Source organism: Anaerolinea thermophila (genome assembly GCF_020723905.1).
Lineage (GTDB): Bacteria > Chloroflexota > Anaerolineae > Anaerolineales > Anaerolineaceae > Anaerolinea > Anaerolinea thermophila_A.
The window spans coordinates 57,672-173,014 of the sequence record NZ_DYHZ01000004.1; the positions used below are offsets into that span (position 1 = coordinate 57,672).

Annotated in this window: 99 protein-coding genes (2 of these 99 cut by a window edge); 40 read left to right on the plus strand and 59 right to left on the minus strand. The window is 60.4% G+C overall.

Annotation, left to right across the window (positions count from 1 at the left end):
* The 9 genes from rplT to LHF31_RS07075 all read right to left on the minus strand — a co-directional run.
* Positions 1-213: the 5' portion of a 50S ribosomal protein L20 gene (gene rplT, locus LHF31_RS07035; RefSeq protein ID WP_298007963.1), read on the minus strand. The gene continues 138 nt to the left of window position 1, outside the view; only the first 213 of its 351 coding nucleotides appear in the window; it begins with the start codon at positions 211-213; its stop codon lies beyond the left edge, outside the window.
* Positions 214-319: 106 nt separating this feature from the next.
* Positions 320-556: a 50S ribosomal protein L35 gene (locus LHF31_RS07040; RefSeq protein WP_298007961.1), complete on the minus strand. Its 237-nt coding sequence runs from the start codon at positions 554-556 to the stop codon at positions 320-322.
* A gap of 151 nt (positions 557-707) precedes the next feature.
* Positions 708-2,234 carry a hypothetical protein gene (locus LHF31_RS07045; RefSeq protein ID WP_298007959.1) on the minus strand — a complete coding sequence of 509 codons (1,527 nt, stop codon included), beginning with the start codon at positions 2,232-2,234 and terminating at the stop codon, positions 708-710.
* Positions 2,228-3,355, minus strand: a complete 1,128-nt coding sequence (locus LHF31_RS07050) for a glycosyltransferase (RefSeq protein WP_298007957.1) — start codon at positions 3,353-3,355, stop codon at positions 2,228-2,230. Before LHF31_RS07050 ends, LHF31_RS07045 begins: the two co-directional genes overlap by 7 nt.
* Positions 3,352-4,146, minus strand: a complete 795-nt coding sequence (locus LHF31_RS07055; RefSeq protein ID WP_303773960.1) for an endonuclease/exonuclease/phosphatase family protein — start codon at positions 4,144-4,146, stop codon at positions 3,352-3,354. Before LHF31_RS07055 ends, LHF31_RS07050 begins: the two co-directional genes overlap by 4 nt.
* Positions 4,147-4,170: 24 nt before the next feature.
* Entirely contained in the window at positions 4,171-4,722 is a 552-nt protein-coding gene (locus tag LHF31_RS07060; protein WP_298007954.1) for a phosphoribosyltransferase family protein, read from the minus strand.
* Between the two features lie 6 nt (positions 4,723-4,728).
* Complete coding sequence (locus LHF31_RS07065; protein WP_298007952.1) at positions 4,729-4,986, minus strand: GIY-YIG nuclease family protein; 258 nt, start codon at positions 4,984-4,986, stop codon at positions 4,729-4,731.
* Positions 4,987-5,017: 31 nt separating this feature from the next.
* Entirely contained in the window at positions 5,018-6,004 is a 987-nt protein-coding gene (locus LHF31_RS07070) for a prephenate dehydrogenase/arogenate dehydrogenase family protein (protein WP_298007949.1), read from the minus strand.
* A gap of 85 nt (positions 6,005-6,089) precedes the next feature.
* Entirely contained in the window at positions 6,090-6,728 is a 639-nt protein-coding gene (locus LHF31_RS07075) for a site-2 protease family protein (protein ID WP_298007947.1), read from the minus strand.
* Positions 6,729-6,769: 41 nt separating this feature from the next.
* On the opposite strand from LHF31_RS07075, the gene LHF31_RS07080 reads away from it, so the two are divergent.
* The 7 genes from LHF31_RS07080 (at position 6,770) to LHF31_RS07110 (ending at position 14,745) form a co-directional block, all read left to right on the plus strand.
* The gene (locus LHF31_RS07080; RefSeq protein WP_298007945.1) at positions 6,770-6,991 is read left to right on the plus strand and encodes a DUF951 domain-containing protein; all 222 of its coding nucleotides are present in this window, start codon (positions 6,770-6,772) and stop codon (positions 6,989-6,991) included.
* The gene (locus LHF31_RS07085; RefSeq protein ID WP_298007943.1) at positions 6,969-8,114 is read left to right on the plus strand and encodes a glycosyltransferase; all 1,146 of its coding nucleotides are present in this window, start codon (positions 6,969-6,971) and stop codon (positions 8,112-8,114) included. Before LHF31_RS07080 ends, LHF31_RS07085 begins: the two co-directional genes overlap by 23 nt.
* 411 nt (positions 8,115-8,525) lie before the next feature.
* Positions 8,526-9,908 carry a sodium-dependent transporter gene (locus tag LHF31_RS07090; protein ID WP_298007941.1) on the plus strand — a complete coding sequence of 461 codons (1,383 nt, stop codon included), beginning with the start codon at positions 8,526-8,528 and terminating at the stop codon, positions 9,906-9,908.
* A 474-nt stretch (positions 9,909-10,382) separates the two neighbouring features.
* Positions 10,383-11,684, plus strand: a complete 1,302-nt coding sequence (locus tag LHF31_RS07095; RefSeq protein WP_298007939.1) for a coproporphyrinogen III oxidase family protein — start codon at positions 10,383-10,385, stop codon at positions 11,682-11,684.
* Between the two features lie 114 nt (positions 11,685-11,798).
* Positions 11,799-13,025 (plus strand): 30S ribosomal protein S1, encoded by a 1,227-nt coding sequence (locus tag LHF31_RS07100; protein ID WP_298007937.1) that lies wholly within the window; start codon positions 11,799-11,801, stop codon positions 13,023-13,025.
* 62 nt (positions 13,026-13,087) lie between these two features.
* Entirely contained in the window at positions 13,088-14,227 is a 1,140-nt protein-coding gene (locus tag LHF31_RS07105; RefSeq protein WP_303773966.1) for a dipeptidase, read from the plus strand.
* Positions 14,227-14,745 carry a hypothetical protein gene (locus tag LHF31_RS07110; RefSeq protein ID WP_298007932.1) on the plus strand — a complete coding sequence of 173 codons (519 nt, stop codon included), beginning with the start codon at positions 14,227-14,229 and terminating at the stop codon, positions 14,743-14,745. The genes LHF31_RS07105 and LHF31_RS07110 overlap by 1 nt, the downstream gene beginning before the upstream one ends.
* Before the next feature lie 122 nt (positions 14,746-14,867).
* On the opposite strand, the gene LHF31_RS07115 is transcribed toward LHF31_RS07110, so the two are convergent.
* The 10 genes from LHF31_RS07115 to LHF31_RS07160 form a co-directional block, all read right to left on the minus strand.
* Positions 14,868-16,892 (minus strand): hypothetical protein, encoded by a 2,025-nt coding sequence (locus LHF31_RS07115; protein WP_298007930.1) that lies wholly within the window; start codon positions 16,890-16,892, stop codon positions 14,868-14,870.
* Positions 16,893-17,078: 186 nt separating this feature from the next.
* Complete coding sequence (locus LHF31_RS07120; RefSeq protein WP_298007928.1) at positions 17,079-18,578, minus strand: choice-of-anchor R domain-containing protein; 1,500 nt, start codon at positions 18,576-18,578, stop codon at positions 17,079-17,081.
* Positions 18,575-19,855, minus strand: a complete 1,281-nt coding sequence (locus LHF31_RS07125) for a hypothetical protein (protein ID WP_298007926.1) — start codon at positions 19,853-19,855, stop codon at positions 18,575-18,577. The genes LHF31_RS07120 and LHF31_RS07125 overlap by 4 nt, the downstream gene beginning before the upstream one ends.
* 15 nt (positions 19,856-19,870) lie before the next feature.
* Complete coding sequence (locus LHF31_RS07130) at positions 19,871-20,320, minus strand: hypothetical protein (protein ID WP_298007925.1); 450 nt, start codon at positions 20,318-20,320, stop codon at positions 19,871-19,873.
* Between the two features lie 65 nt (positions 20,321-20,385).
* Positions 20,386-20,568: a hypothetical protein gene (locus LHF31_RS07135; protein WP_298007923.1), complete on the minus strand. Its 183-nt coding sequence runs from the start codon at positions 20,566-20,568 to the stop codon at positions 20,386-20,388.
* Between the two features lie 16 nt (positions 20,569-20,584).
* Complete coding sequence (locus LHF31_RS07140) at positions 20,585-21,091, minus strand: hypothetical protein (protein ID WP_298007921.1); 507 nt, start codon at positions 21,089-21,091, stop codon at positions 20,585-20,587.
* 19 nt (positions 21,092-21,110) lie between these two features.
* Positions 21,111-23,021 carry a hypothetical protein gene (locus tag LHF31_RS07145; protein ID WP_303773970.1) on the minus strand — a complete coding sequence of 637 codons (1,911 nt, stop codon included), beginning with the start codon at positions 23,019-23,021 and terminating at the stop codon, positions 21,111-21,113.
* Positions 23,022-24,314, minus strand: coding sequence for a hypothetical protein (locus LHF31_RS07150; RefSeq protein WP_298003689.1), 1,293 nt, complete (start codon positions 24,312-24,314; stop codon positions 23,022-23,024).
* 39 nt (positions 24,315-24,353) lie between these two features.
* Positions 24,354-25,874 (minus strand): hypothetical protein, encoded by a 1,521-nt coding sequence (locus LHF31_RS07155; protein WP_298003686.1) that lies wholly within the window; start codon positions 25,872-25,874, stop codon positions 24,354-24,356.
* 178 nt (positions 25,875-26,052) lie between these two features.
* Positions 26,053-26,349, minus strand: coding sequence for a hypothetical protein (locus LHF31_RS07160; RefSeq protein WP_298003684.1), 297 nt, complete (start codon positions 26,347-26,349; stop codon positions 26,053-26,055).
* Between the two features lie 198 nt (positions 26,350-26,547).
* Between LHF31_RS07160 and LHF31_RS07165 the strand changes: the two genes are divergently transcribed.
* The 4 genes from LHF31_RS07165 (at position 26,548) to LHF31_RS07180 (ending at position 29,599) form a co-directional block, all read left to right on the plus strand.
* Entirely contained in the window at positions 26,548-27,123 is a 576-nt protein-coding gene (locus tag LHF31_RS07165; protein ID WP_298003681.1) for a hypothetical protein, read from the plus strand.
* 55 nt (positions 27,124-27,178) lie between these two features.
* Positions 27,179-28,372, plus strand: a complete 1,194-nt coding sequence (locus LHF31_RS07170; protein WP_298003678.1) for a serine hydrolase — start codon at positions 27,179-27,181, stop codon at positions 28,370-28,372.
* Positions 28,373-28,379: 7 nt separating this feature from the next.
* Positions 28,380-29,294, plus strand: a complete 915-nt coding sequence (locus LHF31_RS07175; RefSeq protein ID WP_298003676.1) for a nucleoside hydrolase — start codon at positions 28,380-28,382, stop codon at positions 29,292-29,294.
* A gap of 131 nt (positions 29,295-29,425) precedes the next feature.
* The gene (locus tag LHF31_RS07180) at positions 29,426-29,599 is read left to right on the plus strand and encodes a DUF362 domain-containing protein (RefSeq protein ID WP_298003673.1); all 174 of its coding nucleotides are present in this window, start codon (positions 29,426-29,428) and stop codon (positions 29,597-29,599) included.
* A gap of 51 nt (positions 29,600-29,650) precedes the next feature.
* On the opposite strand, the gene LHF31_RS07185 is transcribed toward LHF31_RS07180, so the two are convergent.
* Positions 29,651-30,415: an SDR family NAD(P)-dependent oxidoreductase gene (locus LHF31_RS07185; protein WP_298003670.1), complete on the minus strand. Its 765-nt coding sequence runs from the start codon at positions 30,413-30,415 to the stop codon at positions 29,651-29,653.
* An 81-nt stretch (positions 30,416-30,496) separates the two neighbouring features.
* On the opposite strand from LHF31_RS07185, the gene LHF31_RS07190 reads away from it, so the two are divergent.
* On the plus strand, positions 30,497-31,732 hold the full coding sequence (locus tag LHF31_RS07190; protein ID WP_303773973.1) for a PLP-dependent aspartate aminotransferase family protein: 1,236 nt from the start codon (positions 30,497-30,499) through the stop codon (positions 31,730-31,732).
* 96 nt (positions 31,733-31,828) lie between these two features.
* Here the strand turns inward: LHF31_RS07190 and dnaK are convergent, their stop codons facing one another.
* The gene (gene dnaK / locus LHF31_RS07195; RefSeq protein WP_303773975.1) at positions 31,829-33,688 is read right to left on the minus strand and encodes a molecular chaperone DnaK; all 1,860 of its coding nucleotides are present in this window, start codon (positions 33,686-33,688) and stop codon (positions 31,829-31,831) included.
* Positions 33,689-33,873: 185 nt separating this feature from the next.
* On the opposite strand from dnaK, the gene LHF31_RS07200 reads away from it, so the two are divergent.
* The 3 genes from LHF31_RS07200 to serC all read left to right on the plus strand — a co-directional run bounded on the left by LHF31_RS07200 (position 33,874) and on the right by serC (position 36,690).
* Positions 33,874-34,455, plus strand: a complete 582-nt coding sequence (locus tag LHF31_RS07200) for an HD domain-containing protein (protein WP_298002534.1) — start codon at positions 33,874-33,876, stop codon at positions 34,453-34,455.
* Positions 34,456-34,556: 101 nt separating this feature from the next.
* Complete coding sequence (gene larE, locus LHF31_RS07205; RefSeq protein WP_298002531.1) at positions 34,557-35,381, plus strand: ATP-dependent sacrificial sulfur transferase LarE; 825 nt, start codon at positions 34,557-34,559, stop codon at positions 35,379-35,381.
* A 211-nt stretch (positions 35,382-35,592) separates the two neighbouring features.
* A complete protein-coding gene (gene serC / locus LHF31_RS07210; RefSeq protein WP_298002528.1) occupies positions 35,593-36,690 on the plus strand; it encodes a phosphoserine transaminase in 1,098 nt (365 codons plus the stop codon).
* 154 nt (positions 36,691-36,844) lie between these two features.
* On the opposite strand, the gene LHF31_RS07215 is transcribed toward serC, so the two are convergent.
* Positions 36,845-38,755 (minus strand): hypothetical protein, encoded by a 1,911-nt coding sequence (locus tag LHF31_RS07215; protein WP_303773978.1) that lies wholly within the window; start codon positions 38,753-38,755, stop codon positions 36,845-36,847.
* Between the two features lie 815 nt (positions 38,756-39,570).
* On the opposite strand from LHF31_RS07215, the gene LHF31_RS07220 reads away from it, so the two are divergent.
* Both LHF31_RS07220 and LHF31_RS07225 read left to right on the plus strand, forming a co-directional pair.
* Complete coding sequence (locus tag LHF31_RS07220) at positions 39,571-39,975, plus strand: hypothetical protein (protein WP_298008136.1); 405 nt, start codon at positions 39,571-39,573, stop codon at positions 39,973-39,975.
* A 145-nt stretch (positions 39,976-40,120) separates the two neighbouring features.
* Positions 40,121-40,948: a type II CAAX endopeptidase family protein gene (locus LHF31_RS07225; protein ID WP_298008134.1), complete on the plus strand. Its 828-nt coding sequence runs from the start codon at positions 40,121-40,123 to the stop codon at positions 40,946-40,948.
* A gap of 760 nt (positions 40,949-41,708) precedes the next feature.
* Here the strand turns inward: LHF31_RS07225 and LHF31_RS07230 are convergent.
* Positions 41,709-42,458, minus strand: a complete 750-nt coding sequence (locus LHF31_RS07230; protein ID WP_298008132.1) for a redoxin domain-containing protein — start codon at positions 42,456-42,458, stop codon at positions 41,709-41,711.
* Positions 42,459-42,581: 123 nt separating this feature from the next.
* Here LHF31_RS07230 and LHF31_RS07235 point away from each other — a divergent pair, with 123 nt between their 5' ends.
* From LHF31_RS07235 to LHF31_RS07255, 5 genes are all read left to right on the plus strand, one after another.
* Positions 42,582-43,550 carry a glycosyltransferase family 2 protein gene (locus LHF31_RS07235; RefSeq protein ID WP_298008130.1) on the plus strand — a complete coding sequence of 323 codons (969 nt, stop codon included), beginning with the start codon at positions 42,582-42,584 and terminating at the stop codon, positions 43,548-43,550.
* Positions 43,547-45,601 carry a lipopolysaccharide assembly protein LapB gene (locus LHF31_RS07240; protein WP_303773981.1) on the plus strand — a complete coding sequence of 685 codons (2,055 nt, stop codon included), beginning with the start codon at positions 43,547-43,549 and terminating at the stop codon, positions 45,599-45,601. The genes LHF31_RS07235 and LHF31_RS07240 overlap by 4 nt, the downstream gene beginning before the upstream one ends.
* Before the next feature lie 31 nt (positions 45,602-45,632).
* On the plus strand, positions 45,633-46,643 hold the full coding sequence (galE, locus tag LHF31_RS07245; RefSeq protein ID WP_298009381.1) for a UDP-glucose 4-epimerase GalE: 1,011 nt from the start codon (positions 45,633-45,635) through the stop codon (positions 46,641-46,643).
* A 97-nt stretch (positions 46,644-46,740) separates the two neighbouring features.
* Positions 46,741-48,648 (plus strand): FHA domain-containing protein, encoded by a 1,908-nt coding sequence (locus LHF31_RS07250; RefSeq protein WP_298009383.1) that lies wholly within the window; start codon positions 46,741-46,743, stop codon positions 48,646-48,648.
* A 3-nt stretch (positions 48,649-48,651) separates the two neighbouring features.
* Entirely contained in the window at positions 48,652-49,806 is a 1,155-nt protein-coding gene (locus LHF31_RS07255; protein ID WP_298009386.1) for a protein phosphatase 2C domain-containing protein, read from the plus strand.
* On the opposite strand, the gene LHF31_RS07260 is transcribed toward LHF31_RS07255, so the two are convergent.
* Positions 49,803-50,468 carry a lytic transglycosylase domain-containing protein gene (locus LHF31_RS07260; protein WP_298009389.1) on the minus strand — a complete coding sequence of 222 codons (666 nt, stop codon included), beginning with the start codon at positions 50,466-50,468 and terminating at the stop codon, positions 49,803-49,805. The genes LHF31_RS07255 and LHF31_RS07260 overlap by 4 nt on opposite strands.
* 123 nt (positions 50,469-50,591) lie before the next feature.
* Here LHF31_RS07260 and LHF31_RS07265 point away from each other — a divergent pair, with 123 nt between their 5' ends.
* The 4 genes from LHF31_RS07265 to LHF31_RS07280 are packed head-to-tail and all read left to right on the plus strand — an operon-like array spanning position 50,592 to position 53,101.
* On the plus strand, positions 50,592-50,972 hold the full coding sequence (locus LHF31_RS07265; RefSeq protein WP_298009391.1) for a DUF3054 domain-containing protein: 381 nt from the start codon (positions 50,592-50,594) through the stop codon (positions 50,970-50,972).
* Position 50,973: 1 nt separating this feature from the next.
* Positions 50,974-51,582, plus strand: coding sequence for an RNA polymerase sigma factor (locus LHF31_RS07270; protein WP_298009395.1), 609 nt, complete (start codon positions 50,974-50,976; stop codon positions 51,580-51,582).
* 2 nt (positions 51,583-51,584) lie between these two features.
* Positions 51,585-52,583 (plus strand): anti-sigma factor, encoded by a 999-nt coding sequence (locus LHF31_RS07275; RefSeq protein ID WP_298009398.1) that lies wholly within the window; start codon positions 51,585-51,587, stop codon positions 52,581-52,583.
* Positions 52,562-53,101 carry an NUDIX hydrolase gene (locus LHF31_RS07280; RefSeq protein ID WP_303773984.1) on the plus strand — a complete coding sequence of 180 codons (540 nt, stop codon included), beginning with the start codon at positions 52,562-52,564 and terminating at the stop codon, positions 53,099-53,101. The genes LHF31_RS07275 and LHF31_RS07280 overlap by 22 nt, the downstream gene beginning before the upstream one ends.
* A 6-nt stretch (positions 53,102-53,107) precedes the next feature.
* Here the strand turns inward: LHF31_RS07280 and LHF31_RS07285 are convergent, their stop codons facing one another.
* The 3 genes from LHF31_RS07285 to LHF31_RS07295 are packed head-to-tail and all read right to left on the minus strand — an operon-like array spanning position 53,108 to position 56,638.
* The gene (locus LHF31_RS07285) at positions 53,108-55,201 is read right to left on the minus strand and encodes a hypothetical protein (RefSeq protein ID WP_298009404.1); all 2,094 of its coding nucleotides are present in this window, start codon (positions 55,199-55,201) and stop codon (positions 53,108-53,110) included.
* Between the two features lie 39 nt (positions 55,202-55,240).
* Complete coding sequence (aroQ, locus tag LHF31_RS07290; RefSeq protein ID WP_298009407.1) at positions 55,241-55,690, minus strand: type II 3-dehydroquinate dehydratase; 450 nt, start codon at positions 55,688-55,690, stop codon at positions 55,241-55,243.
* A 9-nt stretch (positions 55,691-55,699) separates the two neighbouring features.
* On the minus strand, positions 55,700-56,638 hold the full coding sequence (locus LHF31_RS07295; protein ID WP_298009409.1) for a LysR family transcriptional regulator: 939 nt from the start codon (positions 56,636-56,638) through the stop codon (positions 55,700-55,702).
* A gap of 147 nt (positions 56,639-56,785) precedes the next feature.
* Here LHF31_RS07295 and LHF31_RS07300 point away from each other — a divergent pair, with 147 nt between their 5' ends.
* The 4 genes from LHF31_RS07300 to LHF31_RS07315 all read left to right on the plus strand — a co-directional run bounded on the left by LHF31_RS07300 (position 56,786) and on the right by LHF31_RS07315 (position 61,136).
* Positions 56,786-57,031: a hypothetical protein gene (locus LHF31_RS07300; RefSeq protein ID WP_298009412.1), complete on the plus strand. Its 246-nt coding sequence runs from the start codon at positions 56,786-56,788 to the stop codon at positions 57,029-57,031.
* Positions 57,032-57,049: 18 nt separating this feature from the next.
* On the plus strand, positions 57,050-58,144 hold the full coding sequence (locus LHF31_RS07305; protein ID WP_298009415.1) for a multiheme c-type cytochrome: 1,095 nt from the start codon (positions 57,050-57,052) through the stop codon (positions 58,142-58,144).
* 27 nt (positions 58,145-58,171) lie between these two features.
* Positions 58,172-59,896 (plus strand): rhodanese-like domain-containing protein, encoded by a 1,725-nt coding sequence (locus LHF31_RS07310; RefSeq protein WP_303773987.1) that lies wholly within the window; start codon positions 58,172-58,174, stop codon positions 59,894-59,896.
* 127 nt (positions 59,897-60,023) lie between these two features.
* Positions 60,024-61,136 carry an aminopeptidase gene (locus LHF31_RS07315; RefSeq protein WP_298004473.1) on the plus strand — a complete coding sequence of 371 codons (1,113 nt, stop codon included), beginning with the start codon at positions 60,024-60,026 and terminating at the stop codon, positions 61,134-61,136.
* Between the two features lie 88 nt (positions 61,137-61,224).
* On the opposite strand, the gene LHF31_RS07320 is transcribed toward LHF31_RS07315, so the two are convergent.
* From LHF31_RS07320 to LHF31_RS07330, 3 genes are all read right to left on the minus strand, one after another.
* The gene (locus LHF31_RS07320) at positions 61,225-61,953 is read right to left on the minus strand and encodes a DUF6062 family protein (RefSeq protein WP_298004478.1); all 729 of its coding nucleotides are present in this window, start codon (positions 61,951-61,953) and stop codon (positions 61,225-61,227) included.
* Positions 61,954-62,021: 68 nt separating this feature from the next.
* Positions 62,022-63,581, minus strand: a complete 1,560-nt coding sequence (locus tag LHF31_RS07325; RefSeq protein ID WP_303773989.1) for a glycosyltransferase family 39 protein — start codon at positions 63,579-63,581, stop codon at positions 62,022-62,024.
* A gap of 3 nt (positions 63,582-63,584) precedes the next feature.
* Positions 63,585-65,078 carry a hypothetical protein gene (locus LHF31_RS07330; RefSeq protein WP_298004484.1) on the minus strand — a complete coding sequence of 498 codons (1,494 nt, stop codon included), beginning with the start codon at positions 65,076-65,078 and terminating at the stop codon, positions 63,585-63,587.
* A gap of 145 nt (positions 65,079-65,223) precedes the next feature.
* Between LHF31_RS07330 and rfbC the strand changes: the two genes are divergently transcribed.
* From rfbC to rfbD, 4 genes are read left to right on the plus strand one after another with little or no spacing between them, the layout of a single operon-like run.
* Positions 65,224-65,772 (plus strand): dTDP-4-dehydrorhamnose 3,5-epimerase, encoded by a 549-nt coding sequence (gene rfbC / locus LHF31_RS07335; protein ID WP_303773991.1) that lies wholly within the window; start codon positions 65,224-65,226, stop codon positions 65,770-65,772.
* 45 nt (positions 65,773-65,817) lie between these two features.
* Positions 65,818-66,906 (plus strand): dTDP-glucose 4,6-dehydratase, encoded by a 1,089-nt coding sequence (gene rfbB / locus LHF31_RS07340; RefSeq protein ID WP_303773992.1) that lies wholly within the window; start codon positions 65,818-65,820, stop codon positions 66,904-66,906.
* Positions 66,903-67,775: a glucose-1-phosphate thymidylyltransferase RfbA gene (rfbA, locus tag LHF31_RS07345; protein ID WP_298003336.1), complete on the plus strand. Its 873-nt coding sequence runs from the start codon at positions 66,903-66,905 to the stop codon at positions 67,773-67,775. Before rfbB ends, rfbA begins: the two co-directional genes overlap by 4 nt.
* Positions 67,775-68,668, plus strand: coding sequence for a dTDP-4-dehydrorhamnose reductase (rfbD, locus tag LHF31_RS07350; protein ID WP_298003358.1), 894 nt, complete (start codon positions 67,775-67,777; stop codon positions 68,666-68,668). Before rfbA ends, rfbD begins: the two co-directional genes overlap by 1 nt.
* Here rfbD and LHF31_RS07355 read toward each other — a convergent pair.
* The 8 genes from LHF31_RS07355 to LHF31_RS07390 form a co-directional block, all read right to left on the minus strand.
* Positions 68,610-69,617: a hypothetical protein gene (locus LHF31_RS07355; RefSeq protein WP_298003338.1), complete on the minus strand. Its 1,008-nt coding sequence runs from the start codon at positions 69,615-69,617 to the stop codon at positions 68,610-68,612. The genes rfbD and LHF31_RS07355 overlap by 59 nt on opposite strands.
* A gap of 1 nt (position 69,618) precedes the next feature.
* Positions 69,619-71,244, minus strand: coding sequence for a hypothetical protein (locus tag LHF31_RS07360; protein ID WP_303773995.1), 1,626 nt, complete (start codon positions 71,242-71,244; stop codon positions 69,619-69,621).
* A 79-nt stretch (positions 71,245-71,323) separates the two neighbouring features.
* Positions 71,324-74,302, minus strand: a complete 2,979-nt coding sequence (locus LHF31_RS07365; protein ID WP_298003343.1) for a methyltransferase domain-containing protein — start codon at positions 74,300-74,302, stop codon at positions 71,324-71,326.
* 78 nt (positions 74,303-74,380) lie between these two features.
* Complete coding sequence (locus LHF31_RS07370) at positions 74,381-75,667, minus strand: ABC transporter ATP-binding protein (RefSeq protein ID WP_298003346.1); 1,287 nt, start codon at positions 75,665-75,667, stop codon at positions 74,381-74,383.
* Complete coding sequence (locus tag LHF31_RS07375; protein WP_298003348.1) at positions 75,664-76,497, minus strand: ABC transporter permease; 834 nt, start codon at positions 76,495-76,497, stop codon at positions 75,664-75,666. Before LHF31_RS07375 ends, LHF31_RS07370 begins: the two co-directional genes overlap by 4 nt.
* 43 nt (positions 76,498-76,540) lie before the next feature.
* Positions 76,541-77,740 carry a glycosyltransferase gene (locus tag LHF31_RS07380; protein ID WP_298003350.1) on the minus strand — a complete coding sequence of 400 codons (1,200 nt, stop codon included), beginning with the start codon at positions 77,738-77,740 and terminating at the stop codon, positions 76,541-76,543.
* Positions 77,737-78,858 (minus strand): glycosyltransferase family 4 protein, encoded by a 1,122-nt coding sequence (locus LHF31_RS07385; RefSeq protein WP_298003352.1) that lies wholly within the window; start codon positions 78,856-78,858, stop codon positions 77,737-77,739. Before LHF31_RS07385 ends, LHF31_RS07380 begins: the two co-directional genes overlap by 4 nt.
* Positions 78,855-79,988, minus strand: coding sequence for a glycosyltransferase family 4 protein (locus LHF31_RS07390; RefSeq protein WP_298003355.1), 1,134 nt, complete (start codon positions 79,986-79,988; stop codon positions 78,855-78,857). The genes LHF31_RS07385 and LHF31_RS07390 overlap by 4 nt, the downstream gene beginning before the upstream one ends.
* Positions 79,989-80,078: 90 nt before the next feature.
* Between LHF31_RS07390 and LHF31_RS07395 the strand changes: the two genes are divergently transcribed.
* The 4 genes from LHF31_RS07395 to LHF31_RS07410 are packed head-to-tail and all read left to right on the plus strand — an operon-like array spanning position 80,079 to position 85,051.
* Positions 80,079-80,738 carry a hypothetical protein gene (locus LHF31_RS07395; RefSeq protein WP_303773999.1) on the plus strand — a complete coding sequence of 220 codons (660 nt, stop codon included), beginning with the start codon at positions 80,079-80,081 and terminating at the stop codon, positions 80,736-80,738.
* 22 nt (positions 80,739-80,760) lie between these two features.
* A complete protein-coding gene (locus LHF31_RS07400) occupies positions 80,761-81,546 on the plus strand; it encodes a hypothetical protein (RefSeq protein WP_298006365.1) in 786 nt (261 codons plus the stop codon).
* Positions 81,543-83,015 (plus strand): O-antigen ligase, encoded by a 1,473-nt coding sequence (locus tag LHF31_RS07405; protein ID WP_298006362.1) that lies wholly within the window; start codon positions 81,543-81,545, stop codon positions 83,013-83,015. The genes LHF31_RS07400 and LHF31_RS07405 overlap by 4 nt, the downstream gene beginning before the upstream one ends.
* On the plus strand, positions 83,012-85,051 hold the full coding sequence (locus LHF31_RS07410; protein WP_298006357.1) for a choice-of-anchor J domain-containing protein: 2,040 nt from the start codon (positions 83,012-83,014) through the stop codon (positions 85,049-85,051). Before LHF31_RS07405 ends, LHF31_RS07410 begins: the two co-directional genes overlap by 4 nt.
* A 49-nt stretch (positions 85,052-85,100) precedes the next feature.
* On the opposite strand, the gene LHF31_RS07415 is transcribed toward LHF31_RS07410, so the two are convergent.
* Together LHF31_RS07415 and LHF31_RS07420 are read right to left on the minus strand one after the other, a co-directional pair.
* Positions 85,101-85,661 carry a GNAT family N-acetyltransferase gene (locus LHF31_RS07415; RefSeq protein WP_298006354.1) on the minus strand — a complete coding sequence of 187 codons (561 nt, stop codon included), beginning with the start codon at positions 85,659-85,661 and terminating at the stop codon, positions 85,101-85,103.
* A gap of 157 nt (positions 85,662-85,818) precedes the next feature.
* Positions 85,819-86,583: a sulfite exporter TauE/SafE family protein gene (locus LHF31_RS07420; protein ID WP_369685047.1), complete on the minus strand. Its 765-nt coding sequence runs from the start codon at positions 86,581-86,583 to the stop codon at positions 85,819-85,821.
* A gap of 229 nt (positions 86,584-86,812) precedes the next feature.
* Here LHF31_RS07420 and LHF31_RS07425 point away from each other — a divergent pair, with 229 nt between their 5' ends.
* Together LHF31_RS07425 and LHF31_RS07430 are read left to right on the plus strand one after the other, a co-directional pair.
* Positions 86,813-88,711: a hypothetical protein gene (locus tag LHF31_RS07425; RefSeq protein ID WP_303774004.1), complete on the plus strand. Its 1,899-nt coding sequence runs from the start codon at positions 86,813-86,815 to the stop codon at positions 88,709-88,711.
* 173 nt (positions 88,712-88,884) lie between these two features.
* Entirely contained in the window at positions 88,885-89,886 is a 1,002-nt protein-coding gene (locus LHF31_RS07430; RefSeq protein ID WP_333657301.1) for an aldo/keto reductase, read from the plus strand.
* Between the two features lie 136 nt (positions 89,887-90,022).
* On the opposite strand, the gene LHF31_RS07435 is transcribed toward LHF31_RS07430, so the two are convergent.
* The 19 genes from LHF31_RS07435 to LHF31_RS07525 form a co-directional block, all read right to left on the minus strand.
* Positions 90,023-92,848, minus strand: a complete 2,826-nt coding sequence (locus LHF31_RS07435; RefSeq protein WP_303774005.1) for a cation-translocating P-type ATPase — start codon at positions 92,846-92,848, stop codon at positions 90,023-90,025.
* A 91-nt stretch (positions 92,849-92,939) separates the two neighbouring features.
* Positions 92,940-93,587, minus strand: coding sequence for a chemotaxis protein CheC (locus LHF31_RS07440; RefSeq protein ID WP_298005589.1), 648 nt, complete (start codon positions 93,585-93,587; stop codon positions 92,940-92,942).
* Positions 93,584-93,946 carry a response regulator transcription factor gene (locus tag LHF31_RS07445; RefSeq protein WP_298005591.1) on the minus strand — a complete coding sequence of 121 codons (363 nt, stop codon included), beginning with the start codon at positions 93,944-93,946 and terminating at the stop codon, positions 93,584-93,586. The genes LHF31_RS07440 and LHF31_RS07445 overlap by 4 nt, the downstream gene beginning before the upstream one ends.
* Positions 93,947-93,957: 11 nt before the next feature.
* Positions 93,958-94,791 carry an HD-GYP domain-containing protein gene (locus LHF31_RS07450; protein WP_369685048.1) on the minus strand — a complete coding sequence of 278 codons (834 nt, stop codon included), beginning with the start codon at positions 94,789-94,791 and terminating at the stop codon, positions 93,958-93,960.
* Between the two features lie 9 nt (positions 94,792-94,800).
* Positions 94,801-94,941, minus strand: a complete 141-nt coding sequence (locus LHF31_RS07455) for a hypothetical protein (protein ID WP_303774007.1) — start codon at positions 94,939-94,941, stop codon at positions 94,801-94,803.
* On the minus strand, positions 94,895-97,276 hold the full coding sequence (locus LHF31_RS07460; RefSeq protein WP_303774009.1) for a diguanylate cyclase: 2,382 nt from the start codon (positions 97,274-97,276) through the stop codon (positions 94,895-94,897). The genes LHF31_RS07455 and LHF31_RS07460 overlap by 47 nt, the downstream gene beginning before the upstream one ends.
* A 6-nt stretch (positions 97,277-97,282) precedes the next feature.
* Complete coding sequence (locus tag LHF31_RS07465; RefSeq protein WP_303774010.1) at positions 97,283-101,236, minus strand: GAF domain-containing protein; 3,954 nt, start codon at positions 101,234-101,236, stop codon at positions 97,283-97,285.
* Between the two features lie 6 nt (positions 101,237-101,242).
* Complete coding sequence (locus LHF31_RS07470) at positions 101,243-101,854, minus strand: hypothetical protein (protein WP_298005605.1); 612 nt, start codon at positions 101,852-101,854, stop codon at positions 101,243-101,245.
* Positions 101,855-101,937: 83 nt separating this feature from the next.
* Positions 101,938-102,216, minus strand: a complete 279-nt coding sequence (locus LHF31_RS07475; protein ID WP_298005608.1) for a response regulator transcription factor — start codon at positions 102,214-102,216, stop codon at positions 101,938-101,940.
* Positions 102,217-102,237: 21 nt separating this feature from the next.
* Entirely contained in the window at positions 102,238-103,281 is a 1,044-nt protein-coding gene (locus LHF31_RS07480) for a chemotaxis response regulator protein-glutamate methylesterase (RefSeq protein ID WP_303774012.1), read from the minus strand.
* A 4-nt stretch (positions 103,282-103,285) separates the two neighbouring features.
* Entirely contained in the window at positions 103,286-104,146 is an 861-nt protein-coding gene (locus LHF31_RS07485) for a protein-glutamate O-methyltransferase CheR (protein ID WP_303774014.1), read from the minus strand.
* Between the two features lie 11 nt (positions 104,147-104,157).
* A complete protein-coding gene (locus LHF31_RS07490; RefSeq protein ID WP_298006942.1) occupies positions 104,158-106,485 on the minus strand; it encodes a HEAT repeat domain-containing protein in 2,328 nt (775 codons plus the stop codon).
* Between the two features lie 24 nt (positions 106,486-106,509).
* Positions 106,510-108,393 carry a methyl-accepting chemotaxis protein gene (locus LHF31_RS07495; RefSeq protein ID WP_298006939.1) on the minus strand — a complete coding sequence of 628 codons (1,884 nt, stop codon included), beginning with the start codon at positions 108,391-108,393 and terminating at the stop codon, positions 106,510-106,512.
* 21 nt (positions 108,394-108,414) lie between these two features.
* Entirely contained in the window at positions 108,415-108,879 is a 465-nt protein-coding gene (locus LHF31_RS07500) for a chemotaxis protein CheW (RefSeq protein WP_298006936.1), read from the minus strand.
* A gap of 4 nt (positions 108,880-108,883) precedes the next feature.
* Complete coding sequence (locus LHF31_RS07505; RefSeq protein WP_303774016.1) at positions 108,884-110,953, minus strand: chemotaxis protein CheA; 2,070 nt, start codon at positions 110,951-110,953, stop codon at positions 108,884-108,886.
* On the minus strand, positions 110,950-111,690 hold the full coding sequence (locus LHF31_RS07510; protein WP_303774018.1) for a response regulator: 741 nt from the start codon (positions 111,688-111,690) through the stop codon (positions 110,950-110,952). The genes LHF31_RS07505 and LHF31_RS07510 overlap by 4 nt, the downstream gene beginning before the upstream one ends.
* Before the next feature lie 279 nt (positions 111,691-111,969).
* The gene (locus tag LHF31_RS07515; protein WP_303774020.1) at positions 111,970-112,557 is read right to left on the minus strand and encodes a hypothetical protein; all 588 of its coding nucleotides are present in this window, start codon (positions 112,555-112,557) and stop codon (positions 111,970-111,972) included.
* Positions 112,558-112,581: 24 nt separating this feature from the next.
* A complete protein-coding gene (locus LHF31_RS07520; RefSeq protein WP_298006924.1) occupies positions 112,582-113,637 on the minus strand; it encodes a hypothetical protein in 1,056 nt (351 codons plus the stop codon).
* A gap of 32 nt (positions 113,638-113,669) precedes the next feature.
* Positions 113,670-115,343, minus strand: the 3' portion of a protein-coding gene (locus LHF31_RS07525; protein WP_303774022.1) for a glutamate mutase L. It continues 63 nt past the right edge of the window; 1,674 of the gene's 1,737 nt are visible here — the last part of the coding sequence; its start codon lies off the right edge, out of view; it ends in the stop codon at positions 113,670-113,672.

Sequence of the window (115,343 nt, forward strand, 5' to 3'; positions counted from 1 at the left end):
CAGGCGCGCCGCGGCGTTGATACGGGCAATCCACAGTTTGCGCATATCGCGCTTGCGCACACGGCGATCGCGCGTGGCATACCACAGGCTCTTCAGCATTGCCTCATTGGCGCGGCGGAACAGGCGATGCCGCGTGCCAAAGTAGCCTTCCGTCATCTTCAAAATCTTCTTGTGTCGCAGATGTCCTTTCGGACCACCTTTTACACGTGCCATGTTTTACTCCTTTGCGAACCCCCGGGCGCCGGTCTGATGACCTGTTGCGAACACCCGACAGCCGCTCCCAAAAAAAACCGAAAACGACGAACTGCCCTGCAGGCGATTAATCCTGCTTCTTCAGATAGGGAGCCAGGCGCTCAATACGCTTGATAATGCCCTCTCCCTGAACGGGAAGCATTTCCGTGAACAGGGCTTTGGTGCGCTTGGAGGTGCGGCGGCGCAGGTGGCTCTTGCCGCCCTTGGTGCGCACCAGCACACCCGACCCGGTCAGGCGAAAGCGTTTGCTGGTCGCCTTGTGGGTCTTCAACTTAAATTTTCCGGGTTTAACTTTGCGTGGCACAGCGAAACTCCTTCTTTTCTAAAAAACTTGCTTAAATAAAAAGTCACACGTTTGCTCGCGCGAGGGCGGATTATACTACGGAATCGCTCCCATGGGGAGAGATTCCGCCCCGATTCACCGGGATTTCACCACCAGAGGGAGATGCCCGCCCTCACCCGCCGGATGGACGCGGCGGGCGCACCCGATCGTACACCCAGCCGCCCACCAGCACCAGCGCGCTCAAGCCTGCAATCAACGCGCCCATTGCCGGCAGAGAAAGCCGCCCGCCCAGATGCAGATAACGGCTGAGGTACCACTGCAGGAACACCGCCAGGAAGATGCCTTCAACCGCCAGAATGCGCCACAGCCAGCGGTCTGCGGTACGACGGGCAAAATCCAGCGCCCAGCCCACCGCCAGCCCCGCCAGCGGCAGGAGCAGCAACCGGTAGCGCGGATTGTCGGTCATATCGCCGCCGCCGCGCAGGGCAGAGATGAGCGCCCACGCCCAGAACGCCCCCGCCGCCCACAAAATCAGCCGCCGGTCTTCCTCTTTCGAAGTTCTCCACCCCGCCAGAAGACTGTACACCAGCAAAGGCGCCAGCGCATACCATCCCGCCGAGCGCAGGAGAATGACGATCTTTGCCAGCGGAATGGCAGGCTCCACCAGCGCGGCAGGGAAAACCGGCTGTGCCAGCCCGTAGCCCACAATGGTCGGCACAATGTAGCGTTCGCCCACATCGGCGATAAACGCCGCCAGGCGCCCCGAGGCTCTCAGAGTCAGCACGCGGTCGTACACCGCCGCCTCGCGGAACCAGCCCCATGTCAGCACAAACGCCACCCCGCCCGCCAGCAGAATGCCGATCCAGCCCAGCGCCTTCCAGCCCCTGCCCGGGTGCCGCGCGGTGAACTCCAGCCACGCCAGCAGAATCAGAATGCCAGCGGCGAATACCGCCGAGCGGGTGGAGATGAACAGCATCCCCGCAAGGGCGAGCAAGCCCGCCGTCACCGCCGCGCGCGGACGCTCCCGCCAGCGGAGGACCAACCACAGCCCCACACACAGCAAGCCCAGCATAAAAGGTTCGCGCATCTGCGAGGCGGTAAAGAACAAACCGTCGGGATAAAGCAGGTAAATCCATACCGCAACCTGCGCCGCCCCTTCCGAAAGCCTTGCCTGTGCGGCGCGGTAGAGAAACGGCACGCCCAGGGCAAAGAACAGCGCGCCCAGAATCAGCACCAGCGCCGGACGGTGAGCATCGGCGCTCAGGGTGCGGTACACCAGCGCACTGATCATCCCCAGTCCGCCGTACTGATCCGAACCCAGTTTCAGACTGGGATTGAAGAGCAGGCGCTCGCCCGAGAGGGCAACCTCGTAGGCTTCGCGGTCGCGGTGATAGGCATCGCGGAAGACGTACCCCGCGTTGTACTCAGGTTCATCGTAACCCCACAGTGGATAGGCAATGCTGAAGAACAGTCCCAGTCCCAGGCGCAGGACGAACGCCAGCGTCATCCACACCGCCAGCATCCTGCCGCCGCCCATCCCGCGCCAGAGCCAGAACAGCGCCAGCGCGCTCCCGCCGATGAGCAGGAAGGAAGCCCCGAAGCCGCGCCAGAACGCCCCCGGGCTGAGCCACGCCGTCAGCACAGAAAGCGCCGCCACCCCGAAAATCAGCCCCGGGATTTTCAGCCCTGTTTTCACCATGTCTCGCCTCCCAGAATGCGCGCCTGACGCGCCTGCCAGTCGTATTGTTCTGCCAGCGCATGCGCCCGCTCCGCCAGCCTGCGGCGCAAACCGGCATCCGCCAGCAGAGGGCGGAGCGCCTCAATCCAGCCCGCCGCATCTTCGGGCGGCGCGAACACAGCCGTGTCCTCATCCAGCACCTCGCGGATGACCGGCAAATCGCTGGAAAGGATGGCGCGCCCCACCGCCAGATAATCGAACAGTTTCATAGGACTGCAAATCTCCGCCGAATTGCCCCCGCTGGAACCGGCAATGCTCTTCCCGTAGGGCATGAGCAAAATATCCGCCGCCGCCTGAACCAGCGGCAAACGCGCCTGCGGGATGAAGCCGGTAAAGGTCACGTTGGCAAGGGCTCGTTCCTGCGCCAGACGGCGGTAGGACTGCACATCCTCTTCCCGTCCGCCCGCCCAGAGGAACTGCGCCTGCGGAAACGCCTGCGCCAGCGCCAGGAACAACTCGCCGCCCCGCCCGGCGTAGAGATGCCCGCTGCACCCCACGGTGACGCCCTCTGCCAGTCCCAGTTGCGCCCGCGCCGAGGGCGGGTCGGGCAGGTCGCGGTAGCGGTCAAGGTCCACCCCGTTGGGCGCAATCACCACCTGATGCTCCGGCAGGCGCACGGCAAAGCGCGCCTCCAGCGCCCGGCGCAGGGCACGGGTGATGCACACCAGACGCCTGCGCCCCGGCAGACGCAGGAAAACGCGCATCCACAGCGGACCCAGTCTGCCGGTGGGCAGATCATGGGCTTCAAACACCGCAGGCATGCCCGACACCAGCGCCATCACTGCCGACTGGATCGCCCAGGTGTAGACCATCTCCGCGCGCTCACGGCGGGCAAGGCGCACCGCCCGCAGGGCAAAATCGTTGCGCTTTGCCAGCGGCAGGGCAGAAAGCCAGCGCACCGGAAAGGGTTGACTCAACCCGTACAGGTCGGCAAGCGTCTCCCAGTCTGTTGCCGGTTTGCCCGGCACGTACAGGGTGACCTCGTGTCCGTTGCGCGCCAGGGCATGGCAAACTTTCATCACCTGAATGCTGTTGGCAGTGATGGACGGCACCTGCGCGGTGGCAATACAGGCAATCTTCACAGGCGCACCTTTGCCCAGACGGGATAATGATCGGAAGGGTACACCCCCTCCCGGTTGCAGCAGGCAACCCCGGCATCCTCCACGGGCATCTCGCGCGAGACCAGCACCCAGTCAATGGCTTGCAGGCGCGGGAGCGTGCCAAAAGCGTGGAAAGTGCCTTCGTTCCTGCCATCGGTGTGGATGGCGCGGTAAGCATCCTGCAGGCGGTGCACCGATGCCCCTTCTCCCAGCAGGGTGCGGTACACGCAGGAACGCTTTCCAGCGTTGAAATCGCCGGTGACCAGCACCCTGAGCGCGGGCGGCAGGGCGTCAATGCGCCGCCGCACCAGTTTTGCCCCTTCCAGGCGCGCCTGCGGCAGGTAATCCAGATGAGTGTTGAACCAGGCAACCTCCGCGCCGCTCAAACAACTGCGCAGGTGCAGGAAAATCGCCGTGCGCACGTAGGCACTCCCCCACGAGCGGCTTCCCGGTATCTCCGGCGTACGGCTGAGCCAGAAAAACTGCCGATCCAGCACCTCAAAAGCGCCGCGGCGCACCAGCGCCACGTTCATCTCCAGCGGTGCGGCGCCGTTTCCACCGCGGCGCACCCCAATCCACTCATAGTCGGGAAACGCCTCGCGTACATCCCGCGCCTGCACATCGTCGTGCACTTCCTGCAAGCCGATCAAATCCGCATCCAGCGCGCGCAGGCAGTCCACCACCACATTGCGGCGGCGGCACCAGGAATATTCGCCGTCCTGCGCTTCGGCTGTGCGCAGGTTAAAAGTCATCAGCGTGAAGGGATGCTCCATCGTTGTTCAGCGCGGCGGGCAGATTCAGTCGGTGAAGACGGGCAAATGTCCCAGCGCAATGATCTGTGCCCACTTGGCGCGTTCGCCCTCGGTGAGAATGGCGGCTTCTGCCACCACTTCGGCGCCGGCTTTCTGCAGGAGCATGCGCATGCCCTGCAGGGTCGAGCCGGTGCTGATCACATCGTCCACGATGATGACCTTCTTGCCCTTCATCATCTCGCGGTCTTTTTCATCGAGATACAGGGTTTGCGGCTGACCGGTGGTGATGGAAAGCGTCTCGGCGCGCAGGGCATCGCCCATGTAGGGCTTGTAGGACTTGCGCAGAATCACGTAAGGCTTGCCGGTTTCCACCGAAAGGGCATGCGCCAGCGGGATGCTCTTGGCTTCGGCGGTGACCAGCACGTCGTAGTCCACTGCCTTCAGTTTTTCCGCCAGGGCGCGGGCGCAAGCCGTCACCAGTTCGGTATCGCCCAGAATGTTGAGGATGGCGATGCGCAAACCGGGCTTGATTTCAAACAAAGGCAGTTCACGATGCACACCGGCAATGTCAATCGGATAGGTTTCGCGTTCGGTCATGGAATTTCACTCCTCCAGATTCAAAGGTAAGGCGCACAGCGCCTGTTTTTGAGCATGGGAAAGGCGTTTAAGTTGACGTTCGCGGCGCATGGCGGCGGCGCGGTCGGGCTGAGGTTCGACATACGCCAGGCGCACCGGCAGGCGGGTGCGCGTGTAACGCGCCCCGCGTCCGGCATTGTGCTGACGGGCGCGCCGATCCGGGTCGGTCGTCCAGCCGGTGTAGTAGGTGCCGTCGGCGCACTCCAGCAGATAGCAGTAACACATGCCCACGCCAGTGCACTCCCCGGTGATGGGTTTAATCGCGTTTGGGACGGATGCCCAGCAGGCGCCCAATGGATTCGCCAAAGCGCGGCATACCGGGCGATTTTTCCTCGCTGGCTTCGGGATACTGATTCTTCAAACGCTGGCTCCACCACGACTGGCGCGCCTGACGCGCCTGCTCAAAGCGGGCGTGCAGGGCTTCGCCATCCTCGCGGGCAATCGCATCGCGAATATCCACCAGCTCGCGGATAAAGTGATCCAGCACCGCCACCAGGGTGGTATGGCTGAAGATTTCGTTTTGTCCCAGTTTGCCCTTCTCGGCAAAGAAGAAAGCGGGTTCGGTCATGCGGGCGTACATCTGCCCGGCAATCTTGCGGATATCCGACCAGCCGGGCTGTCCGGCGGTGGCGTTGACCAGCGCCGCCGAAAGCACCTCCGGTAGCAGGTGACTGGACGCCAGCAACCCGCTCACCTCCACCGCATCGGAGAAGATGGGCTTGGCGCCGAGCATCTCGGCAAGGCTTTCCGCCAGCGTCAGCGCCGAGGAATCGGTTCCGGCGGGCGCGGTGATCATCATGATGGTATCTTTGAACAGGTCTGCCTGAGCCGATGCCGTGCCGCGGTCGCTTTCCAGCAGGTACTTTGCCGCCACCGTCGGCGTAAGAGTGACGAAGTAGCGGTCCTCGCGGGGGAGCGCCTTCTGCGCCCATTCCGTCGAGGCGGCAGGAATGGGAGAGGTATCCACCACGGTACAGCCGGGCTTGAGGTGCGGGGCAATGGCTTCCAGCGTAAAGCGCAGTTCATCGGCGGGCAGGGAGAGGATGACCACATCGGCGTTCTCTACCGCCGCCGGAAGGGTGAAGACCACCTTATCCACCGCGCCCATCTTCTGCGCCATGCGTGCCATGTCGGGGTCTTTATCGTGTCCCACCCGGTAAATTTGCTCCGCGGCGTTTGCCAGACCCAGCCCGAAAGATGCACCGGTTTGATCCAGACCAATCAGGGTAATCTGCACACTCATGGGTTATGCACCTCCATTTCCACAAACTTGCCAGACAGACAGAATGGGACTGCTTTATTCAAGGGAACATCCTCAATTCGGAGAATCAGTACACCAGAGCCCGCAACAAATTGCCAATGGGCGGGTAAAGCAGAGCGCCAAAGACATCAATGCCCACCCACGGCAGGACGAACAGCACCACCATGAGGATGGCAGGTCCCATCGGGCGAATGCGTTCCAGCACCTGCGCCCACGCGGGGGGCAGGAAGAACTCGATGATTTTGTCGCCATCCAGCGGCGCCAGCGGGATGAGGTTGAAGAGCATCAACAGCAGGTTGATGACAATGAAATTCAGCAGGAACTGCGGCAGAAACCCAAAACCACCCAAAGCCTCGCCCACCGAAAACAAACCCACACGGAACGGGATTGCCGCCACCAGCGCCAGCAAAAAGTTGGAAAACGGACCCGCCAGCGAAACGAGCATGTACGCCGCCGGAGAACGCCGGTTGAGGATGTAAGGGTTGACCGGCACCGGCTTCGCCCAGCCAAAACCGACAAAAATCATCATCAGCGAGCCCAGAGGGTCGAGATGTGAAAGCGGGTTAAGCGTTACCCGCCCGTACATGCCGGGAGTAGGATCGCCAAAGGCTTGCGCCGTGCGCGCATGAGCGTACTCATGCAGGGTCAATGCCACCACCAGGGTAATAACACGAGAAATCAGGGAAATAGGGTCTAAATCAAACATGAACACACCGCCTGTATGGAGCGATTATAACATGGGGTATAATGAAGCGCATGCTTCCGGACATTCAATTGAACGATATCGTCACCCTGCGCAAACCGCATCCCTGCGGGGGGTACGAGTGGAAGGTGATTCGCCTCGGCGCCGATATCGGGCTGGAATGTCTGACCTGTGGGCGGGTCGTCCTGCTCTCGCGCCGCGAACTTTCCCGCCGGATGAAGAAAATCCGCTCTGGAGAATCGCATGATCCCACCCCTCCCCGCTGAACCCCGCCGGATTGTATTCCTGTTCTCCGATACCGGCGGCGGACACCGCAGCGCCGCCGAAGCCATCATCGAAGCCCTCGACGCGCTGTATGAAGGACGTATTTCCTGCGAGATGGTGGACTTTTTCAAGGAATACGCTCCCCCGCCGATGAATCTGGCGCCCGAAATTTACCCACCGCTTTCGCGCATGCCTGCCCTGTGGGGCATGGGCTACCGCATCTCCGATGGACCGCGCCGCACGCGGGTGTTCTACTCCGCCATCTGGCCCTACGTGCGCCGCCACATCCAGAAATTGATGGCAGAACACCCTGCCCACCTGTACGTTTCGGTGCATCAGTTGATCAACACCCCCATGGCGCGGGCGCTGGCAGGCACGGGGATTCCGCTGGTGACAGTAGTGACCGACATGGTCACCACGCATGCGGCATGGTACGCGCGCGGCGCCTCGCAGGTCATCGTGCCCACCGAAGAAGCCTTCCGCCGCGGCTTGAACGCCGGCCTGGAACCCCACCAGATGACCGTAGTGGGGATGCCGGTAGCGCTGCGCTTTCAGCGCCTGAGCGAAGCCCGCGAGGACATCCGCCGGCGTCTGGGCTGGGATGAGCGCCTGCCGGTGGCACTGATGGTGGGCGGCGGCGAGGGGATGGGTCCCCTGGAAGACATGGCGCACGCCATTGACGAAGCCCGCCTGCCGGTGGCGTTAGCCATCGTCACCGGTCGCAACCACGCCCTGCGCATGCGGCTGGAACGCCATCCATGGCACATTCCGGCGCATGTGTACGGGTTCGTCACCGAAATGCCCGCCTTCATGCGCGCCGCCGACATCCTCATCAGCAAAGCCGGACCCGGGACAATCAGCGAAGCCTTCATCTCCGGCTTACCCATCCTGCTGTACAGCAAAATGCCGGGGCAGGAAGACGGCAACGTGACCTATGTGGTCGAGACTGGCGCCGGTCTGTGGACGCCCACCCCCGAAGAACTGGTCTCTGCCCTGCGCCGCTGGCTGGAGCGCCCCGAAGAACGCCAGCACGCCGCACAGGTTTCACGTCAACTTGCCCGCCCCGATGCCGCCAGCGAGATTGCCCGCATCCTTGGGCGCTACGCAGGCATTCTCCAGACATAAATTGCCCCGCACGAAGCGGGGCAACGGACTGCGCACCGGGGAATCCTGTTGATTTAGAAGACCATATCGGGTTTCCAGACCTTCCAGACCTTGCCCGCCAGTTCCCGACATTGTCCCTCCTTTCCCCCGGTGCCAGTCCCAGCGGGAACGATTCCCTTTTTCATTGTAGCACATGGACGAAAAAATCCTCAAAACCGTTGACGATTTCCCCGCAGGCTGGTATAACCGTGCCCGTGCAACTGACCCATCTGCCTCACAGTCCTTTCTGGATGATTAAGATGATTTCCCCCTGCCACTCATCCCACAGGGGAGATTGAGGCTGTTTACCGATCGTGAATGTCCAGACTCCCCGGAACATGCCGGGGAGTTTTTTTACGGGCACAATCTTTTTGATTTGGAGGTCTGTTCATCATGGCAAAAGAAACCGTTGGCACCGAAGCCCCAGCCGGACGCAGTGGTTTTGCCACCGCACTGGGCGCACTCATCGCCACCCTTGGCTCTGCTATCGGGCTGGGGAACATCTGGAAGTTCCCCTACCTGACCGGCGAGAACGGCGGGGCGGCATTCCTTCTTCTGTATTTACTGGCTACCTTTCTGGTAGGTTTACCGGTGATGATCAGCGAAATTCTGCTCGGGCGGGCAGGACGCGCCAACGTCATCACCACCATGCGCAAACTGTCCCCCTCTCCGCGCCAGCCCTGGTGGTTGATCGGCGCGGCGGGCGCGCTTTCGGCATTCCTCATCATGGCGTTTTACACCGAGGTGGCAGGCTGGGTGTTCGCCTACGTGGCACGCTCGCTCACCAGCAACATTCTCTCCACCGACCCGCAGGTGACCATGCAAACCTTCAATGCGCTGGTCACCGACCCGGTGCAGTCTCTGCTGTGGCAGTGGGTGGTGCTGATTCTGGTGGGTGTCATCATCACCTTTGGGGTTGCCAGGGGCATTGAAGCCACCACCAAACGTCTGGTTCCCCTGCTCTTCCTCCTCCTGCTCATCGTGGACGTGCGCGCCCTCACCCTGTCCGGCGCCGGACAGGGACTGGCGTTCCTCTTCCAGCCCGATTTCAGCAAAATCTCCGCCACAACCGCGCTGGTAGCCCTGGGACTGGCGTTCTTCAAACTGTCCATCGGCATGGGCGCCATGATTACCTACGGCAGTTACTGGAAGGATGATCAGGACATCCCCTCAACCACCCTGCGCGTGGCGCTGTCCGATCTGGCTGTCTCTCTGCTGGCGGGCATTGCCATCTTCCCGGTGGTCTTCACCTACGGCTTTGAACCCGCCGCCGGACCCAAACTGCTCTTCATCACCCTGCCCGCCGTCTTCGCGCAGATGCCGCTGGGCAACGTCTTCATCTTCCTTTTCTTCCTGCTGACCAGTTTTGCCGCCACCGGCGCAATGGTCTCGCTGGTAGAGGTGCTGGTGGCTTATGCCAACGAGCAGTTCCGCCTTTCGCGCAGGTCTGCCACCTGGATCACCGTGGGATTGCTGGCGCTGGTCGGCTCAACCGCCGCGCTTTCCAACAGCACCCTGGCAGGCTTCACGCTTTTCGGAAAAACCCTCTTTGACCTGTACGACTTCGTCACCTCGAACGTGCTCCTGCCGGTGGGCGGGCTGTTCATCGCCATCTTCGTCGGCTGGGTGCTCAAACCGGAACTGGTCATCGCCCAGTTGACCAACAACGGAACGCTCTCCAACCACCGGGTGGTGCGCTCTTTCCTGTTTGTGGTGCGCTACATTTCCCCCCTCCTGGTGCTGGTGGTCCTGCTGAACAGTCTGGGAGTGTTCTGACAGAAGGCGTCCGGTGAGCCTGTCAGGCGGGCATACCCCGTAGGGAGACCGCCGCATCTGTATGAAGGATGCGAACCCCTCGCGTTCCCTCATCCGGTAAGGGGGCTGGCTTCCTTCGGCAGGCTCAACCAGCGCACGGTGCCCTTCTTCTGAAAATCGTAGGGAAATCGTAGGGGAATCGTAAGTTTTTCGTCAAGATTTTCTTACCCGGTTTGCCTATAATAGCAGTCAAGGGCGACTTCTCTTCTTCTCCTCCTTTAAAGATTGCCGGGGTCGGCGTCCCCGGCAATCGCGATTTAACCCACAGTCTTGCGGAAACGGTTCTGCGAGACTGTGTTTTTATTCTTGACAAACAATCTTTTTTGTAACATTTCTTTTGACATGTCTAACCTGTGGCTTTTGTCCATTGTATTTTAAGAGCGGTTTGGGGCTATAATAGCATTCAGTTTTTCCTATCCTTTTCAAGGCGCATCCATGATCATCGATACCCTCTTTTCCGAAACCTTTCGACTCGCTTCAGGCGTTCTGCTCAACCTGAAATCTGAACATCTCCCCCAGTTGCCCGCTCCACAGGCAGGGAAAGCCTACATGCTCTACGCGCATGTACCTTTCTGCGAGAGTCTGTGCCCGTACTGTTCCTTTAATCGTTTCCTGTTCGACGAGCGCAAAGCCCGCCTGTATTTCAGTTCCCTGCGCGAAGAGATGCGCATGGTGGCAAAACAGGGCTATACCTTCGACACCCTCTACATTGGCGGGGGCACGCCTACCATTCTTATGGACGAACTGGTGGGAATCATGGATCTGGCGCGCGATCTGTTCGGGGTGCGCGAAATTTCCTGCGAGACCAACCCCAACCACCTTGACGACCGTCTGGTGGACCTGCTGGCGCCGCGCGTTCAACGTCTTTCGGTGGGGGTGCAGTCCTTCGATGACGACCTGCTCAAACGCATCAACCGCTACGAACGCTTCGGCTCTGGCAGGGAGATTCTGGAACGCATTCAGCGCACCGCTCCGGCGTTCAACGCCTTCAACGTGGACCTCATCTTCAACTTTCCCGGACAGGACGAAGCCAGCATTGACCGCGACCTGCGCCTGGTAATGGAATCGGGTGCCACACAGATCACCTGCTACCCGTTGATGACCTCGCCCTCGGTGCGACGCTCTCTGGAAAAGACGGTGGGAAACGTGGAGTTTTCCCGCGAGGCGGCACTGTACGAACGCATCGTCGAGACCCTTTCCAGCGTTTTTGAACTCTCCACCGCCTGGACCTTCTCGCGCAAGGGCAAAAGCCTGATTGATGAGTACATCGTCAAAAGCGAGGAATATGTGGGGGTGGGGTCGGGGTCGTTCAGTTACCTGAACGGCACCCTGCTGGTCAACACCTTCTCCCTGCAATCGTACCAGCGCTGGATTGGCGAACGACACGCTCCCATTGCGGGGAAACGTCGCTTCAGCCGCGTGGATCAAATGCGCTACCGCTTCATGATGGACCTGTTCGGTCTGCGCCTGGACAAACGCCAGTGGCAGCGCGATTTTGGCAAGCCCATTGAACAGTGCCTGCCGTTGGAACTGCTGGCTTTTGAGAAAGCCGGAGCGTTTGCCGAAAACTCCTCCGAAGCCATCACCCTGACGCCGCGCGGGCGCTACCTGCTGGTGGTGCTGATGCGCGAGTTCTTCTCCAGCATTAACCGCGTGCGCGATCAGGCGCGGCGCGCAGTCCAGGCCAGTGAATCTCTCTATAAACCGGATACCCGCCTCTCCAATGCCAAAATTTAGTCCTTATCGGCATCCGCCAACCCTTTTTCATCAAATCTTTTCAGGGTTGCAAAAAGGGTGATTCACCTTTATAATCAGTCTGAAATTCTAACAACCTCCGGAGAAACTAGTCGTATGGACGAGAAAGACACCCAACTCGAGCAGGGAATGCCCCAGCAAACGCAAGACAACGCCGAGAACCATGAAAACATGGCTTCCTTGCTGGAGAAGGAAGGCCTGGGGCTGGATTTGCCCAAAGTGGGCGAAATCCGCACTGGCGTTATTGCAAGCATTACCCCTCAACAAATTTTAGTCAGCGTTGGAACCAAATCGGAAGGCGTCATCAGCGGGCGTGAACTGGAAGCCATTCCTCCTGAAGAACGCGAAAAACTGCAGGTCAACCAGGAAATCCCGGTGTATGTGGTTCACCCCGAAGACTCCAATGGCAACATTGTCCTCTCTTATGTAAAAGCCCGCGAAGAAACCGACTGGAAAAAAGTCGAAGAAATGCGGGACAGCAAAGAGGTTTACCACTCCAAAATTATCGGTTACAACAAGGGCGGTCTGATTGTGCCTGTCTTTGGCTTGCGCGGCTTCATTCCTGCCTCTCAAATCAGCCTCTCGCGGCGTGCGGCAATGGGAAGCGGCGAAAGCCCTGAACAGCGCTGGAGCAAGATGGTGGGCGAAGCGATTGACGTCATCGTCATCGAAGTGGACCGCGAACGCCGCCGCCTGATCCTCTCCGAGCGCGCCGCCACCCCCGAAACCCGCGAAACCCTCAAAGAGCGCGTCATTGAAACCCTGACCGAAGGCGAAATCCGCACCGGGCGCGTTACCAGCCTGGCAGATTTTGGCGCCTTCGTCAACATCAGCGGCGCCGATGGGCTGGTGCACCTCTCCGAAATTTCCTGGGATCGCATCAAGCACCCCAGTGAAGTCCTTGAGGTTGGGCAGGAAGTCAAGGTCAAGGTCATCAGCGTGGATCGCGAAAAGCGCCGCATCGGTCTGTCCATCCGACAGACCCAGAACGACCCCTGGCTGGAGCGCGCCGCCAAGTATCAGGTAGGCATGCTGGTGGAAGGCGTGATCACCCGCCTGACCAAGTTCGGCGCCTTTGCCAGACTGGAAGAGGACATCGAAGGGTTGATTCACATCTCCGAAATCAGCGAGAAGCGCATTGAACACCCCAAAGAGGTGCTCAAAGAGGGCGAAAAGGTCACCCTGCGCATCGTCAAAATTGACCCCGAAAATCACCGCATCGGCTTAAGCCTGCGCCGCGTGGACTCTCAGGCGTTCACCGACCTGGACTGGCAGGCGCTGGAAGAAGCCCTCAAAGACCTGGACGCTTCCGAAGAAGCCTGATCCTTAACGGAATCGACAAGAGCGCATCGTCGCCGGTGCGCTCTTTTTTTCCCTCAAACCCTATGAAACCCCACTGGATGATTGACGGTCACCTGGATCTGGCATACAACGTCCTCACCTTCGGACGCGATCTTTTCCGCTCCGTACAGGACATCCGCCAATCCGAGCGCGGCACGCTGACCCCCCGGCGCAACAACGGCGAATGCACCGTCGCCGTGCCGGACATGCAACAGGCTCGCACCGCGCTGGTGATTGCCAGTCTGTTCGTCGTGCGCGCCGGGGTACTGGAAGACTGGGAAACGCAGGTGTACCGCACCCCGCAGGAAGCCCGTCAACGCTGGATGGAACAACTGGACGTGTACCGCCGCTGGTGCGAGGATCATCCCGAAACCTTCCGGCGCGTGGAAACCCGCCGCGACCTGCAAACGGTGCTTCAGGCGTGGCAAGACTTTCCCCTCCCTGAACCGCTCCCTCCCGAAGCCGAACCCGACGAGCGCCCTGCACCTGCCTGCCCACCCATCGGGCTGGTGGTGATGATGGAAGGCGCCGAAGGTCTGCGCGAACCCCGCGAAATCGAAGACTACGCCGCTCAGGGCGTGCGTCTGGTGGCGCCGGTGTGGGCGGGTGGACGCTTCTGCGGCTCCAACCGCGACGAGGGCGCCTTTACCCGCGAGGGCTGGGAACTGCTGGACATCCTCGCCGACCTGGGCATGGGACTGGACCTGGCGCACATGAACGAACGCTCGTCTCTGCAGGCGCTGGACCGCTTTGAAGGCTGGCTGTGCGCCTCGCACAGCGCCTGCCGCGCGCTTGCCCGCCAGCCCGATAACCAGCGTCTGCTCAGCGATACCCAGATTCGCCGCATCGTCGAGCGCGACGGCGTCATCGGCATTGCCCTGAACGCCCGCTGGCTGAGACCGGGCTGGTCTGCCGGCGATCCGCGCGAGAGCACCACGCTGAAACACGTAGCCGCTCATGTGGATCACATCTGCCAGATTGCCGGAGACGCCCGCCATGTGGCACTGGGCTCCGACCTGGACGGCGGCTTTGGGCTGGAGCGCATCCCCGCCGGGGTGGATACCATTGCCGACCTGCCCCGACTGGCTGACGTGCTGGCAGAAGCCGGGTATAATGAAATGGATCTTGCCGCAATCTTCGGGGGAAACTGGCAAACTTTTCTGGAAAGGATTTTGCCTCTGTGATGACTGCCCAGATTTCCCCAACTTCTCCCCCGCCCGTCGCCGCGACCAATTCGGTCACGCGCCCGTACCGCTACTGGCACCGCCGCGCCCGCACCGGTCTGATCCTCACCCTGTTTGGCTTTCTGGTCTTCCTGATGGGCGCGCGCCCCGGGTTGTTCGGGCTGGATCGCAGTCCGGTAATCGGGTTTGTGCAGATTGCCGTGTTCCTCATCGGGCTGGCAATCATCTGCATCGGCGGGTATATCAGCCTGCTGGCGCTGTGGAAGGGCGAGCCCCTCAGCATCGCCGCCGATATCGGTCAGCGCCTGGTGGCAACCGGCTACGTCATCGCCGTCTTTGCCGGCATGGCAGATGTCTTTGGGATGGGCAGTCACTCCCTGCCAGCCATCCCTTACTTCGGGCAGTGGCAGGCACGCGGGGTCGAAGTGGGGCAGTTACTGATTGCCATTGGCTTTATCTTGATGTTACCTTTCACCCTTCACCGGCACTCCCCGCCTTCTGAACCGCCCCAGACATGAACCCCCTCGCCCGAGAAACTGCCGCCCGCTCCCCGCAAAGTGCAGGGTCTGGAAGGCTCACAGCAACAACACACAAAAACCGGCGGGTATTGCCCGCCGGTTTTCATGCGTCAGGTACAGTCTTATGGTTTGAGCACCGCCGGTAAATACACATTTCGCGGACCCGCCCACAGCGCCACCGTTGCCTCGGGCATGCGGGGATCGTCGCTGGGAATGATCACCTGCGCGGTAAACTCCCCCACCTCCTCGCCATCCAGAATGAACGCCTTCACCGCAAGCGTACAGCGCCCTGATGAGCGCGGCACACCGTTAATGGCGGCATCCAGCGTCCTGTTGGAACATCCATCCGCGGTGATCTGGAAATAAGCGTCATCCCTCCCGCCAATGGAAATCTTACCAATGGTTACGGGCATATCGCCAAAGTTGGTCAGGATGATGTTCTTGCCTGCCGTTTCCTGACCGGGCAGGGCGTAGAAAGACAGCCTCGAGGGCGCATACGTCAGTTGAGGGGCAGGCGGGGGGACATCAAAGACTCGCGCCCACACGTCAAAACGTTCATCAAGATTGAACGCCTCTCCATCCGGCAGGTCGCGGTCCTGACTGGAGAAGGTCACCAGCGAGCGGTTCCCGGCAATCACCGGGAAGGCGGAGGTGTTGCACACCTGCAGAGGATTGGGACAGTTTGTCGGGTCAGGGGGGGTATCCAGCAGAACCGGCATCCCTTGGCCTGTACCTTCCGGCGGCGGGGACGGCGGGTTATTGCGCACGTTGAGCAGGAACAGTAGGTCGGCGTCACTGCCTGCCAGACGGTCATAGATGAACAAATCGCGGTGTGAGCACACCCACTTTGCCTGTTGCTCATCGTAGGCGCAGTACACATTCACATCTTCCGGCACCACATTGCCCGCCTCAGAGGTGAAGGCAATCCAGCGCCCGTCGGCGGAGATGGTCGGGCTGAAACTGGGTTCTTCCAGCGCCTGGTCGGGGTCGGTATGGTAGCGCGCGGAGATCAGACGGGTGCGCCCGCTCAGACGATCCCACAGGTACACATCGCGCTTGCCGTTGGTGTCTGCTGGAATGGCGGAGTTCTGCGTCTCCAGGTTGGAAGCATCCGAAGCAAAGGCAATGTACACCCCATCGGCGGAGATGGCGGGGTAGAAGGACAGCGCATTGCCGGGCTTGCCGTCTGCGGCACGCGAGACCAGCGTGTACGCCGGAAGAGTGTTATCCAGCGTACCGTCGTTATCCGGGTCGCGATCCATCAGATAGACCTGAATGCCGCTCACCCCCGGCACCAGATTGGTGGCATCGGAGGTAAACGCCACCCAGCGCCCATCGTACGACACCACCGGATGCCAGGCATCGCCGTTGATATTGCCGCCGGAAGCGGTGCGGGTGAGCAGTTTATTGGTGACATTGCCGGTTGTGGCATCCACAAGGCTCACGTACAGGTCACGCCGGTTATTGCCGTCGGTCACGCTCAGGTCGAGGTTGCTGGCATCGCTTTGAAAGATCACCCGCGGGTTACCACTCTCGGTGTACAGCGCCAGCGAGGGCTGAAGCACCAGGTACTTGGGGTCACACGTCTGTCCCGGCGGGAGCGGCACCGGACAGGTGTAGCCCGAATCGTCGTTGGCGGGCGTACCCGCACTGCGCCGCGAGGCTTGAATGGACTGGCTGACCGTGCCGTCAGGCTCCACCTTCACCACGTAGATATCCAGCCGCGAGTCGGTATCGGTGGATTTCAACTGCGCCGAGGTCTGGAACGCCACCCACTGCCCGTCGGGGGAGATGACCGGGAACATCGAGTTGCCCTGCCCTAACTGGTTCTGGTAGGTTGCTGAGAGCGCAATGGTCTCATTCCGGGTACGGTCACGCAGGAAGACGTCCCAGGTGTTGAGGGTATCGGGAAGGCTGGAGAGGTTGGTGGTCACCTCAATGTACTTGCAGTAAAACACCACCCGCGAACCGTCATAGGACGCCGAGGCATGGTAACAGTCCTCGTTGGCAGTTTGCCCCGATGTTGACGGGACGGACACCAGCAGGGTGGTAGCGGGCGGCGCATCGGCACGCACCAGCACCGCGCCAAATGCCAGCGCAAGGGCAGTAATTAACAGGCGGTTGAACAGTTGAAAAGCGCTTTTCATGCGGATTCTCCTGTGCGTGGAGTTTAACAGATCCATGACGTATCCAGTGCCCGCATCTTCGACAGGCACGGTGAACCTGTACATCCCTCAATACCCTCGAAAGACTCAGGCACAGCCCGGCGTACGGCAAGACGCCTTCACTTTGCATTGTAGCAGAGAAAATCCACAGAAAAGTTTACATTTTGCTTAACTTTTCCCCGTCCACACCGAAAAACCCTCCACCCGCAGGTTTCCATCCCGCCACTTCACCCGTTCCAGACGCACCGGCACACTCAACCCCGCGCTCAATTGCAGGCATGCCCAGCGCCCCACCGGCGGCATGGACAGCCCCCAGGGACTGCCGTCCGGCAGGCGCAGACCGCCATTTGCGTCCAGCCTCAGGGTCAGCACAGACGGCGGAGCCGTGCGGCGCTCCACCACCAGATGCCGCTCCGCGGTGACAAACGCATCCAGATCGTCCAGAGCAAGCAAATCTCTGCACACGTCCAGCGCGATGTGCCTGCCGTCCCGGTACAGGCGCACCCGCTTCGTGGAAGGCTGGCGCACAAACACCCCCCGCAGGCACTGACCGGCGCCATCCTGCCCCGCCAGGCGCGCCAGATGATTGGTGAGAACTTCTTCGCCGAACAGGTTTGCCAGCAGACTGCCCGAACCCAGGCTTTGCCAGGCACTGCCGTTAAACGCCATCAGCCCGGGCGGCGTTCCAAACGCACCGTCGGCATCCACCCGGGTAAGGTAGGCGTTCTGGGCGTCCAGCGCGCCGGTGCGCCGCAAAACCAGCCAGTAGCGGCTGGTGCTGTTCAGGCGCAGTGCCGAAGACGGGCGCAGACGCACCCACCCCAGCGCCGGATCGCGGCTGAGGGAACTCCCCGACAGGGTAAAGGTCATCAGCGCGGCGCCGGGTTGTGCGCCAGCATCGGCGCACAGGGAAATCTGCACATCATCCACGGGATTGCCCGTGCGAATCAGCCAGACCCACACCTCGCCGCAGTCCCAGCCATCCCCGTCGGGGGTAAAGGCTTGCGCCACCCGCTGAACCGCGCTGGAATGCCCCCAGGTCAGAGACGCCCCCTCCCGGTGTGCGCTCCCCAGCCACCCCTGCGGATGACTGGCATAGCGCCAGCCGAGGGTGTGCCACCAGCCGCGCCCTTCCAGAAGCACCAGCCCATCGGCGCCGGAGAGGGGCGGTAGAATTTGCAGGTGCGGGAACGCCCGCTCTGCCAGCAGGGCATCGCGGCGGGCAAAGGCTTCGGCTTCGCTGGCTTCTCCCACAGAGAAGATGCGCTCGCGCACCCCAAACCGCCGCTGACTGCGCCCATCCTCCGCCCAGGGTGTCTGGAACGGACCGGCGCCGCCCTCCCCACCCCACGGCGTGGGCGCGCGGTAGCGCACCGCACAGCGATTGACCACCTGCGCCAGATCCCACCGCCAGCGCACTCTGCCGCGCTGAACCTCTACCCCGTGCAGGTAGCCCCACCAGCAGGGCGCGCCGCCCGCCGGAGCCAGACTCATCTCCGCCCCCAGCCAGCGGCGCAGGTCGTCCTGATCCGCCAGCGCACCGTCCAGGCGCACCTGCGCCGTATCTGCCCCGCCCGGCATCTGCCAGGTCAGTTCCTCCACCTGCGGATGGAACGCCTCCAGCGCCAGATGAGAGCAGGCATCCACCCGTACCGTCCACGCGCTCACAGCCACCTCCGCCGGAAGAACGGGCGCGCCTGCAGAGTCAGGGCATCGCCCACATTTATCGCCCCGTTGCGCTCCACCAGCGTATACAGCCGGTGCGTCTGCGCGGGCTGCAGGAACACCCCGCTGCCCTCAACGGCATGGGTGAGCAGCGGCGCCCCCGAGAACTTCACCCCGCGGGTACGCGAGTCACAGGTCAGCGCCAGCGTTGAAAGGCTCAACAGCGGGCACAGGCGCACCTGCGCCTCCACCGGAAACAGAAAGAGGCAGTCCAGATCGAGGACGTGCGTACCGGCGCTCTCCGCCTGCCCTTTCAGCGCCAGCGTCACGCCCGCGCTGATGCCATGCACATCCCACGGCGGCAGGCGGATGGGCGCAAGCCGCAGGGTCTGCGCCCCGATAGAAAGCACCACCGGTTCGCTGGCGTAAAGCGCCTCAAACCCGGCAGTGCCCTCAAACCCCGCCTCCCCCCAGAACAGCACCGGCTCGCTCAGAGGCGCATGCAGGCGCGCCATCAGGGTGTAGAACCTGCCCTGCGCGGATGCGGTCTGCGCGGCGGTAAGGGAATAGCGTTTGAGGGTCACTTCGTCTGTCCCGCTCCACGTCAAACGGCGGTATGCCCCCGCGCTGGCGGCGCTGGCGGTGAGGGTCGTCCCGCTCACCCCGCTGCCCTCCACACCCTGCTCGCCCTCCAGCACATGCGGAAAAGGCGCCTCCGGGTCGTGCATACCCGCCGCCAGCAAAATGTCTGCCTTTCCTGAGAGCGCCCCGCTCAGGGTGATCTCCAGCGGCGCGGGCAGACTGCCCTGAATCTGACTGGCAGGGATGTCCACAAAGTTGTCATGGTCGCCATCGCTGTGATTGTAGAGGGTGGCGTTCGTTCCTGCGCCGTGGCGGTTGATGAGCGTCAGCGGCGCGCCAGATTGCTCCCAGTAAGGCTCGCGCTCCACCTCCAGCAGAATCATCTGGCGGTGCATGTGCCGCGCCGCCGGATGAGGTACGCTTTCCAGCGTTCCACCCCGCAGTGGCGAGCGCCACTCCTGCCCATCTGGCAGGGTGACGCCCAGCCAGCAGATGGGATGCGCCGGCAGGTGCGCCGTGGCGCGGGCAGTGTGCAGGTACGTCTCCAGCGTCTGCAGTGCGGCGGCAATGGCATCGGCACTGCCTTCCAGCGCCACCTCCAGACGGGTCAGGTGGCTGTTGGTGAAGCGCGCCGCGCGCAGGGCGCCGTTCTCCTGCAGGGAAATGCCCATCTCTCCGGTGAGCAGTTGCAGGTTCATGGCGTACCTCTCCCATCAGGCAAAATCATGCGGATGACTTTCCCCCAGATCCCCATCCCAGCGCACAAACGGCGTTGCGGCGCGCTGTTCGTGCAGGCGCGCCGTCTCCGGCGGGTACAGGGTGCACAGGATGCGGCGGAAGTCTTCCATCACATTGCGGCTCCACAGCGTCAGCGATAGTTCTTTCTGCGGAGAGAGTTCCCACTCTGCCTGTGCCGCCGCCCGCGCGGTAGCGGCATAGCCCGCCGCCCCCATTCCCAGCAGATGATGCAGGCGCTCCGGCAGGGTGGTTTCGATCACCCCGTCCAGCCCTGCCAGCGTGAACGCCTGCGCCGAAACCAGATTGATCTCCATCAGCGCCATGCGTACCGCCGCGGTCAGATCATCCTGGCTGTAGCGGGCACCCTCGCTATCGTGCAGAAACAGACGCACCCGATTCAGCAAATCGCTCAGTGTGAGGGTCATGTGCCTCCTTTGGGCGCGCCGCCCTCCGGAACACACTCCAGAAGGCGGCGCAGTCCCGATGAACCTTACAGGCGCGCCCCTTCAATCGCCACGCCCAGAATGTACGCCACCAGCAGGGCAACCATGCCGCTCAACTGCTCCTCATCCAGCGGAAAATCCGGTCGGTAGGCTTTCACCACCATCAGAATCAAGCCGATGAGCATTGCCCAGAACTTGCGCGAACGCAACAGGTCTTTCCACTTTTCCATGGCGGGTCTCCTTTCGTTACAGGCGCAGGTCAAAGTACACCACCGCGCCGTACAGAGTGAACTGGGTGGAAGCCGAGGCATCCACGTTGACATACAGGTAGTACGCCTCATCGTCATCCAGCCATGCCGGACTGTTCAGGGTTACCATCATGCGGTGATCGCCCAGCGCTTTCCGTTTGGCGTCGGTATCGTGCCCGCTGTCCAGCGTTACCGACACGGCCGCGCCGCCTGCCGTGCCGCCCGCCGAGAAGGTCATCTTTTCCACCTCCACGGTGGGAATCGAATCGCAGACACCCCCTGCCACTTTGTACAGCAAATCCACCCGCTTGATGCGCGCCCCCTTGAAAGCGGCGGCGTTGCCGTTCACCCCCAGCGGTACGATGAGGTTGAAGACCCCATCGGCGGGTGTGCGGTCTTCCCTGACCACGTTCGCCGAGAGGCTGGTTGTCCACGTCCCGGCGGTTTTGACGATATCCGCCGGAGGGATGAACACGCTCATTTGCGTATCGCACACGTACCCCATGATCTCTCTCCTCCTTTACCTAGCCCGCCACGTTGTTCTTGTGGAGCGGGCGGAAATCATTCACCCACACCGCCAGATAATGGCGCACCTTCAGACGATGCTCATCATTGGTGAAAACCGCCGGGCTGAGTTCATCGCCGGCAATATAGACTTCCGGCAGGATGCCAAAGCGCTCGCCGATGAAAATGGCAGGCGCAATGCGCGGGTCGGCAACCGCTGCCCAGTCGGTCGGATCGGTCCACTCCGGCACGGTGATGACGTCGCCCGGTTCCCCGCGCTGAAGGTTCTCGCTGAAGATGTTGGCGGCGCGCTCCATGCCCGGGTAGAGAATCTGCATGGCGGTCAACTGCAGTTCGCGCGGCACCAGCAGGTATCTGGGACTGATCGCCATGCGCGGACCCACGCCGTAAAAGCCAGAAGCGTTCTTCACCAGCATGGGCTGGCGGTACATGGCTTGCCCCACCGCCTCCCACTCCGCCGCCGAAAGCGCCCCCGTGCGCAGGTTGGCATGCCCGCCCGCGGCGGTCACCGGATTGGCGTTGAACAGCGCCCCGCCGTCCGCCATCGTCGGTCCCACCCCACCGTTCTGGGTGAACACCTCTGCCACCAGACGGCTGATTTTGCGCAGACCCGCGGCGGCAAGTTCGCGGGCATAGGCTTTGAGTTTGCGGGTGTCATCGCGGTCAATCAATTCCAGGGTGAGCGGCACGTACCCGCCGTACTTCTTGAAGGTGGCAATCTCGGCGCTGTCGCCCACCGCCAGTTCGGTGTACTCGGCACCCTCCGCCACTTCGGGCAGGTCGCCCACCGTGCCCACCAGAATACCGGTGATCTGATTCAGCGTGGTGAAGTGCTCCTGCACGGTCACCTTGCGCCACCAGTCATAGCCCGCGCGCCCCAGTTCCTCCCACGTATTGACTACAATCTTGTTAAGCGCGTTCTTGACCAGCCCGGTGAAGTCGGCGGTGGTGGCAAACTGCGCGCGGGAGCGGTCCCAGCCGCCGTGAAAGTCATAATCGCCGGTGAGCATGAGGTACAGTTCACGGATGCCCTGCAGGCGGTGCACCTTGAGCGTTTCCATGCCCTTCTCGCGCGGCACGCCGAACAGATCATCCACCGCCGCCTGCAGTTGATCGCGGGTGTCCGCCATCTCCAGCCGCCCGGGACCCAGCGCCGTCTGCGCGCCGGTACAGTCCGAAACCCAGCGGCGGGCTTCTTCGATGCGCTGATGCAGTTCCTGCGGTTCAAAAGCCCGCCCCTGAAACTGCGCCCGCACCGCCTGTTCCACGGGAGCAGGCAGATGCGCCCCCTGAAGTGCCAGTTCCAGAAACGCCCCGCACCAGCGGGTTTGCTCCTCCTGCGCCCGGGCTTCCCCCTGCGCCGAAGTCTGCAGGACCGGCACTGCCGGTTCAACCGAGTGAGAATCCATAGCCATCCCTCCTGAAAAGTTAAGCGCCCGCACGAAAGCCCCGCCCCGTGCGGGTTGAATCACCAGATCGAGCGAATTGATGCGCACGATGCGCTCCACCTGTTTCCCGCTGGCAGTGAAGACCACATCGGCACTGAAACCGATTTGCGGCGTCACCTCGCCGCGCGCCAGCATTTGCCGCCCCAGATCGCTCAACAGATGCCCCGAGGGTCCCATGGCGCGCAGATGCACGCGCACCCCCTTTGCCTGCTCATCCCAGACTGGCTGTGTACACACCCCCGCCAGATCGCGCACACTGCGTGCCCCCCAGGCATGGTCAATGAAGCATGCCACACCCTCCCACAGCGGGAGCGAACGGCGCAGCACCGCCTCATCGAATCGCCAGCCGTTGCCCTCCCCGGCGGTGATCGCCAGCACCTCGAACTCCCCGGCGGAAGTTACCCCACCCAGCGCGGTGAACCACTCCCGCCGCGGCAGATGGACAACCTGCCCAAAGGTCATTTAGCCTCCTTTCGTATCAGATGAATGGGTGATCAGCGCGGGCGCGGTCTCTCCGGCAAAGCGGTACACCAGCCGGAGCAGTTCGCTTTCCCCGATCAGCCCGCGTTCGTACAGAGGAATCAACGCGCCGCTTACCTGCGCCATTGCCGCCGCCAGCGAAGCGTTATCCCGCGCGGAGAGGTCTGCCCCCCGGACAGACACGCCAAACTCCTGCGGCTGTCCCCTCATCCACGCCCAGCGGCGCAGACAGGCGCGGGCAACGTCCTCCACCAGCCAGCAGAAGAACTTCTGGCGCTGTTCCAGGCGGCGGTACGCCGGTCCGCCGGCGGCTTCTGCAGTGGTGCGGGTGGCGCTCTCCGGTTCTGCCAGAAAATGCAGCGGGATGCCCGCCCCGGCGGCAATCATCTTCTTCAATGCCAGCCCGTCCTCGCCCGCTTCGTGGCTCTCCAGATGCGGCTGGATGACGCTCCACTCCTCGCCCTCATCGGTCACCAGAATACTGCCCGGCACGGGCGGGTTTGCCGCCAGCGCCTGCTGGCGCGCCAGGCGTTCCGCCTCGCTGGCGTAGCGGGAGCGCACGGTGAACAGAAAGGTGTTGCGGTAGCGGTTAAGGCGGGCGCGGTCTTCCAGCCATCCGGCATAGCGGTTGAGCCAGCGCAGGAGCGGCGCCAGATCGCTCTCCCCGCGCACTGCCCCCACCGGACGGTTAACGGCGTAGTGCAGCATGGCGGGCGCAAAGCGCCCCTGTTCATCCGGGCGATCGTCCAGCGGGTTATACGCCTGCCACCAGCGCTCCTCGCCCGCGCCGTCCACCTGAAGATAGGCAAGTTCCTGCTGAAGGTCGTTTTCGGCGGTGCGGATGGCGCGAATCTGCATCGCCGGAATGGCGCGCACGTAGGTCATCCCGCCCGCATCGGTACTGAGCAGCAGAAACAGTTCTCCCGCCCGGCTCAGTTCGTCGCACCATTCGGGCGTACGCATGGGCAGGCGGTTGAGCGGATGCTCCCACCAGCGCTGTAAAAACGCCTGCGCCTCCGCCTGCGGACTGACCACCGCCAGCCCGCCGCCAATGACGTACTGGGTGGTCAACTCGACAATGCGCCGCGCCAGCGGATGAACGCGCCAGGCTTGCAGAGCCTGTTCCAGCACCTGCTCGCGGTCAGGCGCAAAGCGTTCCGTCTCGCCCCACACCTGCGCGCGCACCAGCAGGGTGTTGTCCGTCTCCGCCAGCGCCATCTGCACCCGGCGGCGCACCTCCGGCTCAATCCAGCGTTGAAAGATGGTTTTCCACATGCCTCTGGGTCATCTCCCTCCTTACTACAGTTTTTTTTGCTACCCCCCGCCGTCCAGTTCCCTCAATGGGTCGCGGGCAGGGATAACCCCCGCATACGCAGGAGGCGTCCCTCCCCAGCCCCACGCCATGCGATCCAGCAGAGCGCACAGCGCCCCCGCCATCAGCAGGTCGTCGTGCAGATAGCCCCCCTCGACGGGATGGCGCGCCCCTTCGGGTACCCCCCATCGCAAACGCTGATGCGGTGAGGCGTCCATCTCGTAGGTACAGCCGCGGCACTGCGCCAGAAACCGCTCCACCAGCGCCCGGGCACGTCCATCCGGCGCCTGCGGCAGGTGAAACCGCCCGCTCTCCACCACCTCCAGAAAGCGGTAGCCCAGATCGCTCTTGCTGGCAGGGCTGAAGAGAAAGCGCACCATCCGCCCCGGCAGGGCGCGGTCGAGGAAATCTGCCAGCCCCGCACCCACGCCGGTAGCATCCACCACCATGCGCCGTGGATTCCACTGCCGCGCCAGCGCCAGAATCTGCTCGAACAGGCGCGTCTGACTGACCCCCGTCCACTGGCAGAGATGCACCACCCGATAGCGCGGTGCCGGGCGGTCGCCCTGCGGCGGCTCCACCTCGACAATGACCAGCGCACTGGAATCGCGGCGGTTGCCTGCCCATTCCTCCATCAGCGGCAGTTGCACAGGCGCAGTCCCGCCCACATCCAGCAGAAAAGCATAGGTCTTGCCCGGCAGAGGCGCATCCTGCCAGGCGTGAGCCCCCTGCATCAGCGCCAGGCGCTCCTCCGGGAAGAGCGTACCCGCCGCATCCACTTCCTCGGAGAAGTACTGCGTGCGCACCGCCGGGTGATTGCGCCCCAGTTGCTGAATGGCGCGCTCCACCGTGCGGGCATAGCGGGGATGATCGGCAATGACCTCGGCGGCGGTCAGGCGGAAGACCCGCCGGATGCCGTCGCGGGCTTCCTCCGCCTGCGCCAGGCGCAACTCCCGCCCCAGCAGGGTAGACGCCGTCCACGCCGTCCCCCAGAAAACGCGCACCGCACCGGTTGACGCCGTCATCGGCGCAATTTCCGTGTCGAACTTCTCCACGCTCACCGACTGGGCTTCGTCCACCTCCAGCAGCAGCGAGGCAGTGGCGCCGACAATGTTCGAGCCGGGCGCGGCAGAGAGAAAGTGGATGCGCGCCCGCCCCAGCCGGAAGGTGTTGCCGCTCTCCCGCCGCCAGCGTCCGCGGGTCAGCGGATTGGCGTTGAGCACACGCTCCAGGCGGCGCATGGCGGTCAGGCTTTGCGGGCGCAGGGTGGGCGAGGCTTTGACCATCTCGGCGGTGGTACCGCTGAAGAGGGTGAGCAGGTAGGCTTCCAGATGAGCCTGCACCTCGTTCTTCCCGCTCTGACGGGGGAACATCACCACAAAGGACAACCCGCGGTCGTGCAGCACCGCCTCCACCACGGCGCGCGCCACCTGCGCCTGATACGGGCGCAGGCGCACCCCGCTCAGGCGGGCAAATGCCGCCACATCGCTCAAGGTCTGGCGTAAAAGGCGCACTTCGTCCATGTCCTGTCCCCCTGAAGGTGGAAACGGCGGCGGCACAGCCTTCACGGCGATCGGATCGAACCGGGGGAAGCCGCTCAGTATCTCCCCGCCTGAGGCGGTCTGCTGGCTGGCTGAAAGCGAATCGTCTCATCCGCCGGAACACCCGCACTGGCGCAACCGCACCGCCGTGGAACCGGGCTTAACCGCCGCCGGTTTTCCCGCTCATCTCGCGGAAAATCTCATCCGCCATGTGGAAAATTTCATCCAGCGCGCCGCGATCCTCGCTCAACTCGCTCTGCACCTTGAGCATCTGCGCCAGCCGCGCGCACGCCTGACTGAAGGCTTCCAGCAAACGCACCTGATGGGGCAGAGGGTTCTCCTCTCCGGCGCGCTCTGCCGTCTTGCGGATGAGGGATCTCAACATTTCAATTTCCTCCTGCAGGGTCTGATCCTGCGGAGGGCAGGTCTCGCGCCGGGTTTTGCGTCTGCCTGCCATGTCCCTCCCTTTTTATTAGAAAATTTGTTCTATTTTCAAACACAGCATACCATACCCCCCTGCAGGCGGCAACCTGTCAAAATGTGCAAACCCACACTGCACCCCGTCTCCTCTTCCCCACCGGGTTGCTCTGCTCCCGAAGGCAGGGTGAGACGCCCGGTTCGGGCATATAATGGAAATACAGAAAGGCAGGCGCATATGACGCCCCGAAAACTCCCCCTCTGGCAAATCGTGAGCCTGTGGACGGCGGCAAACGCCCTCGGCATTGCCGCCTCCATGCCGCTCTCTCTCCTCGCCTCCCTGCTGAGTCCCCTCCCCGGCATGGTGGGCGGCGCCCTGCTCATCGGGCTTCCCATTGGACTGGCGCAGTGGCTGGCGCTCCGCCGTATTTCCCCCGTCTCCCCGCTGTGGGCGCTCACCGTTTTTGCCGGCATGCTGGCAGGCGTGTGGCTGGCGCCTTTCCTCGTCCCGGGCGATGACGAGTCCATTCTGGGTCTGTCTGTCGCCTATGCCCTTGCCGGCTTGCTGATCGGTCTGGCGCAGTGGCTTTTCCTGTTCAAACGCTTCCGCCGTTCCTTCTGGTACCCGTTGAGCAGCGCCCTCGGGCTGGGACTGGCACTGTGGATGGTGCTGGTTACCGGTCTGGTCAACTGGAACGGCTCGTTTGCCCTCGCCCTGGCAATTTTGATTTACTCGGTTGCCACCGGCGGAACGCTTGCCTGGATGCCCGAAATTCCCCCTGCCTCTCCTCCTCAACCGGAATCGCCTGCCTGAGTACGTGGATTGCGCTATAATCGTTCCATCCCTCTGACAGGAATGGAGTACAGACATGGAACGCATTTTACCGGAGCAAGTCGGGTTTTCTTCCGCTCGTCTGGAGCGCATTACGTCTTTCTTTCAATCACTGGTCGAACGCCGGGTCATTGCCGGCGTAGATGCGCTGGTGGCGCGCCACGGCAGAGTGGCATACCGTCAATGTGTGGGGTTTGCTGACCTTGAAAGCGCCAGACCCCTCGCCGAAGATGCCCTCTACCGCATTTACTCGATGACCAAACCCATCACCAGCGTGGCAGTGATGATGCTCTTCGAAGAAGGCGCGTTTTTCCTGCATGACCCGGTTGCCCGCTACATCCCCGCTTTCAGCGAGGTGAAGGTGTATCAACCGCGCAACGGCGGAGCATGTTACGACCTCGTTCCGCCCCATCGCCCCATCACCATCCACGATTTACTCACCCACACCGCCGGGCTTTCCTACGGCTTCGATGAACATTCCTTCATCGACGACCTTTACCGCAAACAGGTCTGGCACCGGCTGGAAACAGACCCCGACGTGACCCTGGGAACGCTTGTCGAAGAGATTGCGAAAATCCCGCTGGCGTTCCACCCGGGCACGTCCTACCGCTACAGTACCGCCATTGACGTGCTGGGGTATCTGGTCGAGGTGGTTTCGGGCAAGCCCTTTGATGTCTTCCTGCGCGAGCGCATCTTTGAGCCGCTGGGTATGACCGACACCGATTTCTGGGCGCCGCCGGAAAAAGCCCATCGTCTGGCAACCCTGTATGGACCTTCGGAAAGCGGCGGGTTGAAGGTGCTTCAGACCACCGAGAACTTCCTGCGCAAGCCCTCGGCGCCCAGCGGAGGCGGTGGACTGGTCTCCAGCATGGCAGATTACTACCGCTTTGCCCAGACCCTGCTGAACCGCGGCGCGTGGAACGGCGTCCGCCTGCTGGGGCGCAGGACGGTGGAGTGGATGATGACCAATCACCTGCCCGAGGGCATGCGCCTGCCGGATGATCCTGCCTGTGGATTCGGGTACGGCGGCAGTGTGATTGTGGATGCGGCGCGTCACTTCCACATGGGCTCGCCGGGCAACTGGGGCTGGGGCGGCGCCGCCAACACCTGGTTCTTCCTCGACCCCGTCGAAGACCTGCTGGCAGTGATGATGCTCCAGTACATGCCGGGATTCTCCATCCCCTTCCATCACACCTTTGCCAATCTGGTCTATCAGGCGCTGGTGGATTAAGCAGGGTATGTCCCGTCCCATCCCGCTGATTCTCGACACCGACATCGGCACGGATATTGATGACACCTGGGCGCTGGCGGTTCTCCTGCGCTCGCCCGAAGTGGATGTGCGTCTGGCGCTCTCCGCCACCGGCGATACCGCCTACCGCGCCCGCCTGCTGGCAAAATTCCTGCAGGTTGCCGGCAGAGAGGACATTCCCGTGGGCGTGGGACTGCCCACCGTGGATGAATCCACCCCCCGGCGCCTTCAGGAAGCCTGGGTGCAGGGCTACACGCTGGCAGACTACCCCGGCACCGTGTACGCCGACGGCGTGACTGCCCTCATCGAAACCATCCGGCATGCGCCCGAACCGGTCACCCTGCTGTCCATTGGACCGCTGACCAACCTTGCCGCGGCGCTGGAGCGCGACCCCGCCATCGCCCGCAACGTCCACTTTGTGGGCATGCACGGAAGCGTGTACCGCGGCTACGGCGGCGCGCCCGAACCTCACCCCGAGTACAACGTTCGTCTGGATATTCCCGCCAGCCGCAGGGTCTTTTCCGCCGACTGGTTGAGCCTCACCCTCACCCCGCTGGATACCTGCGGGCTGGTGACGCTGAAAGGCGAAGCCTTTGCCGCCGTGCGCCACTCCCGCCACCCCATCACCCGCGCCCTCATGGAGAACTACTCCGTATGGTGCGCCGCCTCGCCAGACTGGCTGAAAACACCCCTCGACCCCGCGCGCGAGTCCAGCACACTCTTCGACGTGGTGGCGGTGTATCTGGCTTTTGCGGACGACCTGTTAGACATGCAAACCCTGCCGCTGATCGTGGATGAAGCCGGATTCACCCGCGTTCACCCCGCAGGCAAACCAGCCCGCTGTGCCATGGCGTGGAAGAACCAGCCCGCTTTTGAGCAGTGGATGGTGGAGCGTCTGCGCTGAATTTGTGACATTTAACCTTCAAATGCGTGACAATTGACAAGAACCCTTTCCCGGAAAATCGGGTATGCTACAGGCGGAAAAAAACACAGCCCTCAGGCTGTGATGACGCAAATACTGATAAGGAGTGTGTCATGACCCACGTAATTTCAAAGGACGATTGCATTCAGTGCGGTGCTTGTGAAACCGAGTGCCCCGAAGGCGCCATCTACATGGACGGCGAGTACTATGTGGTGGATGAATCCAAATGCAAGGACTGCGGTTCCTGCGTGGATGTCTGCCCCACCGGCGCCATTGCCCCGAAATAAATCCGAATCTGCGGAACGAAAAGGGCGGGAATTCTCCCGCCTTTTTCGTTTTTAAACTGCGCTGTCTTTTCCCAGATGATTCCAGCGTTCGCCCCCGTCCACCACCAGCACCTCACCGGTGATGAAGTCGGAGCGCGCCAGGAACAGCACCGCCCCGGCAACGTCCTCGGGATTACCCCAGCGCCCCATCAGATTGCGCCGGGCAATGGCGGTACGGCGTTCCTCGCTCAGGTACTCCGGCGGCAAAACTGCCCCCGGCGCTACCGCGTTCACCCGCACGGCAGGCGCCAGTTCCAGTGCCAGTTGCCGGGTCAGCGCCAGCAGACCGGCTTTGCCCACCGCATGGGCAGTGAAATCCCGCCACGGCTCGTAAATGACCAGGTCGAGGATATTTACAATCGCCCCCTGCCCGCGCGCCAGCATCCCCGGCGCCACCGCGCTGGCGCAGTACGCCGCCCCGTAAATGAGCACGTCCAGCACCCGTTTCCACCGCTCCCAGTCCGCCTCATTTTGCACCGGGAAGGGCGTCTTCAAGAAGGGTGAGGCGCTGTTGACCAGCACATCCACCCCGCCCAGTTGACGCTCCACTTCGCGCACCATCTGCTCCACCTGAGCGCGGTCGGCAATATCCGCCCGCAGAGGCAGGGCGCGCACCCCCAGGGCTTCGGCTTCATGGGCGGTCTTCACCACCTCTTCCTGTGAGGAGAAGTAGTTGATCACCACATTCGCGCCTGCCCGCGCCAGCGCCAGGGTGATGGCTTTGCCCACCCGCACCGCGCCGCCGGTAATCAATGCTGTTTTTCCTGTCAGTTCCATCCGTTTGACCTTTCCACTGGCTGATATCGGTATGTTATACTGACATTGTACCGAAAAATCCCACCTCAGAAATGGAGTTGTATGACTTTTTCTCCCCGCTTTGGTCTCAGCACGCTGGTCAATCATGTTGGAGAGGGCGAAGCCCCTCTGGACGCCCACTCCAATCCCATCTTTCAGACATCCACCTTCCGTTTCCCCGATGTCGCCACGGGCGCGGCGCGCTTCCGCGGTGAGGAAGACGGCTTTATCTACACCCGCTTCGACAACCCCAACTTTCGCCAGGCGGCGGCAAAAATCGCCGCGCTGGAAGGCATTGACCTTCTGCGCGCCCAGCCCGACACCCCTCCCGAGAAAGTTGTGGCAGGGCGCATGTTTTCCTCGGGCATGGCAGCCATTACCACCGCCATTCTGGCGCGGGTGCAGAGCGGTCAAACCGTCATTGCGCAGGAAGCCCTCTACGGCGCCACCTACACCTTCCTGCACGATTTTGCCCCCCGCTACGGCATTCGGGTGGTGTGGCTCAACCACCCCCAGCCCGAAGACTGGGAGCGCGCCTTCCGCGAGCACCCCGACGCCGTCCTGGCATATGCCGAATCGCCCGCCAACCCCACCATGGGCGTGATTGACATCACCGCCGCCGCCGAGATTGCCCACCGCTACGGCGCCTGGCTGATGATGGACAACACCTTTGCCACCCCCTACTGCCAGCGCCCCCTCACCCTCGGCGCCGATGTGGTGGTACATTCCACCACCAAGTACCTGGGAGGGCACGGCGTGGTGGTGGGCGGCGCAGTGGTCAGCCGCCATGTAGACTATATCCAGGGCAGTCTGAACGCCACCAATAAACTGCTGGGCGGCAACCCCGGTCCGTTTGACACCTGGCTGACCTCCATGGGACTGCGCACCTTTGAACTGCGCATGGAACGTCACTGTGCCAATGCCATGCGGGTGGCGCAGTGGCTGGAAGCGCATCCGGCAGTGGCGCAGGTGTACTACCCGGGCTTACCCGGTCACCCCGAACACGAACTGGCAAAGCGCCAGATGCACGCCTTTGGCGGGATGATCTCCTTTGAACTCAAGGGCGGGCTGGAGGCGGGTAAAGCGCTGATGGAACGCGTGCGTCTGCTGACGCTGGCGGTAAGCCTCGGCACCACCGATTCGCTCATCTCTCACCCCGCCAGTATGACCCACTCGGGCGTCCCCCCTGCCGCCCGCCAGGCGGTAGGCATCACCGACGGGCTGGTGCGCTTCTCAGTGGGCATCGAAAACGTGGAAGACATCCTCGCCGACCTGGAACAGGCGATGGCAGGGCTTTAACCCCCCGCCCTGTCCGGGCGCGCCGCAGGCAGGATATGCTTAAACCAGAAGACGGGCTGGAAATTCCAGCCCGTCCTTTTCTTCCATCTCTCCGGCTTACGCCTCGCGGAACTCGCCTTCCACCACTTCGCCATCCGAGCCAGCACCGCCAGCCGGTTGACCCTGCGGAACGCTCTGCAAAACCACCGCGGCTTGCGTCAGCGCCTGCATGCGGTTGCGGATTTGCTCCGCATCCTCACCGCTCATCGCCTGACGCAGATCGTTGATCTTCGCCTGAATCTCCTCGCGGGTCGCCATCGGCACGGCGTCGCCGCGCTCTTTGAGCAGTTTCTCCACCTGATAAATGGCGTTGTCCGCCTGATTGCGGGCTTCCACCACCTCTTTGCGGCGCCGGTCGGCGGCTTCGTTCTGCCGCGCCTCGTTGACCATGCGCTCAATGTCACCCTTGCTCAGGTTGGTCGAAGCGGTGATGGTCACGCGCTGTTCTTTGCCGGTGGCTTTGTCCTTCGCCGTCACATTGAGGATGCCGTTGGCATCAATGTCAAAGGTCACCTCAATTTGCGGTACACCGCGCGGTGCCGGCGGGATGCCCTCCAGGCGGAAGCGCCCAAGGCTCATGTTATCCGCCGCCATGGCGCGCTCGCCCTGCAGGACGTGCACATCCACAGCCGTCTGGTTGTCCTCGGCAGTGGAGAAGATCTCCGACTTGCGCACCGGGATGGTGGTGTTGCGCGGGATCAGCACGGTCATCACACCGCCCAGCGTCTCCACACCAAGTGAGAGCGGAGTCACATCCAGCAGGAGCACGTCCTTCACCTCGCCGCCCAGCACGCCGCCCTGAATCGCCGCACCAATCGCCACCACCTCATCGGGGTTGACGCTCTTGTTCGGCTCTTTGTTGAAGATGCGGCGCACAAATTCCTGCACCATCGGCATGCGGGTCGAACCACCCACCAGCACAATCTCATCCACCTCAGACGGGTTGAGTTTGGCATCGCGCAAGACGGCTTCCACCGGTCCGCGCATGCGCTCCACCAGGTCGGCGGTCAACTGCTCGAAACGGGCGCGCGACAGGCGCAACTGCAGGTGCTTGGGACCGCTTGCATCGGCAGTGATGTAGGGCAGGTTGATCTCCGTCTCCATCATGCTGGAGAGTTCGATCTTGGCTTTCTCGGCGGCTTCGCGCAGGCGTTGAAGCGCCTGACGATCCTGCCGCAGGTCAATGCCCTGTTCTTTCTTGAACTCATCCGCCGCCCAGTTGACGATGCGTTGATCCCAGTCATCGCCACCCAGGTGCGTGTCGCCGTTGGTGGCGCGCACCTCGATCACGTTATCGCCAACTTCCAGCAGAGATACGTCGAAGGTACCGCCGCCCAGGTCGAAGACCAGAATCTTCTCGCTCTTCTTCTTGTCCAGTCCGTAAGCCAGCGCCGCCGCCGTCGGCTCGTTGATGATACGCAGCACTTCCAGCCCGGCGATTTTACCGGCATCTTTGGTAGCCTGCCGCTGGCTGTCGCTGAAGTACGCCGGAACGGTAATCACCGCCTGCGTCACCTTTTCGCCCAGATAGGCTTCGGCGTCGGCTTTGAGTTTCGCCAGAATCATCGCCGAAATTTCCTGCGGCGTGTACTCGCGGTTGGTTTGCGGGATGAACACACGCGCATCCCCGGCGGGTCCTTCCACCACTTTGTAAGGCACCATCTTGCGCTCGGTCTCTACTTCACTGTAACGCCGACCCATGAAGCGCTTGATGGAGTACACTGTGTTTTCAGGGTTGATAACTGCCTGACGTTTGGCGGGTTGTCCCACCAGCCGCTCGCCGTTTTTCGTAAAGGCGACCACCGAAGGGCACAGGCGCGATCCTTCCGCGGTGGTGATCACCACCGGTTCGCCGCCTTCCATCACAGCAACCACGCTGTTGGTTGTGCCGAGGTCAATACCAATAATCTTTCCCATGTTTTCCTCTCTCCTTTCTTTGAGGAAGAATGTTTTCAGTCATTATTCCAGTGCAAGGATACCCGCGGCATGCTAGAAAATCATTAACGAAGTGTAGGAAGAGTATTAACGTTTGAGAAGGGTGGTACGCTTTTGCGTGGCTCTGTTGAACCCTGTCCGTCCGCATTCATCGGTATAATCAAAATATGCACACACCGCTCTTAATTCCTTTAGACTCCCTGCATCCGGTCGACTGGCTGCTTGCCGCGCTCTCGTTTGCCGCCGAGCGCCACCGCGATCAGCGCCGTAAGGGCGTCCTGCACGCCCCTTACATCAACCACCTCATCGAGGTGGCGCACCTGCTGTGGTCCGTCGGCGGCGTGCGCGACCCCGAAGTGCTGGCGGCGGCGATCCTGCACGATGTACTGGAAGACACCCCCACCGCGCCTGAGGAAATCAACCGCCTGTTCGGCGCGCGGGTGCGCGCCCTGGTGCAGGAAGTGAGCGACGACAAGAGCCTGCCGCAAGCCGAGCGCAAGCGTCTGCAGGAAGAGCACGCCCCTTACCTCACCCCCGACGCCAAACTTATCAAAATCGCCGACAAAATCAGCAACGTGCGCTCGATTCTGGAAGATCCCCCCGAACAGTGGAGTGACGCGCGCCGCCGCGAGTACGTCGCCTGGGCGGTGCGGGTGGTGGCGGGCATGCGCGGCATCAACCCGGCGCTGGAAGCCGAGTTCGACCGCATGGTCGAGCGGGCGCGGGAAATCTGGCAGGACCTGCCCTGAGGGAGAAAACCTTCCCTGCGGTAATTTATCAAATCGGGTAAAATTACGGGTAATTCAGGTGGGCATTCCCCCGCCCGATCCTGGTTTTCCCGGAGCATCTCATGACCACAGAAAAACTGGAACGGCTCTTTCACATTCTCGGCGAGATGGACAGCGCCATCGTTGCCTTTTCCGGCGGGGTAGATAGCACCCTGGTTGCCGCCGCGGCGCACCGCGTACTGGGCGAGCGCGCCGTTGCCGTCACCGCCGTATCGGAAAGTCTGGCGGAAAGCGAACGCGCCGAGACCCTCGCCCTGGCGCGTCATATCGGCATCCGCCACGTGCTCATCCACAGCCACGAACTGCAGGACGAGCGCTACCGCGCCAACTCGCCCCTGCGCTGTTACTGGTGCAAGAACGAACTGGGCACCCTGCTCACGGCATACGCCCGGCAGAACGGCTACCGCGCCATTCTGGACGGCAACAACCTCGATGATCTGGGCGATGTGCGCCCCGGACGGCAAGCCATGCAGGAAGCCGGTTTCCGCTCCCCCCTCATCGAAGCCGGCATGACCAAAGCCGACGTGCGCGAGGCGGCTCGCCTGCTGGGCTTACCCAACTGGGACAAACCCGCCATGGCGTGTCTGGCGTCGCGCATCCCCTTTGGTATGCAGGTGACGCGCGAAAATCTCCGTCAGGTGGAGCAGGGCGAAGCCTTCCTGCGCTCGCTGGGACTGCGTCAGGTGCGCCTGCGCCATCACGGTCAGGTAGCGCGCATCGAGGTCGAGGAAAGCGGCTTTGCCCTTGTGCTTCAGCACCGCGAAGCCATCGCCGCGCGGCTCAAGGAAATCGGCTTTACCCACGTGGCACTGGACCTGAAGGGATATCAGCAGGGCAGTCTGCACGCCGCCCTGGCTTCCCCTTCCCCCGCATCCGCCGGGCAGTAAACATCTCCCACGCATCACTGCCCCTGTCAAACTGCCGGAATGCCCGTTTTGCCCCCTCGCCGTGCCTGGAAAGAATGCCAATTGCATGGCTAGAATGCGATAAAAGACAGTACCCCCTCAACCCCAAAACAGGGTATGATGGTAGGGAAGCAACGATGCCTGCATCGCGCCTGCCATCCTTTCCAATTTCGAATCGAGAGGTTCCACGAACATGAGCACCTACAAACGCGTTCACAACTTCAACGCCGGTCCTTCCATTTTGCCCGAGCCGGTCCTGTTGCAGGCTCAGGCGGAAATGCTGGACTATCAGGGCACCGGCATGTCGGTGATGGAGATGTCCCACCGCTCCAAAGAGTTCGAAGCCATCATCCAGACCGCCGAAGCCGACCTGCGTGAATTAATGCGCATTCCCGAAAACTACAAAGTGATGTTCCTGCAGGGCGGCGCCAGTTTGCAGTTTGCCATGCTGGCGATGAACCTGCGCCCCGCCGGCGCCTCGGCGGATTACATCGTCACCGGCGCATGGAGCCGCACCGCCCTGAAAGAAGCCCAGAAACTGGGCACTACCCGCGTGGTCTTCAACGGCGAGGGTGAAAACTTCACCCGCCTGCCCGAGCCCGCCGAACTGCAATTCGACCCTCAGGCGGCATACGTGCACTTCTGCCACAACGAAACCATCCACGGCGTGGAGTTCAAAACCGAACCGGTTGTTCCCGAAGGCGTGCCGCTGGTATGTGACATGTCGTCCGATTTCCTCAGCCAGCCGGTGGACGTGAGCAAGTACGGCTTGATCTACGCCGGCGCGCAGAAAAACGCCGGTCCCGCAGGCGTGACCATCGTCATCATCCGCGAGGACTTGCTGGCGCGCGTTCCCGAAAAACTGCCCGTCATGCTGGATTACAAAGTGCTGGCAGAGAGCGGATCCCTGCACAACACCCCGCCGTGCTACGCCATTTACATCACCGGGCTGGTGCTGAAGTGGCTCAAGAACCTCGGTGGGCTGAACGCCATGTACGAGATCAACCGCGAGAAGTCCGAAATGGTGTACCGCACCATTGACGAGAGCGGCGGCTACTACCGTGGACATGCCCGCCCCGAAGCCCGCTCCATCATGAACATCCCCTTCCGCATGGCAAGCGAGGAACTGGAAGACCTGTTCGTCAAGGAAGCCAAGAAAGCCGACCTGATCGGCTTGAAGGGACACCGCTCGGTGGGCGGTCTGCGCGCCTCGCTCTACAACGCCCTGCCGCTCGACTCGGCGCGCGCCCTGGTGGCATTCATGAAAGACTTCCAGCAGCGCCACGGCTAAAGCAAATCAGAAATTGGATTCACAGCAAAAGCGGCTCTGTCCATGAAGACAGAGCCGCTTTTGTAATCGCCGGTTCAATTCCCTGCTGGCGCAAAATCCGATACGATCCCCCACCAGCCCTTGTAGCCCCGGCAGTCGAGGTTTGCGGGCATTTTTAGCCCGGATCGGCGTACTGCACCCGTCCCATCCGCCAGACCTCGCCATCGGCATTCACAGGGATGCGTGTAAGGACAGCATCATCGTCGTTAACGGCAAGCAGATCGGCAAAGTTTGTAATCTGCTCTCCGTAGCGGTTGTTCGATCCTTCCAGAATGGCGGCTTCCAACACACCAGTGTGCACCTCCTCAACCGTCCGCGGGGACGATACCTCGGGGGTGTGTTCGTAGTTGTAGGCAATGACATCGAAGAACACCGGACGACGCAGTCGGTTGCCGCTCAGCCGCGTCAACAGCGCTTCTGCAAGTGCTGGATACGGCGTGTATTCGGGGTTTTCCAGCCATGCCGTGATATCGGCCTCAGATACGCTGTAGTCAATGCCCACGGCAGCCAGGGCGCCAAGCATTGTCTTCGTTGGCTCCACCTGCACGTTGACCAGTTGACGAAACGCAGTCCGTCCTGCGGCATCAAGCCCCGGCACTTCGTTGATCAGGCGGGCTGTCTGCACGTACCAGAGCCGCTGGACTTCCTCACGGACGTCAAATCGCCATTCCGGCTCCGGCGTCGGCTTCCGGAACACACGCGGCATTTGTTGATAGCGTTCGAAAATGCGCCGGAAACACCCCGCAAGGATCGCCTCATCTTCCGGATGAATGCCCTCGAACCAGCCCTGAGCAGTGAAGGTGGTACTTGCCGTGGCAGTCGTCCCGTCGCCGGTGATGGTGACAGTTACCGGAACTACAAATCGTTCGCCGCCGCGGGAGGTCAGCGAGAGTTCAAAAACCACAGGGTCAATCGTGTACTGTACTGCAAACGTCGCACCATTATAAGCCACGTTCAATGTGCCGCCGTTGCCGGTCGCAGGCACACCTCCAACCGTCCACGTCACGGTAGCCGCAGGCACGGCTGGTCCGCCATCCCCGCCGAAGCCGGTCGTGCGGATGCGAAACTGGCTAAACGTTGATGTGGCAAACGTTCCTTTGCGAATTGCGTCGCCGCATGGCGTCCTGATTTGCTGAACCGCTCCAATCACATCCATGACATCATCCGAATGATTGCCCCGGACAATTTCGACACGCCGCCCCGCGCCTATTGTGACCGAAACCTCAACCCAGTTCCGCTCTGGATCTATATCGTGGATCTGGACAACGAGTGGTGTCGTGGCAACGGCAACATCGGTGTCCACTGACACCGCCGGGATTGAGCCGCGGTACCAGACCCGCGGGCCGACGTTCGGCCGGTCAACGAGGGAATGCACAACCACACCCTCGCGCGACAGACTCGGTCCGAGGAGGTCCATACCGGCATCCCATCCGCGGGCTGTGCGGTATTCAACATACACGCGCCCCACACCATTCGCCGGCTCGTTCGGCGGATGCAGGATCAAAAGACTCTGACCCTTTGAAGCAGACGCCGGCACCAGGCGCACCCGAACAGCGCCCCCCGGAGGGGGAAAGGGGCGCTCGACAACCCGACCGGCAAGGGCATCGGGCATGAACCGGTGCAGGTTGGCGCGGGACAGGTGAGGTCCCATGGACAGGACACTGTTGGCATTCGGCCAACCACTGACGGCAGGTCCGTTGAACGTCGGCGAAGCCGCCCAGAACGGGCCTGTCCCCAGCCAGCGGGTGCCGAACGATGCCGAAGACATCAGGTCATACGGCGATCCGTATTCCGGTCCCAGGATGACATTACTATCGCCAGGATTCCAATCCGTACCATTGTTGTCAAGGCCAAAGGTGTGGTCAAAGCCAAACACATGCCCGATTTCATGGCACATGAACGTGTGATTGCTTGTTGACGTCGGCAGGACTGCCACAGTGAATCCCTCGACGCCTGTCGTTCCGCCATCAAAGCCGGTTGTGATCGTCGCAGGCTGTCCGGGCTGTCCGGCAAGGGGATTCGCCATGGTCCGCGCTCCGGGATGGGTCAGCACCACGAGCCCGTCAAGTCTGGCCAGCGGATCGTGCCCGGGATAACGATCGCGCAGCGCTTTAATCGCAGCCTTTGCCTGGGCACTTCGGCTTGTATCCGCGCCGAGGGTGACGTCCACCCAGGGAAACATCGGCGAATCAAGAAAGTCGAGATAGCCGCGGGTAGTGTTGATCCAGTAACGAAACAGCGCGTGACTGCCGGTCATCACCATGGCGAGACACGCCTGATCGGGAATCTCAGGGACAGTGGTATCGTGCCGGGCTCGGATGATACCGAGCCGAACATTTTTAGGCATGGGTTACTCCTCAAATGTCTGTCGAGACGTCGTTCCCGTATGGAGGCCGCCTCATGGATGAGAAACAGAATATTTCTGCAACTGCCAAAAGACCCCGTTAAGGCATAGGACAATTAAGGCTGAGAGAAGCCATAAATCGAAGCCATTGCGACTGTTCCGGGACCAGTGGGCTGAAGCCATGGAAAACACGCCTTCATGGCTCCCAGACAGGGTAAATTTTTATAATCAAAGCCTCCTCAAATCTATTATATATTATTTTGATTAATTATATCTGTATTGTAAAGAAGTAAATGGATAAAAAACCAGTCTGTCCAGATCGTCAGAAAACAAAACCTCATTACGGGATGGTGAAAAACGGTATCCGGAGAGCCCGCATAAAATTTATCATTTTGTTTTATTGTGTAGTAAAATTTTAATCAACCTCTTCCCATTTTCCTCCCCACCTTTTCCGGACTGAAGAGACATGTTTTACTCAACCCATCTCTGGAGGACCCGTGAACAAAACCCGTATTCAAATTCTCATCGCCGCGCTGGTGCTGATGCTGGTCACACTGGCTTGTGAGTTCAGCGCCAGCACTGCTAAAATCCAGGAAGTGTGGATGTCCACCGACGACGCAGGAGAACAGCGCACCACTGTATACGCCCCGGATGCCGTTTTTTACGCACAGGTGGACCTGCGCAACGCCCCCGACGATACTCAACTCAAAGCCGTGTGGACGGCTGTGGACGTGGAAGGCGCCGACCCCAACACAGTGCTGGCAGAAACCGAGTTCACCAGCGGGAGTGGTCAGGTCACTTTCAACCTGACCAACGACCAGTTATGGCCACCCGGCACATACCGTGTGGAGATCTACCTGAACGGAAAACTGGATAAGAGCGTGGACTTCTCCGTACAATAACCAGGTCAGCAGGCGGCGACGATCTCCATCAGGCAACGGGTGAGGTACGAGCCGCCTTCACCACTGCCCTGCCCGGCTGCCGCCAACCTGGCAGGGTTTTCCCATAAACCGGCTGACCATCCCCTTCTGTTCCAATGGAGCAGTCATGAACAACGCAAAACGCCCTGAGTTTCCGCTTCTCTTCTTCCTGCTGACACTGGGCTTTTCCTGGCTCTTCTGGATGCCCCTGGCTTTCCAGGCACAGGGATGGCTCGCTCTGCCCCAACCGCTGGCAGATTTCCTCGCCAGCCCGCTCAACCCCGCGCCGTGGGCGCCCACCCTGATGGGCTTCCTGATCACCCTCATCGGCGCTGGCTGGCGGGGACTGGGCGCCTGGCTGAAGGACGGCTTGAACCCGCGCAATCCGGGGCGCCAGGGATGGAGCATGGCAATTTTCCTCCCTCTGGTCATCTTCCTGGGCGCGCACCTCATCGAAGCGCTCATCCGTCAACACCCGCCGGACCTCTCCATCCTCAGCAACCCGCCCATGGCGCTGATCGCTCCCTTTGTCATTCTGCTCACCGGCGGCCCGCTCCAGGAAGAATTCGGCTGGCGCGGTTATGCCCTGCCGCGCCTGTTGCACCGTTACAACGCCCTGACCGCCAGCCTCTGGCTGGGATTCTTCTGGTGGCTGTGGCATCTGCCACTGGTGTTCATCCCCGGGCGTTTCATGGTCAACAGTTTGCCCCTGTTCCTGCTCCTGCTGGTGGAGATAACCCTCACAGCAACCCTGATGACCTGGGTGTACCGGCGCACCCGTCAAAGCATTCTGGCGGCGCTGGTCTTCCACACCCTGATGAACTACTCCATCTGGGTGCTTCTGCCCTCCATGCAGGTCTCCGCCGGGCTGATTCTCATCACCTGCGCCCTGCTGGCTCTGGCGGTGGCAGGGCTGGTCCTGCGGGAAGAGACCCAGCACATTCACCAGGGATAAACCCTGCCGCAATGGACGCACACCTCCGGCGAGTGGAACGCCGTGCTGATCACCTGGACCTTCTTGCTGATATGGATGACCCTGAACACGTTCATTGTCGGATGGCTTTTCCTGCGCCGTCCCTCAAAAGGGCGGGGAGAAACCCCGTCCTGAAATGCTTGAGAAGCACAGCATTCTTTATATTCACGGGTGGAAAAACTGCCTGCACGGGGCAAGCCAGCCCGGATTCGATCTCCAGGGGGATTTGTAATGAATCTGAAAGGTGCTTAAGCGAAACAAATTTTCTATAATAGAAATAACTCAAATGGGGGAGAGACCAGCCTGCCGGCGCCAGCATTTCAGCAGGATTTCCTCCATTTGATCCGCCGGGACTTTGAAAATTGCCTGAAACTTTTTTACCCGCCCGGCGTTATATCTCATAGAGGATTGCAGACGGCAACGCCGATGCCCGCGCAATCCGGTCGCCCTTCGGTTTTATTGTTGTACGGAGGAGGTCTCTATGTGGATCGTTTACCTGGCCGTCGCGTTTGTTGTGCTGGTCTTTGGCGCCATCAGCCTGTTCGCTCTGGAGACTGAAACAAAGAGCAATGAGCAACATCAACGCAAACCAACCCTGTAAGGCGCATCGCCGCCCATCGAGCCTCCCCGGAGCCGGTTTCTCGTCCTGAGATGTCCGTCTCCGGGTGGGGACCCCCCCTTTACCCGGGGACGTTGTAGAGAAAGGCTCCCGTCTGCCATCGTGGACGGGAGCCTTTGCCGTTTAACACCCTCCCAGCACCTCCGCCAGTTTGTCCGGTTGAAAATCCACGATAACCGTGCCGTTGATGTCGAACGTCGGGGTGGTCAGGTTGCCGTTTGCCCAGCGGCGCACCTGTTCGGCGGCTTTCCGGTTGCGGCTGATATCCACCTCCACGAACTTAAAGCCCCTCTGCATCAACCACTGACGGGCTTGCTTGCAGTCATCGCACCACGGCGTGCAGTACATCACGATACCGCCGTGAGGCAGTGGCTCATCTTCCACCAGGGCGTGGGGTTCGTTTGCCGCCGCTTCGGGATCCACCTGCCGCAGGATGGCGCGCAATTCCTCGTTATCGGGTTGCTGGTCAATATCGTGAATATCAATATAGCGAATGATGCCCTCGCGGTCAATGACGAACAGGGCGCGCTCGCTGGTGCCGTCGGCGCGCAAAACACCGTACTGTTCGGCGACCTTCCCGTGAGGGTAAAAATCGGAAAGCAGAGGGTAAGAGATTCCCCCCAGTGAATCCGCCCATGCCTTCAGGCAGGGCACGCTGTCCACGCTGATCCCCAGAACCTGGGTGTTCAATCCCGCGAAGAGAGCCTGTTCAGCCTCATACGACGGGATCTGGCTCGTTCATATCGGTGTCCATGCCAGCGGAAAAAACGCCAGCACCACATTGCGTCCGCGCAGACTGCTGAGGGTAACCTCTTTGCCCAGATGCGAAGGCAGGGTAAAATCAGGTGCAGGATCACCAACGCTCAGGCGCATCGTATTTCACCTCCATAACCGGTATTGTACTGCGTTTTTATGCGCACAGCGGGGTGATGTCTCATCCTGTTTGCATGGAAAGGGGCGGTTGGAACGCAGTCCACCCCCCGCGGAGAGACCGATTTGCACACCATAGGGATTGTCGTCCCCGTCTTTAACGAAGAAGAAGCCCTGCCGGCATTCCACCGTTTGCTGTGCCAGACGATTGATTCGCTTCCCTACCGCTTCCTCATTTACTACGTCAACGACGGCTCGCGCGACGGCACCATGACCATCCTGCAGTCCATCTGCGCGGCGGATGCCCGCGTGACCGCGCTGGAACTCTCGCGCAACTTCGGGCATCAGGCGGCGCTGACCGCCGGGCTGGACATCGCCGAGGGCGACTTTGTCATCTCCATGGATGGCGACGGTCAGCACCCCCCCGAACTGATCCCTGAGATGCTCAGACTGGCGCAGACAGGTTACGACATCGTCCTCACCCAACGCCTGGAAGATGAGCGTCTGCCGCTCTTCAAACGCCTCACCGCCGGGTGGTTCTACCGCCTCCTCAACCGCATCAGCGACACGCCCGTCCTGCCGGGTGGAGCCGATTTCCGCCTCATGTCCCGCCGTGCGGTGGATGCCCTGCGCGGCATGCGCGAGTACCACCGCTTCCTGCGCGGCATGGTCTCATGGATGGGCTTCCGCAGCGTCATCCTGCCCTACCAGCCGCCCGAGCGCATCGCCGGACGTTCCAAGTACACCCTGCGCAAAATGCTCAAACTGGCGCGCGATGCCGTCTTCTCGTTTTCCCTCGTCCCCCTGTACATCGGGCTTTCGCTGGGCGGGGTCATGCTCGGTCTGGCGGTGCTGGAGGTCATTTACGTGCTCAGTCTGTGGCTCAGCGGAGATCGCTCCAGCCTTGCCCCCGGATGGAGTTCGCTCATGTTCATGTTGCTCTTCACCAACGGCATCCTGATGATTCTGCTGGGCTTTGTGGGCGTGTATGTGGGCTACATCTTTCAGGAGGTCAAACGCCGCCCCATTTATCTGGTGCGCTCGGTGCTTCGCACCCCTCAACCTTCGGCGCAGGAGGACTGGGAAGGCGAATGAAGCGGTTCCGTAACGGGGTCATTCCGCTCTTTCTGCTGGCGCTGGCAGGGCTGGCATACGGGCTGTGGGCAACCCGTCTGGGCATTTACTGGGACGACGTTCCCATCACCTGGATTTACCACACCTACGGCGCTTCAGGGCTGACCCGCTACTTTTCCACCAACCGTCCCGTGTGGGGCTTGCTCTATCAACTCACCGTGCCCGTGCTGGGCATGCATGCTCTGGCATGGCACATTCTGGCAATTCTGGGGCGCTGGCTGAGCGGCGTTTTGCTGTGGCGGTTCCTGCTTGCCGTGTGGCGCGACCGCAAGGACTTTGCCGCATGGGCGGCGGCGCTGTTCATCCTCTACCCCGGCTTCAGCCAGCAGTTCATCCCGGTGGTGTATTCCCATTTCTTCATTGTGCTGAACGTCTTCCTTGGCTCGTTCCTGCTGAGCGTGCTGGCAGTGCGACAGCCCCGCCGCCGACTCATCTACTCCCTGCTGGCGTGGGCGCTGGGGCTGGCAAACCTGCTCTTCATGGAGTACTTCTTCTTCCTCGAACTCACCCGTCCGCTGTGGCTGGCGGTGGTGATCTGGCAGGAAAGCCCCACACCGCGTTCGCTCTGGCAGACTCTCAAACGCGCCTTCATCCTGTGGCTCCCCTATCTGGGATCACTGGTGGGTGTCATGCTGTGGCGGGCGCTCTTTTTTGGCTATGGCTTATACAGACCCATCTTCTATGAGATGCTGGCGCAGAATCCCCTTAACGCGCTGGCATACTGGCTCAACCGCACCGTGCAGGATGCCATCCTCACCGCAGTGATGGCGTGGGGCAATGCCTTCCAGACCCCCGGCGCGCAGGAAATGGTGCCGCGTCTGCTCATGGGCTACTACGCCGTGGTGGGAACTGCCTTCCTGCTGGGACTGGCGGTCATCTGGCTCACCCGCACCCCGCGCGAATCGGCGCCCCCGCGCCCCCGCCTGTGGGTCACCCCCTTCCTGCTGGGACTGGCAGGGCTGACGGTGGCGGGCGTGCCCTACTGGCTGACCGGTTTGCCGGTGCAGTTGTACTTCCATGCCGACCGGTTCACCCTCTCCTTCATGCTCTCCGCCGTGCTGGTGACGTGCGGACTGTTCTTTGCCCTGCCCCTGCCGCGCGGACTGCGCCTGGTGGTGTTGAGCGTGTTCCTCGCCTTCTCGGTGGGTTATCAGTATCGCAGTGCGGTGGTGTACCTGCGCGACTGGGTGGTGATGCAGAGGATGTTCTGGCAACTCTCGTGGCGCATGCCCGCTTTACAGCCCGGCACCACCCTGTTATCGAACGAACTGCCCATGCGCCACTATTCGGATAACTCGCTCACCGCGCCGCTCAACTGGATGTATGCGCCCGACAACACCGAACCCCGTTTGCGCTACATCCTGTTCTATCCCACCGTGCGGCTGGGCGCCAACCTGCCCGGTCTGGAGAAAGGCTTGCCCTTCGAACTGGATTATCTGGCGGCAACCTTCCAGGGCAACACCGCTCAGGCGGTCACCTTCTGGTACAAACCGCCTGCCTGCGTGCGGGTGCTTGACCCGGAGATTGACATCGAGAACTGGACACTGCCCATCTACCTGCGCGATGCCATGGCCATTCACGATACTGCCCCCATCCTGCCGCAGGGCAACCCCTACCTGCCGGAGATCCTCTTCGGCACAGAACCACAGCCCAACTGGTGCTATTATTTTGAAAAAGCCGATCTTGCCCGCCAGCAGAAGGACTGGGAAGCAGTAGCGCGCTGGGGAGAGCAAGCCTTTGCCACCGGCGATTATCCCAACGACCCACTGGAGCGCTTCCCCTTCATTGAAGCCTACGCCCATCTCGGCGAGTATGACCGCGCCATGGAGCAGACCCGCCTGGCAGGAGACATCTCCCCCGTCTATCAGCGCCTGCTGTGCCGCCTGTGGCGGCGCATCGAACGCGAAGCCCCGCCCACCCCGGAGAGAGATGCCTCATACCAACAGGTGATGAACGATTTTGCCTGCGATGAACCGTTTACCCCGCCGCCGGGCATCACCCCGGAGCGCTAAGTTTCACATCCTTGAGGGAGGAGCACTGGTCATGAAAGTACTGGTTACTGGAGGAGCAGGGTACATTGGCAGTACCATTTGCTCGGCGCTGGAAGATCACGGACACACCCCGGTCATCCTCGACTCGCTGATTACCGGCAGGGAGGAATTTACCCGCGGGCGCATCTTCTACCGCGGCGATATCGCCGATGCGGCGCTGGTGGAGCGCATTTTCCGCGAACACCCTGACATTTACGCTACCATCCACTGCGCCGCGCTCATCGTCGTCCCTGAATCGGTGGAGAAACCCTACGAGTATTACACCGAGAACGTCTGCAAATCGCTGTCGTTGTTCCACACCCTCAACCGTCTCGGGTATGGACGGGTGGTCTTCTCCAGTTCGGCTTCCATCTACGACGTGGTGCCGGGCTTCATGGTCACCGAGGAATCGCCGCTCAAACCGGGCAGTCCCTACGCCCGCACCAAGTACATGATGGAGATGATTCTGAAGGACTTCTGCACCGCCTACCCCATGAAAGGCATCGCCCTGCGCTACTTCAACCCCATTGGCGCCGACCCGAAAATGCGCTCGGGCATTCACGTGAAAGAGCCATCCCACGTGCTGGGCAAACTGGTGGATACCGCCCTGGGCAAACTGCCCTGCTTTGAAATCACCGGCACGAACTGGCCCACCCGCGACGGCACGGGCATCCGCGACTACATTCACGTGTGGGATCTGGCACTGGCGCACATCCAGGCAGTGGAGCAGTTCGAGCAGGTCTTTGAGCGTCTGGGCGGAAACACCCGCTACGCGGTTATCAATCTGGGTACCGGACGCGGCGTGACCGTGCGCGAACTGGTGACCGCCTTCGAGAAGGTGTACGGCAAAGAAATCTGCAAGGTGGAGCGTCCCCCGCGCCCGGGCGATGTGGCGGGAGCCTACGCCAACGCCGACACCGCCCGCCGTCTGCTGGGTTGGGAGGCGCGTCTGCCCATCGAACAGGGCATCGCCGACGCCCTGCGCTGGGGAGAAATCCGCCACACCATTTTGAAATACGATTAAACGCCTGTGTTATAATGACTCTACAGGTCGCCCGCAATGCCCTGCGAAACGCCGTCGCTGGGGTGCAGTGTTGGTGTGTGGTAGGGCAGGCTGGAAAATGGGTGCGCAATCGTTGAAGTCCTCACTTCGTCTTCCCCTTCTGGTTCTTCTTCTGCTGTCCCTGTTGGCTACGCCTCTTTCAGTTCAGGCGCAGGGACAGATGCAATTGCTCGCCTATGGACTGCGTACCGACGCCTTTCCCTCCATCTCCTTCTTTCTGGAAGCCTACGATCCTCAGGGCAACTTCCTCACCGACATTCAACCTGCCGAAATTACCCTGAGCGAAGACGACGCCCCGGTTGCCGTCTCCTCTGTGGAGGAAATCGAACCGGGCATTGAGTTTACTCTGGCGTTTAACCCCACCCGCGACCTCGCCCGCCGTTTTGGCGACACCACTCAGTTCGATCAGATTCGCCAGACCCTGCTGGACTGGGCAGGACAGCAGCAATCCCGCGGAGGGAGTACCTTCAGCCTGTCCACCGAAGGAGGCTTGCAACTCATCCGCGCCCGCCAGCCCGCCGAGTTCAGCGGCGCCTTGAGCGCCTACCAGCCCGCGCTGGAACGCCTCACCGTCCCCACCCTCTTCCCGCTGGTGCAGGCGGTCAACCTCGCCGCCGATCAGATCAACGACCCCACCATCAAACGGGCAGTGCTGTTCGTCACCCCGCCGTTGCAGGGCGAGCAACTCAACGGGCTGGAAGACCTTGCCGCGCGCGCCGTGCAGTTGCGCGTGCGCGTCTTCGTCTGGGTGGCAGTCCCCTCGCTGGACGGCACCGCCCCCGATACCGCCGCCCTCCAGCGGCTGACAGACGCCACCGGCGGCAAACTGGTGCTGATTGCCGGGCAGGAAACCTTCCCCTTGCTGGAAGAGTGGCTCAAGCCCCTGCGGCGGGTGTACCAGGTGCGCTTCCTTTCGGGGGTGCGCGCAAGCGGAACGCACCGCCTCACCATTGCCCTCAACCGCTCCGGCATGCAATCCCTGTCCCCCGCCACGCTGACCTATGCCATCCAGATTGCCCCGCCCAACCCCATCTTCCTTGCCCCACCCAATCAAATCGAACGCCGCTGGACGCAGGAAACCGCCCAGCAAGCCAGCCAGTTGACTCCCCAGAAAACCTCCCTGCAGGCGCTGATTGAATTTCCCGACGGCTATGCCCGCGGACTGCGCTTCTCCCGCCTGTATGTGGACGGCACCCTGGTGGATGAGAACACCACCCCGCCCTTCGATCAATTCGAGTGGGATCTGGCGGCGTTCAACACCCCGCGCACCGCTTACCTGCAACTGGAAGTGGAAGATGAACTGGGCTTGACGGCAAAGAGCATCATCCTGCCGGTGGAAGTACTGGTGGAAGAACCACCCCGCCGCACCCTGTGGGAGCGCATTTCTTACCGCGGAGTCATTGCCATCGGCGCGGTACTGCTGGCGGCGCTGGTGCTGACCATGGTTTTGCTGGGCGAAAGCCGCGCCCGCCGACAGCGCACCCCGCGCCTGCGCCGTTCGCTGACCGACCCGCTCACCCAGCCGGTGAGCATCGTTCAGGATGCCGCCCGCCCCGTGCAGGAACGTGCCCGCCCCGTCACGCGGACGGGCTTTGAGACCCCACCTGTCCCGGCGTATCTGGTGCGTCTGGGCGAGGACGGCGAAGCCCTGCCGGGCACGGTGGTGCCGCTTTCCCGCACGGAGTTAACCCTGGGAAGCGACCCCCGCGAGGCAATGGTCATTGTGGACGATCCCAGCGTTTCGGGTCTGCACGCGCGTCTGGTGCAGGAAGAAGAAGGCAAATACCGGCTCTTTGACGCCGGTTCGCAGGCGGGCACCTGGGTGAACTTTCAGCCGGTGCTGCCAGAAGGAGTGCTGTTACAGCACGAGGATTGCATCCATCTGGGACGGGTAATGTATCGCTTTGACTGCACTCAACCGGAAAAGAAACGGGAATGGCACACACAACCTGTTCAGGGGGAATGATTCATGAGGCGAATGGAACGCCCGGCAGTTCCGGTGGCGGCAATCAGCCACCCCGGAATGAAACGCCGCGGCAATGAAGACCGTTTTGGCGTCTTTGCGTACCGGCAGCACCCGCCTTTTTCCCTGCCGGTCGTTTTGCTGGTGCTGTGCGACGGGGTGGGCGGTCACCGCGCCGGCGAGGTGGCGGCGGAGATTGCCGTGGAGCAAATTGACGCCGCCGTTGCCGCCAGCGACGGTTTGAATCCGCCTCAGATTTTGCGTCAGGCAATTCAGCAAGCCAGCGAAGCCATCCGCCAGCAGGCGGAGCAAAACCCCGATCAGATCGGCATGGGCGCGACCTGCGCCTGCGCCTGGATTGCCGGCAGACGCCTCTACACCGCCACGGTGGGCGATTCGCGCATTTACCTGATTCGTGACGGCAAAGCCCACCGTCTGAGCATTGATCACACCTGGGTGCAGGAAGCCCTTGAACAGGGCATTCTGAAACCGGACGAGGTAGAGGGGCACCCCAATCAGCACGTCATCCGCCGCTATCTGGGCTCGCCTCAAATTCCCGAGGTGGATTTGCGCCTGTGCTGGGACGAAGCCCCCGCACAGAACGACGCTCAGCGTCTGGAAAATCAGGGGTTGTTGCTGCAGGACGGCGACCTCGTCCTGCTGACCAGCGATGGGCTGACCGATCTGGTCTCGGATGGCGAAATTGCTGCCACCTTCACCTCCCAACCTCCCAGAGAAGCCCTGTCCCGTCTGGTGGAGATTGCCAACACCCGTGGCGGTTTCGACAACATCACCATGGTGGCGGCGCATATCCCGCCGGCGCAGTACCGCGAGGAAGCCACCCGACCGCTGAAAACGCACACACCCTCCCGTTCCCGCCGTTCCCGTGAGTGGCTGGGATGGTTGGGGGTGATTCTGCTCCTGCTGGGCGTTGCGGCGATTGCCGGATGGTACCTGATCGGCGGCGTACAACCCCCACCGGTCACCCCGACGGTTACAGCAGTTGCCTCGCCTCAGGCGGTACCAGCCACCAGCCCGTCCCCGCCATCCACGGCGACATCCTCTCCCCCCACCGCCACGCCTGAAACGCTTTCCTCGCCCACGGCGCAATCTGGCGCCGCGCCGACCTTCACCCCCTGGCCCACCCGGCTCCTGCCTTAGTCGCGGAAGCGTTCGTAAATTGCCAGCACCTTATCGGCGTAGGAATAACCCACGTTCATGGGACCGTATGCCATCAGCCCGTCGCGCACCGAGCCGCGCTTGCTGATCAATCCGGCAAGCATGCGTGTACCGTAGCGGATGTTGAACTCCGGGTCGAACAGTTCTGCCATGCTGGGACGCGAGGCAAAGCACGGTCCGTTGACACAGCGGAAACTGGCGGCAATGCCATCGCGCGGCATCACCTGCATCAAGCCCACCGCACCGCTCCTGGAGTATGCGTCGGGTTTGCCGCCGCTTTCCTGCACAATCAGCGCCGCAATCAGGTCGGGATCCAGCCCGTTCTCGTTGGCGTAACGGGTGATGAGCGCGCACCAGCGGTAAACCGCCTCGGGAAAACGCGGGCTGACCTCGCAGGCAGAGTCATCGGATGCCGGGGGGTCTTCCCGGGGTGCGGGCGCATCTGCGGCAGGAGGTGTCTCTACCGCTTCGGCGGCATCGGCGGTCTCGGCAGGCGCAGAGAGCGTCTCAGCAGGCGCGGAGAAAGACGGCTCCTCGGTGGATGCCGCCACCACCTGAATCTGCCCGATGGCGTTGGCGGCAAAGATGAGGAACGCCGCTCCCAGGGCAATCCCGCTCAAAATCCAGCGAAATGGGATGGTCATACCTTTATTATATAGTACATATGTTCTATTTAGCAAGGATGATTCGGGGAGATTTTCCGGGATAAACCGGGAACCAACCTCTCAAGAACCTCCCATTCTCCATCTCTCTGGTACAATATTTGTATGCGTGCGCGGTGGATGGATTTCCTCCCCCTCTTCCTCGGTGATACCCTTGCCATCCTCGTCATCAGTGTGGTTGGGTTTGCCTTTCACGGGAGCGCGCTTGCCCGCGTGTGGAGCACCTTCCTGCCCCTGCTGATCGGCTGGGCGCTGATTGCCCCCTGGCTGGGACTGTATCAACCGGTGGTGTTCACCCGCATTCCTCAGGCATGGCGCGCCGGGCTGGCGGCACTGCTCGCCGCACCCATCGCCGGCGTCCTGCGCGGATGGTGGCTGAACAGCGCGGTTCTGCCCGTCTTCGTGGGCGTACTGGGAGCCACCGCCGCCCTGGGGATGATCCTCTGGCGGGCGGTGTGGGCATGGCGCGCTGGAAAGCGGATGTGACATGGACGAACTGGCATTGATTCAGGAAGCCCGCAACGGCGATTTCAACGCCTTTAACCGTCTGGTGCTGGCATATCAGGATATGGCGTATCATCTCGCCATGCGCATGCTTTCTGACCCCGATCAGGCGGAGGATGTCACCCAGACGGCCTTCCTCTCGGCGTACCGCCACCTCTCCTCTTTTCGCGGCGGCTCGTTTAAAGCCTGGGTCATGCGCATGGTCACCAACGCCTGTTACGACGAACTGCGCCGCCGTCAGCGCCACCCCAGCACGCCGCTGGAACCGCTGGATGACGACGACGAGAGCATCGAAAGCCCCTCATGGATGGCAGATGATGGGCTTTCTCCCGAAGAACAACTGGAACAAAAGGAACTCGACCGTGCCATTCAGCGCTGTCTTCAGCAACTGGATGAGGAATTCCGCGCGGTGGTGATCTTCATTGACCTGCAGGGCATGGATTATCAGGAAGCCGCCGAGATTCTGGGCAAACCGCTGGGCACGGTCAAGAGCCGTCTGGCGCGCGCCCGCCTCAAACTGCGCGACTGCCTGCACCGCTTCTGGGAACTTTTACCCCCGCTGTTGCGTCTAAACACTCAGAGAGACGATTAACCATGAACGGCGACCTTTCCTTCCGCGAGTATGAACGCTTTTCCGCCTATCTGGACGGACAACTGTCCCCGGAGGAAGTTTCGCGTCTGGAAGAGGATTTACGCCGCAACCCGCAGTGGCGTCTGGCGCTGGACGAACTGCGCGAAACCCGCGCCCTCTTACGCCGGGCGCCGCGATACCGCGCCCCGCGCAACTTCACCCTCACCCCGGAGATGGTAGGAAAACCAGCCCGTCAGGGCTTTTTCTCGTTCCTCTCCGCGCGTCTGGCTACCGGCATGGCGGCAGCCGCACTGGTCGCCACCCTGTTACTGCAATTCCTGCCTGCCCTGCGCTTTGCCGCCCCCATGGCGGCGGCGCCTGCCCCGCAGGTAGTGGAAAAAGCCGCTGAAATGCAAACCGTCCCTCAGGAAACCCAACCCGCCATCCTTGCCCCTGAAAGCGCCATGCGTGCCGCAGTACAGCCCACCGCAACCGCACCCATCATCATCTGGAACGCGCCGGGCGGTCTGGGCGGCGGCAGTGGCGCCCCCGAAGGCTACGGCGGTGAAGCCATGAAAGCCGCAGGCGCGCCCTCTCAGGAAGGCATCGTCACCTATCAGCAGGAGACCACCGCTCAGGGCATGGGCGGCGGAGGAGCCGAAGCCGGAGCCAGCGGCATGGCAACCCCCGGCGAAGGCATTGTCCATTACGGCGATCAACCGGCGCCGGGCACGGTCCCACCGGTAGTGCCCACCGAAGCCCCCTCCCGCGCGCTGACGTCCGAAGCCACCCCCGCCGAACCCGTGGAGGGCAATGGTCCCATTCTGGGCGTGCCTGCCTCCGGAGAAGCCGGGCAGGTGATTGCCGCCCTCCCCGCACCGGAGGAGAGCGAACGCCCGTCTGCCGCGCCCCTCGAAGCCCCCGCCCCCTTCTGGACACCCGTGCGGGTGGCGCAAGCCGTGTTGCTGGGCATGGCGGCGCTCTTCGCCGGCATGGCGGTATGGCTGCGCCGGAAAGGATGAACCCCGTGGCAGGAAAAGCGCACTTTTGCATTCAATGTGGAGCGCGGCTGGAGACGCGCTTTTTGTTTGGCAGAGATCATCAGACCTGCCCGCAGTGCGGCTGGATTTTCTTTGAAGACCCCAAGGTGGCGGTGGCGGTGCTGGTGGAGCGCGGCGAGGAAGTCCTGCTGGTTCAGCGCCTCAACCCGCCCCTGCAGGGATTGTGGTCCCTGCCCGCCGGATTCATGGATGCTTACGAAAACCCCGCCCGCGCCGCCGAGCGCGAATGTCTGGAAGAAACCGGGCTGGTGGTACGGGTCACCCAGTTGCTGGGCATCGTTCCGGGACGCGAGCACCCCAACGGTGCCGATCTGGTCATCGCCTACCGCGCCGAGGTCGTATCCGGAGACCTGCAGGCAGGCGACGACGCCGTCAAAGCGGCATTCTTCCCGCGCAGTGACCTGCCGCCGCTGGCGTTCCGCGCCACACAGTTGATTTTAGAGGGCAAAATTCCCCAGACGCATCAGCACATGGAATAAATCGGGTCAGCGCACCCAGCGCCGCAGTGTCCCGCTCTCGGTGGTGAGGAAGAACATCCAGTGCGGCTCTGCCGGGTCGGCACGCACGGCGTTCACGTTGAGGGCGCGCAGTTGCGGTTCCAGTTCCACCCAGGTCATTCCCCCATCTTCGGAGAGGAAAGCCCCGCCCTGTCCGGCGGCAATCCAGCGCCCCGCCCTCGCCGCATCCGCCCACAGCGCAAAGATGGCGCGCCCGGTCAATCCCAGCGCGCTCCAGGCGCTCCCGTCCCAGCGGTACACCCCGCTGGCAGTGCCGGCGTACACACGGACAGGCTCGGCAGGATCGGTTGCCAGCGCGTACACACTGCCCCCCGGCGCCGGTATCGGCGTCCAGGTGGATCCGCCGTCTTCGCTGCGTTGCACCGCCCCGCTGGAGGTTGCCGCATATACCTGCTGTGGACTGGCGGGATGCACCGCCAGCGCCGTCACGCTCTGCCCGTTCAGCCCCGCCGCGTTCCAGGTCAGTCCGCCGTCCATACTTTTATACACCCCCGCACCGCCCGTGCCCAGGTAAGCCACGCCGGCATCCGAAGGCGCAAAGGCAAGCGTCAGCATGGCAGTAGAAGGCAGGGCGCTGGTCTGCATGGCAGGAGCCCCATCGGGCATCAGCAGGGTCAAAGGGTCAGGAGGAGAAACCGGCAGAGGCGGCACCGATCCCTTTGCGGCAGTCCCCGTGTCCTCACCCACCAGCGTTAACTTCATCCATGCAGAAGAGGGAGCATCCAGCCGGTACAGCCCGCCCTCGGTCAGGGCAAACAAACGCGTCGGACTGGTGGGATGAGAGAACAGCCCCCGCAGATTCAGGTTGCCCAGCCCGCTGTTGACCGGCGTCCAGGTCTGCCCCTGGTCAGTGCTGAGGAAGATGCCCCTGCCGTACACCGCCGCATACCAGCGCGGCGGAATCCCCGGAACAATTGCCAGCCCGGTCACATTCAGGTGCGCCAGCCCGCTGGACATGTTGCTCCAGGATTTTGCCCCGTCGCTGCTGCGGTAAATGCCGTTGCTCACCACACCGGCATACACCAGCGCGCTGTTGTCCGGGTTGACCAGCACGCTGTACACCAGTTCGTTCGTCAACCCGGTTACCGCCCACGACTGCCCGCCGTTGCCGCTCTTCAGCACCCCGTGATTGGAGAAGGTGGCGGCATACACATTCTCGGGCGCCTGCGGGTCAAGCGCCATGCCGTACACCTTGACATTGGGGTAAGCCAGCAAATTCCAGGTGACCACGTCATTGGTGGATTTGTAGAAACCGGTGCGGTGCCACACCCCCATGTACGCCACACTGGGATTGCGGTAGCGCGGATCGAACAGCACCGCCCGTCCGGAGAGGTCATCCACGCCGGTATTGGCAGGACTCCAGGTGCGCCCGTAATCACGGCTCAGGTAAGCCCCATGCTCATGCGTGGCGGCAAGAAGAATGTTGGGGTCGCGCGGCAGCAGCGCAATCGAGTACACCCAGTCCTGCTGATCGCTCCCCCCCACGTTTTCCAGCACCGCCCGCCAGGAATTGCCCCCGTCCTCGCTCTTGTAAAGGATGCCCTTCCAGGGGGGAAGGGCTTCGTCTTTGTAAATGCGCGTCCCTGCGTACACGCGGCTGGAATTCTCCGGATCCACCGCCAGCGTGTACACAATCGCACCGGCGGCAATCCCGTTGTTCACCGGCGCCCATGTCAGCCCGCCATCGGTGGACTTGAACACCCCACTGCGGTACGTGCCGGCGTACAGCGTGGACGGATGGAGAGCATCCACCGCCAGCGAGTTGATCATCAGATTGGTCAAGCCGTCCCGCGCGGGGAACCAGTGCACCCCGCCGTCGGTGCTTTTATACACCCCCGCGCCAAACGTCCCCGCATAGACGATGTTGGGACTGCGCGGATCGGTTTCCAGCGCCACCACCGAACCGCCATAGGGACCCACCCACTGCGGCGGCGGTTCGCTGGAAATCAGAGGGAGATAGGTGGAGAACGGCGGCTCTCCCTCTCCATGAACGGGCAAGAACAGAAGGAACAGGGAGGCAAAGCAAGCCAGCAAAACCAGCCACGCACGCAGTTTCACCATGCCGGTCAGGGATTTCCTCTCTACAGGCGTTTCACAGGCTTACCGTGCAACCTCTGTGCCACTGCGTTCGACCAGCGCGCGCAGTGCCAGCGCATACGACAGCCAGCCAAACCCCGCAATCGTACCCACGCACACCGGCGCAATCAGCGAGCGCTGACGAAATGCTTCGCGGGCATGCACGTTGGAGAGATGCACCTCAACCACGGGAATGCCGATGGCGGCAATGGCATCGCGCAGGGCAATTGAAGTGTGCGTGTATGCCCCCGGGTTGAACACCACCCCCTCTGCCCATGCCCGCGCGCCGTGCAGGGCTTCAATGAGTTCCCCTTCATGGTTGGACTGAAAACAACGGATGGACACACCCAGTTCCTGCGCCAGCATCTGCAGGCGCGCGTTGATCTCCGCCAGCGTCAGCGCGCCGTATACCTGCGGCTCACGGGTGCCCAGCAGGTTCAGATTGGCACCATGTAAGATCAGATAGGCTTTCATGAAGAAGAATTATACAACAGGGGCGCTTTCGCCCAGCATCTGCCGCTGTATCGATTCGCGTTCTACCGTGATAAACCGCCAGAAAGCCGCTCCAGCGCTCCCTGTGGGGTTGAGGCGGTGACGACACATGTAAATTTGCTGTTCAAAGGTCATCCCCCGCACCCGCACAACCGCCACATTGGGCAGGTATAAATGCCGCAGGACCATGCCAGAAACAAACCCCACCCCCGCCCCCTGCGAGACAGCAATGGCAATGGCTTCCGAATTGCCCATCCGCAGGACCACCGGCAGGTCGTAGATGTTAAAGCCTCGTTTTGCCAGTTCGCTCTTCACCACGCAGTACGTACCGGCAGTATCTTCGCGCAGGATGAAACGCTCGCGCGGCAATTCCTCCAGGTCAATCTCCCCTCGCCTCGCCCAGGGATGATTTTCAGGCGCAATTAAATGCACCGGATCGGTGAGGAAAGGGAAAAACTCGTAATGGTGGTCAAATTCTTCGATACTGCTGGAAAACGCAAACTGAGCATGACCGCTTTCCAACGCTTCCAGCGCAGCAGCGCGGCTCACCACCAGACACTGCGCGCTCACCCGCGGATAGCGGGCAAGGAACTGGCTCAGAATCACCGGCAGGACGTACTTGCCCGGTGTGGTACTGCAGGCAATGATCAACTGCCCGTTAACCTGATCGCGGCTGGCTTCCACCAGATCGCGGGCGCGAATGTTCAGCGCCACCAGTTGATGCGCCACCGGTAGAAAAGCCTGTCCTTCCTCGGTCAACGCCAGTTTGCGTTGCTGACGGTGAAACAACGCCTTGCCCAGTTGCGCTTCCAGCGATTGGATGGTCTGCGTGACGGCAGGCTGGGAGAGGTTCAGTTTTCGGGCGGCTTGCGAGAAATTGAGCGTTTCGGCGGCAACGATAAACACCCGTAATTGATGAGGGTCAAACATACCTCCATCTCCCTGATAATAAGATTTACTTATCGAATTTTATCACACTTCAAAATAGCAGGATATGACCATTCACACTTACAGAGTTGGATGAATATCCTTAAAATTGGATGAGATTTGTGAAAAATACCACAAAGGAGAATGCGCATGAGGAACTGGCGTCTCTGGTTAGGACTGGTGGGGTTGACTCTGGTACTGCTCAGCGGCTGTGCGCGCACAGCGCAGGTTGCCGAGCCCACCGCTCAGCCCACCCCCGAAGTCCCACCCACGGCGATTCCCACACCCACCCCAAAAGTGGATTACTGTCTGGAATGCCACACCGACAAGGATCGCCTCATTGACACCGCCAAACCCGAGGAAGAGGTCATCTCCGAATCCGAAGGGGCTGGCTGAGGGGGCGAACTGGCTCCGTTGGAGCCATGGGAAAAGGTGCTGGTCAGCACCGACTTCAAAGAAACCACCCACGGGCGCTTTACCTGCGTGCAGTGCCACGGCGGCACGCAATCGCCGGATAAAGACACCGCTCACACCGGTATGGTTGCCGATCCTCTCACCGAGGGCAAGGGGCGCTGTGATCTGTGCCATAAGGAAATTACCGAGCAGTACCCCGACAGTTTGCACGCCTCGCTGGCGTCTTACAAAATTTCCATGTATGCCCGCAGTGTGCCGGAGAATCACCCCGCGCTGGATGAAGCCTACAACAACCACTGCAGCACCTGCCATTCTTCCTGCACCGACTGCCACATCACCCAGCCCCAGCACATGGGCGGTGGTTTCCTGGATGGGCACAAATTCGTGAAAACCCCGCCGATGACCCGCACCTGCACGGCATGCCACGGGACGCGCGTGGGCAATGAATACCTTGGCAAGAACGAAGGCATCCCCGGCGATATCCACTTCCGCCAGGGGCGCATGAACTGCGTATCCTGCCACGAAGGCGCCACCCTCCACACCACCCCCGAAGATGCCCGCGGCAACCGCTACTGGGGCGAGCAAACCCCCGCCTGCGAGGACTGCCATCAGCAGGTTGGCGCATCAGGCGACCCCATTGCTCAGCACGTCCTGCATAAGGATAAACTCCAGTGTCAGGTATGCCACTCGGTGCAGTACACCTCGTGCGATGGCTGTCACGTTGCCATCAGCCAGAAAACCGGTAAGCCCTTCTTTAAGACCGAAGCCACTTACCTGACTTTCTTCATCGGAAAGAACGCCACCGATAACCCCAACCGCCCCTATGAGTACGTGACCGTGCGGCATGTACCGGTGGCGCCCACCAGTTTCCAGTACTACGGCGAGAACCTCCTGCCGAACTTTAACCTGCGTCCCACCTGGATGTACACCACCCCGCACAACATTCAGCGCAAGACGCCCCAGAATTCGTCCTGTAACAGTTGTCATGGCAACAGCGAACTGTTCCTGACGGCTGATAAGGTCAAACCGGAAGAGTTGGAAGCCAACCGCAGGGTCATCGTCGAAGAAATCCCTGCACCCATTCCGGGACAATAACACACCATTCTTATCGAGGAGAGAAGTATGTCTCGCAAATTGTCTTTACCGCTTATCGTTCTGGTACTGATAGCGCTGGTATTGAACGCCTGCGCTCCCGCCGCAACCCCCACGGTTGCCCCCACCAGTACCACCGCGCCGGTGGTGGTTGAACCCACTGCCACCCCGGAACCCACCGTTGCCCCCGATGTGGCGGCGCTGTGGAACGATTTGATTGCCAGCCTGCCCGCCGATAAGGGCTATGGACTGGTCTCTGCTGCCAAACTCAATGAGGAACTGGCAGAGAAAGCCCCCTTCCTGCTGGACGTGCGCGAAGCCGCCGAACTGGAGAAGGACGGCTACATTGAAGGCGCCGTGCACATCCCCGTGCGCCAGGTGCTGGACAACCTCGACAAACTGCCCCCCCAGGATCAACCCATCGTGGTCTATTGCGCCTCCGGTCACCGTGGCGCCTTTGTGATGGCATCGCTGAAACTGCTGGGCTACACCAATGTGCGCAATCTGGCGGGCGGTCTGGGTGCCTGGAAGAAAGCCGAACTGCCTGTGGTCACCGGCTCCATGCCCGAAGCCCCCAAAGCCGGCACCGCTCCGGAGATTAAAGATCAGGCGCTGTATGAACTGCTCAAGGGCTTCTTCACCAGCCTGCCCGATGGCTTCTACTCCATCAAAGCCGACAAACTCAACACCGAACTGGCAGAAGGCAAAGCCTACAACCTGATTGATGTTCGCCGCGAAGACGAATTCCAGAAGAACGGCTACATTGCGGGCGCCGTCAACCTGCCCATGGAAACCCTCTTCGCCAGCCTGGACAAACTGCCCGCCAAAGACGCCCCCATCGTGATCTACTGCGCCTCCGGTCACCGCGGTGCAATTGTCGCCATGGGCTTGCGCCTGCTGGGCTACACCAACGTCATCAATCTGGTGGGTGGCATCAATGCCTGGAAGGCGGCAGGCTTCCCGCTGGAAGGCGTGGTGGACTGGAACGCCCTGTGGGGTGACTTCCTCACCAACCTGCCTGAGAATTTCTACACCATCACCGCTGCGAACCTGAACAGCGCTCTGGTGGAGAAAGCCCCCTTCCTGCTGGACGTGCGCGAAGCCGCCGAACTGGAGAAGGACGGCTACATTGAAGGCGCCGTGCACATCCCCGTGCGCCAGGTGCTGGATAACCTCGACAAACTCCCTGCCCAGGATCAACCCATCGTGGTCTATTGTGGCTCCGGTCACCGCGGCGCCTTTGTGATGGCGGCACTGCGCTTCCTGGGTTACACCGATGTGGTCAATCTGGTGGGGGGGCTGAATGCCTGGAAGAAAGCCGAACTGCCTGTGGTTACCGGCTCCATGCCCGAAGCCCCCAAAGCCGGCACCGCCCCGCAGGTGGATGCCCTGCGCCTGGAAGGGCTGAAAGCCTTCTTTGCCGGTCTGCCTGAGGGCTTTGGCACCATCAAAGCCGGTGATTTGAACGCCGCCCTGGGCGAAGCCACCAAACCCTTCATTCTGGACGTGCGCACCGAAAAAGAATATACCGAAGACGGGCACATTGAAGGCTCCGTGCACATCCCGATCAATACGTTATGGGCAAATCTGGACAAACTGCCCGCCAAAGATGCCCGCATTGTCGTGCTGTGCAAATCGGGTCACCGCGGCGCGCTGGCTATGATGGCACTGCGCATGAACGGCTACACCGATGTGGTCAACCTGTTGGGCGGCACCAATGCCTGGGTGGCAGCAGAACTCCCGCTGGTGAAGTAACGCAGAACCGAAAATAGCCTCTCAATCTCCCCGAAAGGACTCTTTCGGGGAGATTTTTTTAAATCTCTTTTCTGGAGCGGTGGTAAAATGTTCTTACTCCATTCATTTCATCCGAAAGAGAATTTCCATGGCAGACTCAAACGTGACCCGAATGGCACAGGTGCTGGTGGACTACTCCACCGCCATCCAGCCCGGTGATACCGTGCTGATTGAAGCCACCACGCTGGCAGAAGAACTGGTGCGCGAGGTGTACCGCCGGGTGCTGGAACGCGGTGGGCATCCGCACCTGTTGCTGGCGCTCCCCGATCAGGATGAAATCTTCTACGCCGCGGCATCCCGCGACGAGCAACTGGATTTCGTCCCCGCCCTGCATCACTACGCCGCCGAAAACTTCGACGCGCGCATCCGCATCTACTCCGAGGGCAACACCCGCGGCTTGAACAGCGTCAACCCCGCACGCCAGGCACGCCGCCAGAAAGCCCTCTCGGTGGTTCAGCGGGCAGTTTTCCGCCGCGCCGCCGCCGATCAACTGCGCTGGGTGAGCACCCTCTTCCCCACCCAGGCATACGCCATGGAAGCCGGTATGGGCTGGCATGAGTACTGCCAGTTCGTCTTCTCCGCCTGCGCGGTGGACGGTTCGGTTGCCGACCCGGTTGCCTACTGGCAGGAAGTGGGCAAACAGCAGCAGAAGTTCATCACCGCATTCCAGGGACACGACCGCGTCACCCTGCGCGGTCCCAACGTGGACCTGACCCTCTCCATTCGCGAGCGGCGCTTCCTCAACTCCTGCGGCATTCACAACATGCCCGACGGCGAAATTTACACCGGTCCGGTGGAAGATTCGGTAGAGGGCTGGGTGCGCTTCACCTACCCCGCCATTTACGGCGGGCGCGCCGTGGAAGGCGTGGAACTGACCTTCCAGAAGGGTCAGGTGGTCCGGGCAACCGCACGCACCAACCTTGAATTTCTGGAGCAAACCCTGAACAGCGACCCCGGCGCGCGTTATCTGGGTGAATTTGCCATTGGCACCAACTTCCACATCCATCGCTTCACCGGCAACATCCTCTTCGATGAGAAAATTGGCGGCACGTTTCACATGGCGCTGGGCAACAGTTACCCCGAAACAGGCGGACGCAACCAGAGCGCCATCCACTGGGACATGATCTGCGACCTGCGCACCGACTCCGAAATCCTGGTGGACGGCGAGGTGGTTTACCGCAACGGAGAGTTTTTAATCTAGGGTTATCTTTCCTGAAATCAACTGAACCTGCCCACAGTGGGGCAGGTTCTTTTGTTCTTTACAGGAGATGGGGGATGATTCGAGCGTCTTAAAACTCCGGCAGGTGATGATCGAAACGCTCGGCGGGCAGACCGGTAAACAGCGTCAACACCTTTAACCAGGCGCGGCGCTCCTCGGGCGTCAGCGGTTCTTCGCGGTATTCCCAGTTTTGCTTGCGGATAAACTCCAGCATCTCGGCGCGGTGCTTTTTGAGACGCTCAAGGGTGTCTTCCAGCACAAAATCGGTGGCGCGCGGGAAACGATCTCCCGCTTCGTCCATCCAGCCACGCAGATGCTTCAGACAAATCCCATCCGATTGCAGGTAGGCTTCGCGCAGGCGCGAATCGCGCTCCTCCAGCGCCTGCATGAAACTGGAGAGCACGTTCATCCCCGCCTGTTTCATCTGCTGGCAAACGGGACATTCCACCGCCGGAGCATGTCTGGTGCGCCGGAACAGCCCCATCCCCGGAGACATCCTGCGCGCCGTCCGCCGTTTGCGCAGGTCTTCCAGCGTGTTTTCAACCAGCGACTCGTAGATGAGATTCACCCCCAGCGCCGGACCGCTTCGGGAAAGTTCCATCGCCACCAGCAACCGGGTGTGGGCAGGACAAAACCCGCCTGCACTGCGCACCTCGCGGCGCGTCTGCGGATCATTGGTGTGTTCCCACAGCAAATGATCCACGGCGTTCAACGCGGCTTCGTGCTCCAGTCGGCACACCGCACAACCCGGCTTGCGCAGGGCTTCTTCCAACCGCACCAGCGTCAGAGCAAACGGCATGGGCACTCCTTTAGGGGAATAAACTGAAGCAAATATATCATTTCCTGAGTCGAACAAACGAAAAAGAATTACTCCTTGAAAAGATTTTCATAAACTGTAATAGCAGGAGTTTGATACACAGGTATCCAATTTGCCTGGACTTCTTTCAGCATTTTTTGGGTTTCTGGAATAACATATTGCCCCCAACTGAGAACAATAGTATCGACTATCCAATATCTCGCCTTATGATAATCTGTATCAAAACGCAATCGTTCCTTGGGAATTCCCAGTGGGAAGTGAACGGTACCTCCCTGGTTTACCGCTATGGAAATTTGATAATCTGTTGAATTTGCATGGATTGCCCATGCAATAGCAGGTGATGCAAGTACCAGATCATCAGTTGATACATGGCGATTCACATATTCCGTAACTGCGCGGAATTCATCTAGGGGAATCATCAGCGAGTCAAAATCTGTTGAAAAATGTGTCATCACCTGTTGAAATAAATTGAATAAACTGCCAAAAAAAGGGAAAATAAAAACAAGCAGTAAACATATTGTAAGGAAGGCTCTGACATAACCCGTTCCAAAACCTGTTAATCGATTCAACGAGAAAACCTCTAAAATTTTTCCTGGAAAAGACACAATGTATTCAATTCCCCGTGCAGACAAAACCCCTATACCCAAAAAAACGAGAGGATAATAAGGCAAAAGATAATAAAAACTTTGATACCCCATTGAAACACTTCTCAATAAAATTACAAGAGGAACAAAAAAAGCGGTAAACGATAAAATCGCTAACCGTTTATTAGACAGCAACAAGAATCCAAACATACCTAAAAGGAGCAAAGGATTTTTATCCAAATCAAAAGCATAAACTACCATTATTCTTCCCAATTGCATCACAATCGGAGCATTTATCCTCAAAGAGGTAAATTTCCAGTCAAATAAAAAGGAATCCCCAAATGCCATCCATGATAAAAAAAAATGAAAAAGTAAGGGCAAAACCAGAATCAAGAAAACCCAACCGCTCTTTTTCCAATTCACCAATATGGCTGTTAAAGCGATGAAGATCAAATACCCGACATAAGCCAGTTCAATTAGCACCCCAATTGAACCTAAGAAAGCAGCCATTAGAAACCATCTAAATTTATCTGTCTGAATCGCTTTCCATAATAACCAGAAAACCACAACCGTCAAAGGAGCGAGCAAATTGTAACCGAACCCCATTCGGGAAAATAAAACGGCTTTGGGATCAACGGCTAAAAGAAATGACGCAAGATAAGGCACCAGTGGAAAATCTTTTGAAAGGATATCCTTAAGACAATAAAATAGCAGGATTACCGTTAAGACCCCCGCAAAGGCTGTGACTGCTCTTAATGTCAGCAAATTTACAGGGAGAAATCTTGCAAGTATCGTTAAGAGGTGAGGAAAAACGGGCATACGCCCCAGTAACAACAAACTTCCTTGTACTCCCAAGTACTCAGAACGCCCCTTAATTAAGTTGTCGACCACATTCAAAATAGTCCCTTCATCAGAATAAATTCCCGGATTGCTTTCCAGTTTGTAGAAACGGGTAAAAACTGCTGCTGCAACAATCAATGAAAAAATAAAAATGTGCAGAATTCGTAAAAATTTTCCTGAAACCATTTCTTACCGCTCCAACAGGTAAATATTTACAGGCGCTGCCTGTGGATATTCGATTTTTCCATAGTAGTTTGCTGACCGAATATAAAAATTCATTCTTTGATGAATATGAGGAGAAAGTTGAGAATCATTGCTATATATAATCCAAACCCTTTGATTTTCGAGTTTCTCCAGAGGTACTTTCTGTAAGTTAAACGCCTCCTGAAAAGGCGGAATCATAAAGCCAGGAGGAAATTTTTCGTCAAGCAAATAATGAGAATGTCCATCTAAATAAAAAGCAAAAGGCAATAACGTGGTTGCAGTGGCATGATAAAAAATATCCCCCGATTGAATTTCAGGTTTCAGGTTCTCTAATTTTTCTTTCAAATATCCCCCTTTTTGGTTTGGACTCCAAAAGAGGAGATACAGAACCGATAGAGCAATCAATACACCCAATATAATCTTGCCAGTTATTTTATACTCATTCAGAAGATACGCCAGAAACAGGATAGTTACCGCTGATATGCCACTTAAGGAACGATATACTATTAAATGTCCACTATGGTAAAACATACCTGCAATAAAAATCATGAGGATCGGAAATACACAAAGAAGCCCAGGTACAAACAACAACCTGAGATGACTGGCTTTTTGAATAATCCCCAGTAAGAAAAAAGAGAGGAATATTACAATAAGAAAGATAAGACCACTTATTGAAAGGATAAAGTTAAGTAGAGACATGTTATCAATCCAAAATACATGACTCAACTGGAAAAACAATCTCTCACCATTTACCTCTGGCACATTGATTCCAGAAAAAAATCTTCCTTCTAATGCCTTCCCCCATATAAAAATCCAAGGAAAAAAAGAAAGGATTGCCCCAAAACCTGTGTAGAAAATTTTTCTCCATTCATGTGGATGGTTCAGGAAGGCAATGATAAAGAGAGTCATCACATAAAATGGTGCAGCACTATTTGAATAGAGAAGTAAGCCACTGCATGCCAGAAATCCCCAAAATTTTTTTTGAAGGATAAATAAAAAACCTTGTAAATACAGATAACTCATCAGAGCATATACACGAGCATCTTGCGCCATCCAGATTTGATACGGTAATAAACCAAGCAGCAGTAAAGTCATAAAGCGAAGGGATTTTTGCACCTTATAAAAAGCCAGTATTTGCTCACCAACCCAGAGTATCCCAATACTGAACAAAAATGAAAGAATGCGATATCCCCATGCTTGTTGAGGAAAAATCAACACAACCACCTTTTCCAGAATTTCCCATAATGGGGGATTGAGTTCAAAAGAGATGAGCCGAATCATTGGAAACAAAGGCAAACGAGTGAGAAAAATTGTCAATGCTTCATCATACCAGACTGAATTTTGTTCCAGACCATGCGCTCTCAGAATAAATCCAATGCCTAAAGGAAACCATAAATAGAATTTTCCAGAATAAAGAGAGGAGAGTATTCTCTTATACTTGCCTTTTAAAATAGACTTTATCATAATCTCTTTTTTCATAAAAATCTTCTGAACAAGGATAACCTCCTCCTGAGATTTTACTCGTACTTTCTCTTATTATCCACTCACTTATTCATCTCAACTGTATTGCGATTTCTCTTTCCATTGACCCTTTTTATCCAGAATCCGCTATAATCACTTCAGTATGCACTGTCTCTCAACCGCCATACCCGATGTGATGATTCTCGAACCGCAGGTATTCCGGGATGAGCGCGGCTTCTTCATGGAAGTCTTCCACGAGGAAAAGTTCGCCGCTCTGGGATTGCCCACCCGCTTCGTCCAGGACAACCACTCCGCTTCGCGGCGCGGTGTCCTGCGTGGACTGCACTACCAGGTCCGGCAGGCGCAGGGCAAACTGGTTCGGGTGATCATCGGCGAGGTGTTCGATGTGGCGGTGGACCTGCGCCGCTCTTCCCCCACCTTCGGGCAATGGGTGGGTGAGTTGCTCAGCGCCGACACCCCCCGCATGATGTGGATTCCCGCCGGTTTCGCCCACGGCTTCCTGGTGCTGAGCGAATGGGCGGAGGTGCTCTACAAAACCACCGATTTCTATGCCCCCCAGTGGGAGCGCACCCTGCTGTGGAACGACCCCGCCATTGGCATCCGCTGGCTGCTTCAGCCGGGAGAAGAGCCCCGCCTCTCCGAAAAAGACCGCCGCGGCTTACCGCTGGCACAGTGCGAAACGTACCCTTAACCTTCTGTCCCACCCGTGTGGGACGCCTTTTTTCTGGGAGGATGTATGCCTCGTTCTCTACTGGTTACCGGCGGAGCCGGGTTTATCGGTTCCAACTTCGTGCGCTATCTGCTCGCGCATGACCCCGCCGTCCACATCATCAATCTGGACCTGCTGACCTACGCGGGCAGTCTGGAAAACCTGAAGGATTTGCCCGACCCAGCCCGTCACACCTTTGTACAGGGCGATATCTGTGACCGCGCCCTGGTGGATGACCTCTTCCGCCGCTATCGGATTGACACCGTGGTGCACTTTGCCGCCGAATCGCACGTGGATCGCTCCATCCTTGGTCCCGCGCAGTTCATCCAGACTAACATCGTCGGCACCTTCACCCTGCTGGAAGCAGCCCGCGAAGCCTGGCTGAAAGAGGGCATTGTCCCGCGCGAACAGACCCGCTTCCACCACGTCTCCACCGATGAGGTTTTTGGCTCGCTGGAACCGGATGACCCGCCCTTTACCGAAACTACCCCCTACAATCCGCGCTCGCCCTACTCTGCCTCCAAAGCCTCCAGCGATCATCTCGTGCGGGCGTACCACCACACCTATGGCTTACCCGTCAGCATCACCAACTGCTCCAACAACTACGGACCCTATCAGTTCCCCGAAAAACTCATCCCGTTGATGATCTTCAACGCCCTCAACGGCAAACCCCTGCCCGTTTACGGTGATGGTCAGCAGGTGCGCGACTGGCTCTATGTGGAAGACCACTGCGAAGCCATCTGGAAAGTGGTTACCGAAGGCACTCTGGGCGAGACCTACAACATCGGCGGCGGCAACAACCCCACCAATTTGCAGGTCGTGCATACCCTGTGTGACATTCTGGATGAACTCCTCCCGCACTCGCCGCACACCCCGCACCGTCAACTGATCCAGTTCGTCGCCGACCGCCCCGGACACGACCGCCGCTACGCCATGGACATCACCAAGATTCAGACCCAACTGGGCTGGAGCCCCCGCGAAACCCTCGCCAGCGGATTGCGCAAGACCGTGCAATGGTACCTGAATCACCCCGAATGGATTGAAGCCATCCGCCAGCATTCCGACTTGAGCGGGTGGATGGAGAAGAACTACGCCCGCAGAGGAGGTAACCCATGAAAGGCATCATCCTGGCTGGCGGGAAAGGCACCCGCCTGTATCCCCTGACGCTGTCCATCAGCAAGCAAATTCTGCCGGTGTACAACAAGCCGATGATTTACTACCCCCTGTCCATCCTCATGTTCGCCCGCATTCGCGAGATTCTGGTCATCAGCACCCCCGATGACCTGCCCGTGTTTCAGCGCCTGCTGGGCAATGGCAGTCAGTGGGGACTGTCCTTCTCGTACGCCGAACAGCCCCAGCCCAACGGACTGGCAGAAGCCTTCCTCATCGGGCGGGACTTTCTGGCGGGTGAACCCGCCGCGCTGATTCTGGGCGATAACATCTTCTACGGGCACGGCTTGCCGGAGCAGGTTCAGCGCGCCGCCAGCCTGACCCGCGGCGCGGTGATCTTTGCCTATCCAGTGCGCGACCCCGAACGCTACGGCGTGGTGGAGTTCGATGGTAACGGCAGGGCGGTCAGCATTGAGGAAAAGCCCCGACAGCCGCGCTCGCGTTATGCTGTGCCCGGTATGTACTTCTACGACGAACGGGTGTGCGACTTCGCCGCCGCGCTCAAACCCTCACCGCGGGGCGAACTGGAAATCACCGATCTCAACCGGGTCTATCTGGAGCGGGGCGAACTGCAGGTGGAACTGCTGGGGCGCGGCATCGCCTGGCTGGACGCCGGCACGCACGAATCGCTCATGCAGGCATCCAGTTTCGTGCAGGCAGTGGAAGACCGCCAGGGGCTGATGATTGCCTGCCCGGAGGAAATTGCCTGGCGCATGGGCTTCATTGACGACCAGCAATTACTGGCGCAAGCCCAACACTACGGACAGAACGAGTACGGCGCCTATCTCCTGCGCCTGCTGGAGGAAAAGATTTGATGCGCATCCTCCTGCTGGGTCACCACGGACAGGTGGGCTGGGAATGCCGCCGCACGCTGGCGCCGCTGGGCGAAGTGGTCACCGCCGATTATCCTGAGGTAGATTTTGCCCAACCAGAGCGCCTGCCCGCACTGGTGGAGCGCGTGCATCCACAGGTCATTCTCAATGCCGCCGCCTACACCGCCGTAGACCGCGCCGAGAGTGAGCCAGAGGTGGCACGGCGGGTCAACGCACTGGCGCCCGGCGTGCTGGCAGAATCTGCCCGGCAGGTAGGAGCGGCGCTCGTGCACATCTCCACCGATTACGTTTTTGACGGAAGCAAAGGCGCGCCTTACACCGAGCAAGACCTTCCCCATCCCCTCAGCGTGTATGGACAGACCAAATGGGAGGGCGAGCAAGCCGTCCAGCAGGCAGGCGGGGCGTATCTCATCTTTCGCACCTCGTGGGTGTACAGTTTGCGGCGGGAGAGTTTCGTCCGCAAGGTACTGGAGTGGGCGCGCCAGAACGACACCCTGCGGGTGGTAGAGGATCAGGTTGCCGGTCCCACCTGGGCGCGTCTGCTGGCGCAGGCAATCAGCGCCGTGCTGGCGCAAGCCCTTGCCAGCGGAGATGCCCGCGCATGGCTGGAAGACCGCCGCGGACTGTATCATCTGGCGGGAAAGGGCTGGTGTTCACGCTACGAGTGGGCATGTGAAATTGTGCGCCTCGACCCGCGCCGCGAAGAACAGCGCGCCCGCGCAATCCTGCCCGCCCGCACCGCAGAATTCCCCACCCCCGCGGCGCGTCCGCTCTTTTCAGCGCTGGAAATCGGCAAATTTGAACGAACCTTTGGGCTTACCCTTCCCCCCTGGTCTCAGGCGCTGGAGATGGCGATGGAAGGGGAGTTGGGGTGAGCGCATCGGGAAACGCCGCCAGCCCCAGCCCCACAAAAGAAAACGCATAAGGCAAAAGCATGCGCACTTCCTGCCAGTAACCCCACACCACAATCAACGGCAAATGGAAAACCAGCACCCACGCCGCCCGCTGAAGGAACTTCGGCGCGCGGCGGTATCCCACACCTGCCAGAAGCCAGAATCCTCCCAGAAAGAGAATCCAGTTCACCGCCGCCCTGAACAAATGCGCGGGCTGGATGTTGAACTGCCAGATTTGCGCCAGCGTCTCCACGTGTGCCGTAGCCGGACGAAGCCAGCGCAATCCCAGGAAGACCCCGCCCCACAGCAGGGCATAAAGCACCAGCCACCCGACATGCTTCCAGTGCCACCCCCGCAGAGAAAACAACCGCTGTCCCGCCACCGCTGTCAGCGCAAACGCGGGCAAAATCAACACCCCGGTTTCACGGTTCAGCGAAGCCAGCAGCACCACCAGCCCCAGCCATCCCCGGCGTCCCTGCGCCATCAGCAGAAGCGCCAGCGTGTAAAAAAGCGCTTCCCAGAACGACCACGGCTGAAAATAATGATCGTAGAAGGTCAGCGGCATCACCGCCGCCACAAACAGCGTCCCGATGAGCGCATACTCCCTGCGGAACCAGACCCTCAGCAGGGCAAACCCCGCCCACAACCAGAAGAACAGCGCCAGCCCATTCAGCACGATGTAAGACAGAGCAAAGGCACGCCAGTCAGAAAAAAACAGCCGTTCTACCCGAAAAATTGCCTCGGCAAGAAAAGGCACCAGCACGCGGTACTGATAAGGCGAAGGCGCGCTCCCTTCCAGAATCTGACGGTGCAGAGCCAGGCGCATCTCCAGCGCAGGCTTTTCAATGTTGAAGAAATACACGTACGCCAGCGTCAGCGCCAGAGAGAAAAGCACACACCCCACCGCAAAAGTGAAAGAACGGGACTTCATCTCACCGTCCTCCAGAAAGGTCTACGCGGGTCAGCACCACCCCCTCAGGATGCGCCTTCAACCGTTCAGCGATGACTTCCAGCGGAGCGTTGTCATCCACCAGCACACTCAGGGAATAATATTGCTGAATTCCCATCTCCCGGAAACGGGAAAGCACTCTTTCATGGGTTGTTTCATCTCCACCCGTGGAAAGCATGTTTCCCTGAAAATACAGGTCAGGCACATCCATAGCAAATGCCTTACTAGCCATCACCACAGGATGATCTCGAATCGAAGTCAGTACAGGAAGACTGCGGGCATAGTAACTGGTAAGGGTACGAGCCGTCACCAGCCCTCGAATGGAAATGCTTAATCCCACCAGACATGCCACAACAAACATCCAGCGTACCGCCTTAAACAGCCGTTGATTTGCAGAAAGAGAGAGGGTGTGTAACTCAAGTCCTGCTGCCACCACCAGCAGAGGGTAAAACGAAAGCAGGTAGCGCGGTCCCCATTGCAAACCGCCCGCACCAACCCACGCCCGCCAGAGGTACACCACTCCGTACACCAGCAAACTCGCCGTCAGCATGGCAGGGAAAGCAGATTGCTTCCATGCCGGCTTGCGCAGTAAATAATACAGTCCAAAAAGCACCTGCGGTGCTGCCAGCACGGCGCCGTGCACCGCCTGATACCACGTGGGCTGAAACGCCACCCAGCCGCACACCCCAATCACCACCCCAAAGGCGCTCAGCGAGAGCCAGCGCAGACGGGGGAAGAACGCCAGCACCGCCCCCGCCAGCAGGGAAAGGCTCGCCGTCCACAGTGCCCAGCGAGGAAAGATGAAACCATCCACCCGCGGCGGGTTAAAAAAAGCATATGCCAGCAATTTCAGCCCCGCATTTTGCCACCCGGAGAGGGATTCGGCTTCCACCAGTTGACCAAAGGTGGGACCCAGAGGATGTCCGGTTGTCCACAGGTTCAATGCCATCCACGGCAATGCCGTCGCCCCAGCACTGAGAGCGGCAAAAAGGGCTGGGCGGGGACGGCGCACCAGAAGCACCGCGCCAAACCCGATGAGCAGAAAAGCGGCATCGGGGCGGAAGAACACCGCCAGCGAGCCGCTGATCCCCGCCAGCACGGCGGAACGAATGCGCCCATGCTCATCGGCGTCCAGCATACCCAGCAGAGCGCCCAGCACTCCGGCAGTGCTGAGGGTGTGCTCCCAGAACCGCGTGGCGTAAAACGCCACCGGCGTTGCCAGCCCCGTCAAGAACAGGGCAACGATCCCCCATCTCTCCGATCGGGTCAAACGCCGTACCAGCATGCCGGTCAACCCTGCCGTCAGCGCCCCCGCGGCGGCAGGCAGTACAAACAGCCCCAGCCAGCCAAAGACCTGATAAAAGGGCAGAGACACCAGCGGCAGGGCAATGGGCCACCAGGAGTACATTTCACCATCGCGGGGGATAAAGTAATATAGAGGAACAAATTCCAGATTGGGGTCCAGACTTTGAGCAGGATAAACCAGGGGAGTATTCAGCCGTCCAGTTTCCAGAATGGAGCGGAGAAAAATATACTTTCCACCTTCATCCAGCGACCAGAATACCTTCTGCGGCGTCAGGGAGATCCAGATGAGATAAAACACCCACAACAGGAAAGTGCTCCCCCCCAGCAGGCCTTTTAGAGTTTTCCAAAACCCGGAAGAAAATCTCATACGGCTCGAATGGCATTCAGCGTTTTTTTGCTAGAAGGATCCAGAAATCTGTCCCAAACATCTGGCAAAGATGCGTGTATTCGTTGGGATCATAAGCCCGACGTTCCACATAACGATATAAACGGTGCGCTCGACGGCGTATTTTTTCTACCAGATGGGAAGGAATCTGAATCTCAGAAAGACGCTCTTCCATCTTTTTTATCGCGTCTTTCATCTCTCTTAATAACAGAGAGGGTTCCACCCATCTCTCATTAAGAAGTTGTGCCTCTAACCCCTGTTCCTTAATCCTGTGGATATACCAATCAATGAGATGATACTCGTTCACCCCATAGGCAATATCCGGATAAAGACTCTTGAAATACATTTCGGCATCCTTTGGAGTGAGCAGCGTAATTCCCGGAAGATTATAGTGTCCATCATTCCACAAAAAGCGATACCAGAATGGATTGGGAATTTCCATGTAGAGCACCCCCCCGGGTTTCAGCGCTTTTGCCAGTTGCGAAAGGGTCAATGAGGGATTGGAAACGTGTTCAATCACATCGTTGCAGGTGAGAAAGTCAAATGTGCCCAACTCGTTGAAGCCAGATGATTCTACATTGAGGCAATACAATTCCCCCTGAACACCTTTCTCACGCAGGTTAATTGCCGCCAGATCTAACAAATCCTGGTTCACATCAATTCCCACCACCCGGGAACAGCCTCTCTGAGCAAAGGCGATTAAGAAACCTCCATAGGCACAACCCACATCCAGAAAACTCTTTTCGCGGAAATCGATCCAGTTTCGAAGACGATCAGCAACCTTTGCTCCTCGCTCAATGGTTCCTTTTGCAAAATTTAACCATAACGCGAACGTTTCTTTCGGCAATCCAGCAGAAATGCGTTCAAGATAGGACTGTAAGGCGAAATTGAATTCGGGTCCGGTAACGGTAGGAACAAGTCGAGCCGCAATGGATTGCGCTCGTACCTGCCACGTGTTGTGTAAAGCCTCTTCTGTGGCAAGATTCTGGTAACCGGCATCGTTTCGTAAGTTCAGCGCTTCATCAATCTTAGTGCTGAAAGTCTGAGGAGTACCTGCAACCAGTACACCTCTGGTTTTCATGCTCTCTCGCATGGGGGTAATGACGACTGGCTTACGGGCTGCCATATATTCAAACAGTTTCAACGGCGAAGTGGAATGTGTAATGTCATTGACCACAAAAGGAATCATGCATACATCAAAGTACCGCAGGTAATCCGGTAACAAAGCGTAATCTTTCTTCCCCAGCCAAAACACATTCGAAAACTCTTCCAGATGTGCCTGATGCACCGTACCATCGTAATCGGGACCTATCAACACAAAGTTGAGATCCGGGCGCAATGCCGCTACCTTTCGGAGCAGATCGTAATCAAACCAGCGTGCCAGTGCCCCATAATACCCGACAATCGGGTGCTTCATACGAACAACCGGTTCCAGATCGGCTGGGGGAGGAGCACTTTTTTTCCACACCTGCTCAAAATGAGAATAATCTACCCCGTTGGGAACAAGAAGCGCATCCGGGCGAACAGAGCGTACCTGTTCCAGCAATTTATCTGCTGTGGCAACAACCAGTTCAGCATTTCGCAAAAAGAAGCGATGATTTGCCTCTAATTCAGGAAGGGGACGGGAAAAGACTTCCAGTTCATCAATATACTCATAAATGACGCGCGGTTCGGTAAAAAAGGAGAGATAATCGCGATTATAGGGATAGAAAAATACAATCGGACGAGAGATATTGGCAAATAATTTCATCTCCACCTTTGCCAGATACAGGCGGGGTGCCAGTTGATGGAACCCCTTTGGAGTGGGGATATATTCTGGCTGACAGTAGAAGACCAGATACCCCTCCCGCGCAAACGCCATTGCCAGGTGCTGAGGACGCTGATAGAGAGCCGCTTTCCACTCGATAGAAGGAGGAAAAACAATGATCCCCTTGACATCGGAATGTTCTTTCAAAATATCCATCAATTCCGCATACAGATTGCGGAAAACAAAGCGGCGTATCTTGCGCAAAAGGGCAAGACGATTCAGGTAGCGCATAACCCTGCCGCCCGAGGGCAAAATCGCCTGACGAATTTTGTTGAGCACGAGATATGCCTGCCAGACAGGACTGGCTTCAAAACGAGCGACCCTTTCCAGCAATTCCTGATTCTTTTTGGTCAGGTAATTCACCTGCTCCTGAAGCAAATTAATGGTGTGCTGGGACTGATCCTGAGCACGTGTCGCAAGAGAGAGTGCCTCTATCAGAACATCTTTCCGGACCCAATCGCCGGGAATAGCCGGAGAGGGTAAAGATTGCCAGTATTTTTCTGACAGCGGGAAAACCTCATCTGTTCTTTGCAGTGCAACAATACGATAGAGCGCACTTTGATTGGGAGAAACAACCCCTGCGCGATGGACTTCCCGAATCAGGTTTCGTACGGGTTCCTGTATCCCATAAATCCAGTGCACAAGAGCCTGAGTTAAAGCCGTCCCCAGCAACGCCTGGGCTTTTGGTATCCAGCCGGAAAGGGTCAGCGTTTCTTCCGTAGAAGATGGGTGTAAAGGAAATCTTTCGCCATCCCCATTCAGAGACATCCACAACCGCCAGATCCAGTACCAGTAATTTTCGGGGTTGTACGTTCCCACCAGAAGATACTTTTCAGCATAGCCTTCAAGAATTTCTATTGCTTTGAGACGCTGTTCAGAGGAAAGAAAATCGTAACCATCAAAAATGAACACCAGATCCCAACGTTTCTCAGGAGCAGGCACCCCATGGATGAAATGCACTCGCCCTTCCAGAACCATTTCTTCTTGTTGGAGAATTGCCTGATCCTCTTGTTCCGGCAAAATGATGTCCACATCAAAAGCGGGATTTTGTACCAGTGCTTTCCCCGCCCAGGTAGACCCGCTACCCACCAGAAGGATCCTGCCTCCATCGGGTAAGATTTCCTGCAATGCCAGACGAAGTTCCTCTGCCAGTAAAGACACTTCAGGCATATCTTTCTCTTTAAATCGAGATAAAAAGGCTTCAGTGTATAAGTTTTTCAGCCAATCATTGCCCATCTCTTTAACCTCTTATCCTCGTTCCATTACACGAACTTCTGTATAAACTGGAGGAAGCACCAGGGAAAAAACAGGCTTTTTCGAAACCACCTTCAATAACACTCCGTTCTCCACATAATCTAAATACTGCGTGGGTACTTGTGAGCGATCCTCCACGTTCATCACCAGCGCATAATCGCCGGGCGCCAGGATGTTCTGAAAGCGGAAGGTGACTTCGAGCGCCTGCCCGGCTTGCAGGGCGGGGAAGACCAGCCCTTCATCGTACGTGGTGGCGGTGATAATATCCAGACCTTTCAGATTACGCAGGTTAATACCCGCTCCGTAAGCCTTATGAGGCAGGTGCTCCAGCGCCCGAATGCGCAGGGCAATCTCCACCGCTTCACCATATTCCAGCGTGAAGGCATTTCCGCCGGAAGACTGCACGCGGTAGGCTTCAATGCGCGCCCGCCCGTTCCCCCAGCGGATTAAATCCGGGCGCCCTTCGATGGGCACCCAGCCCTGCGCATCCACTGCCGCACTCTCTTCAACAGGCTGTCGGGCTTCCTGCTGAGCCTGCGCCTCCCACAGCATCTGAATGTACTGCGAAGTCACCTCCATGGGCGACCCCAGCATACGCATCTCCCCGTGAGAAAGCCACATGGCGCGGTCGCAGAGCATGCGCACGGTCTGCACATCATGCGTCACCAGCACAATGGCGGTGCCCTGTTTGTGCAGATCGCGCATGCGGTTCATGCACTTCATCACAAAACCGGCATCGCCCACTGCCAGGGCTTCATCCACAATTAAAATCTCCGGATCCACGCAGGTAGCAATGGAGAACGCCAGCCGCACGTACATCCCCGAAGAATACAGTTTGACCGGCTGATCAATAAAATCCTCAATCCCCGAGAAAGCCACAATCTCATCAAAACGGCGGCGCATTTCCTGCTCGGAAATTCCCAGCGTCACCCCGCTGAGGTACACATTTTCCCTGCCGGTAAATTCCGGGTGAAAGCCCGCCCCCAGTTCCAGCAGAGCAGTCAACCGTCCGCGCCGCTCAATGCGACCCGTCGTCGGCGCCAGCGTACCTGCCATAATCTGCAGGAGTGTGCTTTTCCCGCTCCCGTTAATCCCGATAACCCCCAGCGTCTCCCCGCGCCGCACAGAAAGGTCAATGCCGCGCAGCGCCCAGAACGAACGCGCGTATTCCTTACCGGTAAAAGGGGTCAGAAAGAGCGTTTTCAACCGCTCGATTTGACGATTGTACAGGCGGTACGCCTTGGAAATGTTTTCCAGAACCAGCACTTCGTCGGGGTTCATAGGTAATCCGGAAACGCGTGTTTGGTGCGGGTGAACCACACGTACCCCACCATCCAGAACAGCAAACTCATCCCGCCCGCCCAGGCAATTTGCTCCAGCGTGGGCGGCAGTCCTTCCATTAACACCCGCCGGTACATGCCGACGATTTGCGCCATGGGGTTCAATGTGACCAGAAAGCGCAGGCGTTCCGGAATGAGCGTTTCGGGGTAGAAGATGGGGGTGATGAACATCAGCAGCAGGGTGAACAGTCCGGTGGCTTGCCGGAAATCCGGGATGAACACTGAAAGCGAAGCCAGCAACCACGAAAGACCGGTCTGAAGCATGAACTGCACAAGCAGGAAGAACGGCAGGAGCAGCACCCACCCGTTCAACCCGCCGCCCACCGCCAGCACCAGAATCAACAGCAGCGCCAGCCCGATGAGTTGTTGAATCATCGTCACCAGCGTCAGGTTGACCGGCAGCACCTCCAGCGGAAACACCACCTTCTTGACCAGATTGGGGCTGAGGCGCATCAACGAACAGGAGGCGTTCACCCCCTCAGAAAAGGCGTTCCAGGGCACCAGCCCGCACAGCAGGTACACCGCAAACACCGTGGGCGAGTCGGTAGAGCCAAAACGCACTTTGAGGAAATACGAGAAAACCAGCGTATACGCCAGCATCATCAGCAGGGGTTGAGCCACCGCCCACAGGATGCCAAAAATCGAGCCGCGGTAGCGCGCCCGGAAATCCCGCCAGGTGAGAATGCGGATGGCTTCCCGGAAGCGAACCAGCGTTGCCACCGTTTTGGGAACATCAATCAGATCCACCAGCAATGTAAGGGCTTTGCTCAAAGAAAAATCCCCAGACCTCTTTCCAGAATCGTCCTGTGAGCGATTATACCATCCTCATCGAAGAGCGCTCCACCGCCCCCAGAATCTGCCGCGCACGGTTCTGCCAGGAATGGCGGGCGGCTTCCTGACGCAGTACCTCTCGAAAACCCGGCTGTACGGCAGACGCCAGCGCCCGATCAAGTTGATCGCTCCATGCCTGCGGGGTATCTGCCGGGAACACCATGGGCACCGAGAGACTTTCCTCCATCGGGGTGAGCACCACCGGCTTTCCAGCCGCCATTGCCTCAAACAGTTTCAACGGCGAGGTGGCATGCGTAATGGGAGTGAGACGAAACGGAATCATCACCGCATGGAACCCGTGCAGGTAGGCGGGCAAACTTTCATAGGGACGGGCATCCAGCCAGCGCACATTCGGCAGGGTTTGCCACGGGCGTTTTCCCGGACGGAGATGCAACTCTGGACCGATGACCATGAAAGAAAGGTCTGCCCGCAGGCGGGCAACCGCCTCCAGCAGTTCATCGTCGAACCACTCTGCCAGCGCGCCAATGTACCCGATGATGGGTTTTCCCTCCCTGCGCAGTTCTTCGATTTCAGGGGCAAGGCGCCCGGGCGGTTGTGAGAAAAACGTCACATCTGCCCCGTTCGGGCACAGGATGAGATCCGCGCGCTCGGTCCGGAAGGTTTCCTCCAGGCGCCGCGCAGTGACCAGCACCACCTCCGCGCGCGCAATCCGCTCACGGTGCTGATGCGCCAGCAGGCAGGGATGCACCTGTCTGAAGGTGGAAAAATCGTCCACAATGTCATAGATCAGACGGGAACGTTGCAGCGCAAACGCCGGAGAGTAACTCCACGGCAGGAGATACAGAAAAGGATCTTCCAGCCCGGCAAGCGCCTGCGGCGGCGCACAGCACAGCCGGAGATTTGCCTCCATCTCCAGCAGTTCAGGTGCTCCCTGCCAGGACCAGTCCGGCTCCAGATAGACCACCTTTTCGCCCAGCCCTGCCAGCGCCCGCGCCAGTTGTTGCGGGCGCTGAAAGAGTTGTTTTTGCCACGAAAGCCCCGGCGCAAATACCCACACGCGCTCCCCGCCTGCCCATTCTGCCAGTTGAAGCCGCACCTGCCCGACCTGCCGGGCAAAGCGAAGTGCGCGCCAGGTCTGTTTTACGCGCCACCACAGAGTTTTGATCCACACCAGCGGCGGGCAGATCCATGGATTTTCCCCCGCGCGCGAAACCACCTTCATCCCCTCTCCCCCTCCATCACCGCCAGAATTTGCCGGTGAATGGCAATCTGATTGAAGCGCTCCAGAGCAATCTGGCGCGACCTTGCACCCATTTGCCGGCGCAGGTCTTCCGAACGCAGCAGGTCTTCCAGCCGATTCGCCAGCGCCTCCACGTCCCGGGTGGGCACGAGATAGCCGTTCACCCCGTCCTCCACCGCCACCCGACATCCGGGCAGGTCGGTTGCCACCACAGGCAAACCGCAGGCAACTGCTTCCATGAGCGCCGCTGGCATGCCTTCTCCGTAATAAGAGGGGAACACAAACACATCCGCCTGCGCATAGACTTCTTCCATGCGCGGCTGAAAGCCCCACCACTCCGCCAGACCGGCTTCTGCCCACGCCTGCACCGTCTCCCGCGTCAGCGAAAGCGGATTGCCCGCATCCACATCGCCCGCCAGAGCCAGCCGGAAAGCCACCCCGCGCTGACGCAGGATTTTGCCTGCCTCGACCAGTTCTTCCACCCCCTTTTCGCGCAGGAAACGTCCGGCGAACAGCGCCACCGGCACCTCGTTGTGATGGGGAACAGGATGAAAGCGCTCCACATCCACACCCAGCCCGGTCAGCAGGTGTGCCTGCCCGCGGCGGAGCAACCCCTGACGGAGAAAATACTGCCGGTCCAGATCGTTCTCAAAAAGCACCTGCTGGCGCGGAGAGCGCAGAATCAGCCGGTACAGCACCAGCGTCAGCGGACGCAACAGCCGTGCCCGCAGTTCATCTGAAACCAGCACATAGCCCCTGCCGGTAATATTGCTCACCACCCGCGGCACACCGGTAATCGCCGCGGCAATCCCGCCGTACAGCACCGGCTTGATGGTCATGTGATTGACCACATCCGGTCGCTCTTTGCGGTACAGGCGCACCAGCCGCCACAGCGCATCCCATTCCTTCCACGGCGCCAGCGACTGCCTGCCCACCTCCCAGCGCACCCAGCGGAAACCATCTCCCTGCAGGGCAGAGACAAACGGTCCCTCCGGCGAGACCAGCACCACCTCGTGCCCTTCCCGGCGCAGAAAGCGCGCAAAGTTCAGGCGGTAGTTGTACAGAAACCAGTCGGTGTTGGCAACCAGCAGAATTTTCATGCCCCGTTTAATTCCCGGTACAGTTCAACAAGGCGCGCTTCCATCGCCTTCCAGCCGAAGCGGGTATCATATGCCCGGCGGGCGGCTTCGCCCATGCGGACGCGCAGAGAGGTATCGTCGGCAAGGCGCGTCAGGGCTTCATCCAGCGCCTGCACATCTCCGTAGGGAATGGCAATACCCATGCCCCATTCCTCCACAATGCGATCCACGTTCGTGCCTTTTGCCACCACGATGGGTTTGCCCAGCATCATGGCTTCGAACAGTTTGTTCGGGCTGGAATAACGGTTGTTGATGACACCCGGATCATAAAGGGCAAACAGCACATCCGCCTGCTGGGAAAGGTCCAGCGCCTGCCGGTAGGGAATCCGTCCATGCCAGACAGCGTTGGGCAGTTCGCGCAGTCTCTCCAGGATGATCGGCTCATCCCCACCAAAACCCGCCATCTCCAGCCGCCACTGCGGATGACGGCGCAGCACTTCAATGACTTCCAGGAGCATGCGCTCCACGTGCATTAACCCCACGTAACTCAGGCGCAGCACACCCTCCGGCGAGGGTTGAAAGGCAGGCAGAAACGCCCGTTCATCCTCGGGACTGTTATAAATCACCTCCAGGCGGCGCGGATGCGACCCGGCAATCTGCTCGCGGCGGGCGTCGTCGCACAGAATCACCGCATCCGCCTGATCAATGGCGCGCAGGTCCCGGCGCCGAATCCAGGACTTGATCCATCCCGGCGTGCGCCGCAGATGATCGGCGTAAAAATCGAAGATATCGTACACCACCCGCCTGCCGTACAGGCGCCCCGCCCACAGCGCCGGCAGGATGGTGTCGAAATCGCAGGCGTGCAGGACATCGTACTCGCGGGCATGGCGCATCAGCCACGCCATCAGCGCCGCCTGCCAGCGGAGCAGATTCGGCAGGTTGAAAATCCCCGAAGCGTACCGCGCGCGAATCGGCACGCGGTAAATGAAAAAGCCCTCGCGCTGTTCCACCCGCGGCTGACTGGCGGTACGATCCCACGCCAGCACGTCCACGCTGTACCCCGCCCGCACCAGCGCCCGCGCTTCCTTCTCCACCCGCGGATCGGGTGCAATCGGGTTGGAACGACAAAAGAGGACTTTTTTTTCTGTCATGCCGTTATTATATCAGAGCCAAAACGGCATAAACCTTGCACACCTCTTGAAATGAAAATCGGGATACAATCGAACTCAGGAGGTTGTTTCGTGCGCAGGGTTCTTGTGCTTTTTACCTTAACACTCATGCTCGCCGCGTGCCGGGCTTTACCCGCCCAGCCCACCCCTATCACCGCACCCTCACCGGCGGCGCCCACCGCCACCCCGCAGATAGTGCGTACCCTGCCCCCACTGGTCACCCCCACCCAGCCGCAAAGCCCCGAAGCGCCCGCGCCCGAATCCGCCCCCCGGCAGGAACCCCCTGCCCCCAGCCCCACCCCTGCCTTCGTCATCCAGGCGGGATCGCCCGCCTATTTGCCCGCCTTCACCCACCCCGAAGCCGGCTGTGGATGGGTGGGCATTGCCGGTCAGATTTTTGACTCTTCGGGGATGCCCGTGGAGAACACCGTGGTGGTGGTCAAAGGGCTTTTCAACGGCAAAGCCGTGGATGCACTTGCCCTCAGCGGGCTGGCAAAAGGGTATGGATCCGGCGGATATGAGATTCAGGTCGGCACGGCATCCGCCGCTACCAGCGAAGCCCTCACCATCCAGTTGCTCAATGACCGATTTGAACCCCTCTCGCCGGTTTACCCCGTACAGACCTTTGACGACTGCCAGAAAAACCTGATTCTCATCAACTTCCAGTCCACCGCCAGCCAGTTCTGGCTGTACCTGCCCGCCATCCTCAACGAATCTCCCGAATCCCCCTGACGCCTGCGGGTATAATATTCCCATGCCAGAAACCTCAACCGAACTGTCCCTGCGCCGCGAGGGCGAGCGCCTGCTCCGGCGCTGGTGGGTGTTGATTGTGTGCGCCTTTCTGGGCGCGCTGGGCGCATACCTGTACAGCCTGCGCGCCGCCACCGAATACGAAGTCTCCTTCAGCGTGCTCACCGGCATTGATCAGACCACCGCGGGCGAACTGACGCAGTACGAGGAAGATGTCATGTTCGAGGCGGTGGGCTATATCCTCTACTCCCCCGACACGCTGGCGCAGGTCGCCGCACTGGCACAGCAACAGGGCATGGACCTCACCCCCGCCGACCTGCGCGACTCTTCCAGCGTGGAGCGCCGCCTCAACGAATGGCGCGTGCGCCTGCACCGCCCCAGCCCGCAGGAAGCCGAAACCCTCGGCAGATTGTGGATGCAGTGGGCGTGGGACGAACTGCGCCGCGCCTATGCCCACGCCCTCACCGCCGACGGACTGCGCCGCTACGCCGAGAGCCTCACCGCCTGCCTTGCCCGCACCGTCACCACCGAACCTGCCTACGGACTGTGTGGATTTAACCGCCTGCCCGACCTGCAGGCAGAACTGGCTCAAACCAGCCAGCACCTGCTGGACGAGCGTCTTGCCTCGCGCGGGCTGAGCAGTAGCCTTCTGCTCCACGAAGTCCAGTGGGAAACCCCCGTCCCCCGTCCCGTCTCCTACCGCCGCGGCTGGCTGGTGCTGAGCGGGCTTGGGCTGGGTTTGCTGGCTGGGCTCATCCTCGTCTTTGCCATCCCGGAGAGGAAAGCATGACCTTCCGGCACAAAGCCTGCCGCCTGACCGTTGAGGCGCTGTGGGCACTGCTGGCGCTGGCACTGCCTTTCACCAGTTTTCCACTGGTGGCGCGCCTGACCGGCTCCAGCATGGTTGCCCCTGCCGCGCTCCTGCCCCTCGGTGCGCTGATGGTGCTGTGGTTCCTGCCGCAACTCTGGCAGGGCGCGCGCCTTCCCCGCCTGATTCTGCCCCTGCTGGCGTTTGCAGGCGCGGGTTTGCTTTCCACTTTCCTCTCGTATTTCCTGCCCCTGCCCCTCTTTCGCGAAATCCCCCCCTACCGCCAGCAGATCGAAGCCCTGGCGACCCTGGCAATGGGCATGGGGTTTTACCTGCTCACCACCCTGTGGACAGGCGACCCCGAACGCCGCCGTGCCTTCCTGCGCTGGGTCAACCGCTCCGGCGTGATTCTGATTGCCGCGGCACTGGCGCAAGCCCTCTTCTGGCGCCTTAACGGCGCTTACCCGCAGTGGATGGACACCCTGCAAACCTGGCTGGTCACCCACGAACTTTACCCCGCCCGCGCCAGCGCGGTTGCCTTTGAACCCTCCTGGCTGGCGCACCAGTTGAACATGCTCTACCTGCCCTGGTGGCTTGCCGCCTCCCTGCGCAATGAAAGCGTTCACCGCTGGCGTCTGGGCTTTCTCACCGCCGAGCGCCTGCTTCTGCTGGGCGGGCTGGCTTCGCTGGTGGTCTCGGTCTCGCGGGTGGGCTTGCTGGCACTGGTGCTGATGATCGCCGCCCTGCTCTTCGGCGGCGCCCTGCGCCTCATGGCATGGATGCAGGATCACCTCACCCGCCGCTCGCGCGCACAGGGCTTTACCCGCACCTTCCTGCGCGCCGCCGTGGGCGCTGCCATCATTCTGCTGGTGGGCGCGCTGGTACTGGGCATCTTTGCCGGTTCGGCGATTGCCCTGCGCCGTTTTGATCCACGCATGGAAAAATTCTTCGACATCCGCGTCCTGCTGGTCAAAGGCTCATTCCTCGCCTATGCCAATCAACTGGTGTTTGCCGAGCGCCTCATCTTCTGGCAGGCTGGATGGCAGGTGTTCAACGATCACCCCCTGTTCGGCGTGGGTATGGGCAATGTGGGCTATTTCTTCCCCCGCACCCTCAGCGCCTTTTCCTGGAATCTCACCGAAGTCTCCACCCTGATGTACCATCTGAACATCATCCCCAACGCAAAATCGCTGTGGGTGCGCCTGCTGGCAGAGACCGGCGCACTGGGCTTTTCCTGCTTTCTGGTGTGGCTCATTCTGCAGGGTTGGACAGCCCGCCAATTGCTTACCTCCCGCCAGGCGCTTTCCGGTACAATTGGATTAACCGGTCTGCTTTTGCTGACAGGGCTGATCGCCGAAGGCTTCAGCGTAGATACCTTCGGACTGCCCTATTACTGGATCACCCTTGCGCTGGTCTCCGGCGCCGCATTCGATAAAGGAGTGGAATCATGAGCGATACGGCTAAAAAATGGCTGCTTGCCTGTGGTATTCTCGTTCTGGTAGCATGTCTGTGCCTTTCGGTGGTGGGAATCGGCGGCGCGGCGCTGTTGTTCTTCACCAGTGGAGAGATCAGCAAAACCCTCACCGTGCCTCTGCCCACCCTTGACCTCTCCCCTCAGGAGACCGCCACCCCGCAGGAAAGCACCCCTCTGCCCTTTGACCCTCTCCCCCGCCCGCAGGACGGCAGTGAAGCCATCGCCGCAGAGACTCTGCAAACCCTGCGCAATACCCTGGTGCCGGTGAACGACCCGCTGGACGTTGCCGCGCGCCTGCTGGGCATCACCGGCGTCTCACCCACCCTGCCCGCTCCCGCCGCGCCCTACCGCGTGGGCGATCAGAAATCCTTCTGGGTAACCAACACCGACACCGATGAAACCCGTCAGGTCACCGCCACCCTGCGCTACGCCACCGATGTGGTGTACTTCTGGGTGGAAAACGGCATCCAGACCGACGACCGCGCCCTGAAGCGCCTGGCAGACACCTTCTCCAACAAAATTGTTCCCACCAACCGCGAGTTCTTCGGCACCGAATGGACCCCCGGCGTGGATAACGACCCCCATCTCTACGTGCTGTACGTCTCCAACATCGGCATGGACATTGCCGGCTATTACTCCTCCTCCGACGAAGTCCCCCCCGCCGTCAACGAGACCTCCAACGGACATGAAATGTTCGTGCTCAGCGCCGACAACATCGCCCTGGATGAAGAATACACCTACGGCACCATGGCCCACGAATTTCAGCACATGATTCACTACTACCGCGATAAAAACGAAGAATCCTGGCTCAATGAGGGCTTTTCGGTGCTGGCAGAACTGCTCAACGGCTACGATATCGGCGGCTTTGATTACCTCTTCATGCTCGACCCCGACCTGCCGCTGACGTACTGGCCCGACCCCAGCCAGTCCACCCCGCACTACGGCGCCTCCTTCCTTTTCGTTACCTACTTCCTCGACCGCTTTGGCGAAGACGCCACCAAAGCCCTGGTGGCGCACCCCGAAAACGGCATGGAGAGCATTGACCTGGTATTGCAGGAGCAAAACCTCACCGACCCGCTGACCGGTAAACCCCTCACCGCCGACAGCCTCTTCGCCGACTGGACGGTTGCCAACTACCTTCAGGATCGGCGTGTGGGCGACGGGCGCTACGCCTACTCCCGTTACGACGCCCCACAGGCAACCCCCACCGAATATGTGGAAACCTGCCCCTCCGAACCGCTGACCCGCGAAGTCAATCAGTACGGCACCGACTACATTCAGATCACCTGCCCCGGCGAGCATACCCTCATCTTCCAGGGCGCAACCATCGCCTCGCTCCTGCCCGAAAGCCCCTACTCCGGCAATTACGCCTTCTGGTCGAACAAGGGCGACGAATCTGACATGACCCTCACGCGCCGCTTTGACTTTACCGGCATGCAAGCCCCCATCACCCTGCGCTACCGCATGTGGTACGACCTGGAGGAAAGTTACGATTACCTCTATCTGGTGGCTTCTACCGACGGCAAGATCTGGGAAATGGTGCAAACCCCCTCCGGAACCGATGAAAACCCCGTCGGCAACAACCTTGGCTGGGGATACAACGGCACCACCGGCGGCTGGGTGGAAGAAGAAGTGGATCTCTCCCGATACGCCGGTCAGCAGGTGTACCTGCGCTTCGAATACATCACCGACGCCGCGGTCAATGGCGAAGGATTCCTGCTGGACGACATCTCCGTGGATGCGGTGGGCTACTTCAGCGATTTTGAACAGGACGAGGGCGGCTGGGAAGCGCGCGGCTTTGCCCGCATTGCCAACCTGCTCCCCCAGACCTTCCGCGTCACTCTGATTCTGGAAAACGGCAAGACGCAGGTCATCCCGCTGGAACTGGATGAAAATCAACGTGTGGAGTACCCCCTTGATCTCAAGAGTGCTGACGCCCGCGCCACGCTGGTGGTGAGCGGCACCACCCGCTTCACCGTCCAGCCCGCCTATTACACACTGCAGATTCGCTAACCCCGCTCCTGCCCGGCTCTCCCCCGCAAATGCAGGAGAGCGTCTGGCATTACCACAGCCACTCGATGGTCAGCGGCGCGTGGAGAAACGCCTCCCGCGCCGCTTTGCCCTTCTCAGAGACGAACAGCGCCATGCGCACCATCTCCACGTCCTCACTGCGCAGGGTACTGCCCAGCACCGTCACCGCCTCGGGCGCCTGCGCCTCCCACCCGCAGGAAGCATAGAACGGAATCAGTTCCGGACGGCAAAAGAGCAAGCCCAGATCCACATCGGCGGTGCAGATGTGGCGCGTTGCCGCTTCCACCACCCGGCGGGCAAACCCCTCCCTCCGATAGGGAGGAAAGGTCATCACCGCGCCCAGCCCGTAAATCTGATACACCTCATCGTCCAGCCCGAAGGTCAGGCGCACCAGTTCGCAGTGGCTGATGAGATTCTCCCCCTCCACGATGCTGAAGTGCAGAACTTCATATCCCGGCGGATACCAGTCCGCGTCAAAACGATGCTCGCCCTGAAAGGCGCTCGCCCAGAACATGCGCTTGAAACTGAGCGCCTGCCAGTGCAGGGCAGGCGGCAGGTCTTCCTGCGAATGGATCACCAGATGCGGCGTCATGCTCGCCCTCCCTGCCGTGTACAGCCACCCGGCATGACCATCACAGCACAGCCTCTCATCTTGCCCTCCCGGAGAAAATCGCCTGTTTTCATTATAGAGAGATTTGCCCCCTGCAGAGCAGAGAATTTCTCCGCCGCACGCCTGCCGGCAGTCCGCCTTACCCGCGAATGAAGTAAATTACCGAGACCACCACCCCGATCGAAACCACCAGCCAGCGCAGCACGATGGGCTTGACCCGCCCGGCGAGTTTGCCGCCCAGCACGCCGCCCAGCAGCGCGCCCACCGCCATCACCAGCGCCGCGCTCCACAGCACCTTGCCAGAGAAAAGGAAGAACAACGCCGCCGCCAGATTGGTAGCAAACGAAATGCCCTGCTTGAGCGCATTCAGACGGGTGAGCGAATCCTCCAGCACCAGCCCCAGCACCGCCAGCACAATCACGCTGAGACCGGCACCAAAATACCCGCCGTACACCGAAGCCAGCAGCACCGGAATTACCGCCAGCGCTTCGGGCGTGCGGGCGTCTTTCGCCATGCGCGCCGGAGAGAACACCCGCTTCCGAATCTCATCCTGCGCCGCCAGCAGGAGCGAGGCGAACAAAATCAGGTACGGCACCAGCGAGCGGAACAGGCGTTCCCCGCTGAGCAAAAGCAGTAACCCCCCCGCCAGCCCTCCGATGAGCGCGGCGGGCAACAGCGTCCGCGTGCGCTGCGCCTGCCCCTGCAAATCCCTGCGCTGTGCCCATGTACCTCCCAGATACCCCGGCAGGAGAGCAACCGTGTTGGTCACATTGGCAACCACCGCCGGAACGCCTACCGCGGTAAGCGCCGGAAAGGTGATCAGCGTGCCGCCGCCCGCCAGCGCATTCACCGCCCCCGCGGCAACCGCCGCCAGTCCGATCCAGAGGTATCCCGTCCACTCCATGACTGCCATGTTCCTTTCGATGAGAAGATTGCAACGGCGCAATCATATCACAATCTGCTCGCGCCGGTTGAACCTGAGCCTGTGCCGTAGCGGGCGCAGATTTCTATCCGGTTTTTTCCCTGAAAACCAGGAGAGCATGCGTTCTTTTTCCTTCAGGCGCGATTCCCGTAAAAAGACGGGTATAATTGCCCCGTTCATCTTACACACTGGAAAGAGAAGAGGGAGCACCATGCTGTTTTTCAACCCACGCTTTAACTTTGGAGAACTCAAATTTGCCTGCGACACCGCCGATATGCTGTTCAAAGTGTCGCACCTCAGCCAGGAAGAGCGCACCTTTACGTTCCTCAGCCCGGAACTGGAGATCAACGGAGAAAAGCGTGGACGTTTCGCTTTTCGTTCCGAAGGCGGACAGAGGACGCTCCCCAAAGGCTGGAATGAATTCGCCCTCCTGTTCATCTCCGCGGGCGAACCCGATATTTACCTGCGCCTCACCCTGCGCAGTTACTTCAAGTCCCCCATCCTGCGCATGAAAATGCGCTTCACCGCCTCCGCCCCCTGCCGGTTGACCCGATCGCAGGGCAAAGATGCGTTGACCTACTTCGGCGTGCAGATTCCCGAAGAGGGCATCGCCTCGCTGAACGAAGTGAGCCTCAGCCACTTCAACCCTCTGGCACGCCTCTATCAGCCCCATCTGGAGATGTTCGACCCCGCTGACGTGTTCGACGGGCAGACCTTCGCCGGTCCGCTGATGATTCTGGAAGGCGAAGAACGCGCCCTGCTGGTAGGCTACGAACACGGCGGCGATGCCCCGCAGTCCTTCCTGCGTTTTGTCCTGGAAGACACACCGGAACGCTCGGCGCTGTTCCTCAATGCTGTGGCGGGCAACTATCTGGACGGGCAGGAACTCGGTCCCGAACAGGCATTTGAAACCCCCTGGTTTGAGATAGGCGTCCTCCCCGGTGGGCTGACGGAGATGCTCCCGCGCTACCGCCGCTTCGTCATGAACGAAATCTGCCCCCACGCCGCCAGCCGCGAACTCCTGCTCACCTTCAGCGCCCCAGACGAGCCGCTTCCCGTGGATCGCCTTCTTCAGGAAGCCGAAGCCGCCCACCGCCTCGGTCTGGACGTGTTCATCGTGGACGCCGCGCGCCTGCCCGAAGACCTGCAAACCCTCCGCGCCAGGCTGGATGAATACGGCATGCGTCTGGGCGTGCGTCTGAACCCGCAAACACTGCCCGCCAGCCCCGAATGGCGCATGACGCAGGCGGGCGAAGCCCTCCCCGCAGTCGAAGGCAACCCTCCCCTGTGTCTGGTCTCGGCATATGCCGATCACCTCACCCGGACCATGATGCGCATGCGCGAGGAACTGGGCGTCACCGTCTTCCAGTGGACGGGCGTGAGTTTCGATGCCGCGTGCGACTCGCCCCTGCACCACCACGGAGATGAATCTCACACCCCGCAGGAACGCGCCGACACCTACCGCTTCCGCCTCATCTCTGCCCTGCAGAATGTGGTCGGGCAGGTTTGCGAGCGGTACCCCGAGGTGATCGTGGATCTGGACGTGTCTGCACCCAGCCGCCCCATGGGGCTGGGCTTCCTCGCCGCCGGACGCTACTGCCTGAGCGACTCCAGCGCCTCACCGGCACAGGCAAGCCGCCACGCCCTCAACTTTGATCCCTTCCTACCGGTCAGCCTTTTGCGCGCCCCCGTTCAGCCCACCGATGAGCAGTCTCTCGCCACCCTGGCGCTGGGCGGAAACGCCCTTCAGGGCAGTCTCAGCGCCCTCCCGGAGGAGACGCTGCGCCTCTGGGCAGACACGCTGACGCTCTACCGGCGCCTCCTCCCCGAGATCAGCGCCGCCTACCCACGCCGCCGCGGCTGGATCGGCTCCAGCCCTGAGGTGCATGAGAAAATCGCCGCCGACAAAGCCACAGGAGTGGTCTCCTTCTTCACCGTCACCGGCGGCACGTTTGTCCACCTCACCCAGCCCATGGATCTCTCCCAACTTGCGGAAGTGCGCGGCGCCGACGCCTGGGAGATGACCCATGACGGCAGGCTGAAACTCACCGTGAGGTTGCCCGACCACGGCGGGCGCGCTGTCTTCATCCTGCCTCGGCAGGAAGCCTGATTCAGCCAGACTCAAATCAAAGGCTGTCTGCGGGTGACCGTCAGACAGCCTTTTTATGTGGTGCCATCCCCCGCAAAACCGCCCTTTCCCCGTAAAAAAAACTGGCTTCTTCTTTTTCCTCTTCCATTCTTCAGTTTTGTGCCATAATCATCCCTGAAAGCAGGAGGTGAATGATGGAATATCGATTTTTAGGCAGAAGCGGGATGAAAGTCTCGGAACTGTGTCTGGGAGCGATGACCTTTGGACGCGAAACCCCGGAAGACGAGAGTTACGCCATTCTGGATCGCTTTGCAGAAGCGGGCGGCAACTTCATTGACACCGCCAATGTGTACAGCCGCGGCATCTCCGAAGAAATCGTCGGCAGGTGGCTCAAAGGCAAACGCCGCGAAGACTGGGTGATTGCCACCAAAGTGCGTTTTCCCATGGGCGAAGGCGTCAACGAGGTGGGATTGAGCCGCAAACACATCCTCGCGGCAGTGGAAGACAGCCTGCGCCGTCTGCAAACCGACACCATTGACCTGTATCAGGTGCACGCCTGGGACAGCGCCACCCCGCTGGAAGAAACCCTCTCCACCCTGAACCGGCTGGTAGAACAGGGCAAGGTGCGTTACATTGGTGCCAGCAACTACTCCGGCTGGCAACTACAAAAAGCCATTGACGTGAGCAAAATGCACAACTGGGAAGCCTTTGTCTCCCTGCAACCGCTCTACAACCTGCTGGACAGGGAACTGGAGTGGGAACTGGTGCCGGTATGCCGCAATGAAGGGCTTGCCATCCTGCCGTGGAGCCCTCTGCGCGGCGGCTGGCTGAGCGGGAAGTATCACCGCGGCATGGAAGCGCCCCCGCCCGGCTCGCGCGTGGACGAAGCCTCCCGCCAGCACTGGAGCGAAGCCTGGGAGAAATACAACACCGAACACACCTGGCGCGTGCTCGATACCCTCTACGCCATCGCTCAACGGCTGGGCAGGCACCCCGCCCAGGTAGCCCTGCGCTGGCTTCTGCAAAAACCCGGCGTCACCGCGCCCATCATCGGCGTGCGCTCGCTGGCACATCTGGAGACCAATCTGGGCGCAACCGGCTGGCAACTCAGCCCGGATGACATGGCAGAACTGGACGCTGTCAGCGCAAAAGACCTGCCCTACCCTTACTGGGTGAGCAACACCCCGCGGATGTAGTCCACCCGCCAGATGCCCGCGCCCGGCGAGGAAATTTGCACAGCCAGACAGGCTGATCTTCCCCTGCCGGGTGGGCATCAGACAGACAAAACGCGGCGGCACGAGAAGGTGCCACCGCACATCATTCATCCCGCTCTCAGGCGCTCTTCCTGCGCCGAAACGGCGTAAAAAACACCTTGGTCGCCTCGGCAACCACCGAGGGTATCAGAATAAGCGGCAGAATGTTTACCCACTGCGCCCAGCCCAGCGGTGCGGTCTCGAAAATCCCGTTCAGGAACGGCACATACACCACCCCCAGAATCAGCGCCAGCGAGAACAGCACGGCAAGGTTCATCCAGCGATTACTGAACACCCCCACCTTCAACAGAGGGTAGTACTCAGAGCGCGCCGTGTACGCCCTCAGCAGTTCGCTCACGCTCAGCGTCACGAACGCCATCGTCCCGGCGTAATGGACGTGCCGCGGGTCAGTGGAGCCGATCCAGAACGCCAGCAGGGTCGCCGCAGTGATGGCAACCGTCTGGAAGACAATTCCTCGAATCATAAACCCATTGATGATCGGCTCTCTGGGCGGACGCGGCGGCTGGTGCATGATGTCCGGATCACCCTTTTCGGTGCCCAGCGCCAGCGCCGGCGCGCCATCGGTGACCAGATTGAGCCACAGCAACTGCAGGGCCGTCAGCGGCGAGCGCCCCATGAACAGCGTCGAAAGGAAGATGATGGCAATCTCCGCCAGATTGCAGGACAGCAGGTAGTACACAAACTTGCGGATGTTGCTGTAGATGATGCGCCCCTGCTCGATGGCAGCCACAATGCTGGCGTAGTTATCATCCAGAAGCACCATGTCGGCGGTCTCTTTGGCAACATCGGTGCCGGTGATGCCCATGGACACGCCGATATCGGCACGCTTGATGGCGGGCGCATCGTTGACCCCGTCGCCGGTCATGGCAACCACCTCGCCGTTGGCGCGCAGTGCATCCACAATGCGCATCTTATGCTCCGGCGAGACGCGCGCGAACACATCGGTGCGCTCCACCTCGCGGATCAGCGTGGCGTCGTCCATCTCGTTCAACTGCGCCCCCGTCAGCACCCCATGTCCCGGACGGAGCAGGTGAATGCTCTCGGCAATGGCGCGGGCAGTGTTGGGATAATCGCCGGTGATCATGATGGTGCGGATGCCCGCCGTGCGGGCTTTCTCCAGCGCAGGCTGAACTTCCGGACGCGCCGGGTCAATCATCCCGATCAGCCCGACAAACACCAGGTCTTTTTCCAGTTCCTCGCTCTCAATTTCCTCCGGCAGAACCGGCACCAGCCGGTACGCCAGCCCCAGCACGCGCAGAGCGTCCTGCGTCATGGCATCGTTGGCGGCAAGGATTTGCGCCCGCATGGCATCGTCCAGCGGCGCGGGAGTATCATCCCGGCGCTGAATGTGCGTACACAGGTTTAGCACGATATCCGGCGCGCCCTTAACGGCAATGACGTACCAGTGGCGTTTCTCCCGGTTGTAAATGGGCGAACTGTCCTCCGGGATGACTTCTTCTATTTCGTGGATGGTCACCATGCGCTTGCGGGTCGAATCAAAGGGCACTTCCTGCTCGCGGGGATAGACATGCGCCAGATCCTGCTGCAAAATGCCTGCCTTGGCGGCGGCTACCAGCAAAGCCCCCTCGGTGGGATCGCCGATGATGCGGTAGGCAAATTTGCCGTTCTCGCCAATTTGCTCCAGCATGGCATCGTTGTTGAGTACGCCCACCCACAGCGCCGTGGTCACCGCGGGGTAGTCTTTCAAATCCACCCGCTCCCCGTTCAGCAGGAACTCCCCTTCAGGGTGATAGCCCCGACCGGTAATCTCGAAGGTATGACCGTCCACCCACAGGCGCGTGGCGGTCATGGCATTCTGCGTCAGCGTGCCGGTCTTGTCCGAGCAAATCACCGTGGCGGAACCCAGCGTCTCCACCGAAGCCAGTTTGCGGATGAGCGCATGGCGGCGCACCATCTCGCGCATCCCCAGCGCCAGGCTGATGGTGACAATGGCGGGCAAGCCCTCCGGTACCGCGGCAATTGCCAGACTGACGGCAATCATGAACAGATCCACCACCTGTTGAATCTGGAAGCCATCCGTTCCCAGTATGCGCACCAGCCCGACGATGAACACCAGCGCGCACACCGCCAGCGCCCCCCAGCCCAGCGTCCTGCCCAGTTCATCCAGACGGCGCTGAAGCGGCGTCTGCTCTTCTTCCATGCTCTGAAGCATGTCGGCAATCATGCCCAACTGGGTGCGCATCCCGGTTGCCACCACCACCCCACGCCCGCGTCCGTAAGACACCACCGTCCCCATGTAGGCGGTGTTCTTGCGGTCTCCCAGGGGTGCGTCCTCTGCCATCAGCACGGCGGCGCTCTTCTGCACCGGCACCGATTCGCCTGTCAGCGCGGCTTCTTCAATGCGCAAATTGACCGCTTCCAGCAGGCGCACATCCGCAGGCACGTAGTTGCCCGCTTCCAGAAAGACGATATCGCCCGGCACCAGTTCCCGCGCCGGAACCGCCACGCGTTTGCCGTCGCGCAGCACCTGCGCCTCCGGCGCCGCCATCTTCTTCAACGCCGCCAGGGCTTCCTGCGCGCGGCTTTCCTGCACCACCCCCAGCACCGCATTCAGCACCACAATGGTGAGAATGGCTCCGGCTTCCACCCATTCCCCCAGCACTGCCGAGATACCCGCCGCCACAATCAGCAGAATCACCACAAAATTGTTCAACTGCCCCATCAGCAGTTGCAGAAAGGTTGGGCGGGGCTTTTCCGCCAGTTCATTTGCGCCGTACTGCGCCAGTCGCCGCGTGGCTTCCTCACTGCTCAAACCGGTCTGTTCGGCAGTGCGGAGTTTTTGCAGGGTTTCGTAAGGGGAGAGCGCATGCCAGACAAAAGCAATCTCATCCGGCACGATTGAACGATAGGATGGTGTTGCCATGAAGGTCTCCTGTTAGCAGTCATCGTGCCTGTCTGTTTTTATCCAGACAGCGCTGAAAATTATAACCCCAAAGCGGGATTTTCTTTGCGCTTTAAAGAGCGTTCAGCGCCCGGCGGGCAATGCCCCGCAATTCATCGAAAGGAAGCAGCAGGAAAACCAGGATGTGAATCTGGAAGATCATATCGCCCACCTTCAGGGCGCTCTTCATGGCAATCGCGTAGATATTGGGATCTGCCGGGCTGATGAGATTTTCGGCAATGGCGCGCCCGCGCAGGTTGTAGTACATCCGCGGCAGGGCGAAGTGCATGCGCCTGCCGGTCTGTTTGCCCAGCATGGCAACGCAGGAATTGAGAATGACGTTGCCCACCTCATACAGGATAGACTGCTCATTTAAATCTTGAGACGCTCCGTTAAAAACTTCCCCGCCCAGCAGTTCCACCAGTTGCGCGCAGGACTGGTAGTCCATCATCATCATCGAGGTGCCCACCAGCCCCCCGCTGAAGCGCTGTTCCACCGCCGAACCGATGACCCCCATTTCTTTTTCCAGAAAATCAAAAATGCCCTGCCGGTCGAGAACCGCCACCTGCGCCAGTTCCATGAGAATGTGCCGGTTCACAATCCCCGAGAGCGTACCGGCGGCGCGCCCGCTGGCAATGTTCATCATCTCCCGCAGCACATCCAGTTCTTCAGGTGAAAGCAGTTCAGCGTCCTGCATCTCCGCCCCCGCCAGACGGCTCACTCCTGCACGAAAAGCGAACGCACCGCATTGACCAGCACCTCCGGCGAGACAGGCTTGTTCAGGAAGGCATCTGCTCCGGCATCCATCAGTTCTCTGCGGGTTTCGTCTTGAATATCGGCGGTGATGACGATGATTTTCAATTCCGGCTGCATGGACTTCAAATGCCCGATGAGTTCCAGCCCTTCCATGCCCGGCATGAGCAGATCCATGGTCACCAGATCGGGCTGACAGGTGGGCAGTTGTTCCAGCGCATCCATGCCGCTGGAGGCTTCCCACACCTCATGCCCTTCTTTTTCCAGCATGCGCTTTACCAGAGTGCGCGCGTAAGATGAATCGTCCACAATCAGAATTTTCGCCATCCTTCCCTCCCTCATAACTGCGCGGATTCTGCCAGCATGTTCAAAAAGCGTTCGCCCAGATCGGGGTCAAACTGCGTTCCCAGGTTCTCACGGATGATCTGCATGGCTCGCTCGCGCGGCAAGCCCCTGCGGTAGGGACGGTCGCTGGTCATGGCGTCGTAGGCGTCCACCAGCGCCAGAAAGCGCCCCTCGATGGGAATCTCATCTCCCTTGAGACCAAAGGGATAGCCCCTGCCATCCCAGCGCTCATGGTGATAGAGAATGTAAGGCGCCGCCGGAGCCAGGTGACTCACGCCCTTGAGGATGCGCGCCCCCGACATGGGATGCCGTTTCATCACCTCCATCTCCTCATCGGTGAGGGGAGCGGGTTTGTTGAGAATGTGTTCCGGTACCACTATTTTACCAATATCGTGTAAAAGCGCGCCAATCTCCAGGATCATCTTGATTTCCGGCGACCAGCCCAGATAATCGGCAAACGCCAGCGCCAGCGTCCGCACCCGATCCACATGTCCGCTGGTGGTCACGTCGCGTTCCTCGATGGCGGACGCCAGCATGACCACCGTTTGCAGGTGGGCTTCGCGGGTGGAGAAGAGCGAAATTTGCTCGCGGCGGCGCAGGCGCGCCTCCACCGCGGTGAGCAGTTCCTCGGCGCTGAACGGCTTAAACAGGTAATCATCTGCCCCCAGACGGCGGGCGTTGGACGTGTCGTAGCGTTCCGTGCGCGCGCTCATAAAGATGAACGGCACCAGCATGCCCTCCTCCATCTGCCGCACCGCCTCCAGCAGTTCAAACCCGTCCATGTTCGGCATCATGATATCCGACAGAATTAAATCCGGATGAAACAGCCGGAAGGCTTACAGTCCTTCCCTGCCGTTGGTTGCCGTCATTACCTCATATCCGGCATCGCTCAAAATATCGCGCACCACCTCCAGCAGAGCCAGGTCATCTTCAACCAGCAGGATTTTCACCGGGCGTTCCGGGCTGATCTGACTCATGTTCACCTCCGTTCAGTGCAATCTCAAAGCGATTGCGCCCGTTTTCCTTGGCGCGGTACAGGGCTTCGTCGGCACATTTGAGCAGGGCGGCAAGGTCGCGGGCATGCTGGGGGAAACAGGCAATTCCCACCGAAAGCGACAGGCGCGCGGGCAGTCCCTCCGGAAACGGAAGGGCGGCGTTCTTCTCGCGCACCCGCCGGATCAGACGCTCCGCCACCCGCTGCGCGCCGTCCTGGGTGGTCTCCGGCAACAGCAGGATGAACTCATCGCCGCCGTAGCGCGCCACTGTATCGAATTCCCGCAGGGAGCGTTTAAAAGTCTGCGCCAGGTCGGCAAGCAACCGGTCGCCCTCCTGATGTCCAAAGGTATCGTTGTAATCTTTGAAGTGATCCAGATCCACCATCAGCAGGGCAAAGGGACGCAGATAGCGGGCAGAACGCTCCAGTTCAGCGGTGGCAATCTCGAAGAATTTGCGGCGGTTGTAAATGCCCGTCAGGCTGTCGGTGGCGGCAAGAATCTGCTGTTCGCGGAAGGACAGCGCGTTCGCCAGCGCCATGCTCATCTGCGCGCCGATGACCTCCAGCAGTTCTTTTTCCTCAGCGGTAAACCGGCGCGCCGGGTCGCGGGTGAACAGTATCAGCGCTCCCAGCGGCTCGCCCCTGATGAACAGCGTCGAGTACAACAGTCCCTCGAAACCCTCAGCCTCGTACACCCGCCAGAAGAGGGTTTGATGGGGCGCGCGCAGGTCGTAAACGGCACCGGTAGCCCCGAAAGTCCGGATGACTTCCTGAACCCTTTCAGGCGGCAGGCTGTACACCTGTCGCAGATGTTCGCTGAGACCGTACCCCGCCAGAATGTGAAATTCCTCTTCCTGCGGCATTCTGCCCATAACCATCACCGCCTCCACGTGGAAAATGTCCGCCAGTTTCTCCACCGCCTGCCCGAGGATGGCTTCATAATTCAGATTCTGGTTGAGCAGAAAGGCAAACTGCACCATCAGTTCCAGGCGCCGGTTGGTCTCGCGCAGGCGCCGGGTGGTGAGGGTGTAATCGGTGATGTCGTGCGTGCTGAAGATGATACCGCTGATGGCACCATCGGCATCGTAAAGTGGATTGGCTTGCAGGGAAAGCCAGCGCTCCTGCCACGGTGCATGACAGGGAATATCCTCATGGTAACTCTTCAACACCCCGTCCAGCAGATTGCGGCAGATGCGCTCCCACTTGAGGCGCTCCGCGCCGCTGAAGGCGTCCAGCAGGGAACGTCCCTGCACCAGATGCGACAGCCAGCGTTCGCCGCCGTTTTCGCTGGCAAAGCGGTCCCATGCCGCATTGGCGTTGACCAGTTTCAAATCTCGGTCCACCGTGTAAATCACATCGCCGGTCTGATCCATCACCGCGCGGTAGTAGTTCTGCCAGCGCCGGACTTCGGTGTGCGTGCGGGCGTTGTGCAGTGCCGTCGCCGCCGCCCCGCCAATCAGTTCCAGCAGGTCAAGGTCCTGTCGGCTGAAAGCGTGCAGGCGTTCGCTCTCCACATCCAGCACGCCGATGACCTGCCCCGAAACCATCAGCGGCACCGCCATCTCCGAGAGGGTGGTGGGAATAAGAGTGTAGTAGCGGTGGTCCTGGCGGACATCGTGCACCAGCGCCGGGCGGGCATGGGCGGCAACCCACCCCGAAATGCCCTCACCCAGCCGCACCACCACCTCGCCCACGCCGATGCGTTCTTCCTCCATCCCGTCAGATGCCATCAGCACCAGTCTGGCTCCCTCACGCAGCAACAGGGTGGCAAACGAAGCCTGGAAGAAGCGGCGCACCTCCTGCACAATGGTGCGCATGCAGGCTTGAAAGTCCAGCGTGCGCAGTGAGGTTTCGATTTCCTGCAGGGTCTTCATTTTGGCAATCTCGCGCTTCAGGTCGTGCTCGCTGATCAGGCGTTCGGTGGCGTCCTGAATCAGAATCATCACCCCGCTGATTGCGTCGCGGTCGTACAGGGGCATCAGCGTGACCGATTGCGGCAGGGGCGCGCCGCGCTCGTTCTGCAACCGGAAGGCAATGGGATGAAAGCGGAAGGAAAGCGTCTGCGTGGTGCCGTTCTGCAGCGTATCCTCGAAACGGGGCAGAAGATATTCTTCCGCCTCACCGTCCAGCAGGTCCGGCAGGGAGGCGCCCTCCCACTCCCGCGACCGTTCCGCCAGACGCTCCTTCACCCAGCCGTTCAGGTGCACTACACGCAGTGCCCGATCGGTCAGGATGACGCCAAAAGGCACCCGCTCACAAAACGACAGGAAAATATGCGCCAGATCCGACTCAAAGGGCCAGGGGGTTTTCACCTTCATACCTCTTTAACCCTCTTCTTTCCACACCGGCAGGCACACAATTGCCCGCGTGCCTTTCCCCTCCTCGCTCTCCATGCGGATGGTGCCGTTCAGGCGATCCACCATCTCTTTGACAATGGACAGCCCCAGACCGGTGCCGGGCACCTGCAGTTTCCTGCCGGCGCTCCCACGGAAAAAGCGCTCAAAGAGGTGCGGCAGTTCCCCGGCAGGAATACCCACCCCTTCATCTTCAATCATCAGGCGCAGGAAGTGCGCTTCCTGCGGATCGCGCTGAACGGTGATGAAGATGTTCTTCCCTGCCGGCGTGTAGTTGATGGCGTTGGTGAGCAGATTGGTGACGATCTGCATCACAAAGCGCTTATCACCCGCGGCGGGCGGCAGGGCTTCTTCGCACTGGAAATGCAGGGTCAACCCGCGGCTCTGCGCCAGCATCCGCCGGTCTTCGACGATTTCATGCACAAACGGCGCCAGCGGCAGGGGCACAATTTCCATGCGGGTTTTGCCCAGATCCAGCCGCGAGATGGTCAGCAGGTCTTCCACCATGGCTTCCAGCCGGGCAGTTTCGCGGTTCAGCGCCGCCAGATAGCGCCCCACACGCTCCGGAGAAGCGCCGGGCAACTGCTCGGCGTACAGTTTGATGCTGGTCAGCGGCGTGCGCAGTTCATGGCTCACATTCGAAACAAACTCCGACTTCAGCCGATCCAGTTCCTTCAGCCGGGTGATGTCCTGCAGGGTACCGACATGCTCGAGCACCCTGCCTTCTTCATCATGCACCGGTGTAAGAGTCAGGACGGCATCCAGAGGCATGCCGTTGCGCCGCCGCCCGCGAACCTCTTTCTCCCAGCGCGGCGCCATCCCTTCCTGCGGCAGACTGGCAAGATACTCCGCAAACAGATTGCCCGTGTTTTCACCCAGCCAGAGCCAGGCGCCGTTTGCCAGCAACTCTGCCGGCGAATAACCGGTGATGTGCTCAAAAGCCGGGTTGCCGTACAGGAACGCCCCCTGCGGGTCGAGGACGAAAATGCCCTCTCCGGCGGCATCCAGCACCGCCTGGGTGCGCTCTTTCTCGGCGCGCAGTTGCGCCGTGCGCGCTTCCACCATCTCCGTCAGTTCCTCAGCGTGATGCTGAAGACGCTGATTGAGCATACCGCGGTGCAGGGCAATGGCAGCCTGGCTGGCAACACCCTGCAGGAGGGTGCGTTTGTCTTCCGCGGTAAAGAAATCTGCCCGACGACTGCCCCACACCAGCAGTCCGATGGGGTTTTCGCCCACCAGCAGGGGCGCCGCCGCCACGTCCTGAATGCCCTGCTCGTGCATCAATTTGCCCGGTATCTCCCTGCCGGAAGTAAACAGAACAACTTTCTCCTCCAGCACCTGCTGGAAGAGAGCACAATGGTCCACAGAGATGACCGTGCCGGGTGGATAAGACCACTCCCCAGCCCTCACCAGCGGTGGATTGCCCGCCAGAAGGGTGAGAGAATCGCCAGACACCGAAAACAGCCACACCAGGTCGGCATCCAGCGCGCTCTGAGCCCCTGCCAGAATATCGCTCTGCACGGCAGACATCTCCAGCGCGGCGGCAAACTGGGTGGAAATGTTCAGCAGGATGGCGCGCTGTTGAGACAGACGCACCGTTTGATCGTAGAGCAAAAGGTTTTCCAGCGTGGTGCCAATGCGGCTGAAGAAGGTCTGCACCAGAGTCATCACCTCTTCATCGCCGGGGATGGTGTCCAGATCAACGACACCTATCACACGACTGCCCGAGATGAGCGGGAAGCAGTAGATTTGCTCGCCGGTATAGCCGGGGATTATCTCTACCCGCGGGTCGCTCTTCACATCGGGGATGAAGACAGCCCGGCGCGTCTTGAACACGGTGGCAAACAGACCGGTGTGCACGCTGAGCGGAGTTTCTCTCAGCCTCTGAACCACAGTCTCAGGAACCCCTCTCAGCGCCAGCGGACGCAGAATTTCGTCCTTTTCCACCAGATACACCCCCCCGCGGCGCGCGTTCAGCAGGGCAAAAGACACATCCAGCACCACCTCGGCAACCGTCTGCAAACTGGGGCTGAAAGTCAGGCGCTGGCTGGCTTGATCAATGATCGCCAGCCGCCGGGCGGCACGTTCGCTGGCTTGAAAGCGCAGGGCGTTGTTCCATGCCACCCCCAGTTGCGTCGCCAGCGTCTCAATGAGGTCCTGGTCGCTCAGGGAAAAGGCATCTTCCTGCGGCGCTTCCACCAGAAGCACCCCGCGGATTTCGCCCCCCACCGTCACCGGCGCGCAGATTTCCGAACCCGGGTGAAAGCCGTTCCACGGCTGATAGTGCGGGTCGGTGCCGCACTGATTGCACAGGTAGGTTTTGCCGGTGCGCAGTACCACCCCGGCAACGCCCTGCCCTGCCGGAAAGCGCGCCCCGGGCTGGTCTTGAAGAGGGGCATGGCTGTACAGGGCTTCCAGCACCAGTTCCCCGCCCTTTACGTCCAGCGAAAACACCGCCGCCAGAGGGTAGCCCAGTTCATTCACCAGACTCTCCACCGTCAACTGGAACGCCCGCTGGGGGTCCAGACTGGCGGCAAGGCGCTGGCTGATGCGGTTGACCAGCGCCAGTTGTTCCACCTGCCTGCGGGTCTGGGCTTGCAGGCGCAGACGCTCGATGGCGCTGGCGCCCATCTGCGCCAGCGTCTGCCCTAACTGGCGGTCGGCAGTGCGGTAGCGCGCGGGCGGGGTGGAAACCAGCACCAGCACGGCTTCGACCTGCCCCTGCACCACCACCGGCACGAACAGCCCCGAGGGAGAGGGCAATTCTGCCCGCTGAAGGGCTTCTTTCATCACCGCTTCAGCGCCCTGAGCGGCGTACAGGTCGTACGCCAGCAGAGGGCTGTGCAGGCGGTACGCCTGCGCCGTGAGGGACTCCTCAATGGGAAAGAGCATCCCCGCGCAGTCGTGCAGGGCACCCAGGGCATACCGCACCAGCAAACCCTGCGGATCCGCCTGCGGTACCAGCAGCAGGGCGCTGTGCGCGTTCAGCGCCTGCGCACTGTGCACCAGCAAAACCTCCAGCACGTCCTGCGGCTGGGTGCTTTTCTGCAGAGCCTCCGAAAGCCGGTTGATCGCATCCAGTTCTGCTGTGCGCCGCTTCTCGGCGCGGCGCACAGCGCAGGTGTGCAGGGCATGGGCAACCGCGCTCGCCAGCGTCTGCAGGCGCTGGCGGGCTTCGCCCAGAAAACTGGAAGCCCAGGCACTTTCCAGATACAGCACCCCCAGAGGACGGTCCCTGTTGTGCAGCGGCAGTGCCAGCGCCGCCTGCGTGTGCGGATGGAAGGGACGGTAGCCCGGGGTGGCAAAGGCATTCAGGATGTGCAGAGGCGCACCCTTCAGGAACACTTCTTCCACAATCAGCGGTGGGGCAGGCGGCGGAACGCTGGCTTCGCCGTCCACGCTGGCAACCGCGGCGGGCTTCAGTTCATCTTCCTCATACAGGTACAGGTGCGCCAGCACCCCCCCACTGACGGTAAGTGCCTGCTCCACAATGACCTGCTCCGGCGAGACCATCTCCTCGTCCAGCACCGCCCGGCGGATGTCGTTCTGCGCCTGCAAAAGGCGAATTGTGTTGCGCAGTTCCTCTTCCACCACCAGACGGTCGCTGATATCCTGCACGGTTAAAATCACCCCGACCACTTCCTCGCCCTGAAAGAGCGGATACAACTGCCCGCTCTGCATCACCGGCGCGCCGTCTGCCGCAGGCAGGATGGTGCGGTGCAGTGCATTGGACAGCAAAAAAGGCGCCCCGGTCTCCAGAACATGCCGTACGGCTACTTCCAGCCCCGAAAGGCGCAACTCCGGAAAGACGTCAAAAAGACTGCGCCCCTGCACCTCTTCCTGCGTCTTGCCGGTCAGGTACACCAGCGGTTCGCTCCACTGGGTGATGGTTAAATCGGGAGAAAGGGTCAGAAAACCGATCATGGCAGGCTACTTCGGACTCTCCGGCGAGGGATCCAGCGCGGCGCTGAGGCGTTCCAGCGATTCCAGCCCCATGACCATGACCACATAGCCGCTGACACTGCCGTCGCTGGTTTCAAAGTAGGTCTTGACCACCAGCGTGTAGCGGATTTCGCTCCCGCCGATGTGGAGCGTCTGGAGCATATCGTGGACGGCTTCAATGTTCAGGCGCGGCACGGCAAAGAAAATCTTCACCTTCAGCAGGTTGCCCAGCGTACCGATAAATGCATTCAGCAGAATGTTGCCGATTTCGGTCAGGGCTTCGCGGTCGGATGAGGTCAGCGGGCGCGGCACGGGCGGTTCGCCGGTCAGCAGGTTGACCAGGATCGAGGCGCTCTCGTAATCCAGCAGCAGAATGGCGTCGCCGTTGATCGCCCCGCTGAAGATTTGATGCACCGAGGTGACTTCCGGGCTGAGGAAATTTAACTGGTGCGGCAGTTCTTCCAGCGGGTACAGGGCAATTTCTGGCGCTATCAGCACAATGCGCTGACGCACCAGCGCCGAGAGCGAAGCGGCGGCGCGCCCAAAGCCGATGTTGACCATCTCGGTCAGGGTATCCATTTGTTCAGCGGAAAGATGCATTTATCCCTCTCTTTCCAGTTCCGCAGACACCGCTTCGCGCAGGGTTTCCGGAACAATGGGCTTCTGGATGAAAGCGCACGCCCTCAGCCGCAGGGTTCCTGCTGGCTGTATTCCTGCACATCCGCCGAGCAGACGATCACCTTTGCCGAGGGCTGAATGGCTTTCAACTGCGCCAGCATCTCCAGCCCGTTCATCCCGGGCATGGTCAGGTCGAGGATGACCAGTTCGGGCTTTTCCAGAAAGTAAATCTCCAGCCCGCTCAGCCCATCGGCGGCTTCCAGATATTCGTAGCCGTCTCCCAGGGCCTGTTTGAGGGTATTGCGGGCGTAGCGCGAGTCGTCAATGAGCAAAATTCGGGTCATAGATGCCGGTTGCCTCCTCTGCTACACCATCTTCAAAATGGCTTCCGCCATGCCCTGCAGGGGCACAGTGAAATCTGCCAGTCCGGCTTCGATTACGGCGCGCGGCATACCGTACACCACGCAGGATTCCTGCGCCTCGGCAATGATGGTTCCGCCCTGCGCTTTAATCCATGCCGCGCCAGACGCACCGTCGTTGCCCATGCCGGTCATGATAATCCCCAGCAGGCGCCTTCCGTACACGTCTGCCGCCGATTTGAACAGCACATCCACCGAGGGACGGTGGGGCGTATCCAGGGGGCGCAAACTCAGCGCCGCCACCACCCTGCCGTCCAGCGTGCGCCGCAGGCTCAAGTGCTGTCCGGCAGGAGCCAGCAAAACCCTGCCGGGTCGCATCTCGTCACCCTCGGCGGCTTCGATGACCTCCAGACGGCTGATCTCGTTCAGGCGGGCGGCAAACAGCGCCGTGTACCCCACCGGCATGTGCAGCACCACCGCCATCGGCACAGGCAGATCGGCGGGCAGGGCGGGGATCAACTGCGCCAGCGCCTGCGGACCGCCGGTGGAAATGCCCAGCACCACCGCATCCACCTGCCCGGTGCGCGGCACAGGCGCCGGCAAAGGCGCCGCAGGGATGGCAACCGCTGTGGAAATGCGCTCCGGCTGGATATTCGCCGCCGTTTTCACTTTGGCGATGAGGTCTTCCTGAATTTCATACACCCGTTCCGAAGCCAGCGCGGTGGGCTTCTGCACAAAGTCCACCGCCCCGCTCTCCATGGCTTGCACCACCAGTTCGCCATTTTCGCTGGCAATGCTCACCACAATGACGGGCAACACCCGGCGCTTCATCTGCTCTTTCAAAAAGCCGATGCCGTCCATCTCCGGCATGATTAAATCCAGTGTGACCACGTCGGGCTGCAGAATGGCAACCTTTTCCAGCGCGTCCCTGCCGTTGCGGGCAGTACCCACCACCTGAATCTGCGGGTCGCGCGTGAGCATTTCGCTCACCACCTTGCGAATGTATGCCGAATCATCCACAACCAACACGCGAACAGGTCTGGCGTTCATCTTTCTATGCGTCCCCTTTTTCCTGTTTGACGTATACGAAAGCGCGGTGCAGTTCACGCAGTTCGAAGCGGGTGGAAATGCGCAGTAAACTTTCCGCCGCGCCTAAAAAAAGATACCCCGGGTTATGCAGAGCCTGATAAAAGCATTGCGCCGTGCGGGTGATGGAGGGAACATCAAAGTAAATGAAGACGTTGCGGCAAAAGATGAGGTCGAATCCCTGCATGCTCTGCATTCCCGCTTCGTCCATCAAATTCAGGTACCTGAATTGTACCTTTTTAAGAAAATCTTCGTGAATCTGAAAATGCTGGCTTTGCACTTCTGTAAAGTACTTTTCCCGTAAATGGGGGGGCAAAACCCGGAACGAACGCATGCCGTACACACCCCGCCGCGCCACGTTCAGCGAGGTCTCATCAAAATCGGTGCCGATAATCTCAATCCGATCCCAGTCCACGGCGCCGTTCTCACGCACTGCCATGGCAAGCGAGTACGGCTCCTCGCCGGAGGCACAGGCGGCATGCCACACCCGCACCACCCGACCCGGCGACTGCGCCTGCAGGGCGGGAATCAGGTGGTTTGCCGCCGCAAGGATTTGATCCACCTCGCGCCAGAAGTAGGTTTCCCGCACCGCCAGCGCGCTCTGCACCCGCTTCCACAACTCCTCATTGCCCGAATTGTACTTGAGCAGGTAGTACAGGTCGAAAAAAGAATCCATGCCCTCCTCCACCAGAAGAGGGTACAGGCGATCCTGCAGGATGGTGCGCTTTTCCGGGGTGTACTCCAGCCCCAGCCGCTGACGAATCAACTCGCTCAGCAGAGCAAACAGATCCTCAGGCAGCGTGATGGTTTCACCCAGCGGTCGCAGCATGCCATCCTCCATTAAAGCGAGGGTTGCAGAAAGCGATTGATTAACATTCGCAGGGCAGGATTGGGTTCGGCGCGCGCCATCTGGCGCAGCACCGGCGCCGCCCGTTCACTGCCCAGATCCAGAAGCGCCAGCATGCTGGCAAGACGCACCTCGGTGTGCGGGTGCTGAATCAGGCGAATGAGCGTCTCGATGGCAGCGGACGTATGCATGCGGTGACAGACCTCCACAATTGCCAGACGCACCGCCAGCGGCAAAACCGGCGAGTACAGGTGGCGCTCCAGCAGAGGCAGAATGCCATCGCCCATGCCTGCCAGCGCGCGGATGGCACTCTCGCGGGTCTCAAAGGGGGTGAGGAAATCCATCAACACCAGCGCGGCGCGTTCACTGCCGGTTGCGGCAAGCGCCTGCAGGGCATCCTCACGGGTTTCGCGGTTCTTTGCCAGTTCGCTCAGGCGGTCAATGACTTCCTCGCTGGAAAAATGTCCCAGCGCCTGAATGGCTTCACGGCGGATTTCGGAGTGCGGCGACCTGCTCGCCTGAATCAGCAAAGGCACTGCCTCAGGGTCGCCCTGCTCGCCCAGCACCCGCACCGCCCGCAGGGTCACATCGGGCTCAAAATCCTCAAGGCACGGGCGCAGCACTGCCGTCAGTGGACGGCTGGCATACATCCCCAGCGCTTCCACCGCAAAGGCGCGCACGGCGGGATGCTCGTCACGGCTCAACGCCATGAAATCCTCGAAGGCAAGCGGCGATCGCAGAGCAGCAAGCGAACGGCACGCCGCCAGTCGGATGCGCGCATCGGGATGATGAACCTCCTCCCGCAGAATGGAAAGCGCCAGCGGCTCGGGAGCATGCGCCAGCGCCCGCAGGGCAGACTGCCGCAGATGAAAACGCGGCGAACGCGCGCACTCCAGCAGAAGACCCGTGACGCGCTCATCCTCAAAGTACGGCAAACTCTCCACAATGGCGCGCTGAACCACCTCGGTCTCGCCCTCAAAGCGGGCAAGCAGGGCATCCAGCGCTTCAGGGTCGCCGAAGTAACCCAGCGTGCGCACTGCCGCCTCACGCGTCCAGTGATCTTCGCTGTCCAGCAGGGGCAGAATCAGGCGGGTGTGTTCGGGGTGTCCCAGCGAGTTGAGCGCGGCAATGATATTCTGACGCACCACCGGGGAAGGGTGCCCCAGATGCTGAGTCAGGGGTAAAAAGGCGCTCAAATCGCCAATCTTTGCCAGCACTGCCGCCGCCAGCGAGACAATGCGGTCGTCTTCCTCATCCAGCAGAGCCACCAGTGCGGGAACGGCTTGCCTGCCCGCCGCCTGCCCGAGGGCGCGCAATCCCAGAATGCACACTTCCGGGTCAGGGTGTTGCAGGGTGGTGATCAGATACGGCGCGGCAGGCTTCCCGCCCATGCGCAGGGCTTCGATGGCGGTCTCGCGAAGCACAGGGGTTTCCAGAAGCAGTGCCAGCGCCCGCATGACATCCTCCCGCAGGGCATCCTGCGTGCCGGGCGCCACCGTCGAAGCCAGCCACCAGCCCGTCACCGTCACCAGAGCGCGGTAGGTGGGGGTGGCGCGCTGAGGCAAGCGCCTCTCAGCCACCTGTTGAAGAAAGGGGAAGATTTTTTCGGGAAACAGGTCGCCCAGGTGAGCGATGATGAAATCCTGCACCGCTTTTTGATGCCCGTACCGTTCGCCACAGCATTCCGCCAGATTCACCAGCGCAGGCAGAGCGATCATCCAGTCGCCGTGAGGGCTTTTCATCCAGTCCAGGATGGGCAGAATGGCGGTGGTATTGCCCAGTTCGCCCAGAGCATTGACGGCGGCGGGCGCCAGTTCGGGAATCTCCAGCAAATCCAGCAGGGAGGGCAGGATGAGCGGGGTGTTCATTTGAATCAGGGCTTCCACGGCGGGATACGCCAGGTAAAAGTTGCCGCTTCGGGCAAGGCGGGTCAGCGGCTGAATGGCTTCCAGCGCCCGCAATTGACCCAGCGCCACAATGGCGTTGAACTGCACGTTGGGGTCAGAATCGTCCAGCGCCTGAATGAGCGCCGAAATGGCGCGCTCATCCTGCAGGGAACCCAGCACCTGCACGGCATAGGTACGCACCTCGGGACTGGGGTCGGCGCACAGGGAAATGATGCCAGGCAGGACGTCGTACTTCATCTCCGTCAGGATTTGCAGAGCGGCGTTAAGCGCGTTGATGTCGCGGTGCTGCTGGCGGATAACCTCCAGCAGGTGCGGGATGAGGGCTTCATCCTGTGCCGCAATCAGGGCTTCCACCGCTCTGCGGCGTTCCTGCCAGTTTGAGGAAAACAGACCTTCCAGCGAAAGCGAATCCATAGACACCTGTTCAGCCTCTTGAGATTATTCTCTGGTGGTGCGGCGCGTCGATCGCGCGGCGGGCGGGTTCAAACGGCTCTCCAGTTTGTACAGCGCGTTGACCAGATAATTCGCCGAGTCGGTTTGCTCCTTGTTCAGGCGGGCAATCATGCTGATCTGGCGGCTGATGTCGCGGGTAGCCGTGCTGATTTCCTGCGCCGCCTGGGCTTGCTCTCCCATGGCTCGGTTGATCTGATCCGTGTTCACGCGGATGTTTTCCATCGCCGCGGCAATCTGCGTGGTCGCCGCCGCCTGCTCGGACGAGGCTTTGGTTATCTGTCCCACCAGTTGATTGACACGGTTGGACTCTTTGGTGAGCAAATCCATGCCCAGGTTGATCTCCTGCAGGGCGCGGGCGGTGGACTGCGCTCCCTTGCGGATGGATTCTACCGCCGCAACCAGTTGATCGGTGCCGTGGGCTTGCTCGCTCATCGAACGCGAGACCAGCCCCGTCAGGCGGGAAATTTCCTGCGTGGCGCGCACAATCTCGCGCGCCGCCGTGGACTGCTCGTTCATCGCCTGCACCACCTGATCGCTGGCTTTCTTGACGTTATTCACCGCCAGCACAATGGTCTGGGCGACCTTGTTTTGCTCGGCGGTTGCCTGGGCAATCTGGCGCACCTGTACATTAACCGTATTGACCTCGTTAAGGGCATTGGCGCTGGCGCTCACCTGTTCTTCGGTGGCGCGGTTCACCTGCTCCATGTACGAATGGGTCTCGCTGAAGGCGTCCAGAATCTGCCGCAGTCCGCGGGCGGCTTCCTCGGCGAGACTGGCGCTCTCATCGGTCACCCGCAGATTCTCGCCGGTAATGCTCACCGCTTCCTGTGCCGCCGACTGCAGGGCGCGGATGATGGCGGCAATCTCGGCGGTGGCTTTGGCGGAACGATCCGCCAGATTGCGGATTTCCTCCGCCACCACGGCAAAGCCGCGTCCCGCCTCACCCGCGCGGGCGGCTTCGATAGAAGCGTTCAGCGAAAGCAGGTTGGTGCGTTCGGCAATCAAACTGATCGTGTCCACGATACTGCCGATTTCCTCGGCGCGCTTGCCCAGATTTTTAATCACATTGGTGGCGTTCTGGGTGCTCTCGCGCACCTTGCCCATGCTGGTAATGGACTTCTGCACCGAAGCCGCACCCACCTCGGCATCGCGGCTGGCGCGGGTAATGATTTCGGACACCTGCTTTGCCAGCGAAGCCGTGGAACGCACCGAACGATCCAGTTGCTGAACGGCAGCCGCCGCCTGCGTGGAAGCGGTGTTAATTTGCTCAGCATTGCCCGCCACCTGATTAATGGACGCCGCCATCTCATTGATGGACGTGGAAATCTCGTCCACCGAACCCGCCACCTTGCCCATGGTGGCAGTCACCTCTTCAATGGACGCCGCCATCTCGTTAATCGAGGCAAACGTCTGCTCACTGGATGCCGCCAGATCCTGCGCGTTCTGCGCCACGCTCTGGATGGATTTGCTCATCTCTTCCAGACTGGCGGCAGTTTCGTTCACGCTGGACGCCAGATTGTCGGTATCGCCGGAAATGCTCCTCAGGTTGCCCGAAATCTGCGTGATGGACGCGGCGCTCTGGTTCGACGAGGTCGCCAGTTCGGAGGCAATATCCGCCAGATTGCGGCTCACCCGCGAGATTTCCTCCACCGAGGCGGCGGTTTCCATCGTGGCGGTTGCCAGATTGTTTGTCATCCCGCCTACCTGCTGAATGGAGGCGGTGGTTTCCTCAATGCTTGCGCTTAACTGCTGCGCCGATGAGGCAATGGCTTCGGTCTGCGTAACGGTTTCCTTCAGCGAAGCCGAAATTTCATTGGCGGTGCTTAAAACGGCTTCAAAACTCACGTCATTTACGGGTAGTGCAGTCATGGGGTTTCTCCTCCAATTCTTTCAGGGTGTGGTTGGTGTCTGAGTTAAGCGGGCTTTTTCATCGGGCGAGAGGATTTCCTCCAGATTGAGAATCAACACGAGGCGTCCCTGATGGGGAATCACCCCCGCCACAAAACGGTTGCCCTCCGCCTGCAGGGCGGGCGGAGGCGGTTGAATCTGCTCACTGTCCAGGCGGACAAATTCCCGTGCCGAGTCCACTGCCATACCCACCAGCCGATCGCCCATCTGCACCACAATCAGGCGGGCTTGCAGGTCGTAGGGAATGCGCTCCAGCCCAAAACGGACGCGCAGGTTCACCACCGGCAGGACTTTGCCGCGCAGGTACACAATGCCATCCACAAAGGCGGGCACATTGGGCACGCGGGTAATCTGTTCAATCATCTCCATCTGCTGGATGTGATCGGACAGCACGCCGTAGGTGGTATCGGCAACGGTAAACAGGATGTAGGGTTCCAGTTTGGGCATAGATTTACTCCTCCTGAGGGTTCTCACGCGGTCGGGCAACGTTGTAGATGATGTCTTCGGGATCCACAATGAGAATCACACTGCCATCGCCCATCTCGGTAGCGCCCTTGACGCCCGCCGTGCGCACCAGCGGGTCTGACAGGGGGTGCATCACCGCTTCACGGATGCCCACCACGCGATCCACCATGACGCACACGGGATGGTCTTCATCGCCCAGCACAATCCCGGGGATGATGCGGGTGGGCTTGGGGGTGGTGTGGAAGAAGTCGTGCAGGGCAAACAGCGGCACCGCCTTACCGCGCAGGGTCAACAGGGTGCTGTTCATGAAGCGCGTGGTCTCGGCAGGGTTGACCTCGATGACCTCGCGCACAAGCGCGCGGGGAATGGCGTAGCGTTCGCCGCCGCTCTCCGCAATCAGGGCATCCAGAATGGTGAGGGTGAGCGGCAGGCGCAGAGAAAAGGTGGTACCCTTGCCCCACTCACTGGTCAGACTCATCTGCCCGCCCAGATGGCGGATGGTTTCCATGACCACGTTCATGCCCACCCCGCGCCCGGCGCCCATATCGGCATCTTCACGGGTCGAAAAGCCGGGGCGGCACAGCACCTCCAGCACCTCGTTCATGTTCAGAGGGCGGTCTTCCTTCAGCCAGCCCAGCGCGCGGGCTTTTTCCGTCACCTTCTGCACATCCACCCCGCGCCCGTCATCGCTGACTTCAATAATCACACGGTCGCCCTCGGGACGTCCCCGCACCCAGATGGTGCCCTGCGGGGGCTTTCCCGCCTGCACCCGTTCCTGCGGGGCTTCAATCCCGTGGCTGATGGCATTGCGCACCAGATGCAACAGCGGGTCAAGCAGGCGCTCCACCAGCGACTTGTCAATCTCCGTCTCGGCGCCCTCCAGTATCATCTGCACCTCCTTGCCCGACTGCTGGGCAAGGTCGCGCACGGCAAGGGGCATGCGCGAGAAGACCTCCGAAAGCGGCACCAGACGCATGCGCACCACCGTCTGGCGCAGATTGCGCACCTGCCTGCCCATGCGGAGGATGATCTGCTCCAGACGGTCAAGCACGGCGGGCGGCGCGCCGCGCAGTTCGGGCAAAATTTCCTCCAGACGCGAGCGGGTAATCACCAGATCGCCCACCGTCTGCATCAAGGCATCCATCCTCGCCAGTTCCACGCGGATGGAAACGGTGGAAATCACCGCGGGTGGGGCAACCGGCGCGGCGATTGCCTCTGGAGCCGGTTCAGGCGCGGCAGGCTCTACGGGAGAAACCCGCCCGGGCTCCTGCAGAGGAATCCAGTCCAGCGGCGGCAGGTCGGGGGCTTCAGGGCGCGCCCTGCCCGCATACAGAAAGGCAAAGCGCACCACCTGATTTTCGATGATCGGCTGGGCTTTGATGATTTTCCCCTGCGCTTCCAGAAAGGCGCGAATCTGATTGACCCGCGATTTCTCGCCCGGCTGACGGGTGGGGTCGTACACCACCACGCCAATCTGCATACCAGCCTGTTTCATCTCTTCCAGCAGGGCTTTTTCCAGATCGTTGAGGCTGGAGAGCAGGTTGTCTGTCACAGCCCCGCCCTGCAGTGCAGAAACAGAAGGGCTTTCCTTCCCGGCACGGGATTTCTTCGAGGCTGGCTTCTCAGGGCGGTATGCCTGCAAACGCAGCAGAATGTCTTCAACGGGCGGCGGCGGTGCGGCAGGGTTGCGCAGGGCGACAATCACCACCGTCAGGCGCTTGACGCCCTCAATCAGCGCACCGATGAGTTCGGCAGAAAATTCCAGGTGCTGATCGCGCACCTCGCGCAGGATGCTCTCCATGGCATGGCTGAGTTCCGCCCCCGCGCTCAAGCCCACCATCCCGCACAGTCCCTTGAGAGTGTGAAACGAGCGGAACAGGGCATTGATTTCCTCCGCCTGCCGGGCTTTTTCCAGCGCAGTCAGCGGGCGGTCTTTCCCGGAACCGCTGTAACGCTGTTCAAACTCCAGCAACAGGCGGGTAATGCTCTGCAGATGTTCATCCGCCTCTTCAAAAAACCCTTCCAGATCAGAAAATGGCACATCGGGCGGAATCATTTCCACAACTCCTCTACGGTGTGCAGCAGCACCGACGGAGAAAACGGCTTGGTCAGGTAGCGGCTGGCGCCCAGATGCATGGCTTCCTGCAAACTTTCTTCATCCCCGCGAGTCGTGAGGATGATGACGGGCAGATTCCTCAACCGATCCACCTGACGGATGAACTGCAGCACTTCCATGCCGTGCATATCGGGCATGTTGATATCCAGCGTCACCAGGTCGAAGGACATCAGGGTCATCTTTTCCAGCGCCTCCAGCCCGTTGCCCGCCTCCTCGAAATCAGCCTCCAGCGGTTTGAGCGCGGTGATGATCATGCGGCGGATGGTTGGCGAGTCGTCCACCACCAGTATCCGCCGCCGCACATTCTCCCTGGGCGAACGGCTCAGCCACGAACGGATGAGTTCCTCGCTCAGATCCTGCTTGGGGATGAAATCGAGCACGCCCACCGTTTCAGCGGCTTCGCGGTAGTCGTACATGTCGTAAATGGAGAGGATGACGATTTGCGCGGGTAACCCTCTGGCGCGAATCTGGCGCGCGGCTTCGATGCCGTTGCCGTCAGGGAGAATCAGATCCATCAGAATCAAATCGGGGGAGAGGCGTTCTGCCTGCTCGACCGCTTCCGTCATGGTCTGGGCGGTACCCACCAGTTCCAGTCCCGGGATACTCTGCAGCAGGCTGGAAGCGCTTTGCAGAAACTGTGGACTGTCGTCCACGAGAAGAATTCGATGAGCACTCATGTTTTTAAGATAGTGCTCCACAGCCGATGCCGTCAATCAGGAATTTCCTGATGCCCACAGTGAGCCGGTCATCCCCTATCCCATCCAACTTCCCGCCAGAGGTTCGCAGAGCAGGCAGGACAAAAAAACAACCGGCGATGGCGGTTGTGCAGGACCTGTTTCCATGCACTGAACCGTCATCGCCGGGTTCCGGTGATCCCGTCAACGGGAAGCGCCGACCGACCGCCCCCGGCAGGGGATGCCCCGCCGGTCTTCAGCCGAAAAGAGGAGTCAAAAGCCCTACGAAGAGCGCAGTCGCCGCGCTACCAGGATGATTACCACCAGCGCCACGCCCATGCCAATCATCCCGGGCAAGCCCACCTCGTCGGCAAAACCGGTGGTGGGCAGGGCAGTTGAGGTGGGCAGGACCGTGGCAGTGAACTTGCCTTGCGCCAGTTGCGTCTGCTGAGCCGCCAGGGTGGCTTTCTGCGCGTCCGACACCGAGGTGGGCGTCAGCGTGGGGGTGGCAGTGGGCGGCTGGACGATCACCGGCGTGTTGGTAGGCGGCACCGGTGTCGGCGAGGGGATGGGCGTCGCCGAGGGGGTCAGCAGTAACAGCGCCTGCTGAGCGTTCTCGGTGGCGGCAAATGCCGTGGCGGTGTTTGCCGCCAGCAGTGCCTGCTGTTGTTCCCGCAGGGCAGCATTGCGCTGGGGCAAAACAAAGAACACCATCACAGCCAGGAGAATCAGAGCCAGCAAGAAAATCCCGCCGATAATGCCAAGAGCAATCATGAAGTTGCGATTGCCGGGCTTTTCTTCCTGCGGCTGTGGCTCGGATGGGGTTTCCTCTCCAAAATCGAGGTCCTCAAATGGGTTCTGGTCGGACATCTGCGCGTTCTCCTTCTTCGTGGATTATACCGATTGTATCACTTCCAGATTCGCAAGGGGCACCACCACCAGGGTGTCTTTGCTCAGGCGCACTTCTGCCGCCTGCGCCCGCACCCCGTTGGGCAGAACGGTCAGCCCCGGCAACAGGCGCACCAGCACCCCCACATGAGAGGGGTACGGCGCTCCTGAAATGCGCACCTTTTGATCCGGTTTAAAGTAGGCAAAGTCTGCCGCGGGTTCGCCCACCGCCGGCAGGGGGATGATGAGTTCGGGGCGCTCTCCCGCCAGCGGACGGAAGGGGGTGTACAGGGCAACATCGCGCTTATCGTTGGTGCTGATGAGCGCATACGCCGCTTCGTTCATGGGAATACGCCCAAACCCCTCGGTGAGCAGAATGGGGTAACTGACACTGCGCGCCACCGGCACCAGACTGGCGCTCATGCTGGAAAGAATCAGCCCGCGCAGAGGCAGTTCCTCGCCCATGCGCAGAACTTCGGCGTCGGTGCACATTCCACCAACCACCACCGCCCCCCGCAGACTCACATCCATCTTCTGGCGGGTCATTTCCTCGTCCGGTGCGTTGAGCAGGTTGACCAGCATCCCCTCGGCAACGCGGTCGTTGCCCCAGGCGCCCTGAATCAACGCCCCCTGCCCTTCAATGACCGCCCCGCGTTCCTGAATGACCTCGGTGACGTAGCCCGGCACTCCGGCGACGATCTGGACGGGCTGGCTCTGCACCTCCAGAATCACCCGCCCGCCGGCAATCATCACCACCTGACCATCGGCAGGGGCGCGCACCATGCGCTGGAACAGCCCGCCGGTCTCGGCAATCACATCGCCCTCGAAGACGCGCTCGCCCTCATTGCGCACGATGGCGCGCTGGGCTTGCTCCACGCTGCTTAACCGCAGGGCGCGGCGCACATCCACCAGCACATGCTGAGAGGGGATTTGTGCTTCGGCGATGACATCGGAAGCGTTGACCTTTTGACGGCTGGCAACCAGCACCCGCCCGCTCACCGGCAGGGTGCGCACCCGCCGAATGCTGGTCAAGCCGAGAATGTGAGTTACCTGTGCAAGCATAGACTGTCCTTATCCGTTCTCCGTTGCAAGGTTCATACCGGTCGCCGGGTTTCCAGCGCCTGCGTCCAGCGCAGCAGCAGTTCGCGGCGGCGGTTCGGCTCAGCGGGCAGAGAAAGCGGTCTGCCGCGGGCGTCAATCACCGCGCCGCACAGCCCGCCGACGATTTTGAAGCCCCCCGCCGTCTTGCGGCGCGGGTCAATTTCGGTACCGCGCATGGCTTCCAGATACAGGCGCGCCGTCTGTCCGTGACGGATGGGCAGTGGCACCAGCGAGCCCTGCCTGATCTCCATCTTCACCTCGTTGCCATCCTCGTAAACCAGCCGCGCTTTGAGGATGACCGTACCGGGCTTTGCATTGCTCACCGGGCAGATGACCGCACCAAGGTTCTGGAAGGCGCCGCTTTCCAGAATTTGCACCGGCAGAAGTTGATTGGCGGCGGCAATTGCCCCCAGCGCGGGCATCAGCCCGTAGGGGTCGAGGAACAGCGTGCTCACGCCGGTGGGTTGAAGCCCATCCAGCAGCATGAGCAGAGACTGTACCGGCGAACCCGCCTGCGCCAGCGCCGCACCGCCGGCAAAAATCGGCTCAAAGGTCATGGCGCAGTCGGGGTAATCCTCTTGAAATGCCTGCGCGGCGTAGCGCAGAATCTCCCGCACCAGCCCCTGTTCGATTGCCAGCGTGGTGGTGGTGGCAGGAATGGTGGCAGGGTAGAGGCTCTTCTGCCACAGGTAGTCTTCCACTTCCTGAACAGACACCTCCATCGGCACCCAGCGCGCCACATCGGCAGGGGAAATGCGCTCCAGCACGCCCTGCATGCCCAGCCCGTTGCCCAGAGGACGGAAGACCTTCAAACGCTCCCTGCCGCCGATTGCGCCCGCCAGATAGGTGGCGTGTGAACCCACCTCCACCCCCAGCACCCCCTTGGCAGGGTCATACAGTTCGCTCAGGAACCGCACCAGCCGCAGCGTGGCAATGGCAGTGGGCAAAACCGGCCCAGCCGTCAACTGCCCCAGAGCGCTCAACCCGCCGAACTGCTGTCCGCGCAAACTGACGGTCATCTTTGCCAGCGCATCCGCCGCAGGCGCCAGGTCTTCCTGATCGAAAGTCGGGCGGATGTTGGGCGCCGCAAAGACCTCCGTGTAGCGGCTGAGCACTTCCTTTAGTTTCTTGGTGAGCGCCTGGTTGCCGCAGTAGAGAATGCGGGGACGCGATTCGGGGCGCATGGTTTTGAGCGCCAGCAACACCAGTTCCACCAGTTTGCTCACCGAGCGGGTGGCGCCCTTTTCCGTACCGCCCGCCAGAATGAAGAAATCGGCGCTGGCTTGCAACAGAGCGTCCAGTTGCGCATCCTGACGGCGATGATCGTTCAGCCCCAGACTCTCCACAATTTTGCCGTAGGTGGTGGTTGCCAGCCGCCGCGCGCTCGCCAGAGAAACCTCTTCCAGCAGACCGATGACCACCATTCTGACATCGTTGCCCGCCGAGAGCGTCAGCGCCAGCCGATCCACCCCCGAGCCGTCCGGGCGGGTGGGCAGGATGAGGCGGCTCCCCTCATCCATGATCGGGCGTGAGGTGATTTCCTGCAACCGGGTCAGGGCAAGGTGCACCCCTTCTCCAACATCATGAAACGGCGCCGCCCAGGTGCTGGGAGCACTGCCCGCCGCCAGAAAATGGTAGGCGCCATCCACCACATCAAACAGCAGGGC

Bases quoted from the DNA above. Each gene is read 5' to 3' on its own strand.
- LHF31_RS07355 (WP_298003338.1), bottom strand. From the start codon at position 69,617: ATGAAGTCCCGTTCTTTCACTTTTGCGGTGGGGTGTGTGCTTTTCTCT.
- rfbD (WP_298003358.1), top strand. From the start codon at position 67,775: ATGCGCATCCTCCTGCTGGGTCACCACGGACAGGTGGGCTGGGAATGC.
- LHF31_RS07480 (WP_303774012.1), bottom strand. From the start codon at position 103,281: ATGAACGCCAGACCTGTTCGCGTGTTGGTTGTGGATGATTCGGCATAC.
- LHF31_RS07150 (WP_298003689.1), bottom strand. From the start codon at position 24,314: ATGTGGAAAACCATCTTTCAACGCTGGATTGAGCCGGAGGTGCGCCGC.
- LHF31_RS07070 (WP_298007949.1), bottom strand. From the start codon at position 6,004: ATGAGTGTGCAGATTACCCTGATTGGTCTGGATCAAACCGGTGCATCT.
- rfbB (WP_303773992.1), top strand. From the start codon at position 65,818: ATGCCTCGTTCTCTACTGGTTACCGGCGGAGCCGGGTTTATCGGTTCC.
- LHF31_RS07265 (WP_298009391.1), top strand. From the start codon at position 50,592: ATGCGTGCGCGGTGGATGGATTTCCTCCCCCTCTTCCTCGGTGATACC.
- LHF31_RS07505 (WP_303774016.1), bottom strand. From the start codon at position 110,953: ATGATTCCGCCCGATGTGCCATTTTCTGATCTGGAAGGGTTTTTTGAA.
- LHF31_RS07405 (WP_298006362.1), top strand. From the start codon at position 81,543: ATGACCTTCCGGCACAAAGCCTGCCGCCTGACCGTTGAGGCGCTGTGG.
- LHF31_RS07455 (WP_303774007.1), bottom strand. From the start codon at position 94,941: ATGAGTCAGATCAGCCCGGAACGCCCGGTGAAAATCCTGCTGGTTGAA.
- LHF31_RS07320 (WP_298004478.1), bottom strand. From the start codon at position 61,953: ATGCCGTTTGCTCTGACGCTGGTGCGGTTGGAAGAAGCCCTGCGCAAG.
- LHF31_RS07495 (WP_298006939.1), bottom strand. From the start codon at position 108,393: ATGACTGCACTACCCGTAAATGACGTGAGTTTTGAAGCCGTTTTAAGC.
- LHF31_RS07095 (WP_298007939.1), top strand. From the start codon at position 10,383: ATGATCATCGATACCCTCTTTTCCGAAACCTTTCGACTCGCTTCAGGC.
- galE (WP_298009381.1), top strand. From the start codon at position 45,633: ATGAAAGTACTGGTTACTGGAGGAGCAGGGTACATTGGCAGTACCATT.
- LHF31_RS07325 (WP_303773989.1), bottom strand. From the start codon at position 63,581: ATGGTTTCAGGAAAATTTTTACGAATTCTGCACATTTTTATTTTTTCA.
- LHF31_RS07140 (WP_298007921.1), bottom strand. From the start codon at position 21,091: ATGGGGTACGTGTGCGATACGCAAATGAGCGTGTTCATCCCTCCGGCG.
- LHF31_RS07415 (WP_298006354.1), bottom strand. From the start codon at position 85,661: ATGACGCCGCATCTGGTGATCCATTCGCAGGAAGACCTGCCGCCTGCC.
- LHF31_RS07080 (WP_298007945.1), top strand. From the start codon at position 6,770: ATGAAGCGCATGCTTCCGGACATTCAATTGAACGATATCGTCACCCTG.
- LHF31_RS07155 (WP_298003686.1), bottom strand. From the start codon at position 25,874: ATGGACGAAGTGCGCCTTTTACGCCAGACCTTGAGCGATGTGGCGGCA.
- LHF31_RS07065 (WP_298007952.1), bottom strand. From the start codon at position 4,986: ATGTGTTACTGCTATCTGCTGGAGTGCGCCGACGGCACCTACTACACC.
- LHF31_RS07125 (WP_298007926.1), bottom strand. From the start codon at position 19,855: ATGAACCTGCAACTGCTCACCGGAGAGATGGGCATTTCCCTGCAGGAG.
- dnaK (WP_303773975.1), bottom strand. From the start codon at position 33,688: ATGGGAAAGATTATTGGTATTGACCTCGGCACAACCAACAGCGTGGTT.
- LHF31_RS07055 (WP_303773960.1), bottom strand. From the start codon at position 4,146: ATGGAGCATCCCTTCACGCTGATGACTTTTAACCTGCGCACAGCCGAA.
- LHF31_RS07420 (WP_369685047.1), bottom strand. From the start codon at position 86,583: ATGGAGTGGACGGGATACCTCTGGATCGGACTGGCGGCGGTTGCCGCG.
- LHF31_RS07185 (WP_298003670.1), bottom strand. From the start codon at position 30,415: ATGGAACTGACAGGAAAAACAGCATTGATTACCGGCGGCGCGGTGCGG.
- LHF31_RS07135 (WP_298007923.1), bottom strand. From the start codon at position 20,568: ATGGAAAAGTGGAAAGACCTGTTGCGTTCGCGCAAGTTCTGGGCAATG.
- LHF31_RS07090 (WP_298007941.1), top strand. From the start codon at position 8,526: ATGGCAAAAGAAACCGTTGGCACCGAAGCCCCAGCCGGACGCAGTGGT.
- rfbC (WP_303773991.1), top strand. From the start codon at position 65,224: ATGCACTGTCTCTCAACCGCCATACCCGATGTGATGATTCTCGAACCG.
- LHF31_RS07460 (WP_303774009.1), bottom strand. From the start codon at position 97,276: ATGAAGGTGAAAACCCCCTGGCCCTTTGAGTCGGATCTGGCGCATATT.
- LHF31_RS07085 (WP_298007943.1), top strand. From the start codon at position 6,969: ATGATCCCACCCCTCCCCGCTGAACCCCGCCGGATTGTATTCCTGTTC.
- LHF31_RS07160 (WP_298003684.1), bottom strand. From the start codon at position 26,349: ATGGCAGGCAGACGCAAAACCCGGCGCGAGACCTGCCCTCCGCAGGAT.
- LHF31_RS07520 (WP_298006924.1), bottom strand. From the start codon at position 113,637: ATGCTTGCACAGGTAACTCACATTCTCGGCTTGACCAGCATTCGGCGG.
- LHF31_RS07275 (WP_298009398.1), top strand. From the start codon at position 51,585: ATGAACGGCGACCTTTCCTTCCGCGAGTATGAACGCTTTTCCGCCTAT.
- LHF31_RS07490 (WP_298006942.1), bottom strand. From the start codon at position 106,485: ATGGATTCGCTTTCGCTGGAAGGTCTGTTTTCCTCAAACTGGCAGGAA.
- LHF31_RS07215 (WP_303773978.1), bottom strand. From the start codon at position 38,755: ATGGCGAATCCCCTTGCCGGACAGCCCGGACAGCCTGCGACGATCACA.
- LHF31_RS07200 (WP_298002534.1), top strand. From the start codon at position 33,874: ATGCACACACCGCTCTTAATTCCTTTAGACTCCCTGCATCCGGTCGAC.
- LHF31_RS07165 (WP_298003681.1), top strand. From the start codon at position 26,548: ATGACGCCCCGAAAACTCCCCCTCTGGCAAATCGTGAGCCTGTGGACG.
- LHF31_RS07445 (WP_298005591.1), bottom strand. From the start codon at position 93,946: ATGGCGAAAATTCTGATTGTGGACGATTCATCTTACGCGCGCACTCTG.
- LHF31_RS07365 (WP_298003343.1), bottom strand. From the start codon at position 74,302: ATGCCTGAAGTGTCTTTACTGGCAGAGGAACTTCGTCTGGCATTGCAG.
- LHF31_RS07260 (WP_298009389.1), bottom strand. From the start codon at position 50,468: ATGACCATCCCATTTCGCTGGATTTTGAGCGGGATTGCCCTGGGAGCG.
- LHF31_RS07475 (WP_298005608.1), bottom strand. From the start codon at position 102,216: ATGACCCGAATTTTGCTCATTGACGACTCGCGCTACGCCCGCAATACC.
- LHF31_RS07110 (WP_298007932.1), top strand. From the start codon at position 14,227: ATGACTGCCCAGATTTCCCCAACTTCTCCCCCGCCCGTCGCCGCGACC.
- LHF31_RS07075 (WP_298007947.1), bottom strand. From the start codon at position 6,728: ATGTTTGATTTAGACCCTATTTCCCTGATTTCTCGTGTTATTACCCTG.
- LHF31_RS07240 (WP_303773981.1), top strand. From the start codon at position 43,547: ATGAAGCGGTTCCGTAACGGGGTCATTCCGCTCTTTCTGCTGGCGCTG.
- LHF31_RS07130 (WP_298007925.1), bottom strand. From the start codon at position 20,320: ATGACCCTCACACTGAGCGATTTGCTGAATCGGGTGCGTCTGTTTCTG.
- LHF31_RS07100 (WP_298007937.1), top strand. From the start codon at position 11,799: ATGGACGAGAAAGACACCCAACTCGAGCAGGGAATGCCCCAGCAAACG.
- LHF31_RS07270 (WP_298009395.1), top strand. From the start codon at position 50,974: ATGGACGAACTGGCATTGATTCAGGAAGCCCGCAACGGCGATTTCAAC.
- LHF31_RS07400 (WP_298006365.1), top strand. From the start codon at position 80,761: ATGCCAGAAACCTCAACCGAACTGTCCCTGCGCCGCGAGGGCGAGCGC.
- LHF31_RS07255 (WP_298009386.1), top strand. From the start codon at position 48,652: ATGAGGCGAATGGAACGCCCGGCAGTTCCGGTGGCGGCAATCAGCCAC.
- LHF31_RS07425 (WP_303774004.1), top strand. From the start codon at position 86,813: ATGCTGTTTTTCAACCCACGCTTTAACTTTGGAGAACTCAAATTTGCC.
- LHF31_RS07470 (WP_298005605.1), bottom strand. From the start codon at position 101,854: ATGCATCTTTCCGCTGAACAAATGGATACCCTGACCGAGATGGTCAAC.
- LHF31_RS07170 (WP_298003678.1), top strand. From the start codon at position 27,179: ATGGAACGCATTTTACCGGAGCAAGTCGGGTTTTCTTCCGCTCGTCTG.
- rfbA (WP_298003336.1), top strand. From the start codon at position 66,903: ATGAAAGGCATCATCCTGGCTGGCGGGAAAGGCACCCGCCTGTATCCC.
- LHF31_RS07315 (WP_298004473.1), top strand. From the start codon at position 60,024: ATGGCAGACTCAAACGTGACCCGAATGGCACAGGTGCTGGTGGACTAC.
- LHF31_RS07190 (WP_303773973.1), top strand. From the start codon at position 30,497: ATGACTTTTTCTCCCCGCTTTGGTCTCAGCACGCTGGTCAATCATGTT.
- LHF31_RS07300 (WP_298009412.1), top strand. From the start codon at position 56,786: ATGAGGAACTGGCGTCTCTGGTTAGGACTGGTGGGGTTGACTCTGGTA.
- larE (WP_298002531.1), top strand. From the start codon at position 34,557: ATGACCACAGAAAAACTGGAACGGCTCTTTCACATTCTCGGCGAGATG.
- LHF31_RS07370 (WP_298003346.1), bottom strand. From the start codon at position 75,667: ATGAACCCCGACGAAGTGCTGGTTCTGGAAAACATTTCCAAGGCGTAC.
- aroQ (WP_298009407.1), bottom strand. From the start codon at position 55,690: ATGAAAGCCTATCTGATCTTACATGGTGCCAATCTGAACCTGCTGGGC.
- LHF31_RS07510 (WP_303774018.1), bottom strand. From the start codon at position 111,690: ATGAGTGCTCATCGAATTCTTCTCGTGGACGACAGTCCACAGTTTCTG.
- LHF31_RS07435 (WP_303774005.1), bottom strand. From the start codon at position 92,848: ATGGCAACACCATCCTATCGTTCAATCGTGCCGGATGAGATTGCTTTT.
- LHF31_RS07225 (WP_298008134.1), top strand. From the start codon at position 40,121: ATGAACAACGCAAAACGCCCTGAGTTTCCGCTTCTCTTCTTCCTGCTG.
- LHF31_RS07390 (WP_298003355.1), bottom strand. From the start codon at position 79,988: ATGACAGAAAAAAAAGTCCTCTTTTGTCGTTCCAACCCGATTGCACCC.
- LHF31_RS07410 (WP_298006357.1), top strand. From the start codon at position 83,012: ATGAGCGATACGGCTAAAAAATGGCTGCTTGCCTGTGGTATTCTCGTT.
- LHF31_RS07385 (WP_298003352.1), bottom strand. From the start codon at position 78,858: ATGAAAATTCTGCTGGTTGCCAACACCGACTGGTTTCTGTACAACTAC.
- LHF31_RS07285 (WP_298009404.1), bottom strand. From the start codon at position 55,201: ATGGTGAAACTGCGTGCGTGGCTGGTTTTGCTGGCTTGCTTTGCCTCC.
- LHF31_RS07060 (WP_298007954.1), bottom strand. From the start codon at position 4,722: ATGACCGAACGCGAAACCTATCCGATTGACATTGCCGGTGTGCATCGT.
- LHF31_RS07500 (WP_298006936.1), bottom strand. From the start codon at position 108,879: ATGCCCAAACTGGAACCCTACATCCTGTTTACCGTTGCCGATACCACC.
- LHF31_RS07295 (WP_298009409.1), bottom strand. From the start codon at position 56,638: ATGTTTGACCCTCATCAATTACGGGTGTTTATCGTTGCCGCCGAAACG.
- LHF31_RS07485 (WP_303774014.1), bottom strand. From the start codon at position 104,146: ATGCTGCGACCGCTGGGTGAAACCATCACGCTGCCTGAGGATCTGTTT.
- LHF31_RS07330 (WP_298004484.1), bottom strand. From the start codon at position 65,078: ATGAAAAAAGAGATTATGATAAAGTCTATTTTAAAAGGCAAGTATAAG.
- LHF31_RS07115 (WP_298007930.1), bottom strand. From the start codon at position 16,892: ATGAAAAGCGCTTTTCAACTGTTCAACCGCCTGTTAATTACTGCCCTT.
- LHF31_RS07280 (WP_303773984.1), top strand. From the start codon at position 52,562: ATGGCTGCGCCGGAAAGGATGAACCCCGTGGCAGGAAAAGCGCACTTT.
- LHF31_RS07045 (WP_298007959.1), bottom strand. From the start codon at position 2,234: ATGGTGAAAACAGGGCTGAAAATCCCGGGGCTGATTTTCGGGGTGGCG.
- LHF31_RS07105 (WP_303773966.1), top strand. From the start codon at position 13,088: ATGAAACCCCACTGGATGATTGACGGTCACCTGGATCTGGCATACAAC.
- LHF31_RS07515 (WP_303774020.1), bottom strand. From the start codon at position 112,557: ATGTCCGACCAGAACCCATTTGAGGACCTCGATTTTGGAGAGGAAACC.
- LHF31_RS07145 (WP_303773970.1), bottom strand. From the start codon at position 23,021: ATGACCTTTGGGCAGGTTGTCCATCTGCCGCGGCGGGAGTGGTTCACC.
- LHF31_RS07430 (WP_333657301.1), top strand. From the start codon at position 88,885: ATGGAATATCGATTTTTAGGCAGAAGCGGGATGAAAGTCTCGGAACTG.
- LHF31_RS07465 (WP_303774010.1), bottom strand. From the start codon at position 101,236: ATGATCGGTTTTCTGACCCTTTCTCCCGATTTAACCATCACCCAGTGG.
- LHF31_RS07175 (WP_298003676.1), top strand. From the start codon at position 28,380: ATGTCCCGTCCCATCCCGCTGATTCTCGACACCGACATCGGCACGGAT.
- LHF31_RS07310 (WP_303773987.1), top strand. From the start codon at position 58,172: ATGTCTCGCAAATTGTCTTTACCGCTTATCGTTCTGGTACTGATAGCG.
- LHF31_RS07250 (WP_298009383.1), top strand. From the start codon at position 46,741: ATGGGTGCGCAATCGTTGAAGTCCTCACTTCGTCTTCCCCTTCTGGTT.
- LHF31_RS07380 (WP_298003350.1), bottom strand. From the start codon at position 77,740: ATGAAGGTGGTTTCGCGCGCGGGGGAAAATCCATGGATCTGCCCGCCG.
- serC (WP_298002528.1), top strand. From the start codon at position 35,593: ATGAGCACCTACAAACGCGTTCACAACTTCAACGCCGGTCCTTCCATT.
- LHF31_RS07180 (WP_298003673.1), top strand. From the start codon at position 29,426: ATGACCCACGTAATTTCAAAGGACGATTGCATTCAGTGCGGTGCTTGT.